Origin of the sequence: Methylophaga sp. UBA3603, assembly GCF_002375335.1 — a bacterium.
Taxonomy (GTDB): domain Bacteria; phylum Pseudomonadota; class Gammaproteobacteria; order Nitrosococcales; family Methylophagaceae; genus Methylophaga.
In genome coordinates this window covers 288,358-403,700 of the sequence record NZ_DFMC01000009.1, presented here as the reverse complement: position 1 = coordinate 403,700, position 115,343 = coordinate 288,358, and the positions used below count along the sequence as shown (strand labels likewise).

Sequence of the window (115,343 nt, the reverse complement as noted above, 5' to 3'; positions counted from 1 at the left end):
GTACAGTTCAATCTTCAACTTGGCGGATTAAACAGCCGAAGCCTTCTGAAAAGTGGTTTGTTGTAATTACTCGACAAGATAGAGATTGGGGTGAGGCGTTGAGTTTCGAACAAGAAGACTATGCCTTGGTTGTGACTGTCACTGATCGAGAGAATGAGGAAGCCCAGCTGTATAGCCAAATATCACAACGCATAGAGCTTAAGGCTAGAGAACGTGCACGGGCTCGAGTGTAGGGAATTCTTGTTCTGTAAAAATCACCCATGGAACGGGAAGATTTAATTTTTCGGGCCATATGTATTAGGAAAAAAGGATGAAACTGCACAGTATTCGGGTTTCAAATTTTCAGAGTTTTGGTGCTGAACCAACAGAACTGACACTGGAAAATATTACCTATCTGATTGGCCCCAACGGGTCAGGCAAGACTGCTGCACTCCAGGCTTTGTGCCGACTGTTTGCATTTGATCCATCATTACGCCGTATTCAGCGCTCAGACTTCCATGTCCCGCACGATGAACAAGAAGCGCCCGAAGAAAGGCAGTTATGGATTGAGGCGGACTTCGTGTTCCCCGAGTTGGAGGATGAAGAAGATAACTCGACCGTTGCTCCCCATTTCAGTCACATGCGCCTTGATGACCCTGACGGAATTCCTAGGGTACGATATCGCCTAAGTGCCACTATGGGCCTGGATGGGGATATTGATGAGACTTTTGTGTATGTGCTTGAAGCTGGCCCGGATGGTTCGCCTCTAAATCCTCAAACGGTTCCAAGGTCTGAACGAAATCACATACAAGTCCACTATCTGCCCGCAAGAAGAGATCCGACTGACCACATAGCATATGGAACGAACGCGCTGCTTGGCCGCTTGCTACGGGCAGTGAACTGGGAAAATGAACGGGAGGAAGTCAAAGGGTTCACCGACCAGATTAGTGAGAGTTTGGCTGCTAATCCATCGGTCAATGCTTTTAGTGCCCACCTGAAGAAAACTTGGGGCACCCTTCATAAAGGCAGCTACTTTACAGATCCCAAGATTACTTTTGTGGCATCTGAGATCGAGGCGTTGCTTCGTCATTTGTCCGTATCATTCTCGCCTGGACATGATGAACATCTTGTCGATTTTTCCAGACTCAGTGACGGCCAGAAGTCGATGCTCTATCTGTCATTGGTTCTTTCATCTCAAGCAATTGGGCGTGCTGTCCTTGCCGGTGAGGACGGCTCTTTTGACCCAGAAAAATTGCGTCCGCCAGTCTTTACTTTGATTGCCCTTGAGGAACCAGAGAACAGCCTCTCGCCTCACTATCTGGGGCGGATTGTCAGCGCTCTGAACTCCATGACGAGCAACGAGGATGCTCAGGCCCTAATCGCTACGCATGCTCCGTCAATGTTACGACGTGTCGATCCGGAACATATTCGATATCTTCGACTTACCGAAACCCGGCAATCAAGAATTACGAAAATCCAATTACCCGCTAAAACCGATGAAGCGCACAAGTTTGTACGCGAGGCTGTCCAGGCATTCCCTGAGATTTACTTCTCACGTTTGGTTGTGTTGGGTGAAGGGGATAGCGAAGAAATTGTACTACCGCGCCTTTTCCAAGCAAAGGGTGCGCCAGTTGATGAATCAGCGGTTACGATTGCTCCGCTTGGAGGTAGGCATGTCAATCATTTTTGGCGCCTGTTATCAGCACTGCAAATCCCATTTTTGACCCTTCTCGATTTAGATGTGGGCAGATATCAAGCGGGCTGGGGAAGAATAAAGTATGTAAATAACCAACTTGGCTTATATCAACCTGAAAAAGTTCTGCCAAATACTTTTTCTTTATCAGATTGGAATGATGACAAAGTACCTGTTCGTACCCACCACTTCTTTGAAAACGGCACTAAGAGTGTATTTGCAGAGCTGGAAATGCGTGGTGTGTTTTTCTCATTTCCAATGGATTTAGATTTTTCAATGCTCCTTGCTTTCCCAGATGCTTACGGTGTTCAGCAGGAAGTTCCGGATGACTCAACAATTAAAGCCGTGTTAGGCAAGAGCCATCATGACCCATCCCAATATAGCTATGACGAGTTAAATCTTTTCTCTACGTATCACAAGCTTTTTAAACTGGGCAGCAAGCCCGCTGCTCATATCGAAGCTCTCGCTCAACTAAGCGACGAGGATTTGCTGGCGAACATGCCTGAATCATTTGGACGACTCACTGATGCCGTGATCGCCAAGCTTGCGGAACTGCCCGAGTGATTGCTGTAGATGCATGGCTGCCTTCGGATGGGCTAACTCTTGAACCCAATGCACTGCGGGCTGCGAAGGAACAAGCGCGCTGTCTTGCACTGACGGCGGGGCCGGGCGCGGGCAAGACGGAAATGCTTGCACAAAGAGCTGACTTCCTCCTACGAACCGGAACCTGCCGTTATCCGAAGAGAATACTCGCTATCTCTTTCAAAGTTGACGCCAGCAAAAACTTGAAGGAGCGAATCCAGCAACGCTGTGGACAAGAATTGGCTTCCCGTTTTGATAGCTACACATTTCATGCGTTTGCAAAGCGTATTATTGATCGCTTCCGAGTAGTGCTTACTGGTAATGATGCTCTTGATCTGGATTATTCGATTGGCGAAAGAAAAGTCACAAAAAGGCAAATTACATTTCATGATCTTGTACCGCTAGCAATTCAAATTCTTAAGGCCTCCACTGTCGCAAGAAATGCCATACGCCAAACTTACAGCGATGTTTTCTTGGATGAATTCCAGGACTGCACGGATCAGCAGTATGAACTCGTGAAGGTAGCCTTCCAAGGTACGAGCATTCGTCTCACTGCTGTCGGTGATACCAAGCAGAAAATCATGGGATGGGCAGGTGCATTGGACGGAATTTTCCAAACGTTCGCTAGGGATTTTTCAGCGGTCCCATTAAACATGTACCGAAACTTTCGTTCAAAACCACGCCTGCTTCGGATGCAGAACGAGATAATTCGCGTGCTCGATCCGGCTTCCGTCATGCCAGATCACCAACTTGCTGGTGAAGAGGGAGAGGTCTTCGCGTGGCAATTCGAGAATGCCCAGGGTGAAGCTGAGTACTTGGCCGATTTGATTGCCGGGTGGATAAGAAATGAACAGGTTCCGTTATCCGAAATCGCCGTATTAGTGTCCAAACAACTAGATCTTTACGCCAATCACCTGATGGTGGCATTGGAAGTTAGGGGAATACCGTACCGGAATGAGCAGGAGATGCAGGATATTACTGTCGAACCTGCCGCAAGGCTCGTTGTTGACTATTTGTCCTGTCTCTATGGCCAGCGAGAGCCCAAAGCCTGGATTCGGCTGATGAATCAATTGATTCCCTTTGCCGATGACGAGGTGCAGTCTAGCGTCAGGCAAAATTTCCAAAGCTTCTTCAAGGAACAGCGAAAAATCATCGCCATGGCCGAGTTGTTGGATGAACCGTTTTCGGGATGGTGGGATTCTGTGTGTAGATTTTTGAAGAAAATAGGAATGGAGACTCTTGTTGCTCTCTCGCCTGACTATGAGTCACATGCCAGATTAGGTGAAGTTGTGGGAGATACCAAAGCGCGCATTGAAGAATTGCTTGAACTTACCCCCGACTTGCCTCAAGCCTTGACTCGTTTCTCTGATGATCAGGCTGTGCGTATTCTGACTATCCATAAGAGCAAAGGATTGGAGTTCGACTCAACGATAATTTTGGCCGTTGAGAACGAAATATTTTTTGGGGATCAAGATTCTAATCTGTGTGCTTTCTTTGTTGGTGTATCCCGTGCCAAGCGTCGGCTTGTTCTTACATACGCTAAACAACGCGACAGGCCCCTTAACTATGCTAAAAGATGGGATGTAATTCGAACTCCACAACAGGAATATCTTCAATATGCAGCACAGTTTATTACCGATTTAACGCACATTTAAAAAGTCATTAGCTAAACTACTCAGTTCAAAACTTGCAAAGCCATAAACCGTCCTCAAAAACGTTCTCTTTACTAAATATAATGCAACATCTAGCGCGATGTCAGCTCCAAAATATACTGGAGCTGACAAAGATTTTTTCTTCTAGTTATTCCCCGAAATTTCCTCCGTCGCCTCCTGACGCAGTTTCTGGGCATCCATTCCGTTTAGCCGTTCAAGGGCTCTGTCTGCGGCACTCTGACGATTTCCATCAACGTTTAGCGTACTTCCTGAGCCTGTGAGTCTTTCCAGATCCAGTGACGGTACTTCGGGTAGGTTGCCTGTTATCGATAAGATACCTATCCATTCATCCAGATTGACTTGGCTCCAATCCACCTGGTTTAACTGACTCGCGGTCAATCCTTCACAGTTTGGAGATTTCGCACTGCCCCAGCCAAGGCCCAATTGCGGACGCACTTGCTCTTGAATGATCCGTGAAAGCGGCGAAGTAAAGCAGCAATATGATTGCCGTTTCTCAACACAGGCACCTAAGAACTTAGACTTGCAGTAAGAGCCCACATAGTGGCAACTCTTCAATACCCGCTTAGCGTTCATCTCAAACTCACTCTGCTCACATTTCCAGATAAGCTGAATGAGGATCATGGTGACTGAGTAAATCATGTAGGCCGTCATAACCGTACTCAGAACCGCGCCCGCAGCGCCACCCAGCGCAAAGTTACCACCCGAAACGACACCATCGGCTCCAACTGCGCCACCAACGTTACTAAACAGTGCCGATTGCGCCCCCGAACCAAAGGTCGTACCTACCCATTCAGCCGTTTTGTTGGTCAACACCTGCATGAAGCCAGTCGCAGCTTGCTCCGCTCCCGCGCCAGCAGCCGTTGATGGCCCAGCCCCCATAAGAGAGTCCCAAGCAGACACAAAGGGCTCTTTGACCGCACTCCAAGTACTCGTGATTGGCTCCCTAAGCGTATTCCAGGAACCATAGATTGCCGACGACGGATTCATGGCCATGACTGCCGTATCAAGCTTGTTGACCGCCACAATCATTGTGATGTAATCCGATAACGACACGCCACTTGGCTTTTCACAGCAATCCACTATACCGCCAACGGCTTTTTTGCACTGGCCAGCATTACCTTTAAAGACCGTACACTCGACGTTATCTTGGCCATCAGCTCCCGTGCATGACATATCATTGGTCATAAACTGCGCCGCATTAAGCATCGCGGCGGCCTCTGCAAAGTTAGCCTGCTTGATTGACTCTGGCTCTAAACAATCTGTGCCCATACAGCGAACTGGCCCCTCACAGTTGTATTGAGTTTCCATTCGTGCATTTTGCACTTCAACGCTTTGTCCACAGTCATACACCAAACTTTGGATATAACAGAAGCCTTCATGACCAGCCCCGCCTTCAGTGCATTCGGTTCTGACATACTGGCAGGCCGGGTTTTGCTCCAGCGCGGCACACGTATTGGTGGTCGTGTTTTGTCCGTTATTGACGATGGTTTGTGTATTACCATTGGCATCTACCCAGCTATCTGAGCTGCCCATGTTGAATTCTGGATGAGCAGTCGAAGCATTGTAGGTCGCTTTTGCCCTCCAGCATGAGAGCCCCAGTCCATCAGAGCTGCCACGACTGGTTAAATGAGCAGGAGACGAAACAACCGTCGGATAAAGGCTTCCAAGATTGGCCAACTCGCCACTACCAACTGTTAACCCGTCGATTCGTTTTATGCCCGTATCCAAACACTGCCACTGCACCGCAGTGAACTGATCCGTTTGCATCAAGCATTGGTCTATGCCCGGATCACTTGATTGATGAACAACGTCTTGCTCTAAGTATTTGCCAGAGAAGGTCAAGGAAGCACTCAGTTTCGCAGGAGCCAAACACTTCTGAACTTCTCGGCTGCAAGTATCGAAATCGACTTTGTTCCAGCCGGACTCACATCTGGAACGCGTGACTTCCTGCGGTTCATGCCACGAAATAATCGACCCATTAACGACCTTGCACAATGAGCCAACCAAGGTTCCTTTTGGACAGGTCATTTCAGGGTATTTAATGGACGGTTTCGTCTCTGTGACCGTCTCCTTGTTGCCCGTCAATGAGAGTGTCGTTTTCCAGCCATTTGCCTTGGACGGCGACTCGGTGATTTTTATCTCAGTATTTTGATTATCAAACACTCTCAGCGTCGCGTTTCCAGTTTGCATGGTACTGCTGTGCTGTGGAACAAAGCTGAGCGTTTCAGAGCTAAAGCAACCGCGCTCAATGGACCAGCTTTGTTGATGGGTTTCAGCGGATACACGTCGTTCTAACTGACACTGAGTAAGCGTGCTGATCTTCTCGCACACCTGGTAATCCGGTACATGCTTGGTTTCAGTAAATGGCGTAATCGTCTGAGTAGGCTCACATGCCTCAAAACTACTCGGCATAAGATTGGATACCACGCACTTTGGATCGCTGGTTTGCAATCCACAGTCATAGGTATCGGTAAAACGAATGCATTCACCTTTATCATTGGTTTCGGCACATTCTGACGACATGAATCCACAGGAAGGATTCGCTTCAAGCACTTGGCAGGCCTGATTTTCAATCCCCTTATAGCTTTCATCATCCACACTGACTTGTACACGCCGACACAAAGGCGATATGCCAGCCACAGGGCTTGGAGCAAAGTAGGATTCACAAACTGAAACACCATTGACCACCGTACATCCGTTGGTTGAAGACGGCTGATCCGTGCATTGAATGCTGTAGTCTGAAAACTTAGTCGGGATATCCGCTGCTTGTTCGATACAGGATTGTGGCGACCAACTATCATTCATCACCACCTTGGTTGGATCAAAGCGCACCTTGATACGTGCATACCCCTCACCACTACCCGTTACCGATACGCGAATTTTTACTGGCACTTCTAAACCGGGCTCTACCGCTTTTAGCTTAGAGGTTAAGTCAGTATTAGGATTGCGCTCCCAACTTGTACTGAGCTCGCAGCGGCCAGCCGTTTCTGGTGGAAAGTTATTGTTCGGCCCAGACCAGACTTTCTGATCACCAAGCCACACTTGCATGTAGTCATCCCATTTGGCGTATTCAAGAACGGCTGAGGTAATCGCATCGGGGTTCACGACTTTGAGTGTGATGGCCTGTTCAAACACTTTACAACGGCCACTCCAGTAGTTGTCGCCAATTCGTCCAATCCAAACTTCAAGACATCCCTCACCACAAGAGCGAAGGTTCATTGGTCCTGAAACATGCTCAATAATGCCTGCCGTGTAATCGTGAGTAATCGTGCAGCTGTTAACCGCTGTATTGAGCCTGTCACATTGCTGGTAGTTTGGGCTGCCTTCACCTTGAGACTCACAGCCGGGGAAGCTTTGCGTTAATAGATTTGGGTCAGTTTGAACCGCATCAGTTAATGCCCAAAGCGGATCATTGACCATATCTGGCCGAGACCTGTCTTTGATTTCCTGTAGCGAACGAAATGCTTCACCCGTAGCGCCACTTTCGGATGCCATGCTCTCTTGGCGCTGTGTCCCCAATTGATTCATGCTGGCATCAGAGCCATAAACGCCCGTTAAGACATCCAATGAGCCCTGATCCATACCAGGGAAAAGCTCTTGCAAGTTAATGGACTCATTACCACTGCCATTCGGCACCGACAATGTATTGCCATTGAGTGCGGGCATCGTCCAGTTTTGCAGCAATTGCTTACCTTCTTGTTGTCCGCTTAAGCCGGATTGGCGCTGCACATCAGCGGCCACACCATGTAAGGGCAGGCACGCCATAGTGATTGATAAAATACCCGCTAAAACTCGGGTAAAAAGTGTTGGTTTCATGGTTAACCTCCCGAGTTACAGCAGTCTTGCCAGCGCCACAAAATGTAGAGCGCATCTTCACCGGCACCGGGGATCGTTCGCCACTCTCCCCATTTCATGGTGCTTTCACCGATGACATGCGCACTTTCAGTTTCCGGTACAGGGAAGAACATACTCATCTTGTATTGGGATTTCGGCAGCATGGGTTCGATAACAGGTCGGCATAGCGCACTGCTCCCCATTGTTCGTCTTGCAAGACCACGCCTGTGTTGAGCCGCGATTGCACGCGCCGCTAAATGGCTGGTGTTTTCTGCTAATGAACCAAAGGCTAAGGTGTGGCCAGATAACGGATAGAGATGGCCCCAACTGCCAGCACACCAAAACAACTGATCGATGGGTTTACCAAGCGTTGATGAAGCAGCGTCAGCGGTACAAGCAGAGATAGCCAATGGATTAGCAACAGCAGCAGCTTCAGGCTGAGTAAAAAAGGCCAGTTCATCGTTCAGCCATGTTGGGTCCAATTCCGACAAATACATCAAGTCAAAATCCATGTAACCATCGGCATTGCAATTGCCATCCATGAACAAATCGAGCATGACCAAAAGCGGAAAGGCGTAATAATGGTAATGATAGAAAGCAAGATCACCGGTATCGTATTCACCTTCACCATGACCACCTTGCAATCGCCTATCACCTAACGGTAAGCGAATCCCTCCCAGTGAAGGCGAACAACCCGGCGTTCTGACCAGTTCAATCAGACGCGCTGGCTCCCACATGCTGGTAACAATACCTGGCCTTGGCACACCTAAGTTGTCTTCACATAAGCAAAACGACTTGTTTGATGCGCCGCTTGGGACACTGCCAGAGCCAAGTGGAAGACCTGCAACCCGGATAGGAAAAATGCATGACCAGCAAACATCCGTCAGCAACTTACCGGACAATAAACCCGCGTCTGGGCAGGTCAGTTCGGCTTTAGCAGAAATAGATGCGCCCAGGACAAACATGACAACGAGAGTCCGCAACAGACGATACGTATTATTGAGCTTTTTCATGAACAAGCTCCTTTGCTGGAATTTCTTCTATTTCAAACGCGAGCCCCTTTGCTTGAACAAACGATGGGGTGACTTGCAGATCAAAGCGCTGCTTTAGCGAGGCATTGAGAAGGTAAACCGGACTGTCCAATGTCTTTTCGAGCGCATTGAGGCTATTCCAACCTTGAGTACGGTCGAGCTGCGTGGTGATAAGCGTAATGCGGCGCAGTGTCCTATCTTGCGTCTCAAGCCAATGCGCAACTGCGTCCACTTCTTCAGCGTTCGACGCATTAAACACCACAAGCTGCTGAGTAAACGGCAAGGCTTTTAGCGGGTTAATACGCGTTCCTGCTGGGATCAATGTTCGGTCATTGGCATCCAATAGTGGCCGCTTCATGACGATGGTTGGATCAACCATTCTTATCCGATACTGCGTGGCTTTGGGTAAGTCAGTGAAAGTTTGGCGAGACCAGAAACGCTCAATGGCTTTTTTCTTTAATGCGCCCAGGTCAATCGACTGTAAACGCTGCATCGCCACTTGCATCAAATCCGGTTCTAAAATGGAATGAATAGGACCGCGTTGACCCAATGAACCGGTATTGCCTGTTTCAATTTGACGCTGCAACCAGTCGTTGCTGTAAACCCCTAGTGCACTTGCAGTCACCTTGTCATCTTCTATGCGGAAAATGGCAGGCACGCTAGTCACCCGCCAGTGCACAAAGGCTTTCGGATCGATTCGAACCTGAGGAACAGGATCAAGCCCCGTCATCAGCGTATGCCAATCACGGATAGCCGCCCCCAAGGTCTTTCCTTCAGGAATTCCCCGAAACAACACAATAGCGCCGGTAGCACTGGCCTCTTTAAATAGCTGCTTCAGTGACGAATCTCCCAGTGAAGACGACGCAAAAATCAACCATTCATCGTTGTGTTTGAGCGACGCAGGTTGTTCAATCGGTGCAAAAGGCTCAATAAATTCAGATGAACCATCCACAGCACTTTGTAAAATGCTGCGGCTCATTTCGACGATCTTTTTGTCTTCGTCAGACAACGGAAAAGGCTCTTGTGCCCAGGACACTTGAACCCAAGCCAATGGCGCAACCAACAAAAATAAGAGACATAGTCTTTGCATCATCTACCTCCTACCAAAGCGGCCAAGCGCGACCGACAATCTGCTCGCGCTTAACGGCGTTCCAATAGCGGGAGTCGAAACTCGTTGCGGCCTCACCGGAAAACCAATACTCGTTTTCTTGCAGCGTCAATGAGCGGCTAAATTCTGTTTCAGCCACACCAAGACGCTGGGCTAATGCCATGCCGGTAGAGACTTCAGCACCATTCACCAGTACATGCTCAGGCGTCACCTTGACTTCATCCCCTGGCATCCCTGTTAGGCGTTTCAGCATCCGAGTACCGTCGTTATATAACGGAGCAAGTCCTTTTGAGTGGAAGGCATACAAACCATCCTTAACGGGCTCTTTATTCCATAGGTCAATCAGATACACCGTGGTATCAGGCAGGCAGCGCTCTTGCTGGGTATCAATACCTATTCGGTAGCGCATCATGGCGTAGGTGCCTACCAAGGCCATGATTAACGCAAGAACAGTCAACCGGATGAGGTATGGCCGCCAAGGCATTCTTTTACGGAGTATCTGCATGAGACACCTCCTTTGAGCCTACTGGCACAAATACGGAATCATCAGCACCCACCACCGCTTGGGCATCCAGCACGATAAAACCGGCTGTTTTTAACTTTTCAATTTGCTGATTGGTCTGAAGCAACCTGGATTCGATGTCTTGTTCGCTGGCATTGGGGCCCAGTGACAACACCGCCTCCCCAAAATCTACGACTGCAATGGGCGTACTTAACGCCAACTGGCTGTGGATGGGTTCGAGTGTTTTCATTAAGAGCCAGCTGGTCATTAAACCGCTGCCTGCAATAGACAAAGTAATAGAGGCCATAAATGGCCAAAGCGTGGTCTTATTCATAGCCTCGCTCCTTCAACAACTGAGAGATGGCATCAGCAACAGAAAGGCCTTTGCGCGTTAACTGTTTAATCGCGTTTACATCTTCTGCACGGGACGAGTACAACAGCTTGTGAAACGGATCGACAATGAGGCGGCCAATCCCGGTGCCCATTTCGGTAATAAAGAAAATCTCGGAATAGACACCCGTGACGGTATGAACCGTTTTCAGGTATTCATAGCCGCCTTCACCTAGTGGCAAGCGGCCTTCTTTTTTGAGCGCGTTGATGGTTTCAGCTTTTTGGCCAAGCAGGTACATATTGGCCGAGTTTTCAGCGATGGCTTTACCTGTTGGGCTGTCATACAAATCGTTGACCGACTGCGTTACCGTTACAGCACTGCCGCCATATTTTCGAAATCGACGGTAACCCGTCTCAATGAACTTACCGACATCACCTTGAGTCAGCAGATCCCAAGCTTCATCAATGAACACAATCTTGCGACGATCCCGCTCACCTAAGTACATCTCTTGTTGGATTTGGTAGATAAGCTGAAGCAACACTACTTGTTGTAGATGCTTACGCCCCTTAAGCTCTTCTAACTCCAGAACGGTGAAACGGTTTTTGAAGCGAATATTGTTGTGGCCATTAAAGAATCGGCCATATTCGCCCTGTGTCGTAAACGGATAGAGCTGCTCACCCACGTCTTGCACACGTCGGTCTTCATGATTTTTTAAAGCCTCTGCCACATCATCAACCAACATGGCACGACCTTTTTTCTCCCACAGTTCACGGGTCTGACGCTTTAGGTTTGCCATCTGAAAATCGGTTAATGACTGCGTAGGTGCGGCCATTGCGGCCAATAACCCAACCAACACATCCGCTTCTTCGTCATAGTCCTCAACGATTTCAAACGGATTTAAGCAAATGCCACTGTCTCGCCCGAACTGTAAGAACTCACCGTCATAGACTTCACACAGCTTTTCATAAGAGCGGCCAACATCAATCACCCAGCATTGCCCGCCTTCTGATAGGTAGGAGGAGATGATTTCGTTCACCAGGAATGACTTACCCGATCCCGATTGCGCCGCGATGCAACAATTGTAATTACTGCCCGAGTCATAAAGGGACACACTCATGATCTGGCCATTACGGGAAACAAAGTTAATCACCGGCGTGCCAGTGCCTTTCCAATCCGCAAACAAAGGCAACAGAGGGATCACATGCCGTGTCGCCATGGTCTTGAATCGAAACAAGTCGTTCATCGCCTGGCGGTCGGCACCAAATGGCAGGGCATTCAGAAAAATGGGCAAACAGAAGTACTTGTCTTCCATCAGCTCAAATCCGAGTTCTTTGAAATAGGTTCGAGCATTTGAAACAGAACTGATGGACGCTTCTTCCGTTGGGGAAAACAGCGTCAAAGTCATATTTGCCCGAATAGGACGATCACCTTCTTGCAAAGCTTCAAAAAGAACATCAAATCTCTTTTTCTTGGCTGCAAGCACCGGCACAAACTTGAGCATCGGGCCATAGGCCTGATTGACCGCCCACTGACGCTTCGTCTCTAAACGAGATCGCATCGCCTCAGCTGAGGGAAAGTGAATGGTGACATTTAGCAAAAAGCTGCCGCGTAAACCGCGACTGCCCGTCATCATATCGCCCGCAAAACTTGCGGCATGACCAAACCAGATCCGCTCAGGCAAGCGTTTAAACGATAAGGTTTTAACTCGGTAATCGCCCAGCATCAGACCTTGGCTATCCACCTTGATAGCTCGGTCATAATCCAACACTTGCTCCCGAAGTGGTTTATCTGCCTCACTGCGGATTGGTGATGGATTACGCCAGGAAGCATCTTTTCCCCAGTTAAGCTGAGCACTTATTGCCGCGAGCCAGTTTCGGTCAGTCATCTCAGTGACGCGAAAACCAACCGTTGCCAGCGCTTGCGAGAAAGAAGCCCGAAGCGCGGATGCTCGACTCAACTCACGCTCCGTCGGAATAGGACTTTCCAAAGGCAATTTGCAGGTGACGATCAGTTGAAAGTTGCGTACCTGAGTCTGGGTCGATTCTTCTATCGATTGAACCGTGCCCCCATCGAGGAAATCCGCACGTTTGCGTATCGACGCCCTAAGCAATGGATCAGATTGACGATGCCGTAAGCCCATCATGCGCTGAAGGTCGGTTTGAATATCAGGCGAGGCGTAAAGGCCAAATTGCAGCAAAGTGTCTTTTGGCCAGTCGTTGTTGAGTAGAACATTAACCCTGTCTGCAACAGACTCATCACCACCCGGCAATGGGTCACATAGAAAACCAAAGCCAACACTTTGGTCTTCCATGAAAAACAGTTGCTCATCGTCTGAATAGGCCAATACTGGCAATAGCTCTGAAGCGCGTTGTCCTGAATACAAAGAGGCTTTCATTAACGCCCCTCCAACCAAGCAGAAAGGTCATAAGGACGACCTCGGCTGATGCGACCATCATTGGCGACAATGAAAGGCACACCTTGAATGCCCAGAATTTGAGCCGTCACCAAGGTACGCTGCATTGGTTCTAAGTTGCAGGCATCATCCTGTTCTAGGTTACCAATCCGGCCATTCAGCAATGCATCGGTGGCCGCTTTCTTGTCACGCGCACAGCCAAGCTGGCGAACCTGACGCTCTGAATCTGGACCAAGCACTGGCACAGGGAGAATTTGGAAGGTGTATTCTTTGGTTAACGGCAGGGCTTGTTTCAAAAGCTCATGGCAATGTGGGCACCGAGGGTCAACAAAGACCACCACTTTCTTTTTGCCTTCGCCTAAAGTCAGTGGGTTCAAATCAGCCATTTTTAAGCCAAGGCGACTTAAGTCCAGCGTGTTTCCCGCTTCTCGAATTTCTTCAAGGCTGGTAAGCGGCTTTTTGGACCAGGCATCATAGAGCGTGCCATCAATGACGAACCGGCCACTGTCTGACATAAAAATAATACGGTTATTGCTTTCGACCGCTTTCATACCCGTGACAGGTAAAGAAACCATGCCGTCAATTTTGCCAACGGGCGACACTTCAGACACAGGTTCAGCTTGAACAAAAGGAGACAGCGCAAGCGCCAGAATAAATGGAGATAGTTTTCGCATGAGGAGTCCTCGTTAATGTAAATCGAGGCTCCAGTCTATGCAGTTGTCCTATGTGGACTCGGTTAGATAGATTGAAGAATTGAATACCTTACTAAATAGCTGCTCCGAAGTGTAGATCACCTGCGAAGGTGAACTCAGTGTTGAATGAGCGATCAGATAAGTCTCCAAACCGCACTTTACAGAAGCACTTGGTGGTTTTGAAACCGCCCCCTACAGGTAGATTTCGAGAGGCCTTCTCTCATCAGAAATACAGATCCAAAAGGTATTAACCTTTTGTTCGTGGCACACGCCAGCACAACACTTTGATTTTATCGCGCTGTTTTTGGTGAACAGGAATAATGCGCCACTTACTAACGGTAAATCGGTGTCACTTTCGATAATCGCGGCAAGGCCGTTGATGGACTTTCTAAAATCGACACTTTCACGATACAGATAAATCTCTAGTGAGCTCAGCATGCCTTTCATGATAGCGCACCGATGAGTTCAGCCAGGTTACTTACTGGCGTGCATTGGGGATTGCGCAGTTCGATATCATTGACGAAGAGTGTCATGTTGGCGGTTGCCACTTGGGCCTGATACTGAGTTATCTTTTCAACGACTTCTGCTCTAACAAAACCTTGAGATGCGCCAGTGTTGTTGAGTTGCTGGCGCTTGGCAGAGAACGTTGAGGGATTGAGTTGATTGAGCTTACAAAATGTGAGTGTTGATAATGAACTCGATTCAGATTGCTTGATTAGCGTTTGCCATTATTGGTTGGTGCATCGTTTGCCATTTTAAATCTCCTTATGGTTGGAGACTTGATCTTATTCTGCGTGTTAGGTGATTAGAATGCGCGGTTTATGAGGCGCTTACGCTCGATTTGCAAGTTCGTCGAGGAAAGCAGATATTCAGAGTAATAAGGCTCTGTTTTGCCGGAGAAATACGATTTTGCATCTGGCTTATCAACCTCCCGCGGGAAACCTACTAAGCGGATGATGTTATGGCAATCTATCGTTGTCGCTGGCAGGTGAAGTTGCGATTCAAAGAGTTGAAATCCCATACAAACTTGCAGAAATTTATGGCGGCACAGAAAGCGATTGTAGATGGTTTGGTATGGTCAAGCCTGCTCGCTCTGATCATTCGGCGAAGCGTCTTTCTTCAAATCATGCCATCAGTCTAGCTATTCAAGGCCGCCAAAAATGTGGAAATTTGGCTGTTGCCGATCTTGAAAGCATCAGCCAGCACGCATGGTCAGAAATAGCGGAGAGGATAGATTGGGCGACCCGTTATATAACGAAGAACGCCCAAAAAGCCCAACAGTCAAAAGACAAACAAAACATCACGTTAGATGGGATACTGCATGGGCTTAATTCTTAAGGTCCAGTCTATGAATGAATGCCCTGAATGCGAAATTTAAAGTTGCCTCATTCAGGAGGCAACCGTAAAAGGAAAATACTAATCCCGAGGAGGGAAGCCTGCTTCAATTAGAGCATAGGAGACCTTTTCAACTGATAATGAAGTTTTTACCGTCACCTTACGAGTCGGAGGATCAGTTAAAACTGTAGCCTCTGGGTCTATATCCTTAATTGCTTTAGTTACCGTCCGGGCGCAGCCCCCACATGTCATATTTTCTAAATGAAATTGCATTTATATACCTCCAGTTTGGTTTGAGTACTTCTGATTGTAGGGCTTTCCACTGTTGTAAGGTCAAGGTCTAAACTCATTTCACTCTGATATCTTTTCACTAAAGATTGACTATACTTTCTGCGTTTTTTCTTAATGACAGATTTCTTACTATAACGTAAAACACCGGCGTAAGTAGTAATCCAAAGAAGGTTACACCAAGCATACCGGCAAACACTGCAATACCCATGGCGTGACGCATTTCTGCTCCAGCACCACTAGCTAGTACAAGAGATATCACACCAGCAATAAATACAAGAGAAGTCATCAAAATAGGACGCAAACGTAAGTACGCTGCCTCGAGTACGGCCCCAAGCGGTGATCGTCACTAATTCTCCTGAGTCCTTGCAAAATCAACGATTAAAATGGCATTTTTTGCGGCCAGCCCGACTAAAACAACGAAGCCAATTTGAGTATAGATGTTATTATCACCGTTTAGATCCATATACCGCCAATTGCAGAAAGGAGTGCCATTGGTGCAATAAGCAGCACAGCAAATGGAAGCGACCAACTGTTGTACTGAGCGGCAAGAATCAAGAATGCAAAGAATACCGCCAATGGGAAAATATACAGTGCGGAATTGCCCGCTAATTTTTCCTGATAGGTCAGATCAGTCCATTCGTACGCCATACCTTCAGGTAGATTTTCCTTAACTATTTTCTCAATAGCATCTGTAGCCTGACCAAAAGAATATCCTGATGCAGTACCTCCCGTAATATCAGCGGATGGATAGCCGTTGTATCTCATAACGCGATCAGGATCTGAAGTTAGTTTGATATTGATCAATACTTATAAAGGGATCATATCACCAGCAGAATTCCTGACTTTCAATAATCCAATATCGTCTGCCTGCATACGGAATGGGGCATCAGCTTGAGTTATTACACGGTAGGTACGGCCAAATCCATTAAAATCATTGACGTAAAGCGATCCCAAATTTACCTGTAATACATCAAAAATGTCGGTCAAAGCTACCCCCTGAGATAGTCCGGATCTGCTCCAGACTGATACCTAATACTTTGCAACTTAGTATAAGCTGCAACCGCTCAACTTGCTCCTGCCTTTATTGCCTTTAGTTGTTGCTATAACGATCAGGAGCAGGTAAAAGACCCTGAGCCTCGTAGAACCCAGGGAGTCCTCGTTAGCTTTGCAAGCTCGCCGGTTTTCATACTCATCTACACACGCATGGAGGCGACTGCCACCATGCGTCATTTCTTGGTACGAATATCCAATACCAGTGCCAGTAGGGAAAAACTAACTATCGACTCGCTTGCGCCACACCACTTGGTGTGCTCTCTGTCCACCCGCCTCCCAGAGCCTTGTAGAGCGCGATAAGGTTGCTCAACCGAGCCAGACGCGTACGCACCAACGTCTGCTGCGCGCTGTACAGCGTACGCTGCGCGTCAAGCAAGGTGAGGTTATCGTCCACACCTTCCCTGAAACGTTGCTCGGCCAGGTCATACATGCCCTGACTAGCAGCAACCAGGAATTGCTCTGAACGAATCTGCTCATCAAGTGTTCGCTTGCCGGCAAGGCCATCAGCCACTTCACTAAAAGCAACTTGAATGGACTTCTCGTAGTTGGCGATCTCGATGCGCTTTTTTACGTGCGCCACATCCAGATTGGCGCGCAACGCGCCACCCCGGAAAATAGGCACCGTAATCTGCGGCAAGAAGCTCCAGGCGCGCGAACCCGATTCGAAGAGCCCATCAAGCGATGCGCTTGCCGTCCCCGCCGAACCCGTCAAGCTGATGGTGGGGAAGAAAGCGGCTCGCGCTGCTCCGATACTGGCGTTGGCACCCAGAAGTACCTGCTCGGCCGCGCGCACATCCGGTCGGCGCACGAGCAACTCAGAAGGTAGGCCACTGGGCAGTTCGGTCGGCACGATGCCATCCGGCAGCACTATGGCTTTGTCAAGTTGCTGCGACAGCTCAAGCGTCAGCGGCTGGCCGAGCAGTAGCACTAGCGCGTTTCGGTCTTTGGCCGTTTGACGTGTGTAGTCCGCGAAGTTGGCCTCGGCTGTACGCAGTACAATTTCCGAGCGGCGCACGTCAAGTTGCGTGGCATTGCCAGCCTCGAACAGTTGGGCAGTAAGTTCATGCGAACGCTTTTGCGTGCCGAGCGTCTCGCCTGTTAACTGCAGTAACTCCTGGTCAGCCCGCAACGTGAGATAGGCGTTAGCAACCTCAGAGATCAAACTCATCTGCGTCGCTATGCGAGTCTCGTCCATAGCCAAGTAGGAAGCCAGCGCTTGGTTGCTGAGGCTGCGGATACGGCCCCAGACGTCCAGTTCCCAGGCAGCGGTCACCCCAGCAACCTCGTAACGACGCACGACGTCGGCAGCGCCGGTGTTGCTGAGATCGGCTGGCAGTCGTTCTGCGGCCCCTCTGCCGGATACCCCCAAGTTCGGGAGCACCTCAGCGCGCTGAATGCGGTACAGTGCCTGCGCCGCCTCAACGTTGAGCGCAGCTTTGCGCATGTCGCGGTTGCTCTCCAGCGCGATACCGATCAATTGTTGCAACAGCGGGTCGCGGAAGAAATCTCGCCAGCCGATATCGGCCGCGTCCGTGACTGGGGCCTCTGGCGTCGCTTTCGCCGGTTCTGCATAGGCCGCGCCCGAAGGATATACTATATCAATCGGCGCTGGCGGCCGATCGTACTTGGGTGCCATGGAACAACCGGCTAACGCTATCGCGAAAGCTACCGGTGCCAAGCTCTTGGCAGGTTGTGTGAGTGCGAAAGGTTTCTTCATCTCAAAATTCCTCCTGGCCGTTATGCTTGTCGCTCATACCGACGCGGGCTTGACTGGCTTCACGACGCAACGCCAGCTTGCGCACTACGACGTAGAACACCGGCGTGAGCACCAGACCGAATGCCGTCACGCCCAACATGCCGGCGAACACAGCGATACCCATTGCGTGACGCATCTCGGCACCCGCTCCACTCGCGAGCACCAGCGGTATCACGCCAGCGATAAAAGCCAGTGACGTCATCAGAATCGGGCGCAGCCGCAGCCGCGCCGCTTCAAGCACGGCCGCCAACGGATCGACACCTTCACTCTCCTTGGCACGGGCAAACTCCACGATCAGAATTGCATTCTTGGCTGCCAGGCCTACGAGCACCACGAAGCCAATTTGCGTGAAGATATTGTTGTCGCCGCCCGTAAGCCAAACACCGGCGATCGCCGAAAGCAACGCCATGGGCGCGATCAACAGAACAGCGAATGGAAGCGACCAACTGTTGTACTGAGCTGCCAGGAACAAGAATGCCAACAGCACTGCCAACGCAAAAATGTAGATGGAGGTGTTGCCAACCCGCTTTTCTTGGAACGTCAAGTCAGTCCATTCGTAGGTCATGCCGTCCGGCAGCGATTCGCTCACGATCTTCTCGATCGCGGCAGTAGCCTGGCCAGACGAATAGCCCGGTGCTGGTCCGCCGCTGATGTCAGCTGATGGGAACCCGTTGTAGTGCATCACTCGATCGGGACCGGAGCTACGTGAGATCGTCGCGATCGCGCTCAACGGGATCATGTCCCCCGAAGCGTTCCGCACCTTCAGCATGCCAATGTCTTCAGCCTGCATACGGAACTTCGCATCGGCCTGCGTCATCACTCGGTAAGTTCGGCCAAATCGATTGAAGTCATTGACATAAAGCGAGCCCAGATTGATCTGCAGCGTGTCAAAAACTTCGGTCAGCGACACACCTTGCGACTTGGCCTTTACGCGGTCGATGTCCACCTGCAACTGTGGAGCATTGGCCTGGAAGCTGGCCAACATGTTGGCCAGCTCAGGCGCTTGCATGGCTTTGCCCATGATCTGACCTTGGGCCTGTGCAAGTGCGTCTGGCCCCAGGCCCGCACGGTCTTCGATCTGCAACTTGAAGCCGCCCATTGAACCCAGGCCAGGCACCGGTGGCGGAGGAAAAATCCCGACGAAGCCGTCCGGTATTTGACTGAATTTGCCCATGAGCCTGCCTTGAATGGCGAACGCCGACAACGACGGGTCCTTTCGTTCGTTGAAGGGCTTGAGCATGGCGAACACCAGCGCGGTGTTGGGCTGATTCACTGGGCCGTTGAAGGAGAAGCCGGGGAATGCCATCACGCTTTCGACGCCAGGCTCGGCAAGCGCGATCTTGCTCATTTCCTTGACAACCGCGTCGGTGCGGTCCAGCGAGGCACCAGTCGGAAGCTGGGCGATGCCCACGAGGTAATACTTGTCCTGTGCGGGCACAAAGCCGGCAGGTACCTTATGAAAGCCCAGCCACGTCAACCCCAGGAAACCGACATAGAGCAGCAGCACCACAGCACTTCCGCGAACTGCGCGGCGCACGCCTCCGACATAAGCATTCGAGGCGCTGTCAAAGAAGCGGTTGAAGCGGCGGAAGAAGCCACCAAACAGGCCGTCGATGAGGCGCGTGACTCGATCGGGCTGGGCCGCGCCATGATGCGGCTTGAGCAGGATGGCGGCCAGCGCGGGCGACAGTGTGAGCGAATTGATCGCCGATAGGATGGTCGAGAACGCGATGGTCAGCGCGAACTGGCGATAGAACTCGCCTTGCAGCCCAGACAGGAACGCCGAGGGAATGAAGACCGCCGCCAGCACCGAGGTGATGGCCAGGATCGGGCCAGTAACCTCGTCCATGGCTTTGAGCGCTGCGTCCTTGGGCGACTCGCCAAGTGCCATGTGGCGCTCCACGTTTTCTACCACGACGATGGCGTCGTCCACAACAATGCCGATTGAGAGTACGAGGCCGAACAATGACAGTGTGTTCAACGAGAAGCCGAACATGTGCATTACGGCGAAGGTGCCGACCAGCGAGACCGGCACGGCGATCAGCGGGATGATCGACGCTCTCCAGGATTGCAGGAACAGCACCACCACGATCACCACCAGCAGAATCGCCTCTAGCAGCGTGACCGCTACAGACTGAAGCGAGGCCCGCACGAAGACCGTAGGATCGTAGGCGATCTTGTACTCGATGCCCTCTGGAAAGCTTGCTTGTAGACGATCCATCGTCGCGCGTACCGCGCTAGACACATCTAGTGCATTGGAGCCAGGCGTCATCAGGATCTGAATGCCAACCGTGTTGCCGCCATCAAGTTGGGCGCGCATGGTGTAGTTCTCCGCACCTAACTCCACACGTGCCACGTCGCGCAAGCGTGTAACCTGGCCGTGGGTGCCAGCCTTGATGACGATATCGCCGAATTGCTCTTCGGTGGTGAGACGCCCGAGTGCGTTGACGGTGACCTGAAAGGCAGACGAGGCGTTAGGCTGCTGACCGATAGAGCCGGCCGCAACCTGCACGTTCTGCTCCCGAATGGCGGCGACCACATCGCTAGCGGTCATGCCACGAGACGCAACCTTTTCGGGGTCGAGCCAGACCCGCATCGCGTACTCACCCTCACCACCAAGCAACACGTTGGCGATGCCCGGCAGGCGTGCCAGTTCGTCACGGACGTTGAGCATCGCGTAGTTGGACACATACAGCGGGTCGTAACGATCCCCTGGCGATAGCATGTTCACAACCATCAGGATGTCGGGCGCGGTCTTCTCAGTCACAACGCCGATGCGTTGGACCTCGGGTGGCAACCGGGGTAGCGCACGCGACACCCGGTTCTGCACCTGGATTTGCGCGATATCGGCGTTGATGTGTTGCTCGAAAGAGATGGTGAGCACCATCTTTCCGTCCGTGGACATCTGGGACTGCATGTACATCATGCCTTCCACGCCGTTGATGGCTTGCTCTAGCGGCGATGCCACGGTGTCGGCAATCACTTGCGGATTGGCGCCGGGATAGCTCGCCGTGACCTGTACCGTTGGGGGGGTAACCTGAGGGTACTCGCTCAGTGGCAACTGGAAGTAGCTGATCGCGCCCGCGATCAGCATCAGCACCGAAAGGACGATTGCGAAGATAGGGCGGTTGATGAAGAAACGGGGGAAATTCATTTGCGAGCCTCCGCTGAGCCAGCTGCGCTGTCAGCCTTGACCTGATCGGCCCCAGCCGCCCCAGCGGCCTTGGCAGACTCCGCAGGGACTGCCGGGGCACTAGCCGCAGTCTTAGTCGCGTCGGGAGCGCCGGCGGCCGGTGCTGCCGGCCCCTGCATGGGCACCATGCGCGGCGTGACAGTCATACCAGGTCGTACGAGGCCTTTGATTATGATTTTTTCGCCACCCTGCAGGCCACCGTTTATAACGCGCAGACCGTCGACTACGGGACCCAGCTCAATCGGACGATACTGAGCTTGGTTGTTTTCACCCACGACCAGAACATAGTTTCGGCCTTGATCGGTGCCAACCGCTTGGTCGTCGATGAGGACGGCCTGCCGAGAGCTTGCGGTGGAGAGCTTGGCCCTCGCAAACAGCCCAGGCGTCAGCCGTCCATCAGGGTTGGGGACGACCGCGCGAGCGCGGATCGTGCCGGTACTTCTATCAATCGCATTGCCGACGAAGTCGAGCACGCCCTTGTACGGAAAGTTTCTGTCAGTGCTCAAGCCTACTTGAACGGGCAACGAAGCATGAGTCCCTGAACCAGGTCTCGAGCGGCTCACCACATTGACGTAGGTTGCCTCATCGATGTCGAAATAGACGTGCACAGGATCGATGGACACGATCGTGGTAAGTAGCGTGGCTGCTCCTGCACCGCCGCCGCTGACCAGGTTGCCCTCGGTCACCAGCACTCGGTCCACGCGCCCGGCAATTGGTGCCGATACCCGCGCGTAGGACAGGTCGAGCTGCGCCGCTGCGACTGTGGCCTTTGCCGCCTGTACCTGCGCCTGACGCGCATTGCGTGCGGAGACTGCATCGTCATAGGTCTTCCGAGACAGGGCGCCAGTGGCAACAAGCCGCTCGGCACGATCAAAGTCGGCCTGAGCCTGACTGGACAGCACCTCAGCCTGCCGCAACTGCGCCGTGGCGGTGTCGAGCGCGACTTGGAAAGGCCGTGGGTCAATCTGGAACAACAATTGCCCCTTGCGTACCAGACTTCCCTCGGGCACGCTCACCGCGTCGACGGCCCCCCCACACGCGAGCGCAACTCGACCACCTTCGGTGCGGCCAAAAAGCCGGTGAACTCAGTTGACGGCGTGATTGTGCGCGTGATGGCCTCAGCCACAGGCACCTGCGGTGCCATCGGTGCGCCAGCTGGTGGTGCTGCTGGTTTACTTTCATCCTTGCCATCTCGGGCAGCCACCGCTATCCCCCCGACGGCCGCGATGACGCTAGCTACCAAAATGATCCTGATTTTTTTATGCATGGAAGTTACCTTTTTTATTACGGGGCTTCGGTCCATCCGAAGCGGTTCGCATATGTTTCTAAAGGCTAGCCCTTACAACCACGTCAAGGTCAAGCCTTTTTCGATGACCATGACGAGCATGGGACTGGACTACAAGCTCTGGAACCTTCCGGCCTCCCGGTGAACGCATGAGATGCAGTTACGGCCGAAAGGGACGCATCTGAGCCCATTATCCACGTCCGATCATCCCATCTATTTAAACTCGTTGTTCTAAAGGCATTCGTTTATCGCCTAACATCGATGTTTTCGGAGATCGATTTACAGATGAAGATATGGAAGGGCTTGGCGCCGCAACAACGGCAGTTCAAGCCCTCTGCAATACCTCAATGGGCATCCTGTACGGACACAGAGCTTTGATGACCTCCGTTCTGGCCATCGGCTGGCTCTTGGGCACCCTTAAAGCGGAGTAGGCGCAGCGCATTGAGCGTGACCAAAGCGGTGGCACCGGTGTCGGCCAGCACAGCAACCCAAAGGCCAGTGATACCCAGCACACTGGTGACTAGGAACAGGCCCTTGAGGCCAATGGCGAACACTACGTTCTGGTGGATGTTGGCCATCGTCGCGCGGGACAGCGCCACCAGGTGCGCAACGTCCGTGACGCGGCTCTTGAGCAGAGCAGCGTCTGCGGTCTCTAGGGCCACGTCGGTGCCGCCGCCCATGGCGATCCCTACATCGGCGGTCGCCAAGGCCGGCGCGTCGTTGATGCCGTCGCCGACCATCGCCACCTTCGCGTCGCGCTTCAAGTCGTTGACCAGGCGCAACTTGTCTTGCGGAAGCAACTCACTCTCCCACTCGATATCCAGCTTGCCGGCGATGGCCTGCGCAGTTCTCCGATTGTCACCGGTGAGCATGACCGAGCGCACACCCATCGCCTTGAGCTGGGCCACGCCTTCGCGGGCGTCACGGCGAGGTTCGTCACGCAAGGCCAACAGGCCCATGACATTCTTGCTTGCTTCGTCGAACAGAACCACCACCGTCTTGCCACCATCTTCCAGCTTGGCGATTTCCTGCTGGTGCGCGAGGGTCAGCGTGGCCATCTGCCCTGCATGGACGGGCGATCCCACGGCTAGCTTGCTGCCGTTCACGGTAGCGCGAACTGCCTTGCCCGGGATAGCGAATGCTTCGGTGGCTTGTGGAACCTCCACATCGAGGCTCTTGGCGTGGGCAACGATTGCCTTCGCCAACGGGTGATTCGATCCAGACTCGACGGCGGCGGCGAGCGCCAGTACCTGTTGCTGCTTGGATTGCCCGAAAGGCACGACTTCAGTGATGCGCGGCTTGCCCTCTGTCAGCGTGCCAGTCTTATCGAAGGCGACTGTGCGAACGCGACCAATGGTTTCCAAGGCGTTGCCACCTTTAATCAGCAAACCTCGGCGAGTAGCAACAGCCAGTCCCGAGGCAATGGCCGCCGGCGTTGACAAAACCAAGGCGCACGGGCACGCGATTAGCAGCAAAGCAAGACCACGGTACAGCCAAGTGCCCCAATCACCACCCATGGTAAGCGGGGGAACCACGACGATCAGCGCCGCGATGGCCATCACGGCCGGGGTGTAGTAACGGCTGAACTTTTCGATGAAGCGTGCCGTCGGCGCCTTGGAGGATTGAGCTTGCTCGACGAGCTGGATGATGCGCGAGATGGTGTTGTCCGATGCAGCCTTCTCAACCAGAACTTCAAGCACACCGTCGACGTTGATCGAGCCGGCAAATACGTCATCGCCACCGGCCTTTTGACGCGGCACGGACTCCCCTGTGATCGGAGATTCATCGAGACTGCTTTCGCCGCGGAAGATCTTGCCGTCAGCGGGCACTCGATCACCCGGGCGCACCAAAACCCGGTCGTTCACGCTCAGGGAGGCAGCGGGCACTTCGCGCTGCCCACCATTGGCGTCGAGCAAGACAGCAGTTTTAGGCACCAGAGAAGCCAGCGCTTTAATGCCGGCGCGGGCGCGGCCAGCGGCCACACTTTCAAGCAGCTCGCCGACCGCGAACAGGAACACCACAGCAGCGGCCTCCTCGGCCTCGCCAATCACGAGCGCGCCCAGCGAGGCGACAACCATCAGTGTTTCGATGGAGAACGGGGAGCCAGATATGGCCAGCGCGAAGGCTTTGCGCGCGAACGGGAGTACGCCAGCGATCACGGCAGCGGCGAAGATCCATTCGGCATAGCCGGGGATAAATTGAGCAACTGCATAGGCCGAGCCCATGAGAGCTGCTAGGCCCTGCACATGCTTACCCTTCTTCGTCTGCCACCAGCGTTGAGTGATAGCTGAGGGCACGCGGGCAGGCGCGGCAGGCGAGGATCCATCAAGGCGGCGCACGTCGGAGACGCCGAAACCCAGGCTTTTGATGGTCTTCTCGATGTCGCCAATATGTGTAGGACTTCCAGACGCGAGCGTCAGCTCAAGCGTTTCTGCCGTGAAGTTGATGCGGGCATCTGATACGCCCGCCATGCGAGCAAGAGCCGTTTCAATCTTGCCAACGCAGCTCGCGCAGTCCATGCCTTCCACGTGCATCGAAACGTTGGGTGGGTTACCAGGGGGCTCGCGGCGAGCGTGTGAGGTGTGATCATGTCCACTGCAGGAGCCGTGTTCATGCCCGCCGTTTGTCTTTTGCGTGTGGCCGTGCCCATGATCACCGCCGCAAGCGTGACCATCCTTGTGATCTTCGCTGTGGTCATGTGCATGGACCGATTGGCGCGATACGGCCGCAATCGAGAGCGACGACACTGGCAGTTCTTCCACACCGAACCCCAAAGTTTTGATTTTCTTAGCTACATCGCGAGCAGTGAAGCGGCTTTTCAGATTGCGAGTCAACGTCAGCGTTTCACTAGAAAAATTGACTTGCACGTCCGTCAGCCCATCCATTCGGGAAAGGGCCTTCTCGATTTTGCCGACGCAGCTCGCGCAATCCATGCCCTCCACACGGAAGCTCAGCTGCTCCCTAGCCTTGTCCTGGTACTCCGTTATTTCCCTTGTCATATCTACCTCCAAGTTCTCTGAACACTTTGCAAGTTAGGTTCGCCGCACGCCGCACATACTGCTTAAATATAACAAACACATGAACATACATCCATGTGTTAATCATTAAAAAAGAAGGCTGTTGTCCTTCTGTTTACGATCGTCTGTGGTTGTGGCGTGCGGCGTGCGGCGCACGTGCTTACAGTTTCGACACATTTTCAAAATGCAGATTGAATTTTAGCACACATATGAAGATATGTTCAATTATTTAATTCATGAAGTTAGCATGGTTAATTTCTACGCTCACGATGGGGGGGAGTGAAAGCTGGCGTCGGCTGATGAGGCCCAGGGGATTGAGTGCGGTCAGATTCATACAACCGTCACCCAAACATCACGCATGGGCGAAGTCGCGCTTACTCAGGACTGGGATGGCGCATTACAGTTGCTGACGGGCTGGCACCTCTCTTGCGCAATCGCGAAAATGCCCAGCAAAAAGTAGGCATCTTTGCGTTCGACGCAATTCGCAATCATTCCTCAGAGAAGTGACAGACCATGTCCTGAAACACTTGACTGATGTGCTCATCCGCGATGCCGTAGAAGATATGTTTCGCCTGACGTTATCCACGCACAAGTCGAGCTCCACGCAGGAGCCGCAGATGATGACTGACCAAGAATTGGGATAGATCGAGCGTTTCTGCGATGTCGCCCACCGCGACTGATCCGCGCATGCACTGTAGCAGGATCTTCAGGCGCGATTGATCTCCTAACAGGAGAAAAGTCTCAGCGAGAACAGCGACGTCACTATGAGAGAGCGCCAAGAGCTCTGGGGCCGAACGCTGAGCATTGGTGGCGCAATTCTGAGCATTGTCGCCATTGGCGTGTTTTCGAGAAGTCATGGATTTCTTGTCCCTGAGCTGCCAGCACTACGCTGGCTGCAGCATCAGTGTTGATGACCCGGGACGGAATGGTCGTGCTTATGACCCTTTTCATGGCTGTGGCTAGTGTCATGCTCATGTGGGGTGTGCCCTTGCGGCCCACCTGTCGGCTGCAAGCTGCAAAGGTTCTTTTCACCAGGAGAGTTCCATTCGATCCCGACCGTCACGTGCTCGATGCCAAATTGCTCTCGAAGCACCACCTCTACGCACTTGACCACGGTGCGCGCTTCCTCAGCCACACTAGGGCGAACGTGCAGCGTGGCCATCGTGCGACCAGAGGTAAGCTGCCATACATGCACATGACTGACGGCCGCCAAGCCAGGCACCGCGCCCATCAGGCCTTGTTCCACCTGCTCCGGAGAAGCGTCCTCGGGCGCACCTTCGAGCAAAATGTGGATCGATTTCGCCAGGAGCTTCCAGGCGCTGCGCAGGATCAGGGCTGCCACCAGCACCGACAGGATGGGGTCAATTGGCGTCCAACCAATGAGATAGATGACCACTGCAGCGACGATGGCACCGACCGAGCCCAGCAGGTCGCCCATCACGTGCAGGATGGCCCCCTTCACGTTGACGTGATCGGTCTCTCCGCGGGTCATGATCCACAACACCAGAACGTTTACCAACAATCCAAGCACGGCGACGATCATCATCGGGCCGGCAAGGATGGCGGGCGGAGCTTGCAGTCGCTCCCATGCTTCATAGGCGATCCATGCCACGATCACAAAGAGCGTCACAGCGTTCAGGAAGCCGGCGATGACCTCGAACCGAAGGTAGCCAAAGGTGCGCTTGCTGTCAGCTGGTCGGCGCCCGAACCGGAATGCCGCGTATGCCAGAGCCAGCGCTGCTGCATCGGTCAGCATGTGGCCCGCATCGGCCAGAAGGGCCAGCGAGCCCGACAGCACGCCGCCGACAGCCTCCACGATCATGAAGCCGAAGATCAGGAAGAAGGACAGCAAGACCTTGCGTTCGTTAGCGCCGGTCACTTTTGGAGTGTGGTCATGGTCGTGACCATGTTCATCGTGCGATTGGGACATCAGGGCCTCGCGCAGAAATTAGGTGGTTGACTGTACGTAAAATATAATACATGAACATATGTTTATGCAATGTATTTTTAGCAAACCATACTAAGGACTGCGAAAGATGAGTGGCGGCGATGCGGCTATTTAGTACGCCTATCCTCTTGGCCACACCCTGTGCAGGTCGTCCACAATCAGGTCGTGATGATGTTGGCCCAGATCCAAGTGCTGACGCAGATAGAGGATGACCCGCCGGAAGGTTCGGATGGTCGTGAGCCAGATCGGACGGGGCGCTGGCTGGCCAAAACCGCAGCGCGAGCACCACGCAGGAAAGCGCCTGAAAACATCTAGGAGATTTCAATCATGGACACGAACTTCGACGTCATCGTCATCGTCATCGTCATTGGCGCCGGGCCTGGTGGCGACATCGCAGCGATTCGCGCCGAGCAGTTAGGCATGAATGTCGCCTGCGTCGATGCCTGGAAAACCAAGGAAGGCAAGCCTACCCAAGACGGTACATGCAACAACATCGGGTGCATCCCGTCAAAGGCGCTGCTGCAGTCGTCCAAAAACTTAGACCAAGCCAAGCACCACTTCGGCGCGCTCGGCATCATGTCCACGGGCGAGCTACGCATGGACGTGGCTGTGATGCTGGAGCGCAAGAATCAGGTCGTGAAGTCGAGCAACGAAGGCAAACTCTATCTGTTCCGAAAAAACAAGGTGCAGTTCTTAAACGGTCTGGCGTTTATGACTCGGGCCGCCGTCGGCCTTGAACTGGATGGGCGCGGAGCCGTCGTGGTGAACGGCGAATGGCGCACCAGCGTGCCCAGTATCTGGGCCATCGCCGATGTGGTGCGCGGCCTGATGCTAGCGCACATGGCAGAGGAAGAAGGTGTCGCTGTGGTCGAGCGCAGAAGGTGTCGCTGTGGTCGAGCGCATTGCAGGCCATCGCGGTCATGTCGATTTCAACACGATCCCCAACGTCATCTACACCAGCCCGGAAATCGCCTGGGTAGGTCGCACCGAGCAGCAGCTCAAATACGCGGGCGCAGCATATCGTAGCTGTACATTTCCGTTCATGGCTAACGGTCGCGCGCGTGCATTGAGCGAGACAGCGGGTCTCGTCAAGGTGATCGCAAATCCTACGACAGACGAAATCCTCGGCGTACATGTAGTCGGCCCGCAGATCAGCGAACTTGTGGCTGAGGCGGTCATCGCGATGGCATTCAATAAGGCCTCACTTGCGGTCGATAAGCGCGCTGAACTTCTGATTGATCAGAATTGGACCCGCATTCATCTCATTGAGTGTAGCCGCGGGCGGTCATACGGCCCCAGCTTGTAATAGATCGCAATCCGCATCGCAACGAGCGCTTCGCCCGCGGCTAATCGTCGTTGTGCTCTTCGACGATGTGAGTGGACATGTCCAGCAGCACTTGGTTCACATGCTTGTCGTCCACCTCATAGAAAATTTGCTTGGCCTGGCGCACCCCCTTCACAAGGCGGGCTCCACGCAGCAGCCGCAGGTGGTGACTGACCAGCGACTGCGAAAGCTCGAGGGATTCCGCGATGTCCCCAACCGAGGAGGAACCCTTCATGCAGCACAGCATTATTCTCAACCGAGACGGGTCGCCCAGTAGGCGGAAGGTCTCGGCCAGGATCGTAACGTCATTCTGTGACAAAGAAGCCAGATCGTCGCTTGCACCGCGGGGCGCGTTAACTTGTTTGCGTAAAGTCATTTCTCAAAAATTCCAACTCTCGAACAGCTACTCATGCCGTTCAGAATTAACGAGGCTGCGATAATTTGATCGCACTCGCCGACAAAGATCAGGAGACAGCCTGCGAGCCAAGGCGCGCCGCGTCTATGCGCAGCGAAATCGTCCAAACCAGCAGCGCTCAAAATAGGGCTTAACCTTACAACATAGTAACCCTCAAGTACCCTGTATGTCTAATTTCAATTTTGAGAAGACACCTTGAGCATGCCATTAACAAGTGCTGGTCGTGCCACCGTAGCAGCGATCAGCCTGCCCATCGAGGGCATGACCTGCACGAGCTGCATCGTCCGAATCGAGTGCGCCCTGACCAAGGTGCCTGTCTCTTGATCACATCTCATTGATCAAGAGACTTGGCTAACAGGTAACCTTCAAGGATGGTTTGTGGTAAAACTATCCTTCCCATAACCGCTCCCTGCCGACTCGTCCCGTCCTTTTTGAATCAAACCAACCCACTAATTTTCCGAGACTTATACAAACCCAATAAACACTTGGAGTTCGCTTCGGTACTTTTTTCTTTTCGACTTTTGACCACAGCAGCTTCCAATCACTCACAAACTTACTTGTTAGCACTGATTAAATAAAGTTGACTTTAATCATATGAATTTTAATAAATTAAAAATCAGGCCGCATGCGACCTCATCCTGACGACAAAGGTCTAGCTTTCGAGCTAAACTGCGTATTCCCACCCATGGCGATCACCTAATAACATTGAAGGGAGTCGAAAGTTTAAGGGCAGCTTTCTATGTCCTGCAGATGGGAAGTATCCGCGAGGTAGAGAGCCTTCAGTATTGGGCAGTCGGGTTTTTCATTTCCCGCGCAGCAAGCAGAGAGTGTGGTAAGAATTGATGCCATACGTTGAAATTCTTCAATTTTTAAGGTTAAATCATTAATATGAGATTCAACTATACTTTTAACATCTGCACTCTGACGCGAATGATTTCCCCAAAGAGAAAGTAACTCTCCTGCCTGTGACAGAGAAAAACCGAGATCTCGACATCGACGTATAAAATGTAACTTATAAACATCGGCATCTTTGTAGATCCGATAACCAGCCTCTGTTCTGGAGACTGATGGTATTAGCCCAACCTCCTCATAGTAACGAATCATTTTCGCCGAAACTCCCGATAAGCGGGCTGCATCACCAATGTTCATCTTCACCTCCCAAATGATTTTTACTAATACTGTAGTTAGCTTTAAGTAACATAGTTTCGGGTAACATTTATTGAAGGAAATTTCCTAATCCATTGAACCAAGTAACCATTAACCTGTTCCCAAAAATCTCACCAGCCCCCACCTAACTTCAGGTTAAACCTTCCCCTAACCGGAAGGTCAAGAGAAGTCGATAGATTTTTTGTATGATATTAAAATCTTGATCGTTTAGATTTCCCACATGGTTTAATAATAAATAATTCTTAAAGTTCAAAAATAAATGCCGACTTAATTCATCTGACTCCACTGATCATCTAGTGTTCAAAAAATTATCTACCCATTGAACCATTGCTTTAACCAAATCATCATCATATGCGATGTGCTGACCATGGCGCTGTTCTGGCGAGGGCAGCCTCAAGGTGTCATCGTTCATACTGATAGTTGGACCATTGCAGTTTTGAGAGTCAAATTCATTTATTGAACGTCAACTACCTTGTCCGGTTCGCGTCAATTAACTTGTCCGGTTGACGATGTTTAATTGTCGTTAGCGATAGGCATCTCCTTTCTCATCATTGACGCCTTTTTACGGTAGCTTTCGCCACCTATCTCTAAAATAGTGGCGTGATGCACTAACCGATCAATCGCCGCCACCGTCATCATGTTGTCGTCGAAGATCTGATCCCACCCACTAAAAGGCTGATTTGAGGTGATAATCAAACTGCCCGTTTCATAGCGGTGCGCAATCAATTCAAACAATACCTGTGTTTCTTGGCTGCTTTTTTTGACGTAGCCAATATCATCAATGATGAGCACCGTATATTTGTCCATGCGAGCCAGCACGTCAGTCAATACCAACGCCGCTTTTGCTTGCTGAAGGCTTTGAGCAAGATGGGTAGCGCTAGTGAACTTTACTCGCACCCCTTGCGCCAACAAGGCATAGCCAATACCACAGGCAAGATGGGTTTTACCCACACCACTGGCACCAAACAACAACACGTTCTCGGCTTGATTAACCCACTGCTGTTGATCCGCCAGGGCAATAAGCTGATTTTTATTAATCCCCTCTACCACACTAAAATCAAATTGGCTCAACGGCTTACCCGGTGGCAGTTGTGCTTCGCGGGTATAGCGTTGTAAACGCTTGTGATGACGCTCACCCACTTCGTGTTCACACAAAGCCGCAAGGTAGGTTTGCGGTAACCATTGTTCATCCAGCGCCTTTTGTGCAAGGCCTTCCCAGTGCTGGGCGAAGCTACTTAACTTTAATTCCTTCAAGAGAATCGGGAGGGAGGCAAGATCAGCCATGTTGCACCTCCACACATAACAGCTGATCGTAATCAGCCAGCAGGTGCTGCTTTGCCGTAATGAGTGGAATCACGGCCGTGTCTGTACTAAAGCGCTTATTGCACTGTAAGTTGCTGGGTAATTCACCCCCCTCAATGCTTTTGAGTACGTAACGACCAAGGCTATCTTGGCACTGAGCTGTCGCGGCCAAGTGCAGCAGGCGCACGATGTAACGGCAGGCATCATGGGGATTCAGTGTGCCGTCAACATACTGCCAGATACGGTGGTAGTCCGGGGTGGGTAATAAGTCATCGCGCAGCTGCGAGTAACGGAAGGCCCCCGGCTTTTTAACCAAGGAGTCGATAACATGGCGATAATCGACACTGCGTCCGCGCTGGGTTGTGGTGGCATAAACACGCGGTAAGCTGAGTATCTGCTCATGCCCACTGAACAGATCCAAGCGCTCGTCATACAGCTGAACATACAGCCGCTCGCCGATAAAGCGAGACGGTACGGTATAGGTCACCCGTTTGAGGTCAAAGCTGCTACTGCTGCTAATCAGAACACTGTGCTCCGCATAATCATGAGTGCGCCGTTTTGGCAGTGTCTGCAATAACGGCCGCTCTTGTTCAAAGCGGGTGCGGCATTGCTGGTTAATCTTGGTGACAATACCATCCACGAAGGCTTGATAGGCCTCAAGGGACGTAAAATCAGTATCGCCTCGCAGCAGCAAGGCCTGAGTCATACGTCGCTTTAAATGCCCGTGTGCCGCTTCTATTGTACCGTTCTCATGGCTCTTGCCGGGGTTGTTACGACTGCCTTTGAGTTGATAGTGGTGGCATAAGGCGTCGTACCGAACGGTAAGCTGTTCCTTCTCGGCCAGATTGTTAAAGGCGGCACTCAAGCTGTCGGTGCGGTGTTCAAGGGGTGCGCCACCACTGCGCCATAAGGCATTCTGAAGCCCTGTAGACAAGGCGGTATAGCTTTCACCACCGCAAATGACTTTGGCGTACGTCCAGCCGCTAAAGGCAAGGCGATAGTGGTATAGCAAATGGCAAAATACCTGCCCAAGTATTGTAATCGTAACCCCTTTCAAGAGCGTGAAGTCCGATAAACCCAAACGCCCAGGCACTTTAGTTTGGCGGAACATGACTTCCTTTGCGGGGCCATGTTTGACCTTCCATGCTTTGACACGTCGCTGCAACGTGCGCAGTACGGTGTTGTCATACTGATTGGGGTAGTTGTCGTGAAGGTATTCAAACAACGTGAGCGGCAATAGTTCAGGGTTCGCTTCGAGTAGTGGTACCAGCACCGATGACCAGACCTCAGCAAGCGGGTCTTTGCGAGTGCGCCATTGACGCTTGGGGGTTGGTTCTGTGTTCAGTTCACCGCTGTCTATGCGGCGACCTGATCGCTCTGATAAACCAGACTTTGCCGAAGCGGCAAGCTGGGTTTGACCTTGTTTACGTTCATTCATATATAACCTGATTTGTTGATCTGTGATGGGTTTGCCCGACACGGTTATCTCCTAATGGAATCCGTGACGGACGGTATCAGATCAACCGGCCAACATAGTTGTCGCCGACCGGACAAGTTAATTGTCGTTCAATATCTGGCCACTGTCTAGAATTAAGGCCCATAACTGCCATATACATCCCCTTATTTCTTTTTAATCAGTTTTTCCTCTACAGGACAATCCATTTGCATAATGCGGATTTCAGTTCGCCCCCCCCAGATTATTTAATCTTTGTAGGCGCAGCCGCGCAACAGTCTCCACTAAGGCCATGATCATCTTGATCATGCGATTTCTGGTCATGGTCATGGCCACAACCTTTGTAAGTAGGCTTATCATGATTTAGGTCTTTTTCAACATGCGAATGGTTGCAATCATTATGAACATACAAATGACCATTCGCCTTGTTCAATTCGCCTGATTTCTGAATCTTGCCTCCCACAACCAAGCTTAATTTTTAAATACAACTAGCAGCTTCCTTCCTACTAGAGTTTTACTTTTTTGCGGGACCACTTGCCCAATATGTTTACTATACTGACTACTGAAGACCCTAATCTAACTACAGAGTCAAGTTCAAACGAGGGATATATGAAAATTGGTGAGTTGGCGCGTAAAGCAGGCTGTCCGGTAGAAACGATTCGTTACTACTAGAAAGAAGGTCCACTGCAGGCACCTTTACGAGACATAGGAAATAATTATCGTCACTACGACAAAACCCGTCTTGAAAAACTACTATTCATCCGCCGCTGCCGTTCTCTCGATATGACCCATGAGGAAATTCGCGCTTTGCTGTTAGCAATCAATAATCAGGGTAAAGAATGTGGCCCGATAGATGCAATCATCAACGCCCACCTAATTCACATTCAGCATCGAATCAAAGAATTAGTAGCGTTAGAAGAGCAACGTAAGGAGCTGAATGCTTTTTGTAGCGCTGACCGCAGCATAGATAAATGTTGCATAGTCCAAAAATTGACAGCTGATGAAAGTGATAGCGATCTTTCCTTAACCGCACCAACCAACCATTTAGGGGGGCATTAGTGATGCCACGCGCTTGTTTAAAATGAAAAAAATGTGATGGTGTTAAAACTGCGTAGTCTTACACCATTATGGGCCAATTTAAAGTACTACATTTTGCCGCTCAGCTTATCTCCAGAGCGGCGCTGTACCGCTCCTCCTCGGTTTACGGTGCGGGCTTTGCCCGAAGCATTGGTTAATGTCCTAAGAATAGGACATTCTGACCGCTCATCCCCAGCACAACTCCGGATTAAAACTCGTAGTTTCTCAGTCATTTGACGTATACTTTCCATACGTCGTTCTAAGTCAGCAATGTTCTCCTGAGCCAGGCGTTTAACATCAATGCTCTGGCGAGATTTGTCATTCCATAACGTAAGCAAGCCTTCTATATCTTCCAGAGAGAACCCGAGATCTCGGGCACTACGAATAAAAACCAATCTATGAACATCATTGAGAGCATACTTACGATAACCTGACTCCGTACGCTCGGAGGCAGGGATTAATCCAATTTGCTCGTAATAACGAATCATCTTGGTGGATATTCCTGATTTACGCGATGCTTCTCCGATATTCATAAGCCCACCTTGTTAATGCTCAGCGTTAATGCTCAGCGTCCTCAACCAAAGGAGGCTGGAACCGACGCAGACGCAATGAGTTTCCCAGAACGAACACGCTTGATAGCGCCATCGCCCCTGCTGCAAAAATTGGAGAGAGCAGTATTCCATAAGCTGGGTATAGCAGTCCTGCAGCCACTGGAATCAATGCTGCATTGTAAGCAAATGCCCAAAAGAGATTTTGTCTGATGTTACCGATTGTTGCCTTAGACAATCCAATAGCATTAGGAACTCCCTGCAAGTTTCCTGACATTAAGACAACATCAGCTGACTCCACGGCTATATCTGTTCCTGTACCAATTGCAAGTCCAATATCTGCAACTGCAAGTGCCGGGGCATCGTTTATCCCATCGCCGACAAAAGCAACTTTACCGTAATTTTCTTGCAGTCGACGCACCGCTTCAACTTTGCCTTCAGGTAACACTTCCGCAACCACTTCATCAATATCTAATTGTTTAGCAATAGCCTGAGCTGTATTCGCATTGTCACCGGTAATCATGGCGACCTTGAGACCAAGCTGATGTAATGCCTTTATAGCTACTGGAGTACTTGATTTAATAGGGTCAGCTACAGCAATAATTGCAGCCAACCGACCATCTATAGCAACATAGAGAGGTGATTTCCCCTCATTCCCGAGGCGTTCAGAAATCCGGGAAAAATACGTTACCTCCAATGCTAACTCACGCATAAATCGATCAGCGCCTACTTCTACAAGGCTCCCTTCAACAGTCGCTCGTACTCCCATACCAGTGATTGAATCAAACTCAGTAAGCTCTGGCAGTAAAATGCCGTCTCCTTCTGCCGACTCAACAATAGCGCGAGCAATAGGGTGCTCAGAACGTGATTCAACTGCGGCAACTTTTGCTAATACCTCATTACGTTCAAAACCCTGAGCTAGTTCCAGATCTGTCATGACTGGACGACCTTCAGTCAGAGTTCCGGTTTTGTCTACAGCAACAACTTTGGCATCTTTGAGTAACTGTAGGGCTTCTCCCTTGCGGAATAAAATTCCCATTTCTGCACCACGACCTGTACCAACCATGATAGATGTCGGTGTCGCGAGTCCCATTGCACATGGACATGCAATGATTAGCACTGCCACAGCATTAACCAATGCGAAAGACAGGGCTGGTGATGGACCAAATACTAACCAAATCAGGAATGTAAAAAGTGCTGCCAACATCACAGCTGGAACAAACCACAATGTCACTCTGTCCACAACAGCTTGTATAGGTAACTTTGACCCCTGGGCCTGTTCTACCATCCGTATGATTTGTGACAGCATTGTCTGACCACCAACCGCAGTAGCACGCAACCTCAGTGCTCCTTTCTGGTTCACAGTCCCTCCGACAACTCCACTGCCAACGATTTTTTCCACTGGTATAGGCTCACCAGTTATCATCGATTCATCTATAAAACTGGTACCTTCACTTACCTCTCCATCGACCGGAATCCTTTCTCCCGGGCGAACTTCGATAATGTCTCCAAGCACAACGTCTTTGACAGGAATATCATTCATTACGCCATTACGGAGCACGTGCGCCTCCTTAGCCTGCAAGCCTACTAAGCGTTTGATAGCCTCAGACGTTCTCCCCTTAGCTCTCGCCTCCATAAATCGTCCCAAAAGAATGAGAGCGACAATCACTGCAGCAGCTTCGTAGTACACATTAACGGTACCCTCAGGCAAAAGGTATGGTACAAACGTAGCAACCACAGAATAACCAAAAGCAGCAATAGTCCCGACAGAGACCAGTGAATTCATGTCAGGAGCAAGCCGCGTAAGAGCAGGAATGCCTTTCATGTAGAATCGACGACCTGGAACCACTAAGACTAACAATGTCAATACAAACTGGACGTACCAGCTTTCCTGGATCCCAATGGTATTCATCACCCAGTGTTGCATTCTTGGAATCATGTGAGATCCCATTTCGAGAACAAATACCGGCAGAGCCAGTGCTGTTGCAATAACTAAATCTTTCTTTAATAAAGCCTTCTCTGCGTCCTTTCTTACTTCAGACTCATTACTGACCTGATTTTGGGTATCGATGACACGGGCTTCATAGCCAACTTTTTGAATAGCAGATATGAGATCGTCTATGCCAGCCACTCCGCGAATAGTTGCCCTCTCAGTTGCAAGGTTAACCGTTGCCGCCTTTACACCATCAACCGCTAAGAGTGCCTTTTCAACACGGCCAACACACGAAGCACATGTCATACCTTGCACTGAAAGTTCAACGGATGTTACAGGAACTTCATATCCTACCTTTTCAATTGCTTCGATTAACTTCAGTCGATCAACAGGAGCTTTAAGATGAATATCCGCCAGCTCAGTCGCAAGATTGACACTTGCGTTTACGACGCCTTCAACTTTGTTTAAAGCTGCTTCAACTCGTCCTACACAACTTGCACAGGTCATACCCTCAATAGGTAAGCTAACCCGGGCTTCAGCATTGCTGGAGAGCTGGTTTTTATGAATGCTCATGATGTATTTCTCATTGTTGGTTCAGATATTAAACAGTCTAGGGCTTACCATGATGGGAAGGTCAAGCGTATTATTTTTAACCTCATGAACACAACAAATGAAGCGCCATCATTCCTGATATTCATCCAGCTGTTTGGTAGTGTGTAACTCTAACTCAAAAGAAACGAGCGCCTAAATCTCAAAATATCAGGCTAGTAGCCTGTTTGAATGTGCTCCCTCAAGAAAAGCCCCGCTAACTGCCTTTTGCAGTGGCGGCGCTAGCATTCTTTTCGGTATTCATGGCCGCTGCTTGTAATCAAGCTAAGTGAATGGGAAACCTATTAACTGAAACGCCGTCATGGTAATCGGGGACGGGGTGGGATGACGCCCAAGCCGTCAGAAATCTGGCCGCTTGGGCGTTTTTTATTGTTATAAGGTGCCCAGTAAAACGGCGCTGATTGCTGGAATTGTTGTGCCAATGACTTCTTGAGTGCTAGCAACAACAGGTAAAGTTGCAGACATGACACTTTCAACGACTGTTGGTGTGTTGTAGAGACCCATACCGCCACCAATGCCCAAGGCAAAGGCCATCAAGCTTTGGCGAGCGATACCGCCCACAATACCCACCAGAACCATGGCTCCCGCTACGATCCGTCCCAAAGTACCTTGGGTCCAATCTTTTAGGGTATCCCACACATCGGTGAAAGCATCACCACCGGTGCCTGCAAATGAGGGCTCCGAAATCATTAACGCCATTAAACCAAGCGCACCAATGGTCATTAGGCGCTGAGTCTGAATGCTGCGAACTGCATTTGTCATTCGTTAGTTTCTCCGTAGATACTCAAGTTATCGCGCTTACCATCAGCTCCCGCTGAGGCTGAATCGCTTTGAGTCTGAAGTGGACGTAGCACTGGCGAAACCGTTCGAGGTGCTGACACCCCAATATCCCACCGGCGCGGTTCAATTTCGGTAAACACGTAGCTGGATAAATTCAGATCTCCACGGTCATCCTCCCAAGGCGCAATCCAAATCCGCATTACCCTTGAAGGAATGCGAATAGGTGCAGATTGCTGCGTCTCGGGTAATGCTGGATGGCTCAGCAGTCCTGTCTCTAAATCAGATTGTGAATACCCAGAGGGAGAACCAATTCGAGTCGCCACAGCATCAATCGTCTTGGGTGCAGCGCCATAACTGGTAAGCTCATAGACTTCACGAGCAGATAAACAGCGCACACCGTCAGGCATACCTGGGCATCCATATTCACTACTCCCAAGACCCAATGAACTACAGCCAGACAATAAGGTTGAGCCGACTGCCAATAAAAGTAATCCAGCTTTAGACCACTGTTTTGACTGGTGCTTTGGGTTGTTCTGCATTGATGTCGTCATGGTTAACTCTCCTCTGGATACACATCTTATTGTCTGAAACGGACTTCGATCGGTTAGCAACATGCAGGATTTTTTCATCTTCTTGCACCACCCCCTTGAGAAGTGGCCAACGACAACGAGGCACCACGAGTGACTATGACTTCAATTTTCCTTGCAGCGTCTACCTCTATGACTGGGAACATATTTTCAGCCATGTCCAAATAGAACTTGGCCACTCTATCCAATGCTTTACCTGTGCCTTTAATCGCAGCGCCTTGTAATGCTTCTTGGCTCATGACTTGCTGGTACAGCTGAGTATCACCGGCATTACCCGTCTGAATCGTCGGAACAGGATTTACATCAAATGCGCCAGCCAAGCCCTGAAGGAATCCGGCCATCATCGACTTGGCCACCAGCTGGCCTTGTTTCGACACCAATCGGCCACGAATGCCGGCTTTGCCGTCTTCACCTACAGCATAAGAATCCAGTCGTGTTTCAATGACGCCACCGTCTTCTCTCACACATGAAATGGTCTCGCCTCGCAAATAAGCACGCTCAGAGCTCAAATCACCGTAACCTGCGGCGATCAAGAAACACTCTTTGATATCCGCTCTAAATCGGTTGGGTAAAATGGCTTCCTTTTGAATCCTCAGCAATGCAGGAAAAGGTTCGCGTCTTGCGGACTCGTGAGTAGGTGCATCCAAACCTGTGATCAAAGTACCTGAGATGATGCTGCCCGCCGGTAAATACAAAGGCGGCGCTTCTTGCACAACAACCTCTGGTTCAGCAACCACTTCAGGCTCAATCATACGAATCGTGATTGGCGGCAATGGAACATCCCGAGCTCGTGTACCTTGGCCATTGGCTGGCTGCTGATAGAGCGGATCAGGAAGTGGCGCATTGGCAAAATAGTCGTCTGGGTTAGACGGCAATGGCTTTTCTTCTTCAGGCAATTCCATGGCAGATAAAGGTACTTCAAAGCGGCTATTTGTGCCTTCAACTGCTGCATCACCTCCAGCGCGAACATCATCAAGTTCCGCTCTAAGGCGGGCCAGCTCCGCATTGACTTCACTTGGTATAGAAGGCGAACCTGGGCTTAGCCGTCCTGAATCGACGTCACGACGCAAGCGCTCAACTTCACGACGTAACTGTTCATTGCGCTCACTGAGTAGTTTTACGTTCGCAGCCAAACTATCGACCCCAACATCACGAGTATTGGTATCCGTAAGAATGTGCCGGATCGTTTCCTGTCGGTTCCGACTACTTGAGTCATCGTCAGGATTAGGTGAAAACACCATCACCATAAGGATGAGACCACCAGCAATACCAGCAACCGATAGGCCCCGCTTCATGTTCGGGCTCATTTGTTCCCATTGTGCTTTCATCGTTATTCACCTCCCACAAGAAGCGAAGGTCGCTGACTTTCCACCGCTTCTTCACGATGATTGCGAACAACCACATACAACTCAGTCTTTTCACCCGGCAACAAGATATTGCGAGGCCAGTAGGCGCTTGCCACTATATCTGGTGCATGACAGGCTATTTCACTGGCTTCTATCGGCCCATCGGCAAAGCTTTCAACCAGTCCTACATAGACGGTGAAATAATGGCCTGTCACAATTTGCCCCTGCTTAAAACCAAACTTTAAGCCCGGCTGAAAACATTTCGGGCTTGTGTCAGTTTGGCCAGCTAAACGGATGTCATAGCCTTGTTGTAACTCATTTAGTGCAAGGCGTCTGAGTAAATCACGTAAGCTATCGACGTATGGCTGAGCCGTTTCCCAAGTGGCGGCTTTTCGGTTCACGACGCCCTTAATGGGCCACTGCTGACCATCAATCGCTAAGGTGATTTCACGCGGTGGAATACGACGAGGTACTAAGGTGACTGATAATGCGGGCGCTTCCTGACCAGGCGGTGTGATGTAAAGTGAAACCGGTGATTCTTTGTCCGTGGCCACATATACAACATTCCCCTTGATTTGCGTCTGAGCATCACTGGTTGTTCTCACCTGAGGCGATTCAAACGGCGTCACAATCCGATTCAGATGACCAAGTGCTACAGGGATCAGTTCATTAACCCCCGGTGTCATCAGTAACGTTGTTGGCACATCCGTTGAAACCGTATTGGTTTGAACCGGCGAATTTGCTGTAGCGGGCTGCTTCATCACACTAGCTGGCACAATCGGCAATTCCACGTCTGCATACGACGCTTGAGATAACAGGACGCCACTCAAGCTCATTGCGATTAAGTTTGGTGTTATCCATCGATTAATTTTGGTTCGCATCATTCACCCTCCGGTTTTGCTCTTGGGTCAACTTTTCACGAACGCGCTTCGTTCTAGCTTGCCCCTCATACGTATCCATCCAACTGAGCTTTGGACGGTATTGCTCAATATCGATGTCAAACTCATAGGTGCGAGTTTGGCGCTGTTCATCTCCAGATGGTCCAGAGACCAAGGAATAACCGGTCACAAAGACATGGCCGGTTTCATACTCATACTCCACCTGTCTGGGTTGGAATTTGAGCGTGACTCGGTCTTCTCGGATTTGCCTTGCCTGAATTTCCAGTGCATCGACCACTTGCTGGTACACCGCAGGTGAAAGTAGCGGCTCGATAGCAACCCGGATAAAGGACACATTGCCCGGCGTCACGTTGCCCATAAGCTCAGCCAGGTAGAGTCCCCAAGATTCCAGGTAAGGCTGAGTGGCCTGGTTTCGTGACACTTCAGCCGTTTCAGACAAGGTTGGTGGTTGAATGGCCACCACGGTATTGCGAGAAAATGCCGCTACCGCAAGCAGCAAATTAGATAGCACCAGCACTGCAATCAGGAACCGCTGCCATCGGTTCTCTAATTGCGTGCCTTGCCATGATTTTAAAAACACGTCGAACTTCACGGCAGATAGCTCCTGATAAATGGGTTAGGGATCGTCTTGGCTTTGGTTGGCAACAGTCCGGCCCAGTAGATGGCGTGAAGAATAAAACCATCTGGGCGACCATCACGAAAACGCCGATAGAGCTTGGTTGTCACCAACCCCAACAGGCATAAAACCAAGGCATTACCGGTAAAAATGCCGATCACTAGCCCCAACAGAATGGGAGCCATCTCATCGGCACTCCAAAGCAGGAAGTGCGGCGGATCATCGATATAGGACGGAATACTCACAGGTTCCATAGTCACTCCTCGTTGTTTGAATTGAGAAGTGAAGGATGCCTTGGGATTGGCAGGTTCAGTGGTCAGCTAGATGCCGAATTCTTGAAGGTTTTGAGGGTTCTACTCAGACAATACTAACAATTGATCTTTTTGATGCGGTTGATATGATGGGGATATTGGTCGTGTCGAGACCAGCTGCCCACTTTAGCAAACCCGGACGGGACGACATGCATATCAAATTTATTTTTTGCTTAGGTTTTTTCTGCGACCTCGGCAGTGGGCACCGTATTCGCTAATAGGAGAAACTCAATGCAAATTACTAAAATCATTTCCTCTGCCACGGTTGAACGTTTAAAGCAAAAAGCACGAAAGCTTAAGCGTGAAAAATCCATTACACACACTCAAGCACTCGATGAAATTGCAATCTCTGTTGGTTTTAATCATTGGCATCAGGTTGTACAAGCTAATGACGTACTGAAACCATCAGAAGTGGCATTATCTTCTGGATGTGTCATGGTTTTTGATGACAAAGATGGTATGGATGTCGATACCAGTGATGGTGTTTTAATTGAAGACCACTTATTGGAGATGCTTACTGAAAAGCAGCTATTTGAAATTTATGCCAATTCCCCTGATGAGGACGACGAACAAAACAGGCCGCTAAAAGAAACGCTATCGGATTCAGAGCTTCAGGAGTACTTTCGAGATGATTGCTCATTCATGTACTTTCGTCTTGCCGAGCCTCATGCAAACAAACCACTGAAAGAAGTATTGGCTCTTATACGACAGTACTCTTTTTGGATGCCTCAATATATTTGGCTTCAAGGCCACCTTATTGATACTTACCATTTACCTGCTGAAGACGAGAACGGCAATACCGTAGGCGTAAGGTTTTAGCTCTACAAGATGAGGCCTGATGGGCCTCATATCTTCTTCTGCAAGTGACTTAACGCCAACCCCGCCATCAATGCCAAACCGATGATCAGCGACGGTAACACCACAGGAGGAATAGCCAGCGGAGCGAACAATCCCATAAACAGCAAAATGACACCTGAGCCCAGGATAATCATACTGTAGCGGTGAATGATAGGGCTCGAAAAATCAAAGGTTGTCTTCTTAATCTTCCAGGTCATTAAGCCATCCCACAACGCTGGTAACATGAGAATAAGCGCAAAGGGCAACCAGACCATCAGCAAAGCAAATCGAGTGAACACTTGGTACAACACATCAAAAAATGCCTGAATACGGTCTTCTACCCAGACGAACCAAAAGCCTCCCATGTTCTCCATCCCTTTAGAACGAAGTCGTTGTTCTTCTGTGGGGATTAAAAAATCACGCACAGATTGCTCCATCTGCGTATCCACAATCCATGACTGATACCAGCGATGGCTAGTTTGACCAATCCAATAGCTTGTTTGTGCGCCCAATTGGTTTTGGATCATCTGCTTCTCTTTACTAATCACTCGGCCAGTCCAATCACCGGGCACTAACACGCCAATGGCAATAATCTCCAGCATCAGTGCCAGACACAGCAGCCAAACCGACTTATGCTTGCTCATGCCAAACATCCTCTTCTACTCGGGCCAGCATGGCTGCAACGGTTGGCGTCATAATCCGGGCTTTAATCACTTGTTGAAGCCGCTTTGTCGTCGTATGACCACTTTCATAACGCACTTCGAGGCGTCCTTCAGCCAGATACGCCATCCGATTTGGACGATTACGCATCCAGGTGTGGAAATAGACACCATCCACAGCGGCCCACTCGAAATGGTCAGGATCACGCAGCCGAATCCCCGTTAAAGCACTGGCGGCAGTCCAGGTCAGTGCCTCAATGAAATGCCACAGTCGTACACTGTCATCATCACAACTGACTTCTTCATAACTGCCCAAGCCATTACACAGACACAAATCAAAGATGGAATGGCCATCTAACGTGAACGCATCCGTTAAATAGTCCGCCAAACAGTGCACTGAAGCCAAAGCATGAGGCCAATCGGTTTCAAGCAGTCTTAAAGCTTCCTTGAACTGAGGGTTATGTTGCTGCCACTGAGCAAGCATTTCTTTACTGGTAAGTGTTGTCATTTTCAAACAGACAGAATGATGCATACAGACTCCTTATGCTGCCTGTGTAGAGCTGGTTAAAATAGGAATGCGGCCTTTGATCACGCGGCCACCTGAAAGCTTGGCGATGTACTCTAGGTTGGGGAGCTGGCCTAATAACTGCGGTGGAAACATATCGCCTTCTTCCTCCATCAAGCGTTCGCCATGATTGCCGGTAAACAATGCGGGGCTGTCCGAGTTGGACGACATACCTTGAGTTTGCATAATGTACTGCAACCGAGTCTTAGGCAGATTGTCGGTAATGTACTGCTGCGTTTCGGCGTCCATCACCCGAAGGGCTATCAAGTTGTTGATGTTACCTAACACCTGGCGAGCTTTAGCTTCACTGCCTGTACGAGCTGAAAAATCAGCAAAGGTCTGAGTAGCAATCACACAACGCATTTTTGCGCCACGGCCTTTGTTGAGCAGTTGAATGAAGGGATCGTTGACGACTTCAGCCGCCTCATCGATGAAGATATTTACGGGACGATTTTCAACACCATAGTTATAGCGGTCACCGGCCACGGCGGTGAGATCGGATAAAAGCAACGAACCAATGGCGCTGCCAACCATGGCGTCGGTCAATGAATCCAACCCGATATAGGCCACTTGGGCATTGTTGATAATACGGCCAGAATCCGTAATTAACCGGCTGTCATCCACATCGTTTGCAATCGGTGATAGCAATGGACCTAGTTCACTTGATGTGAGCATATTGAGTACCGGCATCAGTGAGGCCACCATCTTGGAATAGTGGGTTCTGTCATGCTCAAACATACTCAATAGCCCCTCTAAATCGGTATTGGCGGCAACGGGCTGAATGCGTTCGTAGTAGAAAAGCAGCATCGCCATGGCTTGTTTAGCCAAGGTATTGGCCTTTTCAGTAAAGCGTTTAATCTCCACACTAAAGTTCGGATACACCTGCTCCCCCCAGGCTGTGACGGCTTTTACTACCAAACCTTCTGGGCCACCTTCCAAGAATCGTCTCAGTGTTTTCAGATCAGGACGTTGTGAAGTAAGCAGCAGACCTTGAACGATGTTATTCAGTGCCATTTGGCCAAAGGCTTTAAATGGATCAGCCCCGGTTTCGGATGGGATTAGTGCCGCAATACGGCTGGCAATTTCAGTGCCCCGGTTAAAGTTTCTCAGGGGATTAAGACGTACTGAATGCTCTGGAAAACCCGGATGAAAATACACAAAGCGCTCAGGACTACCGGCGGCAATACAGGCTCGCTGCGCATTATCCTTAAGTTCCTTGTCTCCCTTGGGGTCAATAATAATCACGGCTTCATTACGCAAAATGGCCTGAGTGATCATCGCATCAAAGCATCGGGTTTTTCCGGCACCGGTTGTGCCGACAATTAAGGTATGGCCTTCTGTGTGACCAACTGGCTGGTACACATCTTCTTCTTTGGGCTCAACACCATGAATCCAGGTTGAACCCATTTGTTTGCCGTGACCTTGGTTAAGCAAGGTTTGCTTATCCCGCTTTAAGATTTCATAAGCGCGTTGAGCATGACGTTGGTCCCACTCAAAGCCATACCCTAACCACAATTCATCAGGATGTTTTGCCATCACCTTTTGTAAATGCGACAGCTCCATAAAAGCCAAAGGTTTGCCTTTTAGTCCCTTCTGTAACTTATGAAGACGGTAAGCCTCGGGCAGGCGGTACAACGCCATGCCCGAGGAAATCCCCGTCATCCACCAAAATGGCTCAGGTGGTAGCTCAGTCAGCATTTCTGCGGCTATTGCCCCAGTGGCCCCTACCAGCCAACCTGCTGCTGCCATGGCTTCATAATTCGTGCGCCAAGGCATCTCATATGCGTTTTCTTTCATTCATGCTCCGCAGATAACCGTTTGCAATCCGCTTAATTTCAAATGGATTAACGTTTAGCGTGAGCGGTAAACAGAACCGTTTCCCCCTCATCAAACTGGCATTCGTCACTGGCCGAGATCCCCCGAAGCAGTTGTCCGGCTGGAATGCCATGCTCATTGGCGACTTGGCGTAAGATTTGAATCGTGACGCGAATACCATCGGCACTATGATCCACGTCTGGGTAATCGCCATCGGTCAGTAAGATGGGCAAATCTTTCACAAAATTAACCATCTGTTGGCGCTGCGCGTGTTTGGGGTCTGTACTTGAGTTCGCATTGGCCGCAATCGGCTTTTGCTTACGCTCCGCTTTTGTGACGGGCTCTTTTGCTTGGGCATTGGTTGTCTCAGTTCGACTCGGACGCTGTGCAGCCTCTTCGTTCTGAATTGCTACCGCCGCTTCTGCGTCTTGTTTGGAGAGGTCTATCAGTGCAGTTAGCCCTTTAGAAATCGATACCTTAAGCAGTAACCCTTGCTCCTGAACGCCATCTTTCGTTGTCACAGTTCTGGCCTTACGTGTCGGGTTTGCCGGATCTAGTTCAAGCCAATCTAATCGACTGAGTTCAGCAAGCAGTTTTCGGGGGGCACACCAAGGTCTTACGGCATCGGGATAGCGGATCAGTATCTGTTCACCAACCATAACCAACGCACTGCTGGCCTCTGGGAGCCACGCCAAAGATTCAGGGAGATTCAATGCTTCTGTATCGTGCTGGTTTACGTTATTTGAGATAGCGCCATCATATGAATTGTTAGGCTTTTCACATTCATCACCTGGAGCATTTTCAGTTGCCTGGGGGTTATTAACATCACTGGCATGACGAAGTTCATCATCTTGTTCGGACGATTTTGTCGATGGCGACTCAGCCGAACTGCTATGATCGATTGATGATGACGCTTCAGACAAGCCTGGCTGCTCACAGGAACGACTCTGAGGCTCTGCTTGTGTTTGCTGTGTTGCTTCCCACTCAGGTTTACTAAACAGTGTCACACCACTTGGTACATTCGAGCTGAACAATAAATCGGCCTCAGAAATATGCAGCATGGGTAACCAGATTGGCTTGTCGTCTTTGATCAGCACTTCAGGGGCAAGGCTTTCATATCGCTCATTTGAGGCGGATTTAGTGGCCAATCCTCGCTCAATGAGGATGTCCGCAAGGGTATCGGGATCTCTTGGGATGCCCGGTATCTTGTCTTTGGCCAATAGCTCAATGATGTCCTTAGCCGCGCTTTTCCAAACCAGGCAAAGATGGGTTGATTGATTCGATTGTCGTAACCAGACTCTGGCGTCTCGCTGATTGACTAACCACTGGGAACTGGCAAGCAATCGCCTCATGGCATCAAGTAGATAGCGTTCGACTGGGACACCAAGGGCATTGTCGTCAACGGAAATTCGTTGCGCTTTCAGGTCTCGCTGGACACTGGTTTGGTCAGCTTCAATAACCAATTTAGACAGGACATGCTCGGGATCGGTATTGCCAATCGCTTCCAGCATGGCCTGCAAAATCTCAGGGCCCGGCTGGGTTAACCAGGCGAGCAACTCAGGTGTCATCACCCGGTTTAAAACCAGAATTGAAAATTGCTCGTGCCGCTTGCACCGTCCGTCGCGCCAGCGAATGAAATAGCGTTCAATGCTGTTATTTGTGGTCCACTGGGATAAGGTTTCTAAAAAAGGGTTCCACTGATAGCGTCCATCTTCGTCTGTGATGGACAGATCTGAAACTGGCTTACCAATATCATGGAACAAACCGCCTAATGCCGCCGCAACACGCCACCTTGGTTCCAGCTCTTTTTTCTCAACCGGGGTGCCACTGGCAACAAAGATGATCCCCTCAGCAGCTTGTGCCGCCCAGAAAGCAACTTCCAACGAGTGACGTAATAAACCACCAGCACCACTGTGATGATGATGCTCAGAAGCTGGCAACAAATGAACATAAGCAGCCAGATGATCAATGCAGGGCTGAATCAGCCTTTGAAACTCACGCTGGTTAAAGCCAAGTACCTGGCGAAGTTTGGCAATTAGCTCGTCTTGTGTGGACTGCAAATCTTCAGGTGATGCAGCTGGCAACCCCTTCAGGAATGGCGGGTAGCGTGGGATTTCCGTATCCAGTTGCGATGACAGCTCTGGTAGTGCTTTTGTTTGAAAAAATAGGTTTTTGAACATAGTGAACCTCCGACACGATAGTGTGAAGGTTCAATCTGGCGTTGCCGGTTGATTAGACTCAAAAATCCGATATGTATTAACACATATGCCATAAATGCCCGAGGGAGCTTATTAAGCTAAGGCGTATTTCTACTTGGACTTTTAGTTTTTTTCCCAACTCTCCTTTTGGGTTTTTCAATCGGTGTAAAAGCTTCTTGTAGGTGATGGCGAAACCATCGGCGGCGCTCAACTTGACGAAACTCGTTCAAGACAAACCGATAGTCACACGAGCCAAGACGATCACCACAGCCACATGGACAAGGTAATTTATTTGCCTCACGCTTGCGCAAACCTAACGCTTTCAGTGCCCGTAGAACCGATGCTTTACCATTAACATTGAACAACTGAGAATAATCATCAATCAGGCCTTTCTCACCATGCTCCAGTTCGCCATAGGGAAAGTTGCCAAATTCAACCCTATGGGACACCGAATAAAGAAACCTGACAACAATCTTTTCGAAAAAGGTTGTCAATGACGAGTCGGTTTTCAAAATTGACTTAATTTTCAGGACTGAGCCAAGACAAAATGATCCATCAGAGTAAGTATGGAAGTCCTGATTACGAGGAAAGTAACCAGCGGTATCAAACACCACTGGTAAAGCCCTAGGATAATCACTTGGGCATACAATCCTTAGAGAAAATGTTCGCTCTATAAACCGACTTCCAGCTAGCTGTGCTTTTAACTGATACTCTCCCTGCAACTCAACCTTATCTGCATGGACATCTACTAATCTAATGTTCGGATAGGCCGAGAGAAAAGCCTCTAGGCCTACAGCCTTCCAGTGCTTCATCTATTGCTTAAACCATGGCTTTGGATCAGATGATTGAATTGCGAAAGTTGGTTTTGCTGTCACCGCAGGAATACCCAAGAGACGTGCTACCGAACTTGAATCAAGCTTCAAATCCAAACCATTTTGCGCCGCATTTACTATTCGTTGCGTATCATCACTTGAGCAAAGAGCACTAAAATCAGCTCTAGCTTGATACAGCCATTTATAAAAGTTTTCTTGTAATCGGTATTGAGCAGATTTTTCGTCATACCACTTGTCTGCAAAATCTTCGGCTGGGTTGACTGGGTTCGGAATCATTGGCGCTTGTGCAGAAATATGGTCATCCATCTCGGAGAGCACCGTATTCAACGCTGAAGCCAAATCACTTTCACCTTTATATGATTTAGCAGCCAATGTAGTGATGATTACCGATATTGGCTTACTATCCTCATTGTTTTTAAACATAGTGTCACGATGACGCTTCAATAATTGGATAACCTGCTGTAAGGGTGTCTTCCATTGATAATATGGCAGACTATCTATACTGGCTTTAAATCGCATTTCACGTTCATTTATTACTAACCGTGCCGTCTTCATGCGCGTTTCAAACCATCGAGCATATCCTTCAGGATTGCTGATACGCCAGTTTTCATTCACAACTGCATAAGTGAAATCTGTGTTATCGGTAATCGAAACTGCAAGCTGAGACACGTTTTGAGCCAAGCTTTCATCAAACTTAGAGTTTTCGACCATCCGCTTTTTCAACAGGCCTCTTCCTGTATCACTCTCTGGCACACACGGAACTATGTCCATGTGAAAGCTAAGCCCATCGGCATACTCTAAGCGCCAACAGCGTTTCTTCTCGGCTAGCTCTTCCTTAATGCCTCTGGCGTTTCGATAAAGCTCTAATTCATGACCGACTAGGTGCTTTAGTTGCTTTTGAGTGATAGACGTTTTATCCAGGCCACGCCGAAGATTGCACCCCATGTCTAGGTCATACTGTTCTTCTGAATCGGGCCTAATCGCCGTACCTAGACGAAAGGAACCTTGAGAAAACACGTGGGGATCAAAATTCACGCATGTTGACTCTGGGCGATGTAACCAATCGCCTAGATCCTTATAGCGTTTTTCAGCCTTTTCATAAGCACTGTCAGGTAGCTCAATTTTTTCGAGAATTGTGTTTAGAACATCGTTACTTTTGCTATTACTCATATAGATCTCCTCGAAGCTCGATTGCCATTACAAATTGTTGTGTTTTTATGTCGTGGTCATAAATAAGCCATGGCATATCAGCCTTAGGCATTCTGGCCCGTCCTAATTCGACGGCACACGATACTGGCATCACAGGAAAAATTTGCAGTGGCGTCGCATCCCCGTGTGTATTTTTGATTTCAACAATCAGCTTTCTTATGCACTTTCTGAACAAGGAGAGCTGCTGCTTTGACTGCATGAAATCATTATGAGGCTGCTTTATAGTCACTTCCCAAATCGATGTATCTGGCCCTATAACCCGAGTAATTCGCTCATGCGACACATGGTCACTCAAAGAAAGCACCAGGGCTGGCTTTCCCTCCATATTTTGAGGTCTGTTGATGATGTACTCAAAATCATCTGAACAGTCTTGCCAAAACCAGCCTTTAGGCTCTCGATGCAGCTGATAAGTCTCGACGTCAATTTTGTCGGTGAGCAAAGCGCCAAGTTTTATTAACAATGGTTGAGGAGCTAACGCGAACAATGAAAAATGCTTACAAGAATCCTCTTCGATAATCGATGAAATTTTACTTTGAAAACGCTTCGTTAGGTGTTGCGACTCTGCTTGCCAATATTGTTCAGAGTGATCCTTCAGCTCTGATACCATGGATAGGGTCACTGGCTTTTCAGTTGCCGGATACCAATTCGGAAACATTGCCTCAACACAACCGTGATAATTAATCGGTGATCTTTCAGTTCCAATATTGGAACCATATAAAACAACATTTGATTTGCGATCAGGATCAATGCCTGTGAGTATTTCTATACGTTGCTCATGCTGCATTTTCCAACTAATCAAGAGATCGGCTGGATACCTATCCTCGCTGCCTTTCTGATCAATTTTTTTGTGACAGTCATAGCACATCAACATGAGGTTGCTGACGTCATTCAAGCTGGTTGGCTTAGTTTTAAAGAGTCCCCAACCACGAGGCCCATTCTCAGAAAATGCGTAAATATGAGCATTTTGAGAGACATTGACCGATTCCTGGGTCACCGCTGATTTGTATAGCAACTTATTACACCCGCTAAACTGACAACGCGCAGCGGCACGAGCCCAAAGTTCTCGCTCAACAGGGCGTTTAATGTGCCTCGTGACTTCAACGACCATTCAAAACTCCTATAGTTTGCCAATTAACGGAAGTGAGCGCGGTGTTGTCGCATCACAGAGCAAATGGCTCACATAAGCACATCCGGCTATTAGCCCCAGCCCGCGAAGACACTTATCAATTGCCTCTTCCGGTTGCCACTCATACAAATGTTTGAGACCAACACCTAGTGCAGTTAACACCAATAGACTGTGGCAAAACTGGCGATGGTGAGGGTTACCCAAAGAGGGTTCCAAAATATCTGGAAGCTTGCCAAATAGAGAGCCAACCGTAATGGCAGTTACAGGATGGTGACTGACAGCTTGTTTTTTGTTGTCCGCCAAGGCAACGGTTAAACCAACCGCAGCCCCGACGGCCAAATGGGTTTTACCATTAGCCAAACTATTTCTCCTTCCTGACACCTTTAAAAGGTGTTTTGTCGGATGTCTTTACATCCATGAATCGACCAGTATCAGCATCTCGCTTTACCCAATGTCCGCTTGGCGTCTGAGTCTGAGATCTACCTTTAACGGCACCGTTTCTGTGTCCGTCACCTGATGGGGGATTTGTAGCCATAAAACCTCCTATTCTGCTTAACTTAATCACATTTATCAGATATTAATAAAAAAGATCCAAAGGATCTGATCAAATAATAAATTTCAATTCTGATTAACGCAAGCAGATTAACCAGAAAACCAAAAAAAACTACACAATTGATCGGTAGACAAATTCCAGTCCACCTGACTCTGCCACTTCTTTTTGCCCTAACACAAGACCTGTAGCATGAAGCTTCTTTAATCGACCACTGGCATTCTGTGCTGAAATGTCAAAGTGCTTAGATACATGTGACGAAGTCACTGTCTTTTTTGCAATAACAAAATCTAGAAGCTCTTTGACGGTCGCACTGAGTTTTACACCAAGCACTTCGTAACCGCTATCGCTCTTGACTAGAAGAGGTTGATCCTTGGCTGTAGCGCCATAAGACCAATTGTCCAGAAGGTCACGACTCGGTACATTAGAAAGGTAAAAACCTTTTTCTCCTTTTAATGCTTTAGCCAACGAGATTATACTTTCACGAGGAAATGAAGCATCAGTGAATCGAATCCCTTCCAAGCTGATAGCAAAAATATCGCATGATGGGTGACCATCAACGATCTTTTTAATCTTCACATAGGCTTCACTACCTTCATCGTTACCAAAGGCATGGTCAGAACCTACGACTTCTGAAAGAAGAATTTTATGAGTTAACTGTTTCATCTGCTTAAGTTGACACTATTTATCAGAAATTGTCAACATAGAAGTCAAAACAGATATGGGTTCCTGTGATAGGGACCAACCCTCGATCTTCAGAAACATTGATGAGTTGACCCTTCGAGTATTCCAAAGCCAATGAGAAAGTTAGCTGCCTAATTACAATGATAACTTTCTCTTTGCTAGCGTGCTCTCGACTACTCTTAAAGCCTAGCCCCCGGCCTTTACCAAAGCGACTAACCTCACCAGATGTAAATGCTTTTTGAACAAGCGCAATGTCATTCTCAACAGTTTCCGCTGAAAACTGTGCGTACAACTTCGGATGTTCACTTTGTAATGTTGTTCTCAAGGTAGCGGCAATACCTAAACCAGAGTCGGATATGACTGTTTGAATATGCTTTGGTTTATTATACGGTCGATACACTTGCAGACCTGCTAGTCCAGGTATTTTGGATTCACTGTGATCAGTAACGTTGCCTACAAGCTCTGAAAAAACAGTCTTAGCCGCTAAGAAATAGCTGGCTGAAGAATGCTCTACAAACCTGTCGCCCAAACGAATTACAAGCTCTTTGTTTTGGGTTGGCTGTGCAATCTCTCCTAGTTCGACCAAGGTATCGCTATTATCCCGATAAGTTTTAGCAGCTGACATCGCGGGCCTTTCAGGGAAACAAGTTACACTTTGATTAAGATAATCAAAGAAGCCATTTCTGCTAAAAAAACTGTGTGTATTAGGACATGCTGTAGTATCTATCACCACATCCTTCCCATTCGCAGTAAGCTGATTCGCCAGAGCAAGGAAACGGGCTAATGCTATCAGCAAAAACTTACAATCGATGCCAAATTTAAATGTTACCTTTGTTGCATCTTTTTGGTACGCAAGCTTACCGATAGCACTTTCAAAGGCTTTCTCATCAATCCAACCTGTACCGAAATCAATTTCCACATGCTGAGCCCGTATCAAGCACCATTCATGATTTGAGTTTTTCACAAACGTATCCTGGTTTTTGTGAAGAAACGAGTTCACTTGAGACTTATCCAGCCCCAGCTCCTTGGCAATTTGACGTCCTTTCAGGCCTGGTGACCCATCTAATAACTCTGAGATTGCCTTCAGCAAACCATCACTCCTTTCTAGCTACATACCTACCATTCGCTGCATACTTTGCGTCCATGACGCTTTAAATGCTGAATCTCCTGCGAACAACTTGTAGAGCTCAAGTTCATCTTTACGGCGTTGCAGCATAATTTCCTTGAGCATTTTTTCGAAGGCCAAATCTCGATTATGAGGATCTGGGTTGTTTTTGTATTTAGATTCGAAATCTGGGTGATTGCGGATACTCTCAGCGATGTTCACAAACTTAACCTTTTGCTCTTCAGGTGTGGCACTCCAGCCTTGGAACCATCGTTCATTAAATGTGCGAATGATTTCATCCAGCGGGTCAGTTTCTTTTTCACCGCCATGCGCCCCACGTGGGTTTGGATTTTGAGGATCAAGCTCCGCTTCTTGGTCGCTAAGTTTAATGCTGTGGTTAAGCTTCACACGTTGCAAACCGTATGAACTAAGATCGACAGAATCGAGAAGCTCATCAATAGCATCAGCATCGGGATCTTCCACTTTCAATTTCGGTATTAAAAACTTAAGGAACCAAAACAGTTTTTCCCAGCTGACCATTTCATAAGGCATGATAGAAGCCATCTGCCCATAGATTTTAACGAACTGTTTGGCTTTAATCTTAAAGTCCACTTTAGCTTCAGCTTCAAGCTCCAGCTCATGGTCAAACCGGGCTGCTGCAACATCAATGATTGGGCTGAGTGTTTGGGCGTCTTCATTGTTAAAATAACGCGTCACAAAGTCTTCAACTTCAAACCACTCGTACACACCGACATCGTCCATTTCATCTTTCAACTCGTGCAGTACGTTTATATCTGTAGCCTGGGACAATGACGTTGCGGTATAGAAAGGATCGAATGCTGACTGAATATCTTCAGTTGAGTTGAAAAAGTCTAAAACAAACAAGTCTTCTGTTTTCTTCCCTAGCTTAGGTGCACTGCGATTTAGCCTAGATAGCGCCTGAACACACAATACACTGGCGAGCTTCTTATCTACATACATGGCGCAAAGCTTAGGCTGGTCAAAGCCAGTCAGATACTTGTTCGCAACCACTAAAAGTCGATACTCATCGGTATCAAACATATCTTTGGTATCTGACTCTGCAAAACCATTAATATCTGCTTCGGTATATTCAATACCATCAACTTCTTTGGTTCCTGAGAAAGCAATGGCAACTTTAAAGGGGTTCCCTTGCTCCTCAAGTATCCGCCTTATCGCTTTGTAGTATCGAATGGCCGTATCAATATTTTGAGTGACCACCATTCCTTTGCCTTTACCTTTGAGCTTTTTCGCATTCACAACATGTGGAACAAAATGTTCCAGCATAATCTCTGCTTTGGTATCAATCGTTTGCTGGCTTCGCTCTACATAAGCTCTGAGTTTTTTCTGCGCCTTTTTGGTATCAAACTCAGGGTTATCAGCGATTGATTTCTCAATCTCATAATAACTTTTGTATGTCGTATAATTTGCCAGCACATCCAAGATGAAACCTTCTTCAATGGCTTGTTTCATCGAATACAAGTGAAACGGCTTGAAAGAGCCATCTTCTTGGCGCTGGCCAAATTTCTCCAAAGTGCTGTTTTTTGGTGTCGCTGTAAATGCCAGGTACGACGCATTCCCGCGCATCTTGCGCGATTTCATCGCCTGAAGGATTTTATCCTGTGCATCCTCTGCCTCTTCGATTTCAGACTTGCCCATCGCTCGGTTCATATTGTCATGCGCCGAACCAGACTGTGAGCTGTGTGCTTCATCGATGATCACCGCAAAGCGCTTGTCACTAAGATCGGCGATACCATCAATAATGAACGGAAATTTCTGAATCGTCGTTATGATGATCTTTTTGCCATTTTCGAGCGCCTGCTTGAGCTCAGATGATTTGTTCGCCGGGGCAATAATGTTCTTTACTTCAGAAAACTCTTTAATGTTATCCCGTAGCTGCTTGTCCAATAGGCGTCTATCGGTGACCACAATCACAGAGTCAAACAACGGCTGCTCCAAGCTTTTTCCGCCAGCTACATCAGACGAAGCAGGATAGGTTTCAATTAACTGATAAGCAGCCCAGGTAATAGAATTAGACTTACCTGAACCGGCAGAGTGTTGAATTAAGTAAGTCTGACCGACACCGTGCTGGGCGGCATGGTCCACCAATTTTCTCACCACATCCAATTGGTGGTATCGAGGAAAGAACAGGGTTCGCTTTGGTAATGGATCTTTGCTTGACCCATCCAGACGCACAAAATGCTGAATAATATTCGCCAAGCTTTCTTTGGTGAATACTTCTTGCCATAGGTATGCCGTTTTATGGCCAGTTGGGTTCGGTGGATTGCCTTGTCCAAGATTGTGACCTTTATTGAACGGCAAGAAGAAGGTACTGCCACCTGATAACTTGGTGGTCATATACACTTCGTCGGTATCGACCGCCATATGCACTAGGCAGCGACCAAAGGTCAGTAATGGCTGAGTTGCATCCCGATCATCTCGATACTGCTTTTGGCCGTGATAACGTGCTGTTTGCCCCGTCCATGCGTTCTTCAACTCCAGCGTTATCAAGGGTATTCCGTTGATAAACAATACCATGTCGATTTCTTGTAGGGGATTTGCTATGGAATAGCGCACTTGGCGAGTACAGCTAAACACGTTGTCTGCAAAGTTTTGCTTTACCTTCTCACTACTGCTTGCCAAAGGGGCTGGATAGAGCAAATTGAAGTGAGCATCGTCTACGCTTAGCCCTTTCTTAAGTAAATGCAGAATGCCATGCTTTTTAATCAGTCGGTCAAATCGTTCGAGTAACTTACGCTGCCAATCTGAGGGGTTGTTCTTTTGCAGTTTGGCCAGCTCTACTTCTTGTGTCTTTTGCAGAAATTGCCAGAAAAAACGCTCATCAATGGCATATTGCATATTGAAGTCTGATGCGAAACCAACCTGATAAAACCTATTGTGAAAATCAGGTGCAATTTCTTTCACGCCTGCTTTGAGCTCTTCCAGAGTTGTACCCGTTAAACACTTCTCAATCGCCGACTCTAATGCTTGCTCATTAGTTTGACTAACCATACTTATTCCCTAAACCTGCCGTTGCAACCCATGTAACACGAAAAAAGGTCTATCATTACCATTGACAGAACACCCTAAATTAGTTCAAACTTCCAATCGCTCACCTACCAATGCGTAGATAGAGGTGACCGCTAATCGCCCGGTCCACAATAGGCGACCATTCCTTTCTTCTAAAACCACTCACAAGCGTGTAACTCTGGTATAGAACCAGCGCTATATTCGTTAAACCATTTTTGGTAGCTAGCTCTTTTGTAAGCTTCCGTTATATAAAAACTTGTCACTAAAAAGGCATCCGAGGCCCCTAGTTTCTGCACTATAACCACAAAGTCTTCCTTATACGCCCATAAATAGAGGCGAATTGGCTTTTTGCCCTTGGTCTCTTTTCGATAAAACCTGCGAATATCAGCATGATCATGATTCAAGAGAATCGGACGAATCCATTCAATTCGGCTTGCTCTATCAGGATCTAATGGTCGAGTGACTATTTGAGTATAAGTTTTCCCCAGTTTAACTCGCTTTTTCCTTTCCCTTGTCGTTACATGCCAAAAGACTTCCTCTCGCCCATCTCTCATACCTTGCCCATTGGGATCAACGTAAATACTGGTCGCAAGTAACGTTCTTTGAGTGATAAAATCGCGTTGAAAGAGCGGGTAAAGGTGATCAAAAGCTTGCTGTTCACTAAATGAAGATAAATCTATTGGGCGGCTTAACATTCAACCACCTCTAACATTCGCTGGGGCAAAGCGAAATATATTGAAATTACGCTCCCATGGTGGGGTGCCATAGTCAAGCGCGTGCCCTAACTTCTTCTCAAGATAGTCAACAATCTTGGTTTTGATGAGACTGCTCTTTTCAATATCACTTCGGTTTTTATAGCTGATTGCGCCAATAATCAGATCACATGCCTGAATTAACTGCGACTCATACGACTGAATAATGTAGGGTTTTACATTTAATTCTTCACGACCTTCCGTCCTTAAAACCTCACATAGTTTTTTAGTTTTTTCCCCGCCCAAGGTATCCATATAGTCCAAGTAAATTCTGTATTCGTGCCCAGCTTCAAGAAAGTCTTTAAGCGTGTAGTAATACATCTTGTAATAGAAAATATTATGTGAACCCTCGTTGAAATGAGAATGTGCAAGGCGTTCTTTGTGCTGTACAACCGTCGCTTTGAACCACACGTCCACGTCGTCAACAATCAAATCTATCAAGGCGGCATAGAAATCAAACTGTTTATTAACTAATTTCGTCCACTTTAGCTCCGTATGGTAATTGTGTCGGTGACGCAACCATTTAATGTGTTTGTTTAGAGCAAGAGCTTTCTCTTCACTGCAACGTATTCCACCTAGCACCATAATGTCGGCACCATCATGTTCCAGATGGCAGCTTTCATCACAGAATATTTTATAAACCGTCATACCCCACCTTAATAAAAATTCTTTTTATTTAACGCCTCTACCGCGCTATCCAGCGCCAGTAAATCTAAGCGTTCACGGCCTGCGTCCAGCACAAAAGGAAAAAGCACAAAGCCATCAAACTCCTTTTGAATAATCAGTAGCTCTTCACCCAGTGCGGAAGGCTCGTGTGCCAAGCGCAGCCCTGAGCGGGTAAAAAGCTGAAGATGCTTGCGCTCAGTAAAGCCCAACTCAGTGAATCTCTTCGTCTTAACCGGACTAATCCTGTTGGTTTGATGATTTACCGTGAACATAATCGCATCCTATTGCTCGACCATTTCTGGAGTGATCTTGATTTTTCCTGTCACGGCGCTGTTGATCAGGGTGGTTTTGTATTCTTTGAGCTTACTTATCTGTTGGTGTTGTAACTTAATACATTCCTCAATTTCGAACTCCTTATCTTCGATAAAGGCGATTATATCCAATTGCTCACTAACACTTGGCACAGCAAATTTATGATTCAATAAGTCCGTCTGAGTCATACTAGGTAGTCGATCCTGAAAAACTCTTTATCTGGCAGTCACCAAACTCAGGCTGCCAACATTCCTGTCAATCCATAATTCCAAAATCCTGTCCCACGAACCAAATTTTATAGCCAAAAAAAGCAGCCTCATCCATTTCCTGAAGTTGAACGCAGCTGCCGCCATCAGAACATTAATCTGATCGCCTATAAATCCTTTCAGCCTGTTTCTGTTTAGCCGATGGTCTGATTTCAGGTGGCCAATCACCGGCTCGATACCTGCTCGCTTTCTAAACCGCTTTCGCATTAATTCCGTGTGAGACTTGTCGGCATTTCTGGCATTCACACCCGGAATCAAAATTCGAGTGTTGTGAAATTTTTTACGACCTTTATAACCTCTGTCACACAATCCATATTTCGGTGCCTGACCACACAACTTTTCCACTTGCAACAATACTTTCGGCAATGTGTGGCCATCGTATTTGTTCTTGTCAAAGGCCATGGCGCCAACAATAATCTTTGAATCACGGGTTGCCGCAATGGAAACCTTTGTTCCAAATTCGTATCGTTTGTGCTCTTTGCCCTTACTCATGCAATAAACATGGGGCTCGTGCAGGCTGTATAGCTTGTTTTTGTCGCCTCGCTTTTGGCAAAGGCCTTTGTCAAACAGTGCAAATTCTTCGGCAAAGTTTTGCAGGATATCAGCAGGCAATTTACGCTGTAATTCACGGAGTAAACAGCCTGCGATGGTTTTTAACCGTTTCACTGCCTTGCGGGCTTTGGCTCGATTCCGTGGGTGACCAGAGAATCGACATGCAAGTTTGTGTTGCTTGATCTCTTTCGCGTAAGAACGCCGCTGCTTTATCCCGGAGCGTTTCGCTATTTTCTTACACCGAACGATAATCTTCCGATACAGCTTGGCATCGGTCGGGAAAGTAATGTTCTTTTCCTGCACCGTGGTATCAATACAAACTTCCTCTTCCCGTGCTGATTCTCCATGAATCACAATCGAGACCGCCAGTATCTTATTAAATCCTTCTTCCCCAATGCGTTTTCGAAAATAAATCAAGTCCGTTGGGTCGCAGGGAAATTGCCACTGGAATTCAACCTCACCACAAAAAGCCTGCCAGTACGGATTTTGAACCCAGTGGCGAATCAAAGATTCATCACTTTTGTCTTCCAGGTGCTTCAAAATGCAAAGCCCGACCATCAATCTGATCGGCTTTGCGGGACGCCCTTTGGTTGAATACAGTGGCGAAAATTCTTCTTCAAAATACGACCAAGGTATCGTCTTGGCCAATTGAAGCAACGGATGCTTTGGATTCAATTGATCCAGCAAGCTCGGCGCCATAAAGCTCATCTGCTTGTCACTGGGAGACGACTTTATCATTCAGAACCCTATCAATTTCGACCAGGAAACAGAGGAAAAACCTCCAAAACTGGTCGAAATTATAGCCTGTAACAGAGAGTATTTCCTTACTTATCAAGCTGTTATTAGTTTTTCAGGATCGTCTAGGTAAAGCTGTTGCTGTCGAATAAAAACCAAATGGAATAGTTGTTGCGCAAAAATATAAGTACTTGGTTACCACACGGGTATTGCAGACAGCATAAAACATCGTGTCAACAGTCCAAAAAGCCTCATTAACATATAATGGCTTATCAATGGTTCCCTTTCTTCCTAATAAAACGGCTTCACCTTTGTATAAAAACCTATTGGCAAAAGTAAACTGGCCTCCAGAACCGTAAACAGAATAACCAGAATCACTTTCCACATGCTTATAATCTATGCCATTCTTTATTCGCGCAAAGGTCTTCATTTTTTTCACTTCCCAATGCTCCGGTATCTCCCCAATCCAATCCACGCCGGAATCTTTCATTGGAACATTGGGATCAAGCCCTTGGGTCACCGCCTGTTGGATGATGATCTGCTTACGCTCTTTGAGCAGGTTAATTTGCTGCTCTTTGATAGCAATCGCTTCGTCGATCTGAGCGGTTTTCTTGTCGAGAAAATTGGCTATTAGGGTTTGCTCTTCGAAAGTCGGAAAAGGCAGATATAGTTGCTTGAATTGCTCCTTATTAAGGCTCTCCCTTAACTCCATAATGCCTGTACAATACCTTATTAGTGATTTGTAGAAAGGCTCATTATGAAATAAGTAGGCATAGTACCTAATATTAAAGCTTTTCGTTTTAGGTCTAAGAACTATATAGACTTGGCTAAGCGCTCCAAAGTATTTACTCAAGCCAAGCGAACCAATCACGACATTCATCTTGTTTATAACAAGATCATTTTCATAAACAAGTTTATATCGCTCTATATCTTCGGATTTATTATTGCCTATTGCACCTTTTTCATCATAAGGAATAACACCTCTATCCCTTGTCACAGATAAAATATGGTCTGTTTTTGGCCCTGTATTTTTCTCGTTTCTTTCCTCAAAAATTGCGCGGATAGGAATTAACTTCCATTCACAAGGGATTAAGCCAGAGTAATCTGAATATGAATCTTTATATGCCTCATATTTCGGCATCAACGCTAAACTTTCCATTAAGCTTCTCCCTGAACTTCCGCTACGTTCACACCCAAACTCTCTATTCCAAGGATTTGCGCAATAAGGCCTTCGGCTTTTTGTTCTAGGTTGATGATATCGGTTGCGACCTCTTCTAAACTACGCAGAGGTTTATGACGGTAGAAATACTTATTGAAGCTGATTTCATAGCCAATTTTTACTGTATCTAGGTTTATCCATGCCTCATCAACATGTGGCTTCACTTCGTCTAGGAAGTACTGGTAAATGCTTTGCAGCTCTCCGTCTTTACGTAGGGGAACAGATTCTGTGTCTCGCAGGTCTGAGTTGGTCTCGTAAGTGATGAACTCGCCCTTTTTACCGCCTTCTGTGGTAGGAACGGGGTAATAACCAAAATCGGGCAGGTCAGAGACTTCACACTCATAGCGCTCCAGAAGGTCGTCTAATTTATCACCCGTTAATTTAACTACCTTTTTAACCACTTTCTTGGCGGTTTCGTCATACCAGCTCACCGCGTTCAGGATGGCATTTTTCTCAGGTGCTGAAAGCTTAATAGCATGGGCTTTTAACGATTTATCAACTTGGGTTTTAAAGCTATTAAAGTCATCAAATTCAATGCTACCGATATCAGCCATCAGCGTTTGTGCCGTTTCAAGCAATGCTTTAAGCGCCAGCCAGTGTTTCACATCAAGCAGTTTGGCCTTAGCCTTGGCATTGAGACTGATGTCGTTCTCTTCACACCAAGAAAGAATGTCCTTCTCAATGGATTTTAAGAAGCTCTTTTTCTTTTCAGTACCATAGCCAGTTTTTTCGTAAACACGTTCGCCGTGCTCTGCGTACACGTACTCCATCACTTCACTAAGCTGCTTATCAAAACGCAGTGGGGCTATTGCGTCTTGAGTGAACTTGGCTCTTCGGCGGTCTGGGCGCTCGATAGTGACTTTGTAGTAGCCAAAGTCGTCATTACTAAACACCTTACTGGCGATACCGATAGGATCATTGTTTACATCAAGCGCTCTTTCAACGTCCACACACGCGAGGTAAGTATCGGTGATTTCCGTAATGTGCTCAGGTGCAAATTCGCAGTTTTTGTTACCTAAGTTCTTACGCAACTTACGGTATAGCAAGCTGGCATCAATCAGTTGCACCTTACCTTTACGTGCCTCAGGTTTATTGTTGTTCAACACCCAAATGTAAGTGGTAATGCCGGTGTTGTAGAACAGGTTATTAGGTAACTGAACGATGGCATCTAGCATGTCGTTTTCAATGATGAAGCGACGAATGTTACTTTCGCCACCGCCCGCATCACCGGTAAAGAGCGATGAGCCGTTATGAACAGAAGCAATCCGGCTGCCTAATGGGCTTACACTCGGATCTTTCATCTTGTTGACCATTTCCATTAAGAAGAGCAGCTGGCCATCACTTGAACGTGGCGTGGCATCCACCACTTCGAGATTTCCCCAATAGTCTTTCAGGCTAACCTTAAAACGTGGGTCAATCACATCACTGCCGTCTTTAATGTGCTTCTGTTCAGACGCCCAACTCTTACCATATGGCGGGTTAGACAACATAAAGTCAAAGCGTGAAGCCGCAAACTCGTCAGTAGACAAGGTTGAGCCTACTTTGATGTTCTCAGGGTTGTTACCTTTGATCATCATGTCCGATTTACAAATCGCGTAGGTCTCGTCGTTGATCTCTTTGCCGTAAAGGTAAACATCTCGGCTGTCGTTTGGATATTTCTCTTCAATGAAGTTTTGAGATTCAGTCAACATACCACCGCTACCACACGCAGGGTCATACACTGTCATGGTAAGCGGTAACTGGTCTTTCACTGGGTCGAACACCAGGTGCGTCATCAATTCAATCACTTCACGTGGCGTAAAGTGTTCACCTGCTTCTTCATTGTTTTCTTCGTTGAACTTGCGGATCAACTCTTCGAACACGTACCCCATACCCAGGTTAGTAAGGGCTGGCATCTTGTTGCCATCTGGGTCTTCGACCGTTTCATGAGTTAGGTTGATGTAAGGGGAAACAAACTTTTCGACGACATCAAGAAGGACTTGCTTGGAGGCCATGTGACGAATTTGCGATTTGAGGTTAAAGCATTCAATGATCTCTTTAACATTATCGCTAAAGCCAAGCAGGTACTCTTCAAAGTTGGCGAGTAATATCTGTTGGTTATTTGTCGCGGTGTTGAACAGGGATTTCAGAGTCCATTTAGATGTATTGTAAAAGACATAACCACTGGCCGCCTTTAATGGTTCATCATCAAGCTCCGTGGCTTGCATCTCTTCTTTTTGGAACTTTACCTCTTCAAGCACGGCTTCTTTGGTAGGTTCTAGTAACGTATCTAAACGTCGTAATACCACCATAGGTAAAATCACATCGCGGTACTTACCGCGAACGTACACATCACGTAAACAGTCGTCGGCAATGTTCCAAATAAATGAGATGAGCTTGTTATGTACACTATGATCCATTTTCTTTTCCTGTTCAGTGTTGGTTGCATCCCACTAGGTTGCTGCAACGGCTTCACTATAAATTTAAAATTCTGTTCTTTCTGTAACGCCTCAATGGTCGCTACATCATTCGATTAACTTGTTCTGCCAGGCGCAATGCTTAAGTTTGTGACACCATAAAGTGCCTGGCTGTTACGCAACCAAAGCTGATACTCAAAGCCCATTAATGAGTGTTCCGTAGAACAATCAACATGCCATTGGCGAAGCAAATACCCAGCGGTTGCAGCTCTAATCTCAACCTTCATCACGCCCCCCGTCATGCCATAGTCCAGCTCTATCGCTTCGCTGTGCTCAATACGTGGGTGCGGCACTAACTCTAGCTCTACAAATCGATTCCATTGCCGATCTTGGGTTTCGAGCTCCGTTTCAGACAACGTAGAGTCTTCAAGCACAACCGCTGCTTTAATGCGGGTCAATACAAAGTCACGGAACTCACCATGCTTGCGGTCAAAACCACGAACATGCCAACGCAGGCCATTGTCCACCAGCGTATGCGGTACAATTTCACGCGTGGTTTCACCGCTCGATAACGACACATAGGTGATACTCAAGGCTTTGCCTTTGTGTATGGCCTCGGTGACTTTCGCCACTATAGATAGGCTTGGCTTGTTTAAGTGATAAGGCGCTTCACACGCCAGTGGTGGTTTTACCTTTCCAGTGAAGCCATCTCCGTACCCTTGGCTAATGGTTGCCAGTGTTCTCACAACGTCGTAGTCGAACAAGGGTTCAAAAGCTTCACCACGCTTATGCAACTTGAGCTTTTGGTCATACTCAATGTTGCCTGGCGCGAGCTCTCTGTACATTGTGAAGTCTTTCGTTGCCTGTGCAGCGGCTATGCTGAAGCGATCGACTAAGTCCGCCCGTACCGCTTCTCCCTTAAACAATAAGGTGAAATCGATGTGGGCAATGCGATCCCTGGTTGCTTGTGGCAACTGCGCTATCTGCAAAAGCCTATCTGACTTCGCCACTACTGTTTGTTTCAGACCATCATTTGTCATGCGTCTTGTTTATCCAATTCAACCAGTTTCTTAAAACTCTGTTTATACAGTAAGGACCGACATCGCGTAATCACATTGAAAAGCATCACTCAATGCTGCTCTTCATTCGCAATGACTTAGCAATCTCTACCGGTTGAAGCTGGACAGATGGCCATAAAACACTGAATAGGCTTCAACCTAATTAATTTTATTAGGTATCATCCTATCACAAATTATTTTGTAGGGAAGACTAAGCGGCAACTTTTTGATCTGGATTGCAATTGCCGCTCAGGTATGGGCGTGAAGACATTGTTTCATACCATTGATGATAGCCGCTATCAATGCGCTACCCGAACCAGTGGCACCACGATTTTACTGCGATGAGATACCCCTTTGTCCGACTCTGTAGACAGCAGAGCCCGTTGCTCACTCTCCCGAATGCGCCTGGCAACTTCTGCCTGGGCTGGTAGCAATGGCAGCATCCCTTCAGCAATCGCCTCTGGGGCAGACTCTTGGCCACAGGACATCAAATGCTTCCATGGATCTTTAAGAAAGCGCTCGAACGTGATGCCAAATTCAATGATGCGGGCAGAGACGAAGATTTCGCCCCAGTATTCAATGTAGGTGTCTTGGTACATGGAAAGATTCCTCTTATTGGTTAAACCATGAGTTCACTTTCCATTTTCCAGAGGTTTTCAAATATGCAAGGCTTACCTTGTAGAGAGCTACAAAGCTTTAAATCTATTGCGGGCATCTTTGTAGTCATAGTGGGCATGTTCTGAGCCACGATGATACAAATCATCCAGGTAAGTTTGTTCCTGCGGCAACTCGTCTTCGCTGATTTCGCGCCACCAATGTTTGTTGGCACCTTTAACACCGTCATGCCAGCGGTAACCACGCTCTTTTAAATAGTCCTTTACGTCAAACGGCGCACCAAACGCACGAACTAACACAGTTCGCCTGTCTGCTTCAGACAACAAGTTTGCAACGGACTCGGGCAACAATTGAAACAACCAGGACATCGCCAAACAATCGGTTGCAGCTCGGTGTCCTTCATAGAACCAACCTAAGCGAAGCAGCAGGTACTCAAGTTTCCGACTTTCAAAGCCCAGTGCTTTCCAATCTATGCCGCTAGCTGAACAGGCCCAAGATAGATGGCCTAATGCAGCAAACCGCTTTTCAAAGAAAGGACGATCAAACTGCGCATTGTGTGCAACCACCAGCGGATCATCTGATAACCAACTCGCTACCAGTGAATCATCAATGTGCTGGCCTTGCACCATATCATCGGTGATACCGGTTAAGTCGGTAATCAGCTCGGGGATTGGCTTGCCGGGATCTTCATACAAGCTGATCACATCAACAATCGACACAATCCGCTGAGCAGAGGGGCTGTAAAGCACCTTAACCATACCAAGCTCAATAATGGACTCGTCCTCGGCAGACAGTCCGGTTGTCTCTGTATCGAGCAGCACCATTGGCTGTTCATCACCAACCATAGGAGAAAGTTCAAGTGGCCAGGACTGCGGCTCACGCGTTAATGGAATACGCTCCAGCAATCTAAAATCTTCTGGTCTTTCTGGGATATCCGCGAGGCGCTCTAGCGGAAATGGTGCAGGGGCTCTTGTCATTGATGGTTCCTCTTCAATTCTATTGTTCGCTTTAGGTGATTTCACTGTGCCACAGGTTTTTCTAAATGCACCTTGGATACCTCAGCGTTTTTTTAATCTTTCTACTGGGTGAACCCATGTATGAAGGCTTTGGCTAAGCCTTTCAGAAAGCCTTAGCTAAACCCTTTAGGTAACCCTTACCGATACCCTTTAGGTATGGCTTAGCCAACCCTTTTTCAAACGGTTGAAAAAGGCTTGAACTGAGTTCGACTGAGCATTTTAATGATGCTCCTGACTTCGCTTTAAGCCAGTAAATTCAATACGAAGCAGAATTTTACTAACTGTTTTTAAACCCTTTGCAAAGGGTTCAACAAGCCTTGTTTGACGGTTACTTGACCCATGCGTTAACCAGTAGCAGTAGCAGTAACAGGATCAGTAACAGAAACAAGAGCAGTAGGCAGAAGCAGTATTGTCCAAGCCTTGCAGGCTTTGACGAGGGCGAGCAATCCCCACATCAAGCTTTTCAACACAAAAAAGAAATCACCCACGACACAACGTCTTACTCGAACAACTACAGTTTTACCTACAATTTTACTTGTAGAAATCAGCATAGCATTAGATACTGTATAAACAAACAGTATTAATTCTATTTTTTCGAGGTTCGTCATGAGTGTCTCGCTGATAGGCCGTAGCGGCGCACTTGCCTTCATCAAAGCCAAGCGCCTTCGTATTCCATTGTTCATGGAACGTGTTTCTGCTGGTTTTCCCTCACCAGCGCAGGATTATGTTGAGCAAACGCTCGACCTCAACGAGCTGTGCATCAAGCGACCGGCTGCAACGTTCTTTGTGCGTGTTGAAGGTGATTCAATGATTGATGCTGGGATTCACCCAGATGATATTTTGGTGGTTGATCGTTCTGTTCAAGCAGAACACGGTGACATTGTCATCGCTGGCATCCATGGTGAACTCACGGTAAAGGAGCTTCAACTAAGGCCGTGCGTCAAGCTGATCCCAAGAAACCAGGCGTATGAGCCCATTCATATTCCTGAAGGGGCAGAGTTAGAGATATTTGGTGTGGTCACCAATGTGGTGCGAAACATGCGCCGTAAGTCGTGACTGTCCCATGCCTGTATTTGCCTTGGTGGACTGCAACAACTTTTACGCCAGTTGTGAGAAGCTGTTTCGTCCTGATTTAAAAGATACGCCGGTTGTGGTGCTGTCCAACAATGACGGCTGCGTGGTTGCACGCTCGCGTGAAGCTAAGTTACTCGGTATTAAAATGGGCGTACCCGTCTTTCAGATCAAAGCCGAAATGCAGCGCCATGGCATTTTGGCATTCTCCTCTAACTATGCGCTGTATGCAGATTTAAGCAGTCGAGTGATGCGCACTTTGGAAGAGATGGCACCACGAGTAGAGGTTTACTCCATTGACGAAGCGTTTTTGGACTTAACCGGTATTGAGTCTGCCATATCCCTTTTCGAGTTCGGACAACAAGTGCGAGAGCGTATAGGCCACTGGATTGGGATCACCGTCTGTGTAGGCATTGCACCGACTAAAACACTCGCCAAGCTGGCTAACCATGCCGCCAAGAAATATCCTGCTACTCAAGGAGTTGTAGACCTGACCAATCCAGATCGGCAACGTCGATTGCTCGCATTAGTCCCTGTTGATGATGTTTGGGGCGTTGGTAGACGGCTTACTAAGCGTTTAAATGCGTTGGGTATCACCACAGCCTTAGATCTCGCCAATGCCTCTCCTAGAGCCATCAGAGACCAGTTTTCAGTGGTTTTAGAGAGAACCGTCAGAGAGCTCAATGGTGAGTCGTGCATTGAACTTGAAGAGATCCCGCCAACTAAGAAACAAATCGTCTGTAGCCGTTCATTTGGCGCAAAAGTAACGCAATTTGAATTGTTACGTGAGGCCGTATGTGAATACGCAACCCGCGCCACTGAGAAGCTACGCAAAGAACAGCAGCAAGCCAAAGTGATGACCGTGTTCATACGTACCAGCCCCTTTAAGGACAACGAGCCGCAATACAGCAACTCTGCATCGGGCGAGTTGTTGATACCCAGTTGTGATACGCGGGATTTTATTGAGCTGGCCAATCACTTACTCAAGCGGATTTGGAAGGATGGATTTCGTTATGCCAAAGCGGGCGTCATGCTGTCTGACTTTTACGATCCAGGCATGTTTCAACCAGGACTATTCGATGACGTATCGACCCGCTCTAATAGCCAGCAGTTAATGTCTGTATTGGACACCATCAACCAAAGCGGTGCCGGAAAGGTTTTCTTTGCTGGACAAGGTACGAAGAAAGATTGGTCGATGAAGCGAGAGCATTTGTCTCCCGCTTATACAACACGCTGGGACCAGTTACCGCGAGTGAAATAGCGCCGATAATTCAGTAGGCATTCACTCTGCGACGCAGCATGTTGAGCTTATCAACTTGGCGTCGAATATCACTGAAAAATTCCTCTTTCTCCATGGCCAGCGCTAACTCCCACTCTTTGGCCAAACCTTGGCAGTCCAAAAATGAGTATCTCAGCTTCGTCTTTGAAATACGCAGTCCTTTACTAAAGACCACGCGCTTGCCTCGTTGACCGTGAAAACTGTTGATGTACCACTCGATGCCAAAGCCATACTTAAAGTCTCTGATACGGACACCAAGCAGACCCCAGTCTTTAAAGGACGCATTCTCACGAACCTTGTAATGGGTAACCCAAAAGTCATCAACTTCAGCTCGTGCCAGCGCTTTTAGTCTGTCCGTTTCTTGCTGAAGTAAATTTGATACATCTGCTTTCCATTGTTCATTGACGATTTCTACCAAACCAATTTCCTCACCCAATTAACCCCAAAAGCCAAAACCACTATCCGTTTGGCTTTTGGATCGAAACGCCAAACGTAAAACTGCCGTAACAATCGCTGTTTGGCGTCTCGATATAAATCGACTCGCTCAATCCCATACCTGACAAGGGATACAGGCCGATTTCACTTAAGAATGCCTGAAATGACGTATCGCCATGAAGATACAAACCGTTTGGCGAGTTCAGGCCAGAATGCAAACGACGTTTGGCGTCTCGATTTTTTTGGCTCAGTCATCCGCCGCCAAACAGAGCCTATTCTCATACTTTTGCGAAAATGCAATAGGCAGATAGATGAAAGGATTTGTCACCTTTCTGCCCACCGCCAGTGCACCGAATCCTGATAATGACATTTGAGTGAACCGCCAGAGCACTTGGACATGCCCAAGCGTGACCAGCGCGGTTGATTGAAAACCGTTAGAGCACTTTGAGTGCACAGGAGATAAGTATGTTTGTACTAGGCGTAGATATCGGTTACTCAAACCTGAAGCTGGCAATTGGCCAATCAGGCAGTGAACCGAAAACCATTATTCTGCCAGCGGGTGCCGGTCCTGCGGATCGTATGCCGGAGCGTATCGGTGGAGGCGATGATGAAACTTGTTTGTATGTGTCTGTCGATAATGAGCGTTGGGCGGCTGGTGTGCCTGCTGGACGCCTTCAAGGCTGGGAACGAGAGCTTCACCCGGAATATCCCACCACAAAAACCTATAAGGCGCTTTTTCATGCCGCCTTGTTAATGGCTGAAACAGAATCCATCGATTTGGTTGTCACTGGATTACCGGTTTCCCAGTTTCATGAACCACAACGTAAGTCTGACCTTGTGAAGCGTTTAAAAGGTGTCCATCAAGTGACGCCTAAGCGCAGCATCACCGTTCATGACGTCAAAGTACTACCACAGCCTGCCGGTGCCTACATGGATCTAGTTCAAACAGGTGGTGATTTGGGCTTGATTGAAGAAGGTCGCGTCGTCGTCATAGACCCTGGCTTCTTTTCAGTTGACTGGGTTGCCCTTGAGGCCGGAGAAATTCGCTACAGCTCATCAGGAACCAGTCTTCAGGCAATGTCCGTGCTACTGGAAACGATTGATAAGCTGATTTCGGAAGATCATGGTGCCAAAGTGGGTATGGATCGACTTGAAAAAGCCATGAGAACAGGCGACTTACAGGTGCTGCTATTTGGAGAAAAAGTCGATATTTCACCTTATCTGAATGCTGCCATGAAAAAGGTAGCGCCTGTTGCGCTTACAGCCATGCGTCAATCTATGCGCGACGAAAGCATTAATGCGGACTTGGTATTGATCGCCGGAGGTGGAGCCTTGGCTTATAAGGAAGCGGCCAAGGAGATTTTTTCACGAAGCAAGATCATCGTGCCTGAGCAGTCTGTTTTGGCGAACGTCCGAGGCTTCTGGTTTTATGGGGCCTGATTATGAGAGTTGTCGTCAACATTCCCCCAGGGAGCCACCCAGAACTACTCAAAGAATTGGAAAAGACGCCGCCACGGGAACGCGCTGAGCGTCTGCGGATGCTGGCCACCTTTGGGTTAATTCACATGAGCCAACCCAATCTATCCACGGCATATGTACCGGTGGATGGCCATGCTCCAGAAGTTGAAATTACTTCTGTGAGTACAGCGCCAGAACCCAAAGCAGAATCACGTAAACAATCATTAAAATCAAAACTAGGGCTGGGCTTATAACATGGCGTTATCAGTTAGCTGGCTCGATGCCAGGTTAAATAAAGAAGCAAAAGAAACCGTAGTAAAAGCCGACCGAGATGGGTTAAGTGCTCGGGTATCGCCCAAGGGCAAAATTGTTTTTCAGTTTCGTTATCGCTTCGATGGCAAGCAACAGCGGGTAGACATAGGTACTTACCCACTAATCAAGCTTGCTGAAGCCAGGAATGAGCTGGATAGGTTAAGGGCAGTACTTGATCAGGGCAGAAATCCCAAGCTCTACCTTCAGCAGGAACGGGCCAAGTATTCTGCCAACCAAAGTTTCGAATCGATTTTTCGAGACTGGATAGACTCTGCCGGTAAGCAAGGGCTAAAGGAGAAAACGTGGCACTTCCAAAAACGCAGCAGTGAAATATATTTGCTGCCTCGACTTGGCAAGTATCCATTAACTGACATCAATGAATTGTCCTTAAGAAACTGTCTTCGTGAGGTTTCGGAGTCGTCTCCTTCAAACACAGAACGTCTAGTGTCTGTGCTGCATAAGTTCTATGACTGGCTGATTGATGAACAGATCTTGGAAATTAACGCTGCTGCTGGGATCACAGCAAAGAAGGTTGGCGGTAAGAAAGGCAAACGAACTCGGGTGCTAAATGACAACGAGATCAGGATACTTTGGCGCTATTTGCATGAGTCAAAAATCACTGAGAAGAATCGCATCTACATAAAATTGCTTCTGTTATTGGGAGGCCGTAAGGGAGAACTCATTCAAGCTGAAAAGCATCACTTTGACTTGCAATCTGCAATGTGGACAGTGCCCATAGAGATCCGCAAACAAGGTGAGAAAATTGGAGCGCCGATCATGCGGCCATTGATTAAGCCAGCTATTGAGCTGATTGAACTGGCGATGCAGATGAGCAAATCAACCTACTTGTTTCCCGCGAACGGACAAGAAGAACTTGCCACAAATGGCTTTGATACCACTATTCCTAATAATGTGAAAATCTGGGCTCGCAGATCGCTTGGTGTTGAGATGGAACATTGGTCTATGCATGATCTTCGCAGAACGATGCGAACGCGAATGTCAGCCATCACCACGCAAGAAGTTGCCGAGTTGATGATTGGCCACAGCAAAAAAGGGTTGGATGCTATCTACAACCAATATCAGTACCTGGGTGAAATGCGTCATGCTTACGACGTTTGGTATCAACAGCTAGAAACCATCATCGAGCCGACAGGCTTTCCATTCAACTGGCGTTTCGGACAGTAAAATAAAAGAAAGAGGCTCAGTCCTCTTTCTTCTCATACTCCTCCAAGTCTTCAATGTGCCACAGCTTGTTTCGTGTATTTCGGTTGATACGAGGTTGCGGCAAGCTGCCATCTTTTATTCTTCGCCAGAGCGTCGTATAGCTAATGTGGTAACGAGCCATCACTTCGTAAGACGTTAGAAAAGGGGTTACCTGGTGCGCTACTGCTGTCATCTGCATTCTCCTGAAAATCAATGTAAAGCTATCATCGCCTGATTCATCACTTGTTGATGGTCAGAAAGATGCATGATTTGTTCAGAAGATTAGCCTTATCAAAACACAAATGTTGCTATTAGGTACTTTTCAGCTCAAACCTATGAATAACAAGGGCTACAAGGCGGTTTGTGTCATGAATAGCAATCAACACGCCTAACGAGAAAAATTTGTACACACTGTTTGTACACTCGCAACGATGACACACCAAAAACCACAATGACGAACCCTTTAAATTCATAAGCTTATAAACAAAAAACTAGAGATGATCGCATTTTTTCCGCTTTTGTGATATCGAAACCAAAGTACCAAAAGCAAGAGGTACTTTCTTCATCAAACCCAGTAATCACAAGGCCTACAGCCAGATTTGTGTCATGAAATTTTCGCCAAAGGCCTCTAAAACGGAATTTGTACTCAAGTTTGTACACACTTTCCGAGGTTACGCTTGAACATCATTGAAAAGCAAAGAAACGAGAAAAAGACAAAAAGCCTTTAAATTCAGTACGTAGAGATGTGATTGTGGTGTGCAATGAAAGGTGGTTTTAAGCGTTGAAAGGCTGGGTGGCATCAGGGTGGGAGATAATGGCAAAGGTGCGTCGTTTTGAGACTTGTTTCTGTAACAGGCTTTCGGACATATTGACTCAGTTTTAAATTAGATAGGCCAAGCAAACTTGGCAGCACGCGCAATAAACCGCGTATTTTGGATGAAAATCAGGATGTAGACAATTCGGCACTTGCCGCTTCAACACGATTACGACCAGATTGCTTGGCACGATACATAGCCTGATCGGCTCTTTCTAACAAACGCCTGCGACTTTCAGCGCCTGTTATTGCTTGAGCGACACCGATACTGACGGTAATTTTGCCGACAGTTTCGAACTCAACCATTTCAATATGTTGACGCAGACGTTCTGCCAGCGCCATGGCTTCATCCAATGTGTTATGCGATGCCAGTACAATAAATTCTTCACCACCCCAACGACCTAAATGGTCACTGACCCGCAGTTTTGATTGCACTTCCTCTGCAAGCCGGGTTAAAACCTGATCGCCCATATCATGACCATAGGTATCATTGACCGATTTAAAGTGGTCTACATCAAACAGTAATACCGAGCATGGGTGTCCATAACGTTCGACGGCGGCCAATTCGGCATCAATGGCCAATTCCATTCGATAGCGATTCCAGATTCGGGTCAACGTATCCGTATGCGCAATCTCTTTAAGCTGTTTATTAGCACGTTGTAATTCTTTGTTGAGTCGGTTGATTTGGTGCACCGTAATCGCTACTGCCAAATCTTCAGCTAAATCCTGCGCTGCATGCTGTTGACTTGCTGACCAGCGTTGAGCTTCACTCTCAATGGTTTCTACCCAAATTTCATGACCACGCTCTTCAACACGATGCAGTGGATTCGATGTCTCAGCTTCTATTATCTGTTTTTTTCCCACCCAACTGCATTGCATTTTCTCAGCGTCACGAAACAACAAAAGCCATCCAGATTGGTTGTGTTCGATTGGTAAAGGCACGGCTAGTAGACCTGCCCGTTTTCGTAGGTTAACCAGGGTATTCAAGGCACTCTTTGACAGATGGTCACACGCCCAGCAGGTCTTATGGCCGATATTTTCTGTAAGCCATTTACCGACAAGGTCCAGCTCAAAGTTATCCAGGGTTTCTCCGGCACATCGCACTTGCTCCTGGTATAACAAAGCGATACCGCTGCAATTAAACAGCTTCATCCAGTTCTTGGCATATTTATCGAGTAATGTTGTGGGCTGGACAACTTTGTCACGTTCCGCTGAGAGCAGTTCACGGCTATTTAAGACCTGCTCCAGAAACTGGGCCTGTTGTCGGGCTTGCAATAAAAATAATCGTTGAGATGCCATTTGCACAAGATTAAAGGCAGCATCGCGTTCCGCTGCCGAGATATCACTCGCAGCGAAATGATGACAGGTCAGAATGCCCCATAGCCGTTGTTCATCTGTTATCGCAATGGATAATGAAGCACCTATATTTATCTCGCACAGATACTGGTAGTGAAATGGAGATAATGCTCTGAGTACACCGGCCGTTAAATCCGGTGTTGGCAAACTGATTGAGTCTGAAGTCGGCACCAATGGCACGACCTTGGCACTAACATCCGGTACGTGACGCAAAGGATTGGTCGCATACCGATTTCTTACTATGCTGGGAATATCACTGGCAGGAAACCGGTAATTCAATAAACTTCTGGCAGGGTCACTGCATTCTTCCGCAATTGCTATGCGTTGCCAGTGCGAATCAAACTGACATAACAACACGCGATCATAGCCCGTCACGGCCTGCACACTTTGCACTAGCATTTGTTGTAACTGACCAATTTGCTGAACCTTTGCCAAACGACTCAGCCATTCATTAACGATTGGCAATAAACGCTGTTCTCCGGAACGGGAAAGCGGCTCAAATTCCACGATGATGGAGCCATCATAGTGGTAAGCCATCACATGAAACCGCTGATATGATCCATTTACCTGACGATTAATAGTGAATGGCGCGGAAAGACGTGAGTTTTTAGTGAGCGCCTGCTGCAAGCGGTGTTGTAATTTGCCCCCCAGAATATCTCTTGGTGACGACATCAGGGCTGCATCTATTGAAACACCCAATATATTCTGTAAATTGGCACTGACCTGGAAAACTTTCTGTAAATCAGCATCAAAACGGATTAAACAACCGAAGGGCTGGATACCTTCAATCATAATCTCTGGATGATGTTGTTCTTCAAAAGTGCTTTCCACAGAATCTTCTCCAACAAACGATTGAAGCCCTGTACTGCTAAAATAATTGTAGGCTCAAAACAATTAAAAATCAGAATATTAATCGGAGATCTTATCCGCGCATTGCAGACACCAGGTAACCGTGGGATCAAAAGTTAATCTGGCCTCTGTAATGGCCTCATCACAAAGATAACAAAAACCAAAATCATCGTTATTTATGCGGTTTAAAGCGCCTTCTATAGCTTGCAGTTTGCGTTTAAGCCTTAACTGGACTTCAGTGGCAAGCTGTTGATCCTGCAACTCATCAATACGTGACAAACGGCCCATTCGCGATTGATCAAGCTCAACCACCTGATGTGAATCTTCAGTAAGTGATTGTTCCACTTCCTGTTTGAGTAAAAATAATCGTTGTCGATAATTTTCCAACTGCACAATATTCATTGGATTAAGGAAAAGTACTTCCATTAACGAAGCAACAGGATTGGGATATCACTCATCCTGACCATCTTGGCGGTATTGCTGCCGACCAAAAACTGGCGAATACGCGAATGACCATATGCGCCCATTACCAGCAAATCAATATCATTATCACGTTGATACTGATGCAAGGCGGGTTCTACTGCGCCTTGAATTAATGCTGCAGTGACATCAAACCCAACCCCAGTCAGGCGCTGTACGGCTGAATTTAACTGGGCTTGATGGTTATTATCATCTTCAGCCACCATAACAATGTGTGCTGGCATCTCCTTAAGCAAGTCACTTTTAGCAACCTTTTCCAATGCTTTGGTAGCCGTTTCACTGCCATCATAAGCAATCATAAAATTTTGTGGAGTTTTGAAGTCAGGCAAGGTAATCAGAATCGGTTTATTCAATGCACGGATAACATTTTCCAGATGACTGCCCAGACTATGTGTTTCATTTTCATGAGCCTGGCCCTGACGACCTAACACCAGCACCCGAGTGTCATCCTGCAGATCAGACAAGGTTTCCATCAAACCGCCGTGACGTTGATGCGTGGTCACTTCAACGGCACCATGTTGTTGAGCTAATGCTCTGGCATCCTGCAAAATATTTTTGCCATGCTCCAAAGCCAGCCGACCACGCTTCTCGTCAAGCTTCACTAATTCTTCAAGCAAATGTTCCCGACTGCCTAACCCAATATTGCCAGACAGATTTTTACTGTTTTCAGGTTTGGGATATTCGGTCTTATCCAAAACATGCAATAAATCCAATGGTGCTTGCAACTTAGCACTCACCCAGGCTGACGCTTTACAAACTGAGGGCGAAGTTATCGAGCCATCAATACAGGCAATTATTTTTGTCATCTCTCTCAATCCTCTACTTATTAGTGACCGGCGAGTATTTTTTCGACTTCTTCTGGCTTATCGTGCACACCAAATCTGTCGACAATCGTCGCGGTGGCTTCATTCATGCCAACCAGCTCCACTTCAGTACCTTCACGACGGAATTTGAGCACTACCTTATCCAGTGCAGAAACAGCGGTGATATCCCAAAAGTGGGCATGGCTCAAATCAATCTCGACGGTATCCAGTGCTTCTTTAAAATCAAAAGCCGCAGCAAATTTATCCGATGATGCAAAGAAGATCTGACCTCTGATTTCATAGCGTCGCTTAGTATCCTGTTCACTGAGATCGCTTTTGACCACCATAAAGTGAGCAACTTTGTTGGCAAAAAACAAGGCAGCCAGTAACACACCAACAAACACCCCAATGGCCAGGTTATGTGTTGCAACAACAACCATTACCGTGACCACCATGACGATATTGGTTGAAAGCGGATGTTTTTTCAGGTCTCGTATTGATGCCCATGAAAAGGTACCAATCGAAACCATGATCATTACCGCTACCAAAGCAGCCATGGGAATCTGAACCAGCAGATCGTCCAGAACCAAAACCATAAACAATAAAAACAGACCGGCGGTCATCGTTGACAATCGTCCTCGCCCACCTGACTTGATATTGATAATTGACTGACCAATCATCGCACAGCCAGCCATACCACCCAAAAGCCCTGAACCGATATTCGCAACACCCTGACCTTTACATTCTCGGTTTTTATCACTGGAGGTATCGGTTAAATCATCAACAATGGTGGCCGTCATCATTGATTCCAATAAACCAACGACAGCTAAGGCCATCGCATAAGGGAAAATAATAGCCAGTGTTTCAAAAGTTAATGGTACATCGGGCCATAGAAAAATAGGCAAAGTATCGGGTAAATCGCCCATATCACCTACCGTGCGGATATCGATATTAAACACAACTGCAACAACAGTCAGCACGATAATAGTGACTAATGGAGAAGGTAATAAACGGCCAATTGTAGGAATATAGGGAAAGAGATAAATAATGCCCAGCCCAGCAGCTGTCATGACATAAACGTGCCAGGTAACATTCGTCAACTCTGGTAATTGCGCCATAAAAATCAAAATAGCCAGCGCGTTAACAAAGCCTGTCACCACTGAGCGTGAAACAAACCGCATTAAATTTCCCAGTTTTAAATAGCCCATTACTATCTGGATAATCCCGGTAAGCAAAGTGGCTGCCAACAGGTATTCCAAACCATGCTCTTTAACCAATGTCACCATTAATACCGCCATCGCCGCAGTGGCAGCAGAGATCATTCCTGGACGTCCACCCACGATGGAAATAATGACTGCAATACAAAAGGAAGCGTACAAACCCACTTTGGGATCAACACCAGCAATAATAGAAAAGGCGATGGCTTCAGGGATAAGCGCCAAAGCAACAACAATACCGGCGATCAAATCGGCACGGACATTGGAAAACCAATCTCGTTTAAGGTTTTGCAACATTAATTCAGTTTCCTGCGTTCAAAAGATTTTTTTTCAGATAACAAATTATTGCCAAGCTGCGTGACATTATGATTTCGGCAGCTTTCATTAAACTGTGGTTATGACCTGCACAACCGCATTTTTGGCGGAGACGATGTGTTAAACATCACGGACCAGAAAGGTCCAGGGGGAAGTAATACGCTAGGGTGGATTACGCTTCACGTCAATAATTGGGCTTGTTTGGAAAACACGCCAATATACAGTAATTTACTGGGCCTTCAAAACTTTACGGAAACCTTGCCAACTTAAACAACGCCTTATGCCCCAGATTTCTGGGCCGTTTGAATGCTACAATCTGCCCCTGATGCAAAGCTGCGGAGCACAAAGTGGAAAGCTACACTCTTATAACTGAATGGCTGGAGAACTACCCTCATCTCTACACGTTGATTGGCCTGAGCTTGTTGATCCTGATCTCATGGGTCGCTAACTGGCTGGTCAAGCGTATTCTGGTTCGCGGCGTCTATCGCATTCTCAAAAACAGTGAGTTAGGCCGTTATTCTTCTCTAGCGGATTCCTCTTTTATCCGGCGCATGGCGAATATTGTACCGGCGCTTATCCTCTCCGCCGGGATCGTCATCATTCCGAACATTTCGCCCGTCGCCGTGGCAGTAGTACAGAATGTCACTACAGCATTTATTGTATTAACCATTGCGCTTGGTATTGGCAGTTTACTGACCATTGTCAATGAGGCGTATAACAAACGCCCTGATGCACACTTGAAACCGATTAAAGGTTATATCCAGGTACTCAAAATCGCTATTTATGCGATTGCGGCGATTCTGATGATTGCCTCCCTGATTGACCGTTCGCCATTAATATTGTTATCCGGTTTGGGTGCAATGGCCGCGGTATTACTGTTGATCTTTCAGGACACATTGCTGTCACTGGTTGCCAGTGTGCAAATCAGTTCAAATGATTTGATCCGGGTTGGTGACTGGATTGAAATGGCCCCGCTCAATGCTGACGGCGATGTTATCGATATCGCGCTACATACTGTTAAAGTGCAGAACTGGGATAAAACCATCAGCGTCATCCCCACCAAACGGTTTCTGACCGATCCGTTTAAAAACTGGCGTGGTATGCAGGAAGCTGGTGGGCGCAGGATTAAACGCAGTCTTTTGATTGATCAGCAAAGTATTCATTTTCTGTCAGAGGATGAATGCAAAAAACTACACCGTTTCAGCCTGATGAACGACTATTTAAAGCAGAAACAGAAAGATATTGATGAATGGAATCAACAATTAGCGGAATGGGGTAAAGAACCCGTTAATACCCGAAGAATTACCAATATTGGCAGTTTCCGGGCTTATGTCGCCAATTATCTGAAGAATCATCCCAGCATTCATCAGAACTATACATTGATGTCCAGGCAACTTGAACCAACGGCCAATGGTCTGCCGTTAGAGATTTACTGTTTTACCAATACCACCAACTGGATTGAATACGAAGGCATTGCATCAGATATTTTTGACCATCTGTTGGCAATTATGCCGGAATTTGGTTTACGGGTGTTTCAGCAACCTAGTGGCTTTGATATGCGTGAACTTAGACCACAGCCATTGCCTCAGCAGGATCCTTCAGTCAGTCCAGCTTTGGGAGACGCCCCAAAAAAACAAGATTAAATCATTATTGACTTAATTCGCCCGGTTGCTACATCAGAGAAAGCTGACTGATTAAAAATGGATAGAAATCTTTCCACCGATAAACATAACGTAGCTCAGCTTATTCTGCTTTTGGCCGGATTAACGGCTATTGCCCCATTGGCAATTGATGCCTATCTGCCAGCAATGCCATTGATGGCATCTGAATTCGCTGTCAGCATTCACGATATTGAACTTTCACTGAGTTTATTTCTGGCCGGTTTTGCTGTCGGTCAGTTGACCGGCGGGCCTTTGTCCGATCACTTTGGTCGGCGTCGTGTCATCTTTGTTGGTCTCACCTTGTTCTGCATTGCCAGCATGGGCATTGTGCTCAGCCATACCCTTTATGGATTATGGATATGGCGAGTCATTCAGGCCATTGGTGGTGGTATGGCAATCGTTAACTCCTCGGCTGTAATTCGTGATATCAGCAGTGGTCGGGACAGCGCACGCTATCTCTCACATATGGCCATTATTATGATGATTGCCCCATTGATTGCCCCGCTAATCGGCACCCTTTGTCTTTATCTCGCTGGCTGGCATTCTATTTTTATTGTGTTATTTGTCTATGCATTGCTCATCGGACTGCTATTGCATCGCCTTTTGCCAGAAACCCGACAAATCAGTACCCACAAGACATCAGCGTTACGACGCTATATCGAAGTATTGTCGCACCGGAAAGCATTGGCCTATCTTGCAGCACAAAGTTTTACCTATGGAGGTCTATTTAGTTTTATTACCGCCTCACCATCGGTATATATGGTCTATTTTGGTGTTTCAGCTTCGGTCTATCCGTTCTTGTTTGGCATTAATGTGGTGATGATGATTGTAGTCAATCGCATTAACGTCAGATTATTATTTTTTTACGATCCGCCCTGCCTGTTAAGACTTGGACAAATTATCCAGGTCATTACCGGCGTATTGATGCTCATGTATATTCTGATCAGTCCAGATCCGTCATTAAGCATGATAGTTTTTGGCATCATGATATTTATTGGATCGCAGGCGCTTATCGTCTCCAATGCCATCGCCAGTACTGTGGAATTCTTTCCACGCAGCAGTGCTACCGCCACTGCTGTGCTGGGCTCGTTTGGTTTTTTATCGGGTGCAGCCAGTGGCTTACTGGTCAGTTCCCTGGGTGATGGCAGTCTTTGGCCAATGATTACCGTCATGACCGGCTGTGCAGTTTCAGGACTCACTCTTAAAACATTGATTTTGCGTAGCTGTCGTAATAATTCGCAAATAAAAAACGGCTGTTAACGTTGCATTAACCCTCAAACAACTAGATTGACTGTCATATTGACACTCATCTCTAGGGAGCGCGTTATCAGGTGAACGTTAACAGCCGACAACATTATTTAAAAAAACTGGTTTTTCTGCCATTACTGATGCTTACTGCATGCAGTATCACTCCAGAGCAACCGGATTATGCAGCGTTAATATCTGCAGAGCAGCAACGCGTTGAAAAATGGCAGAATTTTCCGCAACAAACCGACGTCGCTTATCTGAATGATTTGATCGATACCGATATGTTTGACAGATTATTGCAAACAGCAATGAAATCCAATCCCAGTCTGCAACAAACCTTGCTCACCTTACAGATCCGTCAATCACAACTGACTCAAGCTTCAGCCGAAAAGCGCCCAATTATCAGCAGCGGATTTTCGGCACTGAACAGTAGTGATACTGATGCCAGTTTTGGTGCTGATCTCAGTGTCAGCTGGCAAGCCGATTTATGGGGAAAACTGGCCGATAATGAACGTGCGGCAGAGCTTGATATCACCGAACAAAACCTGCTTTATCAGTCAGCACGTGACACGCTGGCTGCTGAAGTCATGCAGGTCTGGCTAACACTGATTGCCCAGCAACGAGCGATTAATATTGAACAGCAACGCAATGACAGTCTGCAGCAAACCGAAAGCTTTATTTTGCAACGTTATCGCCAAGGGCTGGGCACGCTTGAAGACCTGGATCTTGCTCGTAGCGCGGTCGCCACCTCTTCAGCCAGTGTGGAGAGCTTAACTGAAAACTATCGCCAGCAATCTATTCAGCTGAAAACCCTTATTGGGCAGGTAGATAATCCACAGTTTACTCTCCCCATTAATTATCCCGAAGTAGCCATTCCGGAAATTGATCTGCCCCAACAATCATTGAATCGTCGGCCGGATCTGTTAGCGGCTTATGCGGCCATTCAAGCGGCCAGTGCCCGGACCGAGGTTGCCTATAAAGACTTGTTACCCAGTCTGAATCTGCAGGCAGTGTTAGAAGATGTCAGCAGCTCTCCACGCGCCAGTTTATTTACTTCCCCGGTATGGAGTTTACTGGGCCAGTTAACCGCACCGTTATATCAGGGCGGACAGTTACGTGCTGAGGCAGAAATTAGCGAATTGGATACAGCAATTGCCTATCAGCAATATCGTGACACTTTGCTTAATGCAGTAACAGAAATTGAGCAGGCTTTAAGTCAGGAACAGGCTTTGCTTAAACGCCAGCAACATATCGAAACCGCTTTGGCGAGTGCGGAAAATAATCTGCAACAGTATCAGGCTAATTATCGTAGTGGCTTATTTACTATTCTGGATCTGTTAACCGTGCAACAGCAGACCTATGACTTGCAGGCACAACTTGATGATCTGATTTACCAGCGTTTATTAAATCGTATCTCACTGGGACTGGCTTTGGGGCTGGAGGTTAGAGCATGACCAAATTTGTTCAATGGCTGGTGTTTCTGGGTGCACTGCTTGTATTAGTTGGTGTTTATTTTCTGAGTCAATATCAAATTAATCGTTTTGCCAACCGTTCGTTACCTGTCCGTGAAGTCCCAGAAATACGACCTGAAGTCTCTGTAAAAACGGTTGAGCCGGCTACGCATCGATCACGTGTCAGTGCCTTTGGTGCCACAGAACCCCATTACACAATAAATCTGACCACGCAGGTTGCCGGACAAGTCGAACAGATATCGCCACAGTTTGAAACCGGCTACCGCCTGAAAAAAGGCGAACAGATGCTGCGTCTGGAAAACAGTGATTACCGTGCAGCGGTGGCCGCAGCCAAACAACAACTGGCGGAAGCACGGCTCGCTTATCTACAGGAAGAACGGCAAGGCTTGCAAGCAAAGGCAGAATGGCTGGCTTCCGGTTTGGAAGGAGATCCTGATTCGGAACTGGTATTACGTATTCCTCAATTAGCCAGTGCAGCGGCAAGTGTTGCCAATGCTGAAGCATTATTAACCAGCGCTGAAAAAGACATACAGCAAAGCCTGATCAAAGCCCCGTTTGATGCATTAGTGATCAGCCGCGATGTCTCACCTGGCAGTTATCTGCAAACCGGAACCCAGGTGGCATCCCTCTACAGCACTGACTGGGTTGAAGTAAAAGTCTCGCTGTCGGATCGTGAATGGCAGAGTCTGCCGGATGCCAGTACTTTAACCACAGGTGATTGGCCGGTGATTCTGCAGGCGGTTGAAGGTGCAGCTACCTGGCAGGGAAAAGTTCTGCGGATTGAACAACATCTGGATGGTACTACTCGACAACGTTCGTTGATTGTCGGGGTAGATAAACCGTTGGATCAGCAACCTGCTCTTTATCCGGGGGTATTTGTTGAAGTCAGTCTGGCAGGACGTCAGATGGATAATCTATGGCAGGTCCCAACGACCAGTCTTAGTCAACGGGGCGAGATATGGTACGTAACGGCCGACAATATTCTTGCAAAATTCCCCACCTCGCCTGTTTTCAGTGATGAAAACTACATTTATATACGCCCACCGCAACAACTGGCTGATTTTCCCCAACAGATTTTGTTACAGCCTATCAGCAGTTATGTAGAAGGCATGGCCGTGGCCCCGATTGAGATAGTAAATAATGAGTAAGCTCATCGGCCGTAGCGGTATTATCGGCTGGTTTGCCACCAATCCGGTCGCCGCCAATTTATTAATGTTAGTGGTGATTATCCTCGGCTTAATGTCGGTGGGTGATCTGCGTAAGGAGGCTTTTCCCAGCAGCGAACCGGACAGCCTGACTATTTCTATTTCCTACGACAGCGGTTCGGCGAAACTGTCCGAGGAAGGTCTGGCAATCAAAATTGAAGAGCAGCTGGAAGGCATCATCGGGATTAAAACCATTACCAGTGAGTCGACTCGCAGTGGGGTCACCGTCACGGTGGAAATGCAGAGTGGTTATGATCTCGACATCCTGATGCGTGATGTAAAAGCGCAGGTGGATGCCATATCGACCTTTCCGACAGAGGCTAAAAATCCTGTTATCAGCAAAGCTGAACGTGAAGAACATGCTATCTGGCTGCAACTCTACGGTGATACCGATCGCCATACCCTGCAGCAACTTGCCGAATCTCTTAAAGCCGATCTACTCACCAAGTCAACCATCAACCGGGTGACCATCTCCGGTTGGCTGGATCCGATGATGATGATCGAAATTGATGATGGCCGTTTGCAATCCTACGGTCTGTCATTAACGGATGTTGAAAATGCGATTAACACCAATTCGTCCACCCCACTAACAGCGGTATTACGTAATGAAAGTATTTATCTGCAGCTTAATGCTTCCGAACAGGCGTATTTAAAGGAGGATTTTGCCAATATCCCGTTACTGACCGGCGATAACGGACAGCAAATCCTGCTAGGTGATGTAGCCGATATTCTTGATAGCTTTGATGATGATACCTCCATATTGTCGAGATTTCAGGCTAAAGAAAGTATCGGGGTTCAGGTGGTGACCACCGGACTGGATGATATCGCCGACTCTGTAGCCGATGCCTATGATGTGGTGGAAGTCTGGCAAAACAGTAATAAATTGCCGGCTCAGGTCGAACTGGCCACCTGGTATGACCGAAGTACCAGCATTATGGATCGTCTGAGTTTATTGATTAAAAATGCACTGACCGGCATCGTGCTGGTGTTTGTGTTGCTTGCAGTATTTTTAAACCTGACTGTCGCCTTCTGGGTAGCAATGGGACTGCCATTTGTATTTCTCGGCACCTTATTTTTTATGGGCGACTCTTATGCCGGTTTATCGCTCAACTCCTTTACCACTTTCGGCTTTTTGATGGCTCTGGGCATTATTGTCGATGATGCGGTGGTGGTCGGTGAAAGTATTTATAGCGTTCGATCCCGGGAAGGTGACACGTTACGTAATACCATTAAAGGTACGATGAGAGTTGCCGTACCCACAATGTTTGGCGTTTTTACCACGGTGGTGGCTTTTTTTGCATTATCACAAATTGAAGGTCGGCTCGGCGAACTCTATTCGCAGTTTGCAGCGGTAGTTGCCATTGCCCTGATGATGTCGTTGGTTGAGTCGAAATTAATTCTACCCGCGCATCTGGCGCATTTAAACACTCATAAAAAACCTTCACAAAACATACTGGCCACTGGATGGCGAAAAGTTCAGCAAGGGGCTGATGGCGGTCTACAGTGGTTTGCTGAAAAAATCTATCAACCGGCCATTGAGTTTGGTTTGCGGTTTCGCTATGGCGTAATAATGGTCTTCATGATGATATTTATCATCGTGTTTTCAATGCCGTTTAATGGCAATATCCGAATGAGTTTCTTTCCATCCATTCCGGGCGATACAGTACGGGCCAGCATTGCCATGCATAAAGATGTCAGCTTTGGTCGCACCCACGAAACCCTGCTGATGATGGAACGCACAGCCTATGAAACCGATAAGGCTCTGCAAGCTGATAAGGATGCAAACACTACCGGTATAGCCAATCTGCAACTGATATCCCAGGCGGATCACAGTGGTGGCGTCACGGTAGAGTTGGCCGAAAATTCACCTTATGATTTGGTTGAGTTTCGCAGAGAATGGGAAAAGCGGGTTGGAATGCCGGAAGCTGTACGCAGTTTACGGATCCAGAGTGGCCGCCAGGCAGATGATGCATTGCGGGTGGAGTTACGTTCCAACGATGATGATGTTCTGACGCTGGCAGGCGCAGAATTGTATAAATTACTGGAACCAATGCCGGGTATTATTGGTTTGGAAGATAATCTGCAACCCGGTCAACCTCAGTTACAACTTAAACTCAATCAGCAGGGCCGTGCATTGGGTCTCAGTACCGATGAACTTGCCAGACAGATCCTGCAGGGCTTTAGCGGACAGGTCGTGCAGCGTTACCAGCGAAACAGCGATGAAATTGAAGTCAAAGTCCGTTACCCGGAAGCAGACCGACAAAACCCCGCTGATGTGTTGAAATCCAGAGTCAGACTGGAGGATGGCACGGTTATTCCGTTATCCAGTGTGGCTGATGTCAGTTATGGCTTTACCCGTGACAGCATTACCCGGATTGATGCCAAGCGAGCCATCTATCTATCCGCTGATGTAGATAAGGATTTACTCTCCATCACCGAATTTGTTGCTCAGTTAAAACGGGATGTTGTACCCCAGCTGGAAGCCAAATATCCAGGTCTGACCATCTATTTTGCCGGTGAAGCGGCGGAACAGGAAGAAACACAATCTTCAATGTTAAATTTGTTTTTACTGGCCATGCTGGGCATTTATATGCTGTTGGCTATACCATTGAAATCCTATATTCAACCGCTTTTAATCATGACCGCTATACCGTTTGGTATTGTCGGCGCTTTACTCGGGCACTGGATGAATGATCTGTCATTGGGAATATTATCGCTCAACGGTATTATCGCTCTGAGTGGTGTTGTGGTGAATGACAGTCTGTTATTGGTCTCAAGATTTAATGATTTAAAACAGGAATATACCGATATACGTCAGGCCATTATGTTATCGGCCAGAGATCGTTTGAGAGCGGTATTACTGACCTCTTTCACCACCTTTGCCGGACTGATGCCATTATTAGGCGAAACGTCCAGGCAGGCACAGTTCCTTATTCCAGCGGCGGTATCATTGGCCTATGGCATTATGTTCGCCACCGTGATTACCTTGATATTGATTCCGTTGTTATTGATGATTCAGCATGATGTGGCGCAATATTTTCATCGTGGTAGCAAAGTGGTATTACCCGCAACAGAACAAGGACCGGCATCATGATTAGTGTATTACTTATTGAAGATGATCTCGATCTGGCGCAAACCGTGATGGATTATCTGCAACTGGAGACCATCAGCTGCGATCATGCCAGTAATGGCGCTGCAGGTCTGAATTTATTAGAACAGAATTATTATGATGTGCTGTTGCTGGATCTGAATCTGCCACGTATTGATGGTTTGACAGTGTGTGAGCGTCTGCGTAGTGAAGGTTCAGATATCCCCGTTTTAATGCTCACTGCCCGCGATCAGCTTATTGATAAACAGGCAGGTTTTGCCGCCGGTACCGACGATTATCTGGTTAAACCGTTTGAACTAAAAGAGCTGGTAATGCGTATTCAGGCATTATCACGCAGACGCAGTGGTCAGACACAATTATTGCGTTGTGGCGATCTGCAAATGAATTTACAGCAACGCCAACTCAGCAGAGCCGATATCAACCTGCATCTATCCCCTATCGGCTGGCGAATTCTGGAGTTGCTGCTACGGGAATCACCCAATGTGGTCAGCCGGCAACGACTGGAGATAGCAATATGGGGTGAGGAAGTGCCGGACAGTGACAGTCTGAAAGTGCATCTGCATCATTTACGTAAAACGATTGATGGAGGCTTTGATACAGGATTACTTCAGACTATCCCGGGTATTGGCATTGCCATCAGGGCTGATAATGAAAGCTAAAATAAGTCTTAAACGACTAATAACCTTAAGCTTTTTATTATTTGGCGGCACCATTGTGCTCGGTTATTCATTATTAAGCGCCCATTTTTTTATTCGTGGCATGGATAATATTGTGACAGGCGGGATGGAAAACGCTGCGCTGACCTATCTTGCCAGTAACAAACCCCTGGCGGAAAATGAACTGGTTAATTTTCGCGGTAGTCAGTTATCCAGACGATGGGAGGCACAACCTGCAGACATTCGACAGGTGTTTACTGATCCCCCAACGCGCAGTGGTGAATTAATCAAGCGAGATGATTCTCACTGGTTTGAACGCCCGGACAAAGTCTATTTTGCCCTCAAAGTCGATTTGGAAAACCAGTCGGTTTATATCAGCAGAACGCTCTCCCGGGAGAATGTATCCAGCCTGGTAGGTCGTAATATGGCCGATAGCATGCGTTTATTATTAGGCGTCAGTGCATTAATTGCCTTGACGCTAATGCTGATCACCTGGCTATTGATGCGGAGTATCTCGACACCAGTAGCCCGGCTGAATAACTGGACACAATCATTAACCCCGGAGAATCTTTCCCAGCCGCCACCGGACTTTCTGTATCCGGAACTCAATCAAATGGCCAGATTAATCCAGAACAGTCTGTCATCAGTTCAGCGTAGCCTGGATCGTGAGCACCGCTTCCTGCGTTATACAAGCCATGAACTGCGTACGCCTATCAGCGTTATTCGTAATAATATCGAGTTGCAGTACAAAGTATTACAACAGACCGCTTCCAGTTTGAACCCGATGCAAAGGGATATTGCCGATCGGATTGATCGTGCCAGTATTACCATGCAGCATCTCACCGAAACCTTGCTATGGTTAAGCCGCGAAGACCATGAAAAACTACCTGAATCAGTAGTAGAGATTGATAAGCTGTTGTTGGAAATCACCGCAGAAATGCGTTATCTGTTGCGCGATAAAACCGTTGAACTTATTGTGGAAACCCACCCCTATCAATGTTCAATCAGTGCCGTGGCAGCACGAATTGTCTTAGGGAATCTGATACGCAATGCATTTCAGCATACCTGGGAAGGTGAGGTAATTATCAGCCAACAGGGCTCCCAGATCAGTATTGTAAATCGACAGTTCAATGCTGATATTGATGTAGCACCGACTGAACTGGGCTTTGGTCTCGGCCTGCAACTCACTGCTCAATTAACCGAAAAACTCGGCTGGTCTTATCAGAATATTGCCAATGAAAATGGCCACAATGTGATACTCGATATCACACCACCGGATACCAATTAGCTTTTACTGACAAACTGACGATAAAACTGTATTGCCGTGCGTCCACTATGGCTGGCCCGACGCATGGCAAATTGCTTGGCCTGTTCATGCAATAAATCCCGATCAACAGTGATATTCACAAACAGGCTGTCAACCATGTCCAGGTAGGTATCCCAACTAGGTGGATAAAACGACAGCCACAGACCAAAGCGGTCTGATAAGGCTAGTTTGTCTTCAAGGCTGTCAGTATAGTGAACCTCACCATCAACCACACGACTCGCCTGGTTCTCAGATTGCTGCTCGGGCATCAGATGTCGACGATTTGACGTGGCATAAATCCGTACATGTTCTGGCGGTAATTCCAATCCACCTTCCAGCAGACTTTTAAGCGGTTTGAAGCCCTCATCACCCTGTTCAAATGACAAATCATCACAGAAGATCACAAAGCGAAAAGGTCTGTCTTCCAAATCATCCAGAATTTCCGGTAACCAGTTAAGTTCAGCTTTATCAATCTGCAGAATACGTAATCCCTGATCGGCAAACTGGTTTAACACCGCTTTAATCAGTGATGATTTACCTGTCCCCCGTGCCCCCCATAACAGAGCATGATTACTGGTTTCTCCCTCAACAAAACGACGGGTATTTTCCACCAGTTGCTGCTTTTGCTGCTCAATACCGATGAGCTGATCCAGTTGAACAGGATCCAAACGGGTAATAGCTTTAAGTTTTTGGCTGTGCGCACGCCAAACGGCAGCATGTATTTGATGCCAATCCAGGTTATTCATCTACTATCTTCCTGTGGTCAAACTAAACGCTATGATGTTATCTTGGTTGGATTCACGTCAACTGCTTAATTCAAATGCGATCGGCACTTTCACTTCCAGTTGCTGTTGCGACATCTCATCTGGAAAAGCCGGTAACGGCTGAGCTTTTTCCAACATTTCCAGCACCGCCCGATCCAGCCGCTGATATCCCGAACTGGCCTCAATACGCGATTCTCTAATGTGGCCATTGCGGGTGACCACAAAGAATAACTGCACGACACCCTGTTCACCACGGCGTCTGGAAATACCAGGATAACGTTTTTGTTCTGCCAGCGTTCTGGCCAGCAAATTGAAATAGGTCTGTTGTGCGGCTTGTTGCAACGCAGCGTCAGCCTGACTCAATATTGAACTGCTCTCGGCAGCTTCGCCCTGATCGGCAATTTGCGTTTTCTCCAGCTGTTTTTCAGAATTAGCTGTATTTATTTGGGCTGGGTCAGACGTAGCGGCAAGGATTTCTGATGTATTCTGCTTGAGTTCAAGTTTATCCTCCGGTGGCGCAGAGTTGACTGCCTTTTTTATGTCGGTTTGCTGTAATGGTTTTACCACTTCTGTTCTACTGGTTTTGTGTTCCACTGGAACGGGAGCAGTATCAGGTTCCTGAACCTGGCTAATTGCCGATTTTTCTTCAATAACTGTCTTTTTTTCTGCTACCGCGGTGGCCTGTTGTTTTTCCATGGTGGTGGGTTCAAGCATGCTGATATCAATTTCAATACCGACTTCATCAACCGGCGCAACAGGTTGCAGCTGGTGAGGATATTTAATTGTATACATACCAAAAGCAAACACATGAATCGACATGGCACTTAAAATAGCCAGAAACCAGTAACGAAATTTAATCATTTCGGCTGGTCTGAGTTTGGGTGGCCAAAGAAACTTTCAATACTCCGGCGGCACGCACTTGTTTAAGTAAATCTGTTAACTCAATGGCCGGCACGGCTGCATCAGCTTTCACCAGTAATTTAAAAGACTGGATATCGTTAGTTTCGGCTATTTTCTGCTTTAAGATTTCAGTTAACGCACTGACTTCCAAAAACACATCATCCATCGCCAACGGGCCTTTAGCTGACACGAACAAAATGGCATCGTGTTCTTGCAGAGCTGATTGCTGATGAGATGTTGGAGGTTGGATTTTCAGCAGTTCACTGCTGCTTAATTGACCCGCGATCATAAAAAAAATCAACATCAGGAACACAATATTAATCAATGGGATCATATTGTCATCAAGCTGATTGCCTGGGGCTCTACGGATGGGAATAAGGGTCATATAGCTAACCCTGCCAGACTGACTTTGTCGATTCCGATGGCTTTTAACTGATCGATAAAATCAATCATTTGTTGTGTTGTTACGGCTTCAGCAACTGACACAACAAAAATCCCGGAAGGATCTTCAGCAAGTTGCTGTTTTATCGGTGTGAGCTCTGATACAGGATAGCGTCGATTATCGTACTCATACTCACCAGCGGCCGTTAACAGTAGAGAGTGCTGAGTAAGTATTTTATCGGTATCGTAGGATTCGCTGGCCGCTGTAATATCCAGCTGCTGCCAATGGGTAAATCCTGAAGACAACATAAAAAACAGTAACAGGATGAATACCACATCAATTAAGGGTGTCAGGCTAATTAACCGGCGTTTTGCAGCCAGGGGTTGTTCAAGCAACATTTTTATAGTGGTTAACGGGTTTTGTTGTTGAGGTGTTTATCAATGGTGCATGGGTAAAAACCTGAGTGACACCATCATTAATCAAAACGGCGACACGTTCTGTTTTACGATCCAGCCAGTTATGGGCAACAACAGCTGGTATCGCCACTCCAAGCCCTACTGCAGTAGTTAATAACGCCTGCCATATACCTCCGGAAAGTACCGAAGGATCGATCTGACTGCCTGCCAGTTCCATCTGCTGAAATGCCAGGATCATGCCGAGCACAGTTCCGAACAACCCTAATAACGGACTCAAACTGGCAATCACTTCCAGCGGTCGCAGATAACTGCGTAGTTGATTGATGCGTAAACTGGCAACACGCTGTAACTCTTCTTTCAGCAGCTCCTTAGGAATTTCGGCCTGTCTAAGACCTTCCATACTAAGTGCCAGTAGTTCATCCAGCGGCTTGGAGATTTTCAGCAGCGAGAGTGCCTGTTCCGGTTCATTTTGTTTCCACAGCAAAATGGCTTTTTTGGCCGTTGTCGTAGATTCTGGCGATAACAACATTATTTGCCAGATTTTGATTAACACAATGCTGACCGCGATGACCGAAAACCCCAATAAAATCCAGACAACGGGGCCACCAATTTCCAGTAATTGCTGCAACAACTTCAAGAAAGATGGTGTTTCAACCTCATTTATCACGCAGCAGACCCCGGACAGACGTCATAGCAGTTACCAACATCGACAAGTTCCTTTGATTAAAACAGCATTAATGATAATAGTTATCATTAAGCTTTGCAAAGAAATCTTCGACCCGGCGCGATATTTTTACTGTTCTATCAAATGGATAGCATTCCGCAGTAATGACAGTCCGATATGTTCACCACGTTGTAATTGATTGCGTTCTACCACATGCTCAGGAATATCCATCTGTATCAACAGCGGGTTGTGTCCGGTAACTTTCATCAACACGGTGGTAATGCCGCGCAAGGTAATCATATCGTCAATTATCGCCTGCACCGGATTCTCCTGCTCACCCCGGGAAGGACGACGACGTTGATGTAGCAGAATTTTACTCGGTGCAATAATCCAATAAACGTTGCTGCCCACAGCGAAATCGGTATCGGCTATCTCCAGCAACTGCTCACACCATTGCAGTTTTTTCTGACCTTCGACCAGCACTATTTTCCCTTCAAACACATTACGGGCATCGGTCAATCTGGCCACATTCAGGCTTTGTGGCCGATTCAATACATCTTCAACCGTACCCTGCTGCAGGGTTTTTCCCTGATGAATGACACACATCTGATCGGCCAGCATCGCTGCTTCATCCAGATCATGTGTCACCAGAATAATCGGCATCGATAATTGCCGGCGTAAAGCATGTAACTCCAGATAGAGTTTGCGACGAGTAACTTTATCAACTGCCGAAAACGGCTCATCCAGTAATAAAACTTCCGGATCGCGTGCCAAAGCTCTGGCTAATGCCACCCGCTGTTGCTGTCCACCGGATAACTGTGAAGGAAAACGAGATTCCAACCCACTTAAATGCACCTGTTCCAGCAGCGCTCTTACCTTATGTTCCTGAGGTGTTTGCATGGCCAGCATAATATTCTGCATAACGGTCAAATGCGGAAATAACGCATAATTTTGAAACACCATGCCCACGCGTCGCTGTTGTGGCGAGTAGTTAAGTTCATGGTTGCTATCGAACCAGATTGTTTGAGAGCGGATAAGTCCTTGTTGGGGTTTATGTAAACCTGCTATACAACGTAGCACCGTAGTCTTGCCCGAACCGGAAGGTCCAACTAACGCCAGCATTTCTCCGGCGGCACATTCTAGTTGTACTTCCAGTGGAATTGGCTGTTGCTGCTTAATGGTGGCTTCAAGCATACTAGACCCGCATTAATCGGTGGTTAAATCGGTAAATTGCCGTGACCGTTATAACAGCAATTGCCAGTAAGATTAATGACATCTGCATGGCCTGTTGCTGATCAAATGCCAACACACTGTCATAAATTGCAATCGACAGGGTTCGAGTCTCCCCGGCTATATTGCCACCTATCATCAACACCACGCCAAATTCGCCCAGCGTATGACAAAAACTCAGAATCAATCCGGTTAAAATCCCCGGCCAGGCTAACGGTAATTCAATTTTGATAAAGGTTTTCCAGCGAGATAATCCACTACACCATGCTGCTTCACGTAATTCAGGAGCAATATTTTCCAGCGCTCTGAGCATTGGCTGTACAGCAAACGGTAAACTGTAAATTATCGAAGCAAACCACAATCCGCTAAACGAAAAGGCAAGATTGTCGCCGGTAATGCTATAAAAAAGTTTTCCTGCCGCACTGTTACTATCCATTCCCACTAACAGGAAATAGCCCAATACGGTCGGTGGCAGGACTAATGGTAAGGTAATCAATGCTTCAGCCAGATATTTCCCGCGAAACCTGCCTCTGGCCAGGCTGTAAGCCAATATCAACCCTATTGGTAACAGACTCAAGCTAGTGGCTAGCGCCAGCTTAATTGATACTTCAAGGGCCTGCCAATCCATCGTTCAGGGATTCCCGGTAATGGGAAGATAACCATGTTTGATAAAAATTTTGCCGGCCGCTTCGCTGGTAATGAACTTAATAAACGGTTCAGCAAGCAATGACGCATCTTTGGTGATGATCAGCTGTTGGGACAACTCACCAGGTAATTTAATATAACGCCCCTGCTGTTTGATTTTCTCCTGAGTCATATACGGATACGGCAATATGGCTGCATCGACATTACTGGTCAGGGCAAACTGCAGCGTCTGTGAAGCACTTTCTGCCAGTAACAGCTGTGGTTGAATCGTCTGCCAAATATCCGCTTCCATCAACAGGTGTTGTGCGAGTTTGCCGTATGGCGCATGTTTAGGATTGGCAATCGCAAATTTTTCCAGCTGATTCTGTTCAATAGCCTGTTTTAGACCTTGCAGCTGATTATCCAGGTTTAATGATGAGTACTGATTAGCAAATAACACTATTTCACTGTGCGCATAGTTGATACGTTGCCCACGATGTTTTTGCTGTTCCATTAAAATATCAATAAACAACGGATTTGCTGAAAAAAATACATCATAAGGCGCACCATGAATTATCTGTGTCGCCAGATTTCCTGACGCGCCGTAAGTTACATTAATCTTATGGTGAGAAGAGTGTTCATATTCACGTATCAATTCAGGTAAAACAAACCGCAAATTGGCAGCCGCGGCCACTCTGAGTGTATCTGCGCTCGCCCCCATGGAGACTAGCAGCAACATAGCCAAAAAGGGTTTAATGAACTTGTTTCGCATTATTCATTCCAAAAAAAAGCCCCGCAGTGCGGGGCTTTTAAGTCTAACGTAACTGACTGCGTTAGTCTGCAGTAACTTCGTTAACAGCTTTCATGCTCAGACGAATACGGCCCTGGCGATCAACTTCCAGTACCTTAACGTCAATCATGTCACCTTCAGACAGTTTATCGCTGACATTTTCCACACGCTCATCAGAGATTTGTGAAATATGTACCAGACCATCTTTACCCGGCAGAATAGTAACAAACGCACCGAAATCCATCAGCTTGGCAACACGGCCCTGATAGACCTTGCCGACTTCAACTTCTGCAGTGATTTGCTCAATACGGTGCAGAGCATCCTGACCGGCATTGAAATCTGAAGAGAAAATCATCACGGTGCCATCATCCTGAATATCAATGGTCGCACCGGTTTCTTCGGTGATTGCACGAATGGTCGCACCACCTTTACCGATTACATCACGGATTTTATCAGCATGAATTTTCACAGTGATAATACGTGGAGCAAATTCAGACATTTCCTGACGGTGCGTTGAAATCACTGCATTCATTTTTTCCAGAATATGCAGACGCCCATCACGGGCTTGCGCCAATGCGGTACGCATGATTTCTTCGTTGATACCTTCAATTTTGATATCCATTTGCAGTGCGGTAACACCTTTCTCGGTACCGGCCACTTTAAAGTCCATATCACCCAGGTGATCTTCATCACCCAGAATATCAGTCAATACGGCGTAACCATCCGCTTCTTTAATCAGACCCATCGCAATACCGGCTACTGGTGCTTTAATTGGTACACCGGCATCCATTAACGCCAATGATGTTCCACACACAGACGCCATTGAACTTGAACCATTGGACTCGGTGATTTCAGAAACCACACGAACCACATATGGGAACTCTTCAGCGGATGGCATAACGGCCTGGATACCACGTTTAGCCAATTTACCATGGCCGATTTCACGGCGTTTTGGTGAACCGACAAAACCGGTTTCACCGACACAGAATGGCGGAAAGTTGTAATGCAGCATGAAGCGGTCACGGTATTCACCTTCAACAGCATCAATCATCTGTGCATCACGTTCAGCACCCAATGTTGCCACAACAATAGCCTGAGTTTCACCACGGGTGAACAATGCAGAACCATGAACACGCGGTAGTACAGTGGTTTCAACGAAAACTGGACGTACCGTTTTGGTATCACGACCATCGATACGTGGTTCACCGGCAATAATGCGGCCACGAACCAGTTCTTTTTCCAGTTTGCCAAACACGCCTTTTACGTCATCTTCAGACCATTCGCCATCTTCACTGACTAATTCAGCAACTGCTGCCTGGCGAATTTCAGCCAGTTGATCCTGACGCTGCATTTTGTCACTGATAGCATAGGCATTTTTAATACCTTCAAACGCTTGATCTTTAACAGCGTTATACAAACGATCATCTTTTTCCGGAGCAGTCCAATCCCAGGCTGTTTTAGCGGTTTCTGCTTTCAATTCATCAATCAGTTTGATCGCTGTCTGTATTTGCTGATGACCATACATAACAGAACCTAACATCACCTCTTCAGGCAATTCAGATGCTTCGGATTCCACCATCAATACAGCACTTTCAGTACCGGCAACAACCAAGTCCAGTGAACTGGTCGCCAATTGTTTTTTGGAGGGGTTGAGGATGTAGTTACCATCAACATAGCCTACCCGTGCAGCACCTAATGGGCCATTAAACGGGATTCCGGAAATTGCCAGGGCAGCAGAAGCACCAATCATTGCCGGGATATCAGGATCGATTTCAGGATCCAATGCCATTACGGTGGCAATAACCTGTACTTCGTTAATGAAACCTTTAGGAAACAATGGACGCAGTGGACGATCGATCAGACGGGAGGTCAGTGTTTCTTTCTCGGAAGGACGGCCTTCACGTTTGAAGAAACCACCCGGTATTTTACCTGCAGCATAAGTACGTTCTTGATAATTTACGGTTAACGGAAAGAAATCCTGGCCAGGATTTACATTCTTCTTTCCGACTACAGTTACAAGCACTGATGTCTCACCCAGACTGGCAATAATGGAGCCACCGGCCTGACGGGCGATTTTTCCGGTTTCCAAGCTGAGAATGTGCTCACCGAACTGAACTGTCTTTTTTACTGAATTCACTAGTATTTCCTTCTCTTGACTACATCAGCCATGAACCTTTTCATAACTGATTTAAAAAACGATAAACGCATAAATGAATATGCCCCTGAAACCGCGGGGGATTTCAGGGGCATATCAGTCAACGCACCAGCCTAATGCCAATGATATTGGCGGAGGCTCGATGAGATGTTTTACAGACCACGTCGAGTAATTTAGCGACGCAGACCTAAGTCAGCAATTAAATCACGGTAACGGTTAATATCCGTTTTTTTCAGGTAATCGAGCATTTTACGACGACCACTAACCATTTTTAAAAGACCTTGACGTGAGTGATGATCATGGATGTTAGTTTTAAAATGGTCTGAAAGATTTGTAATACGTGCTGTCAGCAACGCTACCTGAACTTCAGCTGAGCCGGTATCGCCTTCGGTACGACCGTATTTTTTAATGATTTCTTGCTTTTGTTCTGCAGTAATTGACATAAAAACTCCAACTTTTTATAGCCTTTAGCTATGAGTTAAATTCTGAAATAATCCAGCCCGTTGAACCGAATTACCCAACCTTTTAAGAGTGGCGAATTTTACCGGTTTTATCCGCTATTCACAAGCGAGTTAAACCGTATCACCGGTAACAAACAAACGTTTTGCTGAAACTGTGCCGTCCACGGCCAATTCCCCCAGACCGATAAATTGATCCTGATAATCAAATAAACGGACTTTTGCGCTTTGTCCCTGAACATCAGTTTTGACTGCCCGACCGTATCGCATATCATCAGACATTGCCGAATCCAGTTTGATGTGGGGCCAGTCCGGCAAAGCTTCATGGGCTGGAAGTAACTGACTATCAAGTCCTGCCAATCCTTGCTGCTCGGCCAACTCCCCTAATGCTTCCAGACTTAATGCCTGGGTTAAATCATAGCCTGCCGCATCAGTACGTCTCAGCATTTTGACATGTCCGCAGCTGCCTAAAGCGGCAGCAATATCCTGCACCAGCGTACGAATATAGGTTCCTTTGCTACAGGCAACCTGCAAGGTAAAACTCTCGGCATCGCATGCCAGTAATTCAATACTGTAGATGGTAATAAGGCGTGACTTTCGTTCAATTTCAATACCCTGTCGTGCCAATTTATATAATGGCTGGCCCTGATGTTTTAACGCAGAAAACATAGGCGGGATCTGCTGTTGCTCTCCGACAAAATCCAGCAAAACCTGCTGCAGCTGTTCAGGGGAATATTCTGGAATGGCTTGTTGTGCTATCACCTCGCCATCACTATCACCGCTATCGGTAAGAATGCCCAACTGACAACGCACTTGGTATTGTTTGTCAGCATCCAGTAAATAGGTGGAAAGTTTAGTCGCTTCGCCCAGGCAGACTGGTAATACCCCGGTGGCTAAGGGGTCGAGACTGCCGGTATGTCCTGCCTTGTTTGCATTAAATAATCGTTTAACGCGTTGCAAAACATGATTTGAGCTTAATCCGGTTGGCTTGTCGATAATCACGATACCCGTAATATCTCGACCTTTTTTATTGCGTTTTGCCATTGGCGAAACTCAATCTTTATCAGTTTCGGGATCAGGATCCTGTTCGTCTTTGATATCAGCATTAGCTTTGGAAATCAGCTCATCCATATAAAAGCCGTGCTCCAAAGTCGTGTCATAACGAAACTGCAGTTCAGGCATGATGCGTAACTTCACGCGTTTGGCCAGCGCCCGACGTAAGAAGCCAGCGGCATTATTCAAACCAGCCAGACATTCTTTAGCGGCTTCTTCTGAATCAAACCCACTAAGCCGAGTGACATAAATACGCGCATATTTCAGATCAGATGTCACATCAACATGTGACACCGTGACCATACTTACACGCGGATCGGCCAGATCATGCTGAATCAGCAAAGCCAATTCACGCATCATGACCTCGCTGATTCGATTTGTGCGACTAAATTCTCTTGCCATTAAAGACTCGGTTTCATTAATACACGTTCAAATACTTCAATTTGATCGCCCGGTTTAACGTCTTTATAGTTTTTCACACCAATACCACATTCGGTACCGGCATTCACTTCGTTAACATCATCTTTGAAACGACGCAGCGATTCCAGTTCACCTTCATAGATAACAACGTTATCACGTAGAACACGAATTGGATTGTTACGTTTAACACTGCCTTCCAGCACCAGACAACCGGCAATGTCGCCGAATTTCGGTGAGCTGAATACATCATCAACACGAGCCAAACCAATGATTTCGTCTTTGTAGACGGGTTCCAGCATCCCGGTCATCGCTTTGGTGACCACATCCAGCAAATCATAAATGATACTGAAGTATTGAACATCCAGACCTTTTTCGGCAATCACTTTACGTGCTGTGTTGTCTGCACGAACATTAAAGCCGATCAAAATCGCATCAGACGCAGCAGCAAGTTGTGCGTCAGTTTCATTAATACCACCAACACCTGAACCAACAACCCGGACCTGAACCATATCGGTCGACAACTTCTGCAGACCCTGGCTAACCGCTTCAACTGAACCATGAACGTCACCTTTGATGACCACATTCAACGTTTTCAGATCGCCGGCTTCCATTTTGTTGAACATATCATCCAACTTGGCTGCCTGCTGCTGGGCCATTTTCATTTCACGTGCTTTGGTCTGACGGAAACTGGCAATCTCTCTTGCCGTGCGATCGTCCGGAGCTACCTGCAATTCGTCACCTGATGCTGGCGTACCTGACAGACCCAATAATTCAACGGGGGTTGAAGGACCGGCTTCATCCATTGCCTGACCATTCTCATTGAACAAGGCGCGAACGCGACCAAATTCCTGGCCAACAACGACAATGTCACCTTTTCTCAACGTACCACGTTGGACCAGAACAGTTACCACCGTACCGCGTCCTTTATCGAGACGTGATTCAACAACAGTACCGTGAGCAGGACCTTTAACTGGTGCGGTCAATTCCATCACTTCAGCTTGCAGTGAAATCGCATCAAGTAACTCATCAACACCAAGCCCAGTCAGAGCTGAAACCGGTACAAACTGAACATCACCACCCCAATCTTCAGGGACGACTTCATGATTCGTTAATTCCTGTTTAACCCGATCCGGCGTGGCATCTGGTTTATCCATTTTGTTTACGGCAACAATCAGCGTTGAGCCGGCAGCTTTAGCGTGCTGAACAGCCTCGATTGTTTGCGGCATAACACCATCATCTGCCGCGACCACCAAGACTACGATATCGGTAACCTTGGCACCACGTGAACGCATTTCGGTAAACGCAGCATGGCCCGGTGTATCCAAAAAGGTCACTTCACCACGGCTGGTTTCTACTTTATAGGCACCGATATGCTGGGTAATACCACCCGCTTCGCCTGATGTAACCTTGGTACGACGGATATAATCCAGTAGAGAGGTTTTACCATGGTCAACATGGCCCATTACAGTAACAACAGGTGCTCTTGGAACCGCTTCGCCGGTAACTTCAATAGATGCTTCCAGGGCTTGTTCAACTTCGTTTTCCTGAACCGGCTTGGCAACATGGCCCATTTCTTCAACCAGAATAACAGCGGTATCCTGATCCAGGACCTGATTGATAGTGGCCATTGTGCCCATACCCATCAACGCTTTGATTACTTCGGCCGCTTTAACCGACATACGCTGCGCTAAGTCAGAAACTGAAATGGTATCGGGAACACTGACTTCACGAACAACCGGAGCGGTTGGACGGGAAAAACCATGTTCTGTTGTGGTTTCAACAGTCGCAGTTTTTTGTGAGACGCCTTTCTTCTTCTTGCGGCGACCTTTGCCTTCGCTGACATGAAGTTCTTTACGTTCAAATTCATCATCACGTTGGAACCGACCACGACGTGCGGGTTTATCTTTATTCGCAACGTGTTTTGCATCGGCTTCTTTACGATCCGGTTTCTGTTCTTTGGCTTGTGCTTCCGCGGCTGCAAGACGCGCCTCTTCCTTGGCCTTTTCTAAAGCTTCCTCTTCTTCACGAGCCTTTTTCCGCGCTTCAAGCGCTTTTTCAGCTTCGATACGGGCAAGGTTGGCAGCACGACGCTTGGCATCGGCTTCTTCCAGCTTTTTATGTGCTAATTGAGAAGCCGTCAATTCCGGTTTTGCCGCTTGTTTTTTGGCAGCGACAGATTTTTTTTCTTCTTTGAGTTTCGCTTCTTCGGCGAGTGCCTTTTGCTCTTCTTCTGCAGCTAAACGTGCCTCTTCATCTGCCAGCCTTTCGGCTTCGATTGCTGCGGCAACTGCTGCAGCTTCACGTTCAGACTCTTCTTTCTGCAGGCTGGTTTGTTCTTGCTGTTTGCGTGCTATTTCCTGCTGTCGAAGCTGCTCCTGACGGGCAACTTCTTCGGCGTGTGCCTGTGCTTGAGATGCAATTACAGGTTCTTCAGCAGGCGCACTGGCAGTGTTAGGTTCGGCATCAGACCGTTTGACAAAAGTGCGTTTTTTACGAACTTCAACACTGACACTTTTACCGGCTTGACGAGATGTGCCTCCACCTAATTTAATTTCACTGACTGATTTACGTTTCAGTGTGATTTTTTTAGGTGATGCATCGTTTTCACTGGCTGATTTGCCATGTCTTTGCTGTAAAAATTGCAACAGACTTTGCTTTTGGTCTTCCGTAATCAGATCATCCGGCTTTGAGACTTTAATACCGGCCTCATTAAGCTGATCAACTAAACGTTCAGGTGTGATACCGACAGTGTCGGCCAGGTCCTTAACCTTCATGTCACTCATTGGTTACTCCCCTGTTTCTGTTTGTTCGTCTGCAAACCATGACTCACGTGCTTTCATGATAAATGCGGCAGCTTGTTTTTCATCAATGCCACCCGCCTCAACCAATTCATCCACGGACTGATCTGCAAGGTCATCAATAGTGATAACACCCTGACTGGTTAACTTAGCAGCTAATTCAGCGGTCATACCGGGCAAATCCTGGATTGTTTCAGCAGGAGATGCACTTTCAATTTGCTCTTCACTAGCAATGGCGCGTGTCAGCAGTACGTCTCTGGCACGTGAACGTAATTCATTAACTATATCAGTATCAAATTCTTCAATATCAAGCATTTCCTGTTCCGGCACATAGGCAACTTCTTCAAGTGAAGAAAAACCTTCCTGAGCCAGAATCAATGCAACGTCTTCATCAACGTCCAAATCAGCCATAAATGTCTTAATCAATGAACTGATTTCGGTTTCGGCCTTTTGGTCAGCATCAGAAGCTGACATAACATTCAACTCCCAACCGGTTAACTGGCTGGCAAGCCGTACATTCTGACCACCACGACCGATTGCCTGTGACAGCTGGCCGTCTTCAACAGCAATATCCATGCTGTGAGCGTCTTCATCAACAACAATAGATAATACTTCTGCCGGTGCCATGGCGTTAATAGCAAATCGTGCCGGTTCTTCATCCCACAGGATAATGTCGACGCGCTCACCGGCCAATTCATTAGTGACTGCCTGAACACGTGAACCACGCATCCCGACACAGGCACCCACCGGATCAATTCGTGGTTCATGTGCTAAAACCGCAATTTTGGCTCGTAAACCAGGATCACGTGCAGCACCTTTGATTTCAATCATGCCATCGCCGATTTCCGGGACTTCAAGACTGAACAGTTCAATCAGTAATTCTGGCGCGACACGACTGACGACTAATTGTGGCCCGCGCGCTTCTGAACGAATTTCTTTCAAATAACCACGGATTCGATCACCGCTACGGAAATTCTCACGTGGAATCATTTCTTCACGGGGCAGAAGAGCCTCAGCATTTCCGCCGAGATCCAAAGTCACGTTGCCGCGTTCTACACGTTTAACCGTGCCATGAATCATCTGGCCGACTTTCTCGCGATACATATCAACTACTTGAGCACGTTCTGCTTCGCGTACTTTTTGAACGATAACCTGTTTGGCTGTTTGAGCAGCAATTCGACCAAATTCAACTGATTCCATTGGCTCACGAATGTAATCGCCTACTTTGGCATCTGACTGTTTGGCCAGCGCATCAGACAATTTAATTTGCAACTCTGAAGATTCGAAGTTTTCGTCGTTATCATCGACAATTAACCACTGACGGAAAGTTTCATAGTTGCCAGTCTGGCGATCAATCGCAACATGGGCATCTATTTCCATTTCATAACGTTTACGGGTGGCCATTGCCAACGCCGCTTCGATCGCCTGAAATATAACTTCTTTACCCACGCCTTTTTCATTAGACATGGCATCAACAACCAGCAAAATTTCTTTATTATTCATCACGCCCCCAGTGGATCGATGCAAGCAATTGATCCAAAACTAAGTTTTTTCATTAACAGCAAATAGTACGCTTTTTCAGGCAACCAGTCGCGCTTTAGCCAACTTTGCCAATGGTAAGGCGTAGACCTCACCATCCACTTCAATTAATACTTCACCATTCTCAAAGCCCTGCAACACACCGGTAAAATTCCGTCTGCCTTCCACTGGTAATTTAGTGGTAATTTTTGCTGAGGAACCAGTAAAACGGATGAAATCACGCTCCTTAAATAAGGGACGATCAAATCCGGGTGAGGAAATTTCCAGTGAATAGGCTTTTTTGATGGGGTCTTCGACATCGAGAATGCCGCTGACCTGATGACTGACACGTTCACAGTCTTCAATACCAATACCTTGATCTGCATCAATATAGATTCTTAGGAGTGGATTTTGTCCACCCTGAATGTATTCCACACCGACAAGCTGGTACCCCAGCGATTCAATCGGCGCTTCAATTAATTTTTCAATCTGATCAGATACGGCCATAGGCAACAAATAAAAAAAAAGGGCCATCGGCCCAATTTTAACTCCACAAAAACAAAAACCCCAATCAGGGGTCCTGTCTTAACATTATTATTGGTAGCGGGGGCTGGATTTGAACCAACGACCTTCGGGTTATGAGCCCGACGAGCTACCAGGCTGCTCCACCCCGCACCTGACTAAGTCGCATACTATACACAAAGCCCTACATGCTAGCAAGCCCGATTATCAATTCTCTTTCAGTTTACGGGTAAGTGTATTTCGGCCCCAGCCCAATAATTTTGCGGCTTCTTGACGTTTGCCGGCTGTTTTCTCTAAAGCAACCTCCATTAGCAGGTGTTCTATCATCGGTACAACATCAGCCAACACGCCTTCCTGTCCGCTCAGGGCCTTGTTTGCAGCCCACTGGCGAAACATTTGTTGCCAGTCACCACCGCTACGAGCTGTTTCCACACCACCGTCAGCCGTCAGCTCCATTGGCAAATCATCCATTTGCACAACCTGCCCCGGAGACATCACAGTAAGCCAGCGAGAAGTATTCTCTAATTGTCTTACGTTGCCGGGCCAGGGTAATTGCGATAAGTAACGTTCAACTTCAGGTGAGACACTTTTTACTCCCATATTAAGCTCGCGCGCCGCTTTGTTGAGAAAGTAGGCTACCAGCGCCGGAATGTCTTCCCGACGTTCACGCAAGGAAGGAATATGGATACGAATAACATTTAAACGGTGAAACAAATCCTCACGGAAATCGCCACGCTCAACCTGCTGTTCAAGGTTCTGATGCGTAGCAGCAATAATTCTCACATCCGCTTTTACAGCACTATGCCCACCAACACGGAAAAACTCACCGTCTGATAAGACTCTTAACAGTCGTGTTTGCAGTTCCAACGGCATATCACCGATTTCATCCAGAAATAAGGTGCCACCATCTGCCTGCTCAAATCTTCCCTTACGCTGCACGTGTGCACCGGTAAAAGCCCCCTTTTCATGACCAAATAATTCAGACTCCAACAATTCTCTGGGAATAGCAGCCATATTCAGAGCAATAAACGGGTTTTGCCTGCGCGGACTATGTTTGTGTAAAGCATGGGCGACCAGTTCTTTACCAGTGCCCGACTCACCATTAATTAATACAGTGATATTGGAACGTGCGAGCCGTCCAATGGCACGAAACACCTCCTGCATGGCGGGTGCTTCACCAATAATTTCACTGCCAATATTCATTTCGCCAGCAGGATTACTATGCTGTTGATGATGGTGAGTAATCGCTCGCTGTACTAAATCAACCGCTTCATCAACATCAAAGGGTTTTGGCAGGTATTCAAAAGCACCACCTTCGTATACAGATACAGCACTGTCCAGATCCGAATAAGCGGTCATAATAATGACCGGTAGATCAGGTTGCTTACGCTGAATTTCTGCCAGTAATTGCAGCCCATCCAGGCCTGGCATACGGATATCGCTGACCAGCACATCTGGCGGGGTATCTGTACCTCGTTTTAATTGCTCCAACACCAGATCACCACTCTCAAAGGCTTTGACAGTGATATCTACGGCTTCCAATGCCTTTTGTAATACCCATCGAATCGATCGGTCATCATCAACAATCCATGCTATTGCTTTAGCGCTCACGGTTTAACTCCAGGGGAAAAATAATTGAAAATATGGTTTGGCCTGCATGGCTGATACAACTGACTGTGCCAGCATTTCGCTGCACTAGATTCTGTACCAGATATAATCCTAGCCCTGTGCCATCAGCTCTCCCAGTCACCAGGGGATAGAACAAACTGTCCTGTAATTGTTTTGGAATACCCGGGCCGTTATCTTCTACTTCAATCAGCACGCCTAATTTATAAAAACGTTTTTCAATGGTCAGATTACGTTGGATGCGAGTTTTCAGCCGAATAATGCCAATGCCATGCATTGCCTGAACTGCATTACGCACAATATTTAAAATAATCTGAATCAACTGATCAAAATCAGCGTGTAAATCCGGGATACTGGGATCATAGTCAGCTATAAACTGAAGCCGCTCGTCGACTTCAATATCTACAAGCTGGCGAACTCGTTGTAAAACTTCATGAATATTCAAAAACTGCTTTTCGGATTGCTGATAAGGCCCCAGCATTCGAGTCATCAGGTTTTGCAACCGGTCAGCTTCATTAATGATGATTCGGGTATATTCTTTCAAATCATCCGAATCCAGCTGACGTTCCAATAACTGTGCAGCACCTCTCAACCCTCCCAGCGGATTTTTAATTTCGTGCGCCAGACCACGAACTACCTGTTGCTGGGTATGTAAATTTTCATCACGATTGACGCGCTGTTGATAATCCAGCTGTGCCAACTCTACCAGGAGATGGGGCTCAGCAACGTCCAGCATTTGGATTGAACAATCCACAACTATTTCGCCTGCAGCAGGCAGAAATAACTGAATTTCACGTTCTATTAGCGCCTGTCCATTACTGATAACCCGGCGTAATGAATTCAACAGATGTGTTTCACCCGGTAACAAAGTCTGAAAGGGAATATGTTCAGCCTGACGTTGGCTGATTTCAAACATGACTTCCGTTGAAGTATTGATGTAACAAACCCGTAAATTCATGTCGAGTACTAATATCGCAGTCGTTAAACTCTCCAGTACATCATCGCTGGAAAACTGTTCAACATTAATCAGTTTGTCGTTTAAGTTCATGGCCTGCCATCTGCAAAAAACGCTCCATTTGTAAGCACCAAATGTCACATCATATTTAAGATTATGATTCCAATGGTAATAATATATTTGAGTATGGAAGAGTTTAAATAAACCAACCACTTCAAGCAGTATGAAAAGTGTATTTACACTCTTGCACGCATCATTTTGGTGCGACTATCAAGGTGTTTGAGGAAAGGTCGGGATACCAGGAGTAGTAGGAAAGCCGGGAATACTGGGTGCACCGGGTCCGGGACTTGGTTGACCGTTTTGACGGCCTGGTTGTTGTAGACTGGTGCGTTGTAAATAAAAGGTAATCGTTTCACTTTGAGCTAAAACTTCCCCGGAAGCGTTCAGTACATTTGCTGACAAGGTATGTGTTCCCCTGTCCAGATTTTCCAGCATAAAACTCAGTTGAGGCATTGGCATGCCTGCCGGTAAGCCGTCTAGGTATAACTGAATCAAATCGCCCCGTTCAGGATTTAATGCTGGAAACACTTGCAGATTGACTGTGACATTGCCGTTATTAACACGAATCCCGGCATCATTTTCGGGCGCAACAATAGCTACCTTATAATTTGGGGCAGCTTCAGGCTCATCAGCATTTTCCTGTTGTTCAACGTTAGCGGAGGCTGTTTCTTCAGGGATTTGTACTGGTGAATAAGTCATAGGCTGTTGTAATTCAACCTTTTCAGCATTCTCACCAGGCTGATCTGAATACACCTGATTGCCATTGTCATCAACCCAGCGATAGATATCCTCAGCCGCAACAGCTGTGCCGAGACCAAACAACATGACAAGAATCAATTTCATGCCTATGAATATAGGTCAGCCATCACCAATGTGCAACTGCGAAACATAAAAAAACGCCTCCACATGGGAGGCGTTTTGTGACATCAATCAAAAAAGCTTAAACACTGTAGTACAAATCAAACTCTGCAGGATGTGTCTCCATACGCAGACGAGTAACTTCTTCCATCTTCAGATCAATATAGCCATCGATCATATCATCAGTGAAAACACCGCCTTCTGTTAAGAAAGCACGATCCTTATCCAGCTCTGCTAATGCTTGATCCAATGCATGACAAACTTTTGGAATCGCTGCATCTTCTTCTGGTGGCAAGTCATATAAATCCTTGTCCATCGCATCGCCAGGGTGGATTTTGTTTTTGATTCCATCCAGACCCGCCATCATCATTGCACTGAATGCAAGATATGGGTTTGCTGATGGGTCAGGAAAACGTACTTCAATACGGCGGCCTTTTGGATTGCTGACAAAAGGAATACGGATAGACGCACTACGATTACGTGCAGAGTAAGCCAGCATAACCGGAGCTTCAAAGCCAGGAACCAGACGTTTGTAACTGTTTGTTGAAGAATTGGTAAAGGCGTTCAACGCACGGGCATGTTTGATAATGCCACCGATGTAAAACAAAGCAGTTTCTGATAAACCGCCATATTTGTTTCCGGAGAACAGGTTGTCGCCATCTTTAGCCAGCGACTGATGAACATGCATACCACTACCGTTATCACCTACCAATGGTTTTGGCATGAATGTGGCCGTTTTACCGTAAGCATGAGCAACATTATGCACAACATATTTCAGTGTTTGAACTTCGTCGGCTTTTTTTACCAACGTGTTGAACTTGGTACCAATTTCACACTGACCAGCTGTAGCAACTTCATGGTGATGAACTTCAGTTACCAGACCCATTTCTTCCATGGTTAAACACATGGCTGAACGAATGTCCTGTAATGAATCAACCGGCGGTACTGGAAAATAACCACCTTTAATGCTTGGACGGTGACCTTTGTTACCGTCAGGGAAGACTTTTTCAGTATTCCAGGAAGATTCGTCAGAGTCGATTTTATAAAACGAGCCAGAGATATCACTGCCCCAACGAACATCATCAAGGATGAAAAATTCTGGTTCAGGACCAAAGAAAGCAGTGTCTGCCAAACCAGTAGATGCCAGGTAGGCTTCTGCACGTTTTGCCACACTGCGTGGGTCACGCTCATATCCCTGCATGGTAGCCGGTTCAACGATATCGCAACGAACGATCAGCGTTGTATCGTCCATAAACGGATCGAGAACAGCAGTCGAAGCATCCGGCATCAGAATCATGTCCGATTCGTTAATACCTTTCCAACCGGCAACTGATGAACCATCAAACATGACCCCTTCAGAGAAGGTATCTTCATCAATTGAATGCGCTGGGTAAGAAACGTGTTGCTCTTTACCACGCGTGTCGGTGAAACGGAAATCAAGGAATTTAACGTCCTCGTCCTTAATTATCTGAAGCACATTTTCGACTGACATTTATAATCTCCAAATTAAAAAACTGCACACCTTGGTGCAAAAAAACTCACTTGCTGTTACAGCACAAACCTTGCCAACTCAACAGCCCCATAAAATCAACCATTTGAGTGCAGACACCAGCCACCAATGATCACTATTGGTGCACTCAACACCTAAAACGCACCATTAAAGTGCTACGCACCAACACAGACCGTAATAATGATCTCATCATCCTTTTCAACCGACTTTACAATCTGATGTCCATGGATTCTGGCCCATGCAGGAATATCACTTAACGCACCGGGATCGGTGCAAATTACTGTGAGAATATCTCCAGAAGACAATTCCGCTACTTTATTCTGCGTTTTGATGACTGGCAAGGGACATAACAATCTTCTTGCATCTAATTCAATCTGTTTCACACGTACCACTCCTGTGGAACCTGCTCAACGTTAATCGGGCGTGCCTGAATATGCCTCGGTGGTTTATCCGGTACCGTAATTTCTACTTCAACTTCATCAGCATGTCGCCCCTGACCATAACGCGCCACGATGGATGCCGCCAGCGGAAAATCCTGTTGTTCAATATCACCATCAATAATGGCCATTGGTCCATTATGGCTGGTTGAATACAGGCTGGTAAACTGTTTGCGATAACCTTCGAGGAATTTGCTCTCTCCAGCATCGCGGGCAATGATCATTTTAAAATCCGCTTTTGGCCGAATATGCCGGCCAACTTTCAATAACATAATATCATCCAACTCATATTCACGGCTGTTTCTGGCTGTCCATAAATCGACTAACTTACTTGAATAACTTTCATCGGTCAGGAAACAGCATCCTCCGGCAGGGGTGGCAAAATCATCAAAGCCAAACTGTTTTGCCAATGCAATCTGCGGCTTACGGTTGCGTCCATGAAAATCATAAAGCTTATCGCGGTCTACCCATCCTTCACGTTCTGGTCTGGTTGGTTGGAGGTTTTTGGCACATAACGGACGTAACAGTAAATCCTCAGCGCCTGATTCAGCTGCCACAATCGGCATAGTGCGCTTTAATTGAGATTTGGGACGCTGGCCAATGACTTCGCCGGTAATAATAAAATCAAAACCCTGCATATGATTTTCTTTCACCCATTCAACCGCTTTTTTGACCATAAAGATTTTACAGTCCAGACAAGGGTTCATATTCGCGCCATAGCCATGTTTTGGATTGAGCAACACGTCTTTGTATTCTTCAATCACATCAATGATATGTAATTTGATTCCCAGCTGTTCCGCGACCCATAATGCATTATTGCGTTTCTGCTTGTCTTTATGCTGATTTCGAATTGCATGGGTATGCCCTTCAACGCAGAAACCGGTAAAAAAGTTGATGCCTTCTACTTCAATTCCCTGTTCCTGAAGTACCCGCACCGCAAGCATGGAATCCAGACCGCCTGAAATCAAAGCGACGGCTTTGTGCACTGAACTCATTACGCTGTGCCTCCAACTGTCAAAGCATCAATTTTCAATGTCGGCTGGCCGACGCCAACTGGCACGCTCTGTCCTTCTTTACCGCAGTTACCAATGCCCGAATCCAATTCAAGATCATCAGCCACCATGCTGATACGATTCATGACTTCAGGACCGTTGCCAATCAATGTGGCGCCTTTAACGGGACGAGTCACTTTGCCATTTTCAATCAGATAGGCTTCACTGCTGGAAAATACAAATTTGCCGGAGGTAATATCAACCTGACCGCCACCAAAATTAACCGCATAAATACCCTTTTCAACACTGGCTATAATTTCTTCTGCTTTGTGTTGTCCAGCCAGCATATAGGTATTGGTCATACGTGGCATCGGCAGATGTGCATAGGATTCACGGCGGCCATTTCCGGTACTGCGCATTCCCATCAACCGGGCATTTAATTTGTCCTGCATATAGCCTGTGAGTCGGCCGTTTTCTATCAAGGTGGTGAATTCGGTTGGCGTACCTTCATCATCAATCGTCAATGAACCACGTCGATCCATTAATGTGCCATCATCCACCACGGTACATAAGGGTGATGCTACTTGTTCACCGATTTTGCCAGAGAAGGCTGAGGTATCCCGGCGATTGAAGTCGCCTTCCAAGCCATGTCCCACAGCTTCATGCAATAATACGCCAGGCCAACCTGAAGCTAACACTACAGGCATTGTTCCAGCAGGAGCATCAACGGCTTCCAGATTAACCAGAGCCTGCCGCACAGCTTCTTTGGCAAAACCTACTGCTAAATCATTATCAATAAAATACTGATAGTCCAGACGCCGACCGCCACCGGCACTGCCACGCTCACGCCGTCCATTAGATTCAACGATAACACTGACATTCATCCGTATTAACGGCCGAATATCAGCGGCATAGGTACCATCACTGGCAGCGATTAGAATATGTTCGAGACTACCGGCTAAACTGACTGTCACCTGAGTAACACGGGGATCGGCTGCGCGGGCATATGCATCAGCTTCCCGCAACAGGTTTAATTTTGTCTGAGTGTCCATGCCCAATATGGGATCAAGGTCAGAATAAAAGGGCGAGGCATGAACGTTTTTCCGAGCATCAATCTGTTTTTGCTGACCATGTTTTACCACAGCACTGGCCGCGCTGGTCGCCTCCAACAATGACTTCAAACTCAGATCATCGGAGTAGGCAAAGCCGGTTTTTTCACCGCTGCAAGCCCTTACCCCAACGCCCTGCTCAAGATGATAGCCACCATCTTTTATAATGCCGTCATCCATCAACCAGTTTTCGCCACGCGAACGCTGAAAATACAAATCAGCAAAATCAACACCAGGACGCATGGCGCTTGATAAAGCCTGTTCGATATCCTGTGACTGCAACTCTGCAGGCATAAGGATCTGTTGTTCCAGTTGGTCAAATATAGGATTTGTCATTACTTTTGAACTACGCGATAAATTGACTATCTTAGCAGATCAAACATTACTAACCGACTCTGTTGTGACTGACAACAATTAAACCTGGAGTATGGCAAGTAAAATTTATGATACGCATTCAGTTATCCCGGCATTTTGCGAGCGACGCCTACAATATTGCTAACAGGCTCTTCCAGAAACCTGGAATGGCGGGAAGATATCGTACAGAACATGAACATTGATATTATTTTCTAAACACATCCTACTGATCTCGACAGACCTCAAGGATTTTCAGGTGTCTTCAGCGATAAATCCGGGTCATCCCAAGGACCGGTGAGTCGATAACGATAGCTAATCATATCGACCAGATCCCGATCAAATAATCGACCGGCAATTCGATCAACCAGATAGATCGCTGTTCCAACTCCCAGACCAACTGGCCCGCCGGCAACTGCACCGGCAAGTGGCAGGGTGGATGATACATTTGGCGTGACAACAACTGTTTGGTGATAGGTTCTATCAACAATATTAATCGGTCCGGTAACATCAATACTGGCGCTGTCGCCACGCATGTTCAAGTTATCAGTAACCGCCTGACCATTGGCAAATTGAAAATCGCCACTGATTTCCCGGAACGAAAAACCTTTACCAAAAAAATCACTGAAATCCAGTGCCAACCGCCGTGGAATAGCAGCAAAACTCATTAAACCAAATATGCGTCCTGCTGCACCTGGCTCAACGTCCACCAATTGACCATCATCGATTTGCAGATTCAAATTGCCTTGCAGGTTGGCCATTGAAAGATTCAACGGTTCGTCTGGCCAGCTAAACTGTCCGGTAACCCCAACCTGATTAGAATGAATGGCGGCTTGATAACCCAAATCCTCAAACAAACCGGCAAGATCATTACTGGTGAGTTTTAAATTTAGTTGACTGCTGTCCGCAAGGTCGTTTTTTTGCCAGACGCCATCCAGTTCCGCTTGTAAAACTGCCGATTGCATACTGGCACTTTGCAACAACCAGCTATTCCCTTGCTGAAGCGCCCGGGCCTGTACACGTCCCAGTTGCATACCATCAACTGTCAAACTATCAATATTTAACTGAAAACTTGGCCATAACTCGGATTTGAATTTTTTGCGTCCATTTGACTGATTGTTCGATGCGGGTAACTGCAGATCGACGAAGTCAAAGTGCAATGTTGGCAGTGAATCTGATTCAACGGGCCAACGAATATCACCTCTTAGCTGCCGCGATTGAATATCCATTTGCCAGATTTGGTTACGTTGAAAAGCTTTGGTTTGAACGTCGTTAAGCACCCACTGATTAAACCGCAGATTGTCCACTGCCATTTCAATATCAACCGCTGGCCAATTATCGAAGTTTTGTTCAGTGATGCTGTCTGCCAGCCAGGTTTGTTGCCATTGCATCCACTCTGAAATGGACAACTCGTTCAGACGCCCTCTTAATCGAATACCGCTTGCCGGTAGCTCAGGCTCTGGAATACCAATAGTAATTTCACCGCGAGCAGAATCCTGAATCAGCCAGACAGCGCTTGCTATATCAGCATAATTTAATTGCAGTAATGATCGCTGTTCGTCATCTTTACTCAATTTAATATCTAATAAACGTTTATCAGCGGCAGTTTTTCCCAACGGTTCCGGAGCATCAATTGTCAGCCCGGCCAGTTCAGAAATCACCCGAATATCGGTATCAAATTCGCCTAATGACTTTTCACTCACTTCCACATCGGCTTGATATTGTGTCGTACCTTTTACAAAGCCAGGCATTTTGCCCTGCCATAACTGCGCCAGCTGCTGGCTGGATATCTCACCTTTTGCAGTCACCAATGTCGACTCCGTTCCAGGTAGGACATCAATCTTCATAGGCCTGTCTAAAAAAGTGGCGGTAATCGCCTCTGCGTTTACTCCATCATTACTGAAAAATAACTGGCCGTTGATATTTTGAATCGGCATATCCGGCATGGCGGTAACCGTGAGCTGACTGGTTTCAAAACTGACATGACCATCGGCATCAGTGGCATTTGGATCAAGTAATGGAATTTTCAAGTTAAGGGCAATATTGCTTTTGCCTTCAGCTTTTACCCAATCGGTGATATCGCCATACCGCGAACTGAGCGGGCTTGCTTGTAAAAAATTCAAGGCATCCTCTGTATTTCCTGATAACAACCCGGTCAGATCCAACACCGGTTTGCCAGCGTAGATATTGTTGATTTCAGCACTGACATTTACAAAATCAAACCCGGCAATTCTGCCGGCTTTAGGCAAAATATCTAATTTGTTGCCGCTGCTCAGAACTTGGCCACTAATATTTTCCAATACCGGCCAGCCTTTACCATAATCCAGGCCTACGTTAATGACATTAAGCGTAGCTTCAAATTCGTTTTCGCTATTCTCGCCAGTAAACGGAAACTCTGCCAAATTGCCTTTTAATTTGAGGCTTCCTGTTTCAATCTGGCCGCCGGTATAAGCCTTTTCTGCCCACTTTAGATAATCCGGATCCAGAATTGAACGCGGCACATAACTCAACCAATTTGCAATTGCCACATCCAGCATCTGCAGATCTATATCGGCAAACGTGGTATTGGATTGATGTTCAAGACCAACTTCACCGCGCAGGGTCATATCATTGTTCCAGATATTCAAATCTGTCAGCTGCATCTGCCAGTTCGTTTCAGCAGTGTTCCAGTCCAGATTAGCTTCGGCCATATCGAAATAAATTGCTTCAGGCAACCAGGTGGGTGCATACATCGTCAGGTTACGGCTGCTGATCAGTGCATGGGCGGAAGCCGGTTCCCATTCAACCTCCATACTAAGTCCAGTCACCCCTGGCACTTGATCAACCGGTTGACTGGCAAACTCATCCACAATCATCTTTGCAGACTGAAGTTCATTATTACTGTTCAGTGATAGTTGTATGTCTCGGATATCTCCAGCAGGCTGATACTGTGTCAGTAGGGCTGGTGCTTTATCACTTAATAATGCTAACGCTGTCAGATCGCTGAGACGAACAAAACTGGTTTCTGCAAACCAGCCATCAGTTTCTGAAAACTGTAGATTTAATGTGGACTGAGGCCAACTGTCATCATCAATAGTTAGCTGGATCGGCTCGGCAGCTAATTGCCATGCAGTTCCATCTCCCTGCCAGTTAAATTCTCCTGACAAAGAATTTATAGTGACTGATCCACGATCTGGATGACTCAGGTTTTCCAGTGCAACATCTAAAAGCTGAATTTGCCCTTGCCATTGTTTATTCAAGTTTGAACCAATACCAACACTGACATCAGCACGGCCACGTGTCACAGACACATCTTGCATTTGTTGATTCTGAAAAATTGTGGCCAATTGCAATTGTCTGGCGTCCAGCTGCTCAACCCGCCAATTTGAGATTCCTGATGACGTTAACATTGCGTCTACTGTGAAACTTAGTTGCTGCCCCAGATGGTGAGGTAATTGAATATCACCTATCAATGTGGATTGTTTGCCCTGCAATAAGGCCAGTTCATTTACTTCATAAAGACCACTGAACTGAGGTTGCATTTGGTCATCGAATTGGATTTGGGCCGACAATAGTTCGATGCCACGCCATGAGCGGATCTGCTCGGCCCAGTCAATCTGTGTGTCATCAAACTTTTGATCAACAGACTTTCCCTGCAGACCGATAAGGCTGATATCACCATCAGCAGAACGTTTTATGCCCAATTGCAGACCAGAGATACGTGCCGTATCAACCACCAACGCTCTTTGCTGCAAACTGGCAATCAGATCGACACCGATATAAAGCTCTTCTGCGGTAAACAGTTCACCAATATCTGGCTCTGCCTGCATCACCGAAATATCGGTCACCATTAATTTTGGAAACAAATCAAACCAGTAAAGACCTGCTTCACCAATTTGAATCGGATAACCGGTTTTTTCAGTTGCCCATGCAGCAATTTCATCTTTTCGTTCGGCAATGGCATTGGAAAACCAGTACGCCAGTCCAACACAGACCAGCATGATCACCGCAGTCATAACCACAATATTGGTAACTTGTCTTCCTGCAATGTGCAGGCTGCGATGCATAAGCGACATAACTACATCAGCACCACATTAAATTGTTCACGGCCATATTGAGGCTCACACTGAAACAGAATCGGTTTACTAATAAATTGCTCTAACTCAGCCACTTTCGTGGAATCTTCATCATTAAGACGATCAATCACGTCCTGAGAGGCCAACA

Annotated in this window: 99 protein-coding genes, 1 tRNA gene and 6 pseudogenes (2 of these 106 only partly in view); 20 read left to right on the top strand and 86 right to left on the bottom strand. The window is 47.6% G+C overall.

Features of this window, described 5'->3' with window-relative positions:
- The 3 genes from B4F66_RS09205 to B4F66_RS09195 form a co-directional block, all read left to right on the top strand.
- Nucleotides 1-233: the 3' end of a S8 family peptidase gene (locus tag B4F66_RS09205; RefSeq protein ID WP_015066576.1), read on the top strand. The gene continues 2,146 nt to the left of window position 1, outside the view; only the last 233 of its 2,379 coding nucleotides appear in the window; the start codon falls outside the window, past its left edge; its stop codon occupies nucleotides 231-233.
- Nucleotides 234-310: 77 nt separating this feature from the next.
- Nucleotides 311-2,236 (top strand): ATP-dependent nuclease, encoded by a 1,926-nt coding sequence (locus B4F66_RS09200; protein WP_015066575.1) that lies wholly within the window; start codon nucleotides 311-313, stop codon nucleotides 2,234-2,236.
- Nucleotides 2,233-3,909, top strand: a complete 1,677-nt coding sequence (locus B4F66_RS09195) for a UvrD-helicase domain-containing protein (protein WP_015066574.1) — start codon at nucleotides 2,233-2,235, stop codon at nucleotides 3,907-3,909. The genes B4F66_RS09200 and B4F66_RS09195 overlap by 4 nt, the downstream gene beginning before the upstream one ends.
- Before the next feature lie 141 nt (nucleotides 3,910-4,050).
- Here B4F66_RS09195 and traN read toward each other — a convergent pair whose 3' ends face one another.
- From traN to B4F66_RS14390, 9 genes are all read right to left on the bottom strand, one after another.
- On the bottom strand, nucleotides 4,051-7,743 hold the full coding sequence (gene traN, locus B4F66_RS09190) for a conjugal transfer protein TraN (RefSeq protein ID WP_015066573.1): 3,693 nt from the start codon (nucleotides 7,741-7,743) through the stop codon (nucleotides 4,051-4,053).
- 2 nt (nucleotides 7,744-7,745) lie between these two features.
- The gene (locus B4F66_RS09185) at nucleotides 7,746-8,774 is read right to left on the bottom strand and encodes a TraU family protein (RefSeq protein WP_015066572.1); all 1,029 of its coding nucleotides are present in this window, start codon (nucleotides 8,772-8,774) and stop codon (nucleotides 7,746-7,748) included.
- Nucleotides 8,758-9,885, bottom strand: coding sequence for a TrbC family F-type conjugative pilus assembly protein (locus tag B4F66_RS09180; protein ID WP_292737031.1), 1,128 nt, complete (start codon nucleotides 9,883-9,885; stop codon nucleotides 8,758-8,760). The genes B4F66_RS09185 and B4F66_RS09180 overlap by 17 nt, the downstream gene beginning before the upstream one ends.
- A 7-nt stretch (nucleotides 9,886-9,892) precedes the next feature.
- Entirely contained in the window at nucleotides 9,893-10,384 is a 492-nt protein-coding gene (locus B4F66_RS09175; protein ID WP_216613599.1) for a S26 family signal peptidase, read from the bottom strand.
- 4 nt (nucleotides 10,385-10,388) lie between these two features.
- Nucleotides 10,389-10,736, bottom strand: coding sequence for a hypothetical protein (locus tag B4F66_RS09170; protein ID WP_015066569.1), 348 nt, complete (start codon nucleotides 10,734-10,736; stop codon nucleotides 10,389-10,391).
- Nucleotides 10,729-13,128 carry a type IV secretion system protein TraC gene (gene traC, locus B4F66_RS09165; RefSeq protein ID WP_015066568.1) on the bottom strand — a complete coding sequence of 800 codons (2,400 nt, stop codon included), beginning with the start codon at nucleotides 13,126-13,128 and terminating at the stop codon, nucleotides 10,729-10,731. The genes B4F66_RS09170 and traC overlap by 8 nt, the downstream gene beginning before the upstream one ends.
- A complete protein-coding gene (locus B4F66_RS09160) occupies nucleotides 13,128-13,820 on the bottom strand; it encodes a DsbC family protein (protein WP_015066567.1) in 693 nt (230 codons plus the stop codon). Before B4F66_RS09160 ends, traC begins: the two co-directional genes overlap by 1 nt.
- 210 nt (nucleotides 13,821-14,030) lie before the next feature.
- Nucleotides 14,031-14,285: an IS66 family insertion sequence element accessory protein TnpB gene (gene tnpB, locus B4F66_RS09155; RefSeq protein ID WP_011788498.1), complete on the bottom strand. Its 255-nt coding sequence runs from the start codon at nucleotides 14,283-14,285 to the stop codon at nucleotides 14,031-14,033.
- Entirely contained in the window at nucleotides 14,282-14,554 is a 273-nt protein-coding gene (locus tag B4F66_RS14390; RefSeq protein WP_071979591.1) for a hypothetical protein, read from the bottom strand. Before B4F66_RS14390 ends, tnpB begins: the two co-directional genes overlap by 4 nt.
- 119 nt (nucleotides 14,555-14,673) lie before the next feature.
- Here B4F66_RS14390 and B4F66_RS09150 point away from each other — a divergent pair.
- Nucleotides 14,674-15,176, top strand: a pseudogene (locus B4F66_RS09150) (IS4 family transposase); the annotation flags it as partial.
- 78 nt (nucleotides 15,177-15,254) lie between these two features.
- On the opposite strand, the gene B4F66_RS09145 reads toward B4F66_RS09150, so the two are convergent.
- From B4F66_RS09145 to B4F66_RS09100, 11 genes and pseudogenes are all read right to left on the bottom strand, one after another.
- On the bottom strand, nucleotides 15,255-15,446 hold the full coding sequence (locus tag B4F66_RS09145; protein ID WP_015066565.1) for a heavy-metal-associated domain-containing protein: 192 nt from the start codon (nucleotides 15,444-15,446) through the stop codon (nucleotides 15,255-15,257).
- 97 nt (nucleotides 15,447-15,543) lie between these two features.
- Nucleotides 15,544-15,927, bottom strand: a pseudogene (locus B4F66_RS09140) (efflux RND transporter permease subunit).
- Nucleotides 15,918-16,451: pseudogene (locus tag B4F66_RS09135) on the bottom strand (efflux RND transporter permease subunit). Before B4F66_RS09135 ends, B4F66_RS09140 begins: the two co-directional pseudogenes overlap by 10 nt.
- Nucleotides 16,435-16,527, bottom strand: a pseudogene (locus B4F66_RS14385) (hypothetical protein); the annotation flags it as partial. The pseudogenes B4F66_RS14385 and B4F66_RS09135, both read right to left, overlap by 17 nt.
- Before the next feature lie 213 nt (nucleotides 16,528-16,740).
- On the bottom strand, nucleotides 16,741-18,234 hold the full coding sequence (locus tag B4F66_RS09130; RefSeq protein WP_011788495.1) for an efflux transporter outer membrane subunit: 1,494 nt from the start codon (nucleotides 18,232-18,234) through the stop codon (nucleotides 16,741-16,743).
- A gap of 1 nt (nucleotide 18,235) precedes the next feature.
- Complete coding sequence (locus B4F66_RS09125; protein WP_011788494.1) at nucleotides 18,236-21,427, bottom strand: efflux RND transporter permease subunit; 3,192 nt, start codon at nucleotides 21,425-21,427, stop codon at nucleotides 18,236-18,238.
- Nucleotides 21,424-22,476 carry an efflux RND transporter periplasmic adaptor subunit gene (locus B4F66_RS09120; RefSeq protein ID WP_269464979.1) on the bottom strand — a complete coding sequence of 351 codons (1,053 nt, stop codon included), beginning with the start codon at nucleotides 22,474-22,476 and terminating at the stop codon, nucleotides 21,424-21,426. Before B4F66_RS09120 ends, B4F66_RS09125 begins: the two co-directional genes overlap by 4 nt.
- Nucleotides 22,477-22,478: 2 nt before the next feature.
- Complete coding sequence (locus B4F66_RS09115) at nucleotides 22,479-22,733, bottom strand: hypothetical protein (RefSeq protein WP_269464978.1); 255 nt, start codon at nucleotides 22,731-22,733, stop codon at nucleotides 22,479-22,481.
- A 362-nt stretch (nucleotides 22,734-23,095) separates the two neighbouring features.
- Nucleotides 23,096-25,750 carry a heavy metal translocating P-type ATPase gene (locus B4F66_RS09110; protein WP_011788492.1) on the bottom strand — a complete coding sequence of 885 codons (2,655 nt, stop codon included), beginning with the start codon at nucleotides 25,748-25,750 and terminating at the stop codon, nucleotides 23,096-23,098.
- A gap of 596 nt (nucleotides 25,751-26,346) precedes the next feature.
- On the bottom strand, nucleotides 26,347-26,625 hold the full coding sequence (locus B4F66_RS09105; protein ID WP_011788491.1) for an ArsR/SmtB family transcription factor: 279 nt from the start codon (nucleotides 26,623-26,625) through the stop codon (nucleotides 26,347-26,349).
- Nucleotides 26,626-26,669: 44 nt separating this feature from the next.
- Entirely contained in the window at nucleotides 26,670-27,698 is a 1,029-nt protein-coding gene (locus B4F66_RS09100) for a cation diffusion facilitator family transporter (protein WP_011788490.1), read from the bottom strand.
- Nucleotides 27,699-28,043: 345 nt separating this feature from the next.
- On the opposite strand from B4F66_RS09100, the gene B4F66_RS09095 reads away from it, so the two are divergent.
- The gene (locus B4F66_RS09095) at nucleotides 28,044-28,742 is read left to right on the top strand and encodes an FAD-dependent oxidoreductase (protein WP_015066563.1); all 699 of its coding nucleotides are present in this window, start codon (nucleotides 28,044-28,046) and stop codon (nucleotides 28,740-28,742) included.
- Nucleotides 28,654-29,022, top strand: a complete 369-nt coding sequence (locus B4F66_RS09090; protein ID WP_223420022.1) for an oxidoreductase dimerization domain-containing protein — start codon at nucleotides 28,654-28,656, stop codon at nucleotides 29,020-29,022. Before B4F66_RS09095 ends, B4F66_RS09090 begins: the two co-directional genes overlap by 89 nt.
- Before the next feature lie 40 nt (nucleotides 29,023-29,062).
- On the opposite strand, the gene B4F66_RS09085 is transcribed toward B4F66_RS09090, so the two are convergent.
- From B4F66_RS09085 to istA, 5 genes and pseudogenes are all read right to left on the bottom strand, one after another.
- On the bottom strand, nucleotides 29,063-29,416 hold the full coding sequence (locus B4F66_RS09085; RefSeq protein ID WP_011788489.1) for an ArsR/SmtB family transcription factor: 354 nt from the start codon (nucleotides 29,414-29,416) through the stop codon (nucleotides 29,063-29,065).
- Between the two features lie 370 nt (nucleotides 29,417-29,786).
- A pseudogene (locus B4F66_RS09080) lies at nucleotides 29,787-29,995 on the bottom strand (IS4 family transposase); the annotation flags it as partial.
- 183 nt (nucleotides 29,996-30,178) lie between these two features.
- Nucleotides 30,179-30,604, bottom strand: a complete 426-nt coding sequence (cueR, locus tag B4F66_RS09075; protein WP_011788488.1) for a Cu(I)-responsive transcriptional regulator — start codon at nucleotides 30,602-30,604, stop codon at nucleotides 30,179-30,181.
- Between the two features lie 531 nt (nucleotides 30,605-31,135).
- Nucleotides 31,136-31,906 (bottom strand): IS21-like element ISSpu15 family helper ATPase IstB, encoded by a 771-nt coding sequence (gene istB / locus B4F66_RS09070; protein ID WP_063529288.1) that lies wholly within the window; start codon nucleotides 31,904-31,906, stop codon nucleotides 31,136-31,138.
- Complete coding sequence (istA, locus tag B4F66_RS09065) at nucleotides 31,899-33,404, bottom strand: IS21-like element ISSpu15 family transposase (RefSeq protein ID WP_063529287.1); 1,506 nt, start codon at nucleotides 33,402-33,404, stop codon at nucleotides 31,899-31,901. The genes istB and istA overlap by 8 nt, the downstream gene beginning before the upstream one ends.
- Before the next feature lie 516 nt (nucleotides 33,405-33,920).
- Between istA and B4F66_RS09060 the strand changes: the two are divergent.
- Nucleotides 33,921-34,436, top strand: a pseudogene (locus B4F66_RS09060) (Cd(II)/Pb(II)-responsive transcriptional regulator).
- An 86-nt stretch (nucleotides 34,437-34,522) separates the two neighbouring features.
- Here the strand turns inward: B4F66_RS09060 and cueR (B4F66_RS09055) are convergent.
- The 8 genes from cueR (B4F66_RS09055) to traL form a co-directional block, all read right to left on the bottom strand.
- Nucleotides 34,523-34,987: a Cu(I)-responsive transcriptional regulator gene (gene cueR, locus B4F66_RS09055; protein WP_011788480.1), complete on the bottom strand. Its 465-nt coding sequence runs from the start codon at nucleotides 34,985-34,987 to the stop codon at nucleotides 34,523-34,525.
- 25 nt (nucleotides 34,988-35,012) lie between these two features.
- Nucleotides 35,013-37,508, bottom strand: coding sequence for a heavy metal translocating P-type ATPase (locus B4F66_RS09050; RefSeq protein WP_011788479.1), 2,496 nt, complete (start codon nucleotides 37,506-37,508; stop codon nucleotides 35,013-35,015).
- Nucleotides 37,509-37,916: 408 nt separating this feature from the next.
- A complete protein-coding gene (gene traA / locus B4F66_RS09045; RefSeq protein WP_011788478.1) occupies nucleotides 37,917-38,306 on the bottom strand; it encodes a TraA family conjugative transfer protein in 390 nt (129 codons plus the stop codon).
- Nucleotides 38,303-38,875, bottom strand: a complete 573-nt coding sequence (locus B4F66_RS09040; RefSeq protein WP_015066557.1) for a TraV family lipoprotein — start codon at nucleotides 38,873-38,875, stop codon at nucleotides 38,303-38,305. Before B4F66_RS09040 ends, traA begins: the two co-directional genes overlap by 4 nt.
- A 74-nt stretch (nucleotides 38,876-38,949) precedes the next feature.
- Complete coding sequence (locus B4F66_RS09035; protein WP_020745001.1) at nucleotides 38,950-40,239, bottom strand: TraB/VirB10 family protein; 1,290 nt, start codon at nucleotides 40,237-40,239, stop codon at nucleotides 38,950-38,952.
- 2 nt (nucleotides 40,240-40,241) lie between these two features.
- Nucleotides 40,242-41,141, bottom strand: a complete 900-nt coding sequence (locus tag B4F66_RS09030) for a type-F conjugative transfer system secretin TraK (RefSeq protein WP_349676840.1) — start codon at nucleotides 41,139-41,141, stop codon at nucleotides 40,242-40,244.
- Complete coding sequence (locus tag B4F66_RS09025; RefSeq protein ID WP_001922895.1) at nucleotides 41,122-41,736, bottom strand: TraE/TraK family type IV conjugative transfer system protein; 615 nt, start codon at nucleotides 41,734-41,736, stop codon at nucleotides 41,122-41,124. Before B4F66_RS09025 ends, B4F66_RS09030 begins: the two co-directional genes overlap by 20 nt.
- Before the next feature lie 8 nt (nucleotides 41,737-41,744).
- Entirely contained in the window at nucleotides 41,745-42,026 is a 282-nt protein-coding gene (gene traL, locus B4F66_RS09020; protein WP_000433891.1) for a type IV conjugative transfer system protein TraL, read from the bottom strand.
- 288 nt (nucleotides 42,027-42,314) lie between these two features.
- Between traL and B4F66_RS09015 the strand changes: the two genes are divergently transcribed.
- Complete coding sequence (locus B4F66_RS09015) at nucleotides 42,315-42,902, top strand: plasmid-related protein (protein WP_292355096.1); 588 nt, start codon at nucleotides 42,315-42,317, stop codon at nucleotides 42,900-42,902.
- A gap of 26 nt (nucleotides 42,903-42,928) precedes the next feature.
- Here the strand turns inward: B4F66_RS09015 and B4F66_RS09010 are convergent, their stop codons facing one another.
- From B4F66_RS09010 to B4F66_RS08905, 22 genes are all read right to left on the bottom strand, one after another.
- Complete coding sequence (locus B4F66_RS09010) at nucleotides 42,929-43,564, bottom strand: IncC plasmid conjugative DNA transfer DtrJ family protein (protein WP_011788471.1); 636 nt, start codon at nucleotides 43,562-43,564, stop codon at nucleotides 42,929-42,931.
- Entirely contained in the window at nucleotides 43,551-44,111 is a 561-nt protein-coding gene (locus B4F66_RS09005; RefSeq protein WP_292355085.1) for a conjugative transfer protein, read from the bottom strand. The genes B4F66_RS09010 and B4F66_RS09005 overlap by 14 nt, the downstream gene beginning before the upstream one ends.
- 9 nt (nucleotides 44,112-44,120) lie before the next feature.
- Nucleotides 44,121-45,941: a conjugative transfer system coupling protein TraD gene (gene traD, locus B4F66_RS09000; protein WP_106651328.1), complete on the bottom strand. Its 1,821-nt coding sequence runs from the start codon at nucleotides 45,939-45,941 to the stop codon at nucleotides 44,121-44,123.
- Nucleotides 45,942-45,988: 47 nt separating this feature from the next.
- On the bottom strand, nucleotides 45,989-48,139 hold the full coding sequence (gene mobH, locus B4F66_RS08995) for a MobH family relaxase (protein ID WP_292355083.1): 2,151 nt from the start codon (nucleotides 48,137-48,139) through the stop codon (nucleotides 45,989-45,991).
- 116 nt (nucleotides 48,140-48,255) lie between these two features.
- Nucleotides 48,256-48,969: a hypothetical protein gene (locus B4F66_RS08990; RefSeq protein WP_272998038.1), complete on the bottom strand. Its 714-nt coding sequence runs from the start codon at nucleotides 48,967-48,969 to the stop codon at nucleotides 48,256-48,258.
- The gene (locus B4F66_RS08985; protein WP_272998039.1) at nucleotides 48,970-50,160 is read right to left on the bottom strand and encodes a nucleotidyltransferase domain-containing protein; all 1,191 of its coding nucleotides are present in this window, start codon (nucleotides 50,158-50,160) and stop codon (nucleotides 48,970-48,972) included. It abuts the gene before it with no gap.
- Nucleotides 50,153-51,307 carry an SAVED domain-containing protein gene (locus B4F66_RS08980; protein ID WP_272998040.1) on the bottom strand — a complete coding sequence of 385 codons (1,155 nt, stop codon included), beginning with the start codon at nucleotides 51,305-51,307 and terminating at the stop codon, nucleotides 50,153-50,155. The genes B4F66_RS08985 and B4F66_RS08980 overlap by 8 nt, the downstream gene beginning before the upstream one ends.
- 9 nt (nucleotides 51,308-51,316) lie before the next feature.
- Nucleotides 51,317-51,685, bottom strand: coding sequence for a metal-dependent hydrolase (locus B4F66_RS08975; RefSeq protein WP_129980165.1), 369 nt, complete (start codon nucleotides 51,683-51,685; stop codon nucleotides 51,317-51,319).
- 304 nt (nucleotides 51,686-51,989) lie between these two features.
- Complete coding sequence (locus B4F66_RS08970) at nucleotides 51,990-52,541, bottom strand: MarR family transcriptional regulator (protein ID WP_189768332.1); 552 nt, start codon at nucleotides 52,539-52,541, stop codon at nucleotides 51,990-51,992.
- A gap of 22 nt (nucleotides 52,542-52,563) precedes the next feature.
- The gene (locus B4F66_RS08965; RefSeq protein WP_272998042.1) at nucleotides 52,564-53,649 is read right to left on the bottom strand and encodes an ATP-binding protein; all 1,086 of its coding nucleotides are present in this window, start codon (nucleotides 53,647-53,649) and stop codon (nucleotides 52,564-52,566) included.
- Between the two features lie 18 nt (nucleotides 53,650-53,667).
- Entirely contained in the window at nucleotides 53,668-56,694 is a 3,027-nt protein-coding gene (locus tag B4F66_RS08960; protein ID WP_272998043.1) for a type I restriction endonuclease subunit R, read from the bottom strand.
- A 170-nt stretch (nucleotides 56,695-56,864) separates the two neighbouring features.
- Nucleotides 56,865-57,407 (bottom strand): hypothetical protein, encoded by a 543-nt coding sequence (locus B4F66_RS08955; RefSeq protein WP_272998044.1) that lies wholly within the window; start codon nucleotides 57,405-57,407, stop codon nucleotides 56,865-56,867.
- Nucleotides 57,408-58,112: a DUF3800 domain-containing protein gene (locus tag B4F66_RS08950; protein WP_272998045.1), complete on the bottom strand. Its 705-nt coding sequence runs from the start codon at nucleotides 58,110-58,112 to the stop codon at nucleotides 57,408-57,410. It lies immediately after the preceding gene.
- 8 nt (nucleotides 58,113-58,120) lie between these two features.
- Entirely contained in the window at nucleotides 58,121-58,402 is a 282-nt protein-coding gene (locus B4F66_RS08945) for a hypothetical protein (RefSeq protein WP_272998046.1), read from the bottom strand.
- Between the two features lie 9 nt (nucleotides 58,403-58,411).
- Nucleotides 58,412-58,630: a restriction endonuclease subunit S domain-containing protein gene (locus B4F66_RS08940; protein ID WP_272998047.1), complete on the bottom strand. Its 219-nt coding sequence runs from the start codon at nucleotides 58,628-58,630 to the stop codon at nucleotides 58,412-58,414.
- A gap of 27 nt (nucleotides 58,631-58,657) precedes the next feature.
- A complete protein-coding gene (locus tag B4F66_RS08935) occupies nucleotides 58,658-59,998 on the bottom strand; it encodes an IS5 family transposase (RefSeq protein ID WP_414673325.1) in 1,341 nt (446 codons plus the stop codon).
- A gap of 112 nt (nucleotides 59,999-60,110) precedes the next feature.
- Nucleotides 60,111-61,154, bottom strand: coding sequence for a restriction endonuclease subunit S (locus B4F66_RS08930; RefSeq protein ID WP_272998049.1), 1,044 nt, complete (start codon nucleotides 61,152-61,154; stop codon nucleotides 60,111-60,113).
- The gene (locus tag B4F66_RS08925) at nucleotides 61,154-63,613 is read right to left on the bottom strand and encodes a type I restriction-modification system subunit M (protein WP_272998050.1); all 2,460 of its coding nucleotides are present in this window, start codon (nucleotides 63,611-63,613) and stop codon (nucleotides 61,154-61,156) included. The genes B4F66_RS08930 and B4F66_RS08925 overlap by 1 nt, the downstream gene beginning before the upstream one ends.
- Before the next feature lie 113 nt (nucleotides 63,614-63,726).
- A complete protein-coding gene (locus B4F66_RS08920; RefSeq protein WP_272998051.1) occupies nucleotides 63,727-64,650 on the bottom strand; it encodes a WYL domain-containing protein in 924 nt (307 codons plus the stop codon).
- Between the two features lie 317 nt (nucleotides 64,651-64,967).
- Nucleotides 64,968-65,267 carry a hypothetical protein gene (locus tag B4F66_RS08915; protein WP_182819760.1) on the bottom strand — a complete coding sequence of 100 codons (300 nt, stop codon included), beginning with the start codon at nucleotides 65,265-65,267 and terminating at the stop codon, nucleotides 64,968-64,970.
- Nucleotides 65,268-65,354: 87 nt separating this feature from the next.
- A complete protein-coding gene (locus B4F66_RS08910) occupies nucleotides 65,355-66,260 on the bottom strand; it encodes a 3'-5' exonuclease (protein WP_272997319.1) in 906 nt (301 codons plus the stop codon).
- Between the two features lie 383 nt (nucleotides 66,261-66,643).
- Entirely contained in the window at nucleotides 66,644-66,907 is a 264-nt protein-coding gene (locus B4F66_RS08905; RefSeq protein ID WP_272997321.1) for a hypothetical protein, read from the bottom strand.
- Between B4F66_RS08905 and B4F66_RS08900 the strand changes: the two genes are divergently transcribed.
- Together B4F66_RS08900 and B4F66_RS08895 are read left to right on the top strand one after the other, a co-directional pair.
- Entirely contained in the window at nucleotides 66,906-67,355 is a 450-nt protein-coding gene (locus B4F66_RS08900; RefSeq protein WP_000116661.1) for a translesion error-prone DNA polymerase V autoproteolytic subunit, read from the top strand. The genes B4F66_RS08905 and B4F66_RS08900 overlap by 2 nt on opposite strands.
- Entirely contained in the window at nucleotides 67,324-68,631 is a 1,308-nt protein-coding gene (locus B4F66_RS08895; RefSeq protein ID WP_526022912.1) for a Y-family DNA polymerase, read from the top strand. The genes B4F66_RS08900 and B4F66_RS08895 overlap by 32 nt, the downstream gene beginning before the upstream one ends.
- A gap of 10 nt (nucleotides 68,632-68,641) precedes the next feature.
- On the opposite strand, the gene mobI is transcribed toward B4F66_RS08895, so the two are convergent.
- Nucleotides 68,642-69,085 (bottom strand): conjugative transfer protein MobI(A/C), encoded by a 444-nt coding sequence (gene mobI, locus B4F66_RS08890; RefSeq protein WP_272997334.1) that lies wholly within the window; start codon nucleotides 69,083-69,085, stop codon nucleotides 68,642-68,644.
- A 464-nt stretch (nucleotides 69,086-69,549) separates the two neighbouring features.
- Here mobI and B4F66_RS08885 point away from each other — a divergent pair, with 464 nt between their 5' ends.
- Genes B4F66_RS08885 through B4F66_RS08875 form a run of 3 tightly spaced genes read left to right on the top strand, consistent with a single transcriptional unit; the run spans nucleotide 69,550 to nucleotide 72,039 of the window.
- Nucleotides 69,550-70,524: a ParM/StbA family protein gene (locus B4F66_RS08885; RefSeq protein ID WP_008305551.1), complete on the top strand. Its 975-nt coding sequence runs from the start codon at nucleotides 69,550-69,552 to the stop codon at nucleotides 70,522-70,524.
- A gap of 2 nt (nucleotides 70,525-70,526) precedes the next feature.
- Nucleotides 70,527-70,796 carry a hypothetical protein gene (locus B4F66_RS08880; protein WP_292354916.1) on the top strand — a complete coding sequence of 90 codons (270 nt, stop codon included), beginning with the start codon at nucleotides 70,527-70,529 and terminating at the stop codon, nucleotides 70,794-70,796.
- 1 nt (nucleotide 70,797) lies between these two features.
- The gene (locus B4F66_RS08875; RefSeq protein WP_292354915.1) at nucleotides 70,798-72,039 is read left to right on the top strand and encodes a tyrosine-type recombinase/integrase; all 1,242 of its coding nucleotides are present in this window, start codon (nucleotides 70,798-70,800) and stop codon (nucleotides 72,037-72,039) included.
- Between the two features lie 16 nt (nucleotides 72,040-72,055).
- Here B4F66_RS08875 and B4F66_RS08870 read toward each other — a convergent pair whose 3' ends face one another.
- The 5 genes from B4F66_RS08870 to B4F66_RS08850 form a co-directional block, all read right to left on the bottom strand.
- Nucleotides 72,056-72,250 (bottom strand): helix-turn-helix transcriptional regulator, encoded by a 195-nt coding sequence (locus tag B4F66_RS08870; RefSeq protein ID WP_000127614.1) that lies wholly within the window; start codon nucleotides 72,248-72,250, stop codon nucleotides 72,056-72,058.
- Between the two features lie 750 nt (nucleotides 72,251-73,000).
- Complete coding sequence (locus B4F66_RS08865) at nucleotides 73,001-75,058, bottom strand: sensor domain-containing diguanylate cyclase (RefSeq protein WP_292354833.1); 2,058 nt, start codon at nucleotides 75,056-75,058, stop codon at nucleotides 73,001-73,003.
- A gap of 78 nt (nucleotides 75,059-75,136) precedes the next feature.
- Nucleotides 75,137-75,502, bottom strand: a complete 366-nt coding sequence (locus tag B4F66_RS08860; protein WP_292354831.1) for a TraR/DksA family transcriptional regulator — start codon at nucleotides 75,500-75,502, stop codon at nucleotides 75,137-75,139.
- Nucleotides 75,502-76,362, bottom strand: coding sequence for a universal stress protein (locus B4F66_RS08855; protein ID WP_292354829.1), 861 nt, complete (start codon nucleotides 76,360-76,362; stop codon nucleotides 75,502-75,504). Before B4F66_RS08855 ends, B4F66_RS08860 begins: the two co-directional genes overlap by 1 nt.
- A gap of 20 nt (nucleotides 76,363-76,382) precedes the next feature.
- Nucleotides 76,383-77,873 (bottom strand): SulP family inorganic anion transporter, encoded by a 1,491-nt coding sequence (locus B4F66_RS08850; RefSeq protein WP_292354827.1) that lies wholly within the window; start codon nucleotides 77,871-77,873, stop codon nucleotides 76,383-76,385.
- Between the two features lie 365 nt (nucleotides 77,874-78,238).
- Here B4F66_RS08850 and B4F66_RS08845 point away from each other — a divergent pair, with 365 nt between their 5' ends.
- The 7 genes from B4F66_RS08845 to B4F66_RS08815 all read left to right on the top strand — a co-directional run bounded on the left by B4F66_RS08845 (nucleotide 78,239) and on the right by B4F66_RS08815 (nucleotide 88,530).
- Nucleotides 78,239-79,534, top strand: a complete 1,296-nt coding sequence (locus B4F66_RS08845; protein ID WP_292354826.1) for a mechanosensitive ion channel family protein — start codon at nucleotides 78,239-78,241, stop codon at nucleotides 79,532-79,534.
- Nucleotides 79,535-79,591: 57 nt separating this feature from the next.
- Entirely contained in the window at nucleotides 79,592-80,812 is a 1,221-nt protein-coding gene (locus tag B4F66_RS08840) for a multidrug effflux MFS transporter (RefSeq protein WP_292354824.1), read from the top strand.
- A 71-nt stretch (nucleotides 80,813-80,883) separates the two neighbouring features.
- Nucleotides 80,884-82,254 (top strand): TolC family protein, encoded by a 1,371-nt coding sequence (locus B4F66_RS08835; protein WP_292354822.1) that lies wholly within the window; start codon nucleotides 80,884-80,886, stop codon nucleotides 82,252-82,254.
- A complete protein-coding gene (locus tag B4F66_RS08830) occupies nucleotides 82,251-83,420 on the top strand; it encodes an efflux RND transporter periplasmic adaptor subunit (RefSeq protein WP_292354820.1) in 1,170 nt (389 codons plus the stop codon). The genes B4F66_RS08835 and B4F66_RS08830 overlap by 4 nt, the downstream gene beginning before the upstream one ends.
- Nucleotides 83,413-86,571 carry an efflux RND transporter permease subunit gene (locus B4F66_RS08825; RefSeq protein WP_292354819.1) on the top strand — a complete coding sequence of 1,053 codons (3,159 nt, stop codon included), beginning with the start codon at nucleotides 83,413-83,415 and terminating at the stop codon, nucleotides 86,569-86,571. Before B4F66_RS08830 ends, B4F66_RS08825 begins: the two co-directional genes overlap by 8 nt.
- Nucleotides 86,568-87,245 (top strand): response regulator transcription factor, encoded by a 678-nt coding sequence (locus B4F66_RS08820; protein ID WP_278361254.1) that lies wholly within the window; start codon nucleotides 86,568-86,570, stop codon nucleotides 87,243-87,245. Before B4F66_RS08825 ends, B4F66_RS08820 begins: the two co-directional genes overlap by 4 nt.
- Entirely contained in the window at nucleotides 87,235-88,530 is a 1,296-nt protein-coding gene (locus B4F66_RS08815; RefSeq protein WP_278361253.1) for a sensor histidine kinase, read from the top strand. The genes B4F66_RS08820 and B4F66_RS08815 overlap by 11 nt, the downstream gene beginning before the upstream one ends.
- Here B4F66_RS08815 and B4F66_RS08810 read toward each other — a convergent pair.
- The 25 genes from B4F66_RS08810 to rng all read right to left on the bottom strand — a co-directional run.
- A complete protein-coding gene (locus tag B4F66_RS08810; protein ID WP_278361252.1) occupies nucleotides 88,527-89,294 on the bottom strand; it encodes an ATP-binding protein in 768 nt (255 codons plus the stop codon). The two genes, B4F66_RS08815 and B4F66_RS08810, sit on opposite strands and share 4 nt — an antisense overlap.
- A gap of 57 nt (nucleotides 89,295-89,351) precedes the next feature.
- Nucleotides 89,352-90,173 carry an energy transducer TonB gene (locus B4F66_RS08805; protein WP_292354815.1) on the bottom strand — a complete coding sequence of 274 codons (822 nt, stop codon included), beginning with the start codon at nucleotides 90,171-90,173 and terminating at the stop codon, nucleotides 89,352-89,354.
- Nucleotides 90,166-90,597 carry an ExbD/TolR family protein gene (locus B4F66_RS08800; protein WP_292354813.1) on the bottom strand — a complete coding sequence of 144 codons (432 nt, stop codon included), beginning with the start codon at nucleotides 90,595-90,597 and terminating at the stop codon, nucleotides 90,166-90,168. The genes B4F66_RS08805 and B4F66_RS08800 overlap by 8 nt, the downstream gene beginning before the upstream one ends.
- Nucleotides 90,594-90,992, bottom strand: coding sequence for an ExbD/TolR family protein (locus B4F66_RS08795; RefSeq protein WP_292354811.1), 399 nt, complete (start codon nucleotides 90,990-90,992; stop codon nucleotides 90,594-90,596). The genes B4F66_RS08800 and B4F66_RS08795 overlap by 4 nt, the downstream gene beginning before the upstream one ends.
- A complete protein-coding gene (locus B4F66_RS08790) occupies nucleotides 90,982-91,677 on the bottom strand; it encodes a MotA/TolQ/ExbB proton channel family protein (RefSeq protein WP_292354809.1) in 696 nt (231 codons plus the stop codon). The genes B4F66_RS08795 and B4F66_RS08790 overlap by 11 nt, the downstream gene beginning before the upstream one ends.
- Before the next feature lie 126 nt (nucleotides 91,678-91,803).
- Nucleotides 91,804-92,868 (bottom strand): ABC transporter ATP-binding protein, encoded by a 1,065-nt coding sequence (locus B4F66_RS08785; RefSeq protein ID WP_292354807.1) that lies wholly within the window; start codon nucleotides 92,866-92,868, stop codon nucleotides 91,804-91,806.
- 1 nt (nucleotide 92,869) lies between these two features.
- Nucleotides 92,870-93,532, bottom strand: a complete 663-nt coding sequence (modB, locus tag B4F66_RS08780; protein ID WP_278361245.1) for a molybdate ABC transporter permease subunit — start codon at nucleotides 93,530-93,532, stop codon at nucleotides 92,870-92,872.
- 3 nt (nucleotides 93,533-93,535) lie between these two features.
- Entirely contained in the window at nucleotides 93,536-94,300 is a 765-nt protein-coding gene (modA, locus tag B4F66_RS08775) for a molybdate ABC transporter substrate-binding protein (protein WP_278361244.1), read from the bottom strand.
- A 61-nt stretch (nucleotides 94,301-94,361) separates the two neighbouring features.
- Nucleotides 94,362-96,455, bottom strand: a complete 2,094-nt coding sequence (pnp, locus tag B4F66_RS08770; RefSeq protein ID WP_278361243.1) for a polyribonucleotide nucleotidyltransferase — start codon at nucleotides 96,453-96,455, stop codon at nucleotides 94,362-94,364.
- A 191-nt stretch (nucleotides 96,456-96,646) separates the two neighbouring features.
- Nucleotides 96,647-96,916 (bottom strand): 30S ribosomal protein S15, encoded by a 270-nt coding sequence (rpsO, locus tag B4F66_RS08765; protein ID WP_278361242.1) that lies wholly within the window; start codon nucleotides 96,914-96,916, stop codon nucleotides 96,647-96,649.
- A gap of 129 nt (nucleotides 96,917-97,045) precedes the next feature.
- Nucleotides 97,046-97,975 (bottom strand): tRNA pseudouridine(55) synthase TruB, encoded by a 930-nt coding sequence (gene truB / locus B4F66_RS08760; RefSeq protein WP_278361241.1) that lies wholly within the window; start codon nucleotides 97,973-97,975, stop codon nucleotides 97,046-97,048.
- A 9-nt stretch (nucleotides 97,976-97,984) separates the two neighbouring features.
- Nucleotides 97,985-98,386, bottom strand: coding sequence for a 30S ribosome-binding factor RbfA (rbfA, locus tag B4F66_RS08755; protein WP_014706505.1), 402 nt, complete (start codon nucleotides 98,384-98,386; stop codon nucleotides 97,985-97,987).
- Nucleotides 98,386-101,187: a translation initiation factor IF-2 gene (gene infB, locus B4F66_RS08750; protein WP_292354800.1), complete on the bottom strand. Its 2,802-nt coding sequence runs from the start codon at nucleotides 101,185-101,187 to the stop codon at nucleotides 98,386-98,388. The genes rbfA and infB overlap by 1 nt, the downstream gene beginning before the upstream one ends.
- Nucleotides 101,188-101,190: 3 nt before the next feature.
- A complete protein-coding gene (gene nusA / locus B4F66_RS08745) occupies nucleotides 101,191-102,705 on the bottom strand; it encodes a transcription termination factor NusA (protein ID WP_292354798.1) in 1,515 nt (504 codons plus the stop codon).
- A 75-nt stretch (nucleotides 102,706-102,780) separates the two neighbouring features.
- On the bottom strand, nucleotides 102,781-103,254 hold the full coding sequence (gene rimP, locus B4F66_RS08740) for a ribosome maturation factor RimP (protein ID WP_292402037.1): 474 nt from the start codon (nucleotides 103,252-103,254) through the stop codon (nucleotides 102,781-102,783).
- Between the two features lie 64 nt (nucleotides 103,255-103,318).
- Nucleotides 103,319-103,395: transfer RNA gene (locus B4F66_RS08735), tRNA-Met, on the bottom strand.
- Between the two features lie 54 nt (nucleotides 103,396-103,449).
- Nucleotides 103,450-104,853, bottom strand: coding sequence for a nitrogen regulation protein NR(I) (gene ntrC / locus B4F66_RS08730; RefSeq protein WP_292354795.1), 1,404 nt, complete (start codon nucleotides 104,851-104,853; stop codon nucleotides 103,450-103,452).
- Entirely contained in the window at nucleotides 104,843-105,916 is a 1,074-nt protein-coding gene (gene glnL, locus B4F66_RS08725) for a nitrogen regulation protein NR(II) (protein ID WP_292354794.1), read from the bottom strand. Before glnL ends, ntrC begins: the two co-directional genes overlap by 11 nt.
- A 177-nt stretch (nucleotides 105,917-106,093) precedes the next feature.
- Entirely contained in the window at nucleotides 106,094-106,726 is a 633-nt protein-coding gene (locus B4F66_RS08720; protein WP_292354792.1) for a DUF4124 domain-containing protein, read from the bottom strand.
- 97 nt (nucleotides 106,727-106,823) lie between these two features.
- Nucleotides 106,824-108,233, bottom strand: a complete 1,410-nt coding sequence (gene glnA / locus B4F66_RS08715) for a glutamate--ammonia ligase (protein ID WP_292354790.1) — start codon at nucleotides 108,231-108,233, stop codon at nucleotides 106,824-106,826.
- Between the two features lie 173 nt (nucleotides 108,234-108,406).
- Nucleotides 108,407-108,634 carry a sulfurtransferase TusA family protein gene (locus tag B4F66_RS08710; RefSeq protein ID WP_292354788.1) on the bottom strand — a complete coding sequence of 76 codons (228 nt, stop codon included), beginning with the start codon at nucleotides 108,632-108,634 and terminating at the stop codon, nucleotides 108,407-108,409.
- Nucleotides 108,631-109,683, bottom strand: a complete 1,053-nt coding sequence (locus tag B4F66_RS08705) for a tRNA (5-methylaminomethyl-2-thiouridylate)-methyltransferase (protein ID WP_292354787.1) — start codon at nucleotides 109,681-109,683, stop codon at nucleotides 108,631-108,633. Before B4F66_RS08705 ends, B4F66_RS08710 begins: the two co-directional genes overlap by 4 nt.
- Nucleotides 109,683-111,125: a metalloprotease TldD gene (tldD, locus tag B4F66_RS08700; protein WP_292354785.1), complete on the bottom strand. Its 1,443-nt coding sequence runs from the start codon at nucleotides 111,123-111,125 to the stop codon at nucleotides 109,683-109,685. Before tldD ends, B4F66_RS08705 begins: the two co-directional genes overlap by 1 nt.
- A gap of 260 nt (nucleotides 111,126-111,385) precedes the next feature.
- Nucleotides 111,386-115,195, bottom strand: coding sequence for a YhdP family protein (locus B4F66_RS08695; RefSeq protein WP_292354783.1), 3,810 nt, complete (start codon nucleotides 115,193-115,195; stop codon nucleotides 111,386-111,388).
- Between the two features lie 2 nt (nucleotides 115,196-115,197).
- On the bottom strand, nucleotides 115,198-115,343 hold the 3' portion of the coding sequence (gene rng, locus B4F66_RS08690; protein WP_292354781.1) for a ribonuclease G. Its footprint extends 1,327 nt past the window's final position; 146 of the gene's 1,473 nt are visible here — the last part of the coding sequence; its start codon lies beyond the right edge, outside the window; the stop codon is at nucleotides 115,198-115,200.

Coding starts and splice junctions, on each gene's coding strand:
- B4F66_RS09010 (WP_011788471.1), bottom strand. CDS start 43,564: ATGAGCAAGCATAAGTCGGTTTGGCTGCTGTGTCTGGCACTGATGCTG.
- B4F66_RS09040 (WP_015066557.1), bottom strand. CDS start 38,875: ATGACGACATCAATGCAGAACAACCCAAAGCACCAGTCAAAACAGTGG.
- tnpB (WP_011788498.1), bottom strand. CDS start 14,285: ATGAAAGGCATGCTGAGCTCACTAGAGATTTATCTGTATCGTGAAAGT.
- B4F66_RS08695 (WP_292354783.1), bottom strand. CDS start 115,195: ATGTCGCTTATGCATCGCAGCCTGCACATTGCAGGAAGACAAGTTACC.
- B4F66_RS09035 (WP_020745001.1), bottom strand. CDS start 40,239: ATGAAAGCACAATGGGAACAAATGAGCCCGAACATGAAGCGGGGCCTA.
- B4F66_RS08875 (WP_292354915.1), top strand. CDS start 70,798: ATGGCGTTATCAGTTAGCTGGCTCGATGCCAGGTTAAATAAAGAAGCA.
- B4F66_RS09145 (WP_015066565.1), bottom strand. CDS start 15,446: ATGCAATTTCATTTAGAAAATATGACATGTGGGGGCTGCGCCCGGACG.
- B4F66_RS09095 (WP_015066563.1), top strand. CDS start 28,044: ATGGACACGAACTTCGACGTCATCGTCATCGTCATCGTCATTGGCGCC.
- traC (WP_015066568.1), bottom strand. CDS start 13,128: ATGAAAGCCTCTTTGTATTCAGGACAACGCGCTTCAGAGCTATTGCCA.
- B4F66_RS08855 (WP_292354829.1), bottom strand. CDS start 76,362: ATGACAAAAATAATTGCCTGTATTGATGGCTCGATAACTTCGCCCTCA.
- B4F66_RS08960 (WP_272998043.1), bottom strand. CDS start 56,694: ATGGTTAGTCAAACTAATGAGCAAGCATTAGAGTCGGCGATTGAGAAG.
- infB (WP_292354800.1), bottom strand. CDS start 101,187: ATGAGTGACATGAAGGTTAAGGACCTGGCCGACACTGTCGGTATCACA.
- B4F66_RS08820 (WP_278361254.1), top strand. CDS start 86,568: ATGATTAGTGTATTACTTATTGAAGATGATCTCGATCTGGCGCAAACC.
- mobH (WP_292355083.1), bottom strand. CDS start 48,139: ATGTTCAAAAACCTATTTTTTCAAACAAAAGCACTACCAGAGCTGTCA.
- B4F66_RS09015 (WP_292355096.1), top strand. CDS start 42,315: ATGCAAATTACTAAAATCATTTCCTCTGCCACGGTTGAACGTTTAAAG.
- modB (WP_278361245.1), bottom strand. CDS start 93,532: ATGGATTGGCAGGCCCTTGAAGTATCAATTAAGCTGGCGCTAGCCACT.
- B4F66_RS09085 (WP_011788489.1), bottom strand. CDS start 29,416: ATGACTTTACGCAAACAAGTTAACGCGCCCCGCGGTGCAAGCGACGAT.
- B4F66_RS09180 (WP_292737031.1), bottom strand. CDS start 9,885: ATGATGCAAAGACTATGTCTCTTATTTTTGTTGGTTGCGCCATTGGCT.
- B4F66_RS08705 (WP_292354787.1), bottom strand. CDS start 109,683: ATGAGTTCAGTGCACAAAGCCGTCGCTTTGATTTCAGGCGGTCTGGAT.
- B4F66_RS08915 (WP_182819760.1), bottom strand. CDS start 65,267: ATGTACCAAGACACCTACATTGAATACTGGGGCGAAATCTTCGTCTCT.
- B4F66_RS08810 (WP_278361252.1), bottom strand. CDS start 89,294: ATGAATAACCTGGATTGGCATCAAATACATGCTGCCGTTTGGCGTGCG.
- cueR (WP_011788480.1), bottom strand. CDS start 34,987: ATGAATATCGGAGAAGCATCGCGTAAATCAGGAATATCCACCAAGATG.
- B4F66_RS08910 (WP_272997319.1), bottom strand. CDS start 66,260: ATGACAAGAGCCCCTGCACCATTTCCGCTAGAGCGCCTCGCGGATATC.
- B4F66_RS08970 (WP_189768332.1), bottom strand. CDS start 52,541: ATGAAACAGTTAACTCATAAAATTCTTCTTTCAGAAGTCGTAGGTTCT.
- B4F66_RS08795 (WP_292354811.1), bottom strand. CDS start 90,992: ATGTTGCTTGAACAACCCCTGGCTGCAAAACGCCGGTTAATTAGCCTG.
- B4F66_RS09005 (WP_292355085.1), bottom strand. CDS start 44,111: ATGCATCATTCTGTCTGTTTGAAAATGACAACACTTACCAGTAAAGAA.
- B4F66_RS08935 (WP_414673325.1), bottom strand. CDS start 59,998: ATGATAAAGTCGTCTCCCAGTGACAAGCAGATGAGCTTTATGGCGCCG.
- B4F66_RS08840 (WP_292354824.1), top strand. CDS start 79,592: ATGGATAGAAATCTTTCCACCGATAAACATAACGTAGCTCAGCTTATT.
- B4F66_RS09030 (WP_349676840.1), bottom strand. CDS start 41,141: ATGATGCGAACCAAAATTAATCGATGGATAACACCAAACTTAATCGCA.
- B4F66_RS08720 (WP_292354792.1), bottom strand. CDS start 106,726: ATGAAATTGATTCTTGTCATGTTGTTTGGTCTCGGCACAGCTGTTGCG.
- B4F66_RS09100 (WP_011788490.1), bottom strand. CDS start 27,698: ATGTCCCAATCGCACGATGAACATGGTCACGACCATGACCACACTCCA.
- B4F66_RS09105 (WP_011788491.1), bottom strand. CDS start 26,625: ATGACTTCTCGAAAACACGCCAATGGCGACAATGCTCAGAATTGCGCC.
- traL (WP_000433891.1), bottom strand. CDS start 42,026: ATGGAACCTGTGAGTATTCCGTCCTATATCGATGATCCGCCGCACTTC.
- B4F66_RS08895 (WP_526022912.1), top strand. CDS start 67,324: ATGTGGTGCGAAACATGCGCCGTAAGTCGTGACTGTCCCATGCCTGTA.
- B4F66_RS08850 (WP_292354827.1), bottom strand. CDS start 77,873: ATGTTGCAAAACCTTAAACGAGATTGGTTTTCCAATGTCCGTGCCGAT.
- traD (WP_106651328.1), bottom strand. CDS start 45,941: ATGAAAGAAAACGCATATGAGATGCCTTGGCGCACGAATTATGAAGCC.
- rbfA (WP_014706505.1), bottom strand. CDS start 98,386: ATGGCAAGAGAATTTAGTCGCACAAATCGAATCAGCGAGGTCATGATG.
- B4F66_RS08815 (WP_278361253.1), top strand. CDS start 87,235: ATGAAAGCTAAAATAAGTCTTAAACGACTAATAACCTTAAGCTTTTTA.
- glnL (WP_292354794.1), bottom strand. CDS start 105,916: ATGAACTTAAACGACAAACTGATTAATGTTGAACAGTTTTCCAGCGAT.
- B4F66_RS08825 (WP_292354819.1), top strand. CDS start 83,413: ATGAGTAAGCTCATCGGCCGTAGCGGTATTATCGGCTGGTTTGCCACC.
- traA (WP_011788478.1), bottom strand. CDS start 38,306: ATGACAAATGCAGTTCGCAGCATTCAGACTCAGCGCCTAATGACCATT.
- rimP (WP_292402037.1), bottom strand. CDS start 103,254: ATGGCCCTTTTTTTTTATTTGTTGCCTATGGCCGTATCTGATCAGATT.
- B4F66_RS08880 (WP_292354916.1), top strand. CDS start 70,527: ATGAGAGTTGTCGTCAACATTCCCCCAGGGAGCCACCCAGAACTACTC.
- B4F66_RS08980 (WP_272998040.1), bottom strand. CDS start 51,307: ATGGTCGTTGAAGTCACGAGGCACATTAAACGCCCTGTTGAGCGAGAA.
- B4F66_RS09115 (WP_269464978.1), bottom strand. CDS start 22,733: ATGCATAAAAAAATCAGGATCATTTTGGTAGCTAGCGTCATCGCGGCC.
- B4F66_RS08870 (WP_000127614.1), bottom strand. CDS start 72,250: ATGACAGCAGTAGCGCACCAGGTAACCCCTTTTCTAACGTCTTACGAA.
- tldD (WP_292354785.1), bottom strand. CDS start 111,125: ATGACAAATCCTATATTTGACCAACTGGAACAACAGATCCTTATGCCT.
- B4F66_RS08990 (WP_272998038.1), bottom strand. CDS start 48,969: ATGAAGCACTGGAAGGCTGTAGGCCTAGAGGCTTTTCTCTCGGCCTAT.
- glnA (WP_292354790.1), bottom strand. CDS start 108,233: ATGTCAGTCGAAAATGTGCTTCAGATAATTAAGGACGAGGACGTTAAA.
- istB (WP_063529288.1), bottom strand. CDS start 31,906: ATGGCTGATCTTGCCTCCCTCCCGATTCTCTTGAAGGAATTAAAGTTA.
- B4F66_RS08940 (WP_272998047.1), bottom strand. CDS start 58,630: ATGACTCAGACGGACTTATTGAATCATAAATTTGCTGTGCCAAGTGTT.
- B4F66_RS08860 (WP_292354831.1), bottom strand. CDS start 75,502: ATGGAAGTACTTTTCCTTAATCCAATGAATATTGTGCAGTTGGAAAAT.
- B4F66_RS08955 (WP_272998044.1), bottom strand. CDS start 57,407: ATGTTAAGCCGCCCAATAGATTTATCTTCATTTAGTGAACAGCAAGCT.
- rpsO (WP_278361242.1), bottom strand. CDS start 96,916: ATGTCAATTACTGCAGAACAAAAGCAAGAAATCATTAAAAAATACGGT.
- B4F66_RS09050 (WP_011788479.1), bottom strand. CDS start 37,508: ATGAGCATTCATAAAAACCAGCTCTCCAGCAATGCTGAAGCCCGGGTT.
- B4F66_RS08930 (WP_272998049.1), bottom strand. CDS start 61,154: ATGGAAAGTTTAGCGTTGATGCCGAAATATGAGGCATATAAAGATTCA.
- B4F66_RS08805 (WP_292354815.1), bottom strand. CDS start 90,173: ATGATTAAATTTCGTTACTGGTTTCTGGCTATTTTAAGTGCCATGTCG.
- B4F66_RS08905 (WP_272997321.1), bottom strand. CDS start 66,907: ATGACGAACCTCGAAAAAATAGAATTAATACTGTTTGTTTATACAGTA.
- B4F66_RS09170 (WP_015066569.1), bottom strand. CDS start 10,736: ATGAATAAGACCACGCTTTGGCCATTTATGGCCTCTATTACTTTGTCT.
- B4F66_RS09185 (WP_015066572.1), bottom strand. CDS start 8,774: ATGAAAAAGCTCAATAATACGTATCGTCTGTTGCGGACTCTCGTTGTC.
- traN (WP_015066573.1), bottom strand. CDS start 7,743: ATGAAACCAACACTTTTTACCCGAGTTTTAGCGGGTATTTTATCAATC.
- B4F66_RS09160 (WP_015066567.1), bottom strand. CDS start 13,820: ATGCGAAAACTATCTCCATTTATTCTGGCGCTTGCGCTGTCTCCTTTT.
- B4F66_RS09130 (WP_011788495.1), bottom strand. CDS start 18,234: ATGAAGAAACCTTTCGCACTCACACAACCTGCCAAGAGCTTGGCACCG.
- B4F66_RS09175 (WP_216613599.1), bottom strand. CDS start 10,384: ATGCCTTGGCGGCCATACCTCATCCGGTTGACTGTTCTTGCGTTAATC.
- B4F66_RS09125 (WP_011788494.1), bottom strand. CDS start 21,427: ATGAATTTCCCCCGTTTCTTCATCAACCGCCCTATCTTCGCAATCGTC.
- B4F66_RS08920 (WP_272998051.1), bottom strand. CDS start 64,650: ATGACAAATGATGGTCTGAAACAAACAGTAGTGGCGAAGTCAGATAGG.
- B4F66_RS09110 (WP_011788492.1), bottom strand. CDS start 25,750: ATGACAAGGGAAATAACGGAGTACCAGGACAAGGCTAGGGAGCAGCTG.
- B4F66_RS08925 (WP_272998050.1), bottom strand. CDS start 63,613: ATGGATCATAGTGTACATAACAAGCTCATCTCATTTATTTGGAACATT.
- truB (WP_278361241.1), bottom strand. CDS start 97,975: ATGGCAAAACGCAATAAAAAAGGTCGAGATATTACGGGTATCGTGATT.
- B4F66_RS08900 (WP_000116661.1), top strand. CDS start 66,906: ATGAGTGTCTCGCTGATAGGCCGTAGCGGCGCACTTGCCTTCATCAAA.
- B4F66_RS08885 (WP_008305551.1), top strand. CDS start 69,550: ATGTTTGTACTAGGCGTAGATATCGGTTACTCAAACCTGAAGCTGGCA.
- modA (WP_278361244.1), bottom strand. CDS start 94,300: ATGCGAAACAAGTTCATTAAACCCTTTTTGGCTATGTTGCTGCTAGTC.
- cueR (WP_011788488.1), bottom strand. CDS start 30,604: ATGAACATTGGTGATGCAGCCCGCTTATCGGGAGTTTCGGCGAAAATG.
- B4F66_RS08950 (WP_272998045.1), bottom strand. CDS start 58,112: ATGACGGTTTATAAAATATTCTGTGATGAAAGCTGCCATCTGGAACAT.
- B4F66_RS08785 (WP_292354807.1), bottom strand. CDS start 92,868: ATGCTTGAAGCCACCATTAAGCAGCAACAGCCAATTCCACTGGAAGTA.
- B4F66_RS08945 (WP_272998046.1), bottom strand. CDS start 58,402: ATGTTCACGGTAAATCATCAAACCAACAGGATTAGTCCGGTTAAGACG.
- B4F66_RS08985 (WP_272998039.1), bottom strand. CDS start 50,160: ATGAGTAATAGCAAAAGTAACGATGTTCTAAACACAATTCTCGAAAAA.
- B4F66_RS08830 (WP_292354820.1), top strand. CDS start 82,251: ATGACCAAATTTGTTCAATGGCTGGTGTTTCTGGGTGCACTGCTTGTA.
- nusA (WP_292354798.1), bottom strand. CDS start 102,705: ATGAATAATAAAGAAATTTTGCTGGTTGTTGATGCCATGTCTAATGAA.
- B4F66_RS08800 (WP_292354813.1), bottom strand. CDS start 90,597: ATGACCCTTATTCCCATCCGTAGAGCCCCAGGCAATCAGCTTGATGAC.
- B4F66_RS09200 (WP_015066575.1), top strand. CDS start 311: ATGAAACTGCACAGTATTCGGGTTTCAAATTTTCAGAGTTTTGGTGCT.